Origin of the sequence: Psychrobacillus sp. FSL K6-4046 (assembly GCF_038624605.1) — a bacterium.
GTDB lineage: Bacteria > Bacillota > Bacilli > Bacillales_A > Planococcaceae > Psychrobacillus.
The window spans coordinates 1-115,343 of sequence record NZ_CP152020.1 but is presented as its reverse complement, the minus strand read 5'-3'; the positions used below and the strand labels follow the sequence as shown (position 1 = coordinate 115,343).

The following is a 115,343-nucleotide window of genomic DNA, read 5'->3' as shown; positions in this document are numbered from 1 at the left end:
CACAAAGATTGGGCTTTTTCTTAATATATAGCCTAAATATTGTCTCCACCTTAACTGCTGTCATTATCGGCTTTTATATAAAAATAGAACTATTTTTTTCTCAATGGCCATTTTTGGTTATATGTATACTTGGGGTAATTTTATTGCCTTTTAGTACTTATAATCGTCATAAGCGAGAAATGCTAGAAGGCCAACTAGAAGATGCTAATCAGCGTATTGCTCAATATATGGTTATAGAAGAACGCGAAAGAATAGCAAGAGACCTACATGATACACTCGGCCAAAAGCTTTCATTGATAGGTTTGAAAAGCGACTTAGCTGGAAGGCTAATGGATAAGGACCCTGAAGCAGCTAAGCATGAAATCCAAGATATTCACCAAACAGCTCGTTCTGTTTTAAAAGAAGTACGTGAGCTCGTTACGAACATGCGTGGTACTAAATTAGAGGATGAGATTTATAGAGTGCAGCAAATACTTAATGCAGCAGGTATTTCTTGTAAGTTTAGTGGCTCCCTTCATCTTGTTAAAACACCGCCAATTGTTGAAAATATGCTAAGTATGTGTCTGAAGGAATCCGTGACTAATGTTGTAAAGCATAGTGGAGCCACTGCCTGTTCTATTTCATTAAAGCAGTCAGCAAGAGAAACATTATTAAAAGTACACGATAATGGAAAAGGCTTAGATCTTAGTAAGGACTGGATTAAAGGTCATGGATTGCAAGGTATTAGGGAGCGTCTGGAATTTGTTAATGGTACCCTCGATATTTATTCAAAAAACGGTACAACAATTAATATCAGAGTACCAAATGTAATATTACAAACACGGCAGGAGGATTAGACATGATACGAATTGTCATCGCTGAAGATCAACGAATGGTTTTAGGAGCACTTGGATCTCTTCTAAATTTGGAAGAAGACATGGAAGTAATAGGTAAAGCAAATAACGGAGAGGAAGCTCTGGCTCTTATTAAGCAGCTTCAACCTGATATTTGTATTATGGATATCGAAATGCCTATTAAAAGTGGGCTGGATGCAGCGGAGGAATTAAAGGATCACACATGTAAGGTAATTATATTAACTACCTTTGCTCGATCTGGCTACTTTGAAAGAGCGCGAAAAGCAGGAGTCAATGGTTATCTCTTAAAGGATAGTCCAAGTGAGGAGCTAGCTAATTCCATCCGAATAATTATGGATGGACGGCGGATCTATGCTCCCGAATTAGTTGATATGGCCTTTGAGGAAGAAAATCCTTTAACAGACAGAGAGAGTCAGGTTCTTGAACTGATCGCCAATGGAAAAAATACAAAAGAAATTGCAAACGAGTTATACATTACTCCCGGTACTGTACGAAACTATATATCAGTAATATTAGAAAAACTTCAAGTGGGTAACAGAATTGAAGCAATATCTCGTTTTAAAGAAAAAGGATGGTTTAAATAATCGTTGATTTACCAGTTACTTTTTTCCATATTTCACGTCTAATACTTTAATAACAATACCGTTGCTTATGCAATGTTTGAATGTATGATCCTTTATTTAAAAGGAGGAGAGTGAAATAAATGAAAAAGAAGTTTTTGGTTCTGTCTCTTACTCTTATTGCATTGCTGTCCATTTTAGTCATATTTTTGCCCAATTTGTTTAGTGAGGTTGAAGCTCCTAGTAAAGAGATAGTTGAGGAAAATCAACAACCTGATCCGAAGGGGTCTGCATATGAACCCTCTAAAAAACAAGTCGATTACACGATTACCTTTGACGAAGATATATATAAGTTAGTGGAAGGTGATCAATCGGATACCATTACTACTAAAGTACCCTTAGAAGAAAAATATCCAGAGGTTTCATTAAAAATAGAACAGATAAATGATCAATCCCCTGAAGAACTACTTCCCATTCTCGAGACACAAATGAGTGTTGACTATACCAGCCCTAAAGAAACGGAGAAGGTTTCTGAACCTGTGGAAGGATACTGGCTACATGCCATTAACCATGATTCAGCGGGGCTAACCAACTGGGATAGTCCTGTTGGTGATATCTACATCATAGATAATGGCGTTGGAGGTAGCTTTGTTGTTACACAAAAGTACTTTCTAGAGGCAGCAGAAGGACATGGTTCGAATTTCCGATCTATTTTAGAGACCTTTCAAATAGTTGAAAAGTAATTATTTGTAGCGAGTAGGAGGACGATAATCGTACCGACACTCGCTTTTTTTATTTAATTCGAAGATTACAATTCAAAAAAGGCACTATCTGTTTGAAATGAACAGATAATACCTTTAAAAACAAATCACCTTTACAGAGTGTGCTTATATACTTTTTAATGTAGCTACGATTAACTCTGGAGTGTTAAAGACTCTAATAGGAACCAAGCTATTCCCTAAACCACGACTAACAATCATAGTCGTTCCGTTTTCTTTAAATGTTCCCGCAGTGAATTTTGGAAACCACCCCTGTCCTGGCGCCACCAACCCGCCTAACCCTGGGATTCTAAATTGACCTCCATGCGCATGTCCTGAAAATACTAAATCCATTTCAGAGTTAACATAATCCTGAAATACCTCTGGTCTATGAGATAACACCAGGGTATAATCCTCGCTGCTTTCAAAGTTCTCTAGCTGATCACGAACAAGCAAACCACTTAAAGGATCTTCAAGTCCGATAATACGCATTTGCTCTCCATTATATTCAATCATTTCTTCCTCATTAGTTAAAACACGTACACCAATTTCCAGTAAAGAAGTTTTAATATGATTAACATCATTTGTAGCAATTTCATGATTTCCAGTAACATAGTAAATCGGTGCTATACTAATAATTTGATTGACTAGATCCAGACTACTTTGTAAGTCATATCGATTGCTGTCGATTATATCTCCCGTGATAAAAATAATATCCGGGTTTACATCCTTAATCTTATGTACGAGTTTTGCTTGGTTGTCACCAAATTTGGCATCATGTAAATCGGATATTTGTAAGATCTTCCAATCATTAAAACTAGCTGGAATCTTCTCTGACTCTATCACGACTTCGTTTATACTTACTCGAGTGTTCCCTATGTAAAGTAGCACAGCTAATATCACTACTAATAAAAAAATCCATTTTTTCATCTAAAATCTCCTAGTCTATTTGCAAAAAACGATACCTCTGAGAAATTTAATAAATCCCCATAAATGAATGGGGATTGTTAAATTTTGTCGGTTATTATAATTTCCCAGGAAATAAGTGCTAATAATTTACACCTTGAAATGCAGCGAGGAAGAATACTATTATAACAATATATATTATTATAACTAACCCTATAGAAATAGCCATCCAAATAAGTGATGCTCGAGCAAAATTACGTCTTGGGTCTGGATTACCAAATCCCCAAATGAATAACATAACCAGATTAACAATAGGAATAGCCATAATCAGCATCGTGATGATCCATTCCATTACAGTCATCTCAGTTGACGTTTTTATTGGCGATCCATCTTTATAATGTAAACGCTCCTCTTCATACGTATTCACATACAATCCTCCATCCTATTATAGTTTACATGATAAAATCACGTCTACTTCCATTTTACGTCATAAAAGGGAAAATAGTCATCTAATAGATGACTATTTTTAAATTTTCATCATACTCATTGGAGTTACAATTCCTATTAGTTGGTTACTCAGTTTTCCATCCTTAGTAATTAGCAGTGCTTCTAATCTCTTTCCTCGTCCAATTGCTGATTTAAAAACTTCTAGCGCCTCATACACGGACATCTCTGCTTCAACAAAGCGGTGATTCTCTCTATTACTTTCATGCTTCAGAATTTCACCCAAGGTTGCTTTTTTTCTCGAGAAATTCTCTGATTCTACTTTACTCGCCATCCACATAGTAATTCCTACAGGTGTGATAAGACCTTTAAATTTATCCCCATTATACACAGGAAATTGATTGTATTTCTTATCCTTAATAACCTGAAGTGCATAGCTTAAAGAATCTGTTTCCTGAAAGGTAGTTACTTCTCCGGAGAACATATTCCCTACTGTGACGGGCTTGCTTAATGCCTCCTCGATTTCTTCCATCTTTGCTACTACCTCTTCATGAGGTTCTGCTATCGCATATTCCATAGTTGTACGATGGTGCACGATTGCGTTTCTTAAGTCTCCATATTCTCGAAGGTCTGCTTCATATCGTCTTAGTACAGCGTTTTTTTTCTTAGCGAAATCGATTAACCTAAAAAAGGATAAGTGTTCCTGAGTACCGGCTATATCTCTCATGATTTTATCTAATCTATTGTAAGAAGTGATAAAACGATCCGAGTTACGTAATGTCATATATAAATCTCCTCGAATTATATTTTAGATTTCCAGACGTTGTTTTTGGTAAAAAAAACTGCCCCAATGAATAAGAAGCTGATTGCTAATACCGTAATTAAGATACTCCAGATATATGAGCTACTTTCAACATCACCGTTCAAAACATAACCAGCATACATTGGCAACTTCCATGGTGAGATAGTCCAGTATGTGCCTAGCAGCCCATCTATAACCTGAACAATTATTACCAACACAAAAGACACGGTAGAAGCCATTCCAGTTGATAAGGCAGCACTAGTAAATAAAACAATACTAATCACGAATAAAAGCCACAGAACATAAATACTAGTAAATTCTATAAAACTTAAGAAATCTATCACTCCAAAAAGTATGGATGTATAATATAAGCTAGCTACTATTCCTAAAATAAAACTACCCAAAACAATTATACTCAAGATTGCTAATTTACTTCCTACATAACCTGTAAATGAAAGTGGTCGAACGTATAATAAAGTTGCCGTGCCATTCTTTCGTTCCCTTGAAATAATACCTGAAAAAGCTAGAATAACTACTAACATACCGATTAACTGATATTGACTAATGGTGGACATTAATATTTGTTCAGAGGTCATTGAAGGAAACTCGATGACTGTTCCTTCAGGTAAATTTCCAACAGAGCTTAGGATTTGAGGCATGTAATAGTTCATGACAGGCTCTGTAATCCCAAAAAGAATAAATACAAGGGGAATCCAGAGAATCTTAAAATTACGGATGTTTTCTCTCCATTCCTTTTGAAACAAAATAAAAAATGTATTCATTGTTTGTTCACCACCTGCATAAATATTTCTTCGAGATTAGCTGATGCCTTCTCTACCCTTTGAACAGACCAATCTCCTACAGACGCATATGCTAAAATCTCTTGCATTCGCGGTTCGTTTTCCCTTATAGGAATGCAGGCAGAAGACCCTTTTTGTGTCACATTCCACGGGGAGCTACTTGCAAAATCTTTAGCCTCTTCTTCTAAGGAAAAGATAATTTTAATCATAGGATTTGCATATTTTTCGCGTACATCTGATAATGAGCCTTGCTCTACCAGCTCACCATTTCTCAAAAATAATAGCTGATCCGTCATTTCTTCCGCATCATTTAAAATATGAGTCGAATAAAGAATAGTAGTTCTTTCTTGAAGTTCCTTTAAAAGATTTAAAATCTCTCTTCTGCCTACTGGATCCAATGCAGAAACTGGTTCATCTAATAAAAGAAGGGATGGATTATGTACAATTGCCTGTGCTAATCCTAATCGTTGTTTCATCCCTCCAGAAAACGTACCTGTTTTTTTCTTTTTAACATTTCCGAGCCCCACAAAATCTAAGATTTTTTCTGACTCCTTCACGGCAACTCTAGCATCTACCCCACTTAACTTTGCAGTCATCTCTGTAAATTCAATTGCAGAAAGCCATGAGAAAAACTTAGGATATTGAGGTAAAAAACCTATCATCCTGCGCGCGTCCTCCTTATTATTCTCCAGAATAATATCGCCAAACGATGGATTTACTAGTCCTGTAAGCATAGAAAGTGTAGTTGTTTTACCTGCACCATTGGGACCGATTAAGGCTGTAGAAGTATTTTTCATTAATGAAAAGGAAACATCTTTCACTACTTTTTCTCTTCCATATTGCTTGGTTAATGATTGAACAGTTAGTAATGTATTCATTCGTTACGTCTCCCCACTATGAAATAGATAATAGAACCTATTATTCCTGATATGAAAATAATTATTGCCCAAAGCCACTTAGGACCATTTGTGTCGTATACCTTTATCAGATCTACAAAGGCAACAATCATTAAAATGAATTGTAAAATAATAATGGGTAATATTAATTCCCAAGGTATTGTTGAAAGATCCAATATGATTCCTCCTTTTTTTAATTTCCAATTACAGCATATATAAAAGAAAGCTTTCACAAACTATGTTATAATAGCAAATTGGGGGGTGAATTGAATGGAAATTGTAATAAGAAAAGCTATTAAAGCAGATGCCAAATCATCAGTTCCACTAATTATGGAAGCTATCGGTGACATTTCGATGCAAATGACTGGAGAAACTGAAGAATCAGCGATCACCTAGGAGTTCATTCACTTATTTACTCAAACTAGCAATCGTCATTCCTTTTTAAATACATACGTTGCAGAAATGGATGGTCAAATTGCTGGCGTACTAGTTTTTTATACTGCTGAACAAGCAGTTACTTTGGATGCTAATTTAGAGCAGTATCTTTCAGCCAAAAAGGGAACACAGGTGACGATAGACAAAGAGACGCTACCTGAAGAATGGTATATAGATACTGTAGTGGTCGATCCAACCTATCGTGGACATGGTATTGGAACGAAGCTGTTAAATTTTGCTGAACAAGTAGTCAAAAATAATGGTGGCGGGAAACTCTCCTTGAATGTAGAAACTGAGAAAGAGGCTGCAATCCGCTTATATAATCGTCTAGGATTTGAAACTGTATGTCCTTGGACCATTATTGGCGAGCCTTTCTATCACATGGTGAAAACGGTAGGCCCCTGATTGAAGGAGAAGCAAGGTTATGAAATTATGGATCTACCCCTTAATGGTTGTCTTCGCAGCCAGCTGTTACGGGACTTTATCAACTATGGTGAAATTAGCAATTGGACAAGGATATACAGCTTCAGAAGCTGTTTCTAGTCAATACATTGTTGGTTTCCTACTAGCGTTAGTCATCTATGTGGTGACACAAAGAAAAATACCACGTCTGTATGGCGGGTTTAAAATTATACTGTTAGCAGGGATTTTTACAGCAACTACGGGTATTGTCTATGGACAAGCCCTTATATATTTACCAGCCTCCCTAGCAGTAGTGATGCTCTTCCAGTTTACGTGGATCGGTACTTTGATTGATTGTATAATAAGAAAAAGATTACCTTCTCGAGCGGAAGTTATCTCCCTTGTTATTTTATTCGCCGGTACATTGCTAGCTGCAGGGGTATTAGATGTCGATTTGAGTGGAATTGACTGGAGAGGCTGGGTATACGGTTTCGCAGCAGCAATTTCCTTCTCACTTAATATGAACATTAATACTAAACAAGTAGAGGGAATGAATACTACTACTCGTTTACTTTGGGTTTCCTTTATCGCCGCTTTAATGATCTCTGTCTTCCAAAGTCCTGAAATCATGTGGAACGGTAAACTGTTTACGGAATCTCTACTTTACTTGGGACTAGGCTTAGGATTACTAGGTATCATTATCCCTATTTATTTCTTCGTAATCGCTGTACCAAAAGTTGGCGGCGCAGTTTCATCTATTCTAAGTGCAATGGAATTACCAGTAGCTGTAATGGTATCTGTACTTGTGTTAAGCGAGGCACTTACTTGGTTACAAGTTATCGGTATCCTCATTATACTGATAGGTATGTGTATCCCAACGATTGCAGATATTCGAAGAAAGCAAAAGCAACAAAAGCCTATTGTGTAGGTTGAAACGCTGAACTCACCGTTCAGCGTTTTTTTTATTTGTTCAGTTTCTGTTGTTTTACTTTATAAATTCAATTATGCCATCCATTAGACCTTCTGCTAACGGTAGACTTGGATCTGTATATGTCGCCATATTCCCTGTCTCATCAGATGGGGATTCTTTTAGCACATGGTTCATTCTCTCAATTATTAGAAGCTCAGAATCTTTTGCTTGATGTAGAAGCTCAGCATCACTACTAGGGACTTGCAAATCTGCTGTACCGTTTATAAGTAATATTCTTGCATCCAACTTTTTAATTTGTTCAATAGGATGGTATTGAAGCCAGGAAATCATATAAGGTTGTACAGATGGACGGAATATACTGTGTAATTCATTCGACACTTCCTCTACCTGTTCACCTCGCTTAAGCTTCTCAATTACTTTTTCAGATTCACTCATAAGCTCACTTGGCAACTGATTTCTTAACTGTTCTAATAGAATTTCATCTATTTGCCGTCCTGCACCTGCTAATGATACGAATACAGTCGCTTCTGTCTCTTGAGCAGCAATCATTCCTACAAGAGAACCCTCACTGTGTCCGATGAATCCTATGTCGCTAAAACGGTCGTCTTCCTTCGCAAATTCTGCCCAGGCGACAGCATCCTCAATATAGTGGTTAAATCTTAAGTCTTCTTCTTTAGTAGCAAGGCCCATATTTAAGCCAACTCCTCTTTTGTCGTAGCGGATGCTGGCAATTCCTTCTGCAGCTAATTCTTCTGCGATCATTTTTAAGCTATTATTTTTCCCTACCATTAATAATGAATTACCATTACGATCGGTGGGTCCCGAGCCAGCAAGAATGATCATGAGTGGGAACGGTCCTTCCCCCTCAGGAATCTCTATTTGACCAACCATTTTCCCTCCATTTACTTCTAATTCTTCTAAATCCTCAGCCTTAGCTACATCAGTTACCTTACTAAGTTCAAATGGAAACGACTGACCTTGTTGTGTAAACGTACCTGCCATTATTTCATCCTGCAGCTTCCCAGCAAAGGTGATTTTTTGTCCCGGAAGTGGCATGTTAAAGGTAATATCCTTATCGCTTAAGGAAATGTTTGTTAATGGGTGATTATTTAATCCTTGAATCGGGATACTAATCAAGCCTTCTTCTCTTGTAAATTTAATACTAATTGGGAGTGGTTGATTAGGAACGTTAATGGATCCTTCCCACACTCCCTCTACCCTTTCTAAAGAAACATTTGTACTCGTCTCTTCCTTATCTTTAGACACCTCCTCCCCTCCTTGCTTATCACTATCACTACATCCAGAAAGTAAAATATGAAATAGTAATAAGCTTAATATAAGCGCTTTTTTACAGTTCATTTAGATTCACCTCTCTGTTCTATCTATAGTATAACAGCAGTACTAGAAAGAAGTAAATAATTTTCAGTTTATTTTAAAAGTTTTTTGCATTATATTAAGTTCTTTTTTAAGGCTATGTTAAAGGGTAGGGTTGATTTATGATCCAAAGAAATCTTAGATCAGAGAATAGCATTGATTTTTCGCACCAGCCGGACGCTTTCCTCGGGGTGAGCGATAAGCCATCACCCATCGCTTACGCGCGTGGTTGTGATGTCTTATCTGTCTCACTCATCCCGTAGGAGTCGCCGTCTGGCGCTCCAATCAATAAATGTAAATAGATTTAGCATCGAGAAAGCGCTAATAAATTTACTCGCATAAACAAAGCTAAAAAACTGTCACCAACCCCATTTTCATCATCTATTTATGTTCTTAATAGAAAGCATACTAGTGAGAAAGTAAAGTAGAATTCAGATTTATTAAAGCTAAGGGTTGTCTTCAGGGGTATTATGGAAGTTATACTAAAGCTAACAGTTAGGTTAGTTGAAGGAGGAAAAAATGTTCGAGTATAGAATATATTTATATCAACACTCTTACATCTTTAAATTAGAAAGGGGTTGCATTAAATGACCGAGGTTTTTTTAAAGGTTCAAGACGTACTTGAAAATTACAAAACAGCAATTTACGAAAAAGATGTTGAAAAATTCTTATCTATGTATGCACCTGATGTGCATATTTATGATTCCTGGGAGAACTGGGAGAGCAAGGGGATTTCTTCATGGGAGGCAAGCGTGGTAGAGTGGTTTAACGGATTGAGCGAGGATCGCAGTCTACTCAAAGTTGATTTTAGTGACCTAGTCGTTGAAGAAAATTCACATCTTGCATTTATATATTGTGCTGTAACTTTTGCTGCTCACCAAGAAGAATCTGATGAGAAAATTCGTCAAATGACAAATCGGATCACATATTGTTTAAAAAAAGTGAACGAATTTTGGTATATAGCTCACGAACATTCATCATTGCCTATAAATTTTGAGACTGGTAAGGGAATTTTTAATTTGAAGTGAAAAATATACTTTTGGGATTGGAGATAAAGAAATTCCAGCTTTATTTCCTTTTTTCTAGCTTTTGATAAAGATAAAACAAAAAAGCCGCCACCGATTACTCGGTGACGACTTGCTTTGGTGCCCAGCGACGTCCTACTCTTGCAGGGGGAGACCCCCAACTACCATCGGCGCTGAAGAGCTTAACTTCCGTGTTCGGTATGGGAACGGGTGTGACCTCTTCGCCATCATCACTAGACCTTTTCGGCTTTCAATACATGTATTGAAACCCTACTGAGTTGTTCACTCAAAACTGGATAAAAGACATCATTAATCGAAACAAACAATTTGGTTAAGTCCTCGATCGATTAGTATTCGTCAGCTGCACGTGTCGCCACGCTTCCACCCCGAACCTATCTACCTCATCGTCTTTGAGGGATCTTACTTACTTGCGTAATGGGAAATCTCATCTTGAGGGGGGCTTCGTGCTTAGATGCTTTCAGCACTTATCCCGTCCACACATAGCTACCCAGCGATGCCCTTGGCAGAACAACTGGTACACCAGCGGTGTGTCCATCCCGGTCCTCTCGTACTAAGGACAGCTCCTCTCAAATTTCCTACGCCCACGACGGATAGGGACCGAACTGTCTCACGACGTTCTGAACCCAGCTCGCGTACCGCTTTAATGGGCGAACAGCCCAACCCTTGGGACCGACTACAGCCCCAGGATGCGATGAGCCGACATCGAGGTGCCAAACCTCCCCGTCGATGTGGACTCTTGGGGGAGATAAGCCTGTTATCCCCGGGGTAGCTTTTATCCGTTGAGCGATGGCCCTTCCATGCGGAACCACCGGATCACTAAGCCCGTCTTTCGACCCTGCTCGACTTGTAGGTCTCGCAGTCAAGCTCCCTTCTGCCTTTACACTCTTCGAATGATTTCCAACCATTCTGAGGGAACCTTTGGGCGCCTCCGTTACACTTTAGGAGGCGACCGCCCCAGTCAAACTGCCCGCCTGACACTGTCTCCTACCCGGGTTACGGGTATGGGTTAGAATTTCAATACAACCAGGGTAGTATCCCACCGACGCCTCCTCCGAAGCTGGCGCTCCGGGCTCTAAGGCTCCTACCTATCCTGTACAAGTTGCACCAAAATTCAATATCAAGCTACAGTAAAGCTCCACGGGGTCTTTCCGTCCTGTCGCGGGTAACCTGCATCTTCACAGGTACTATAATTTCACCGAGTCTCTCGTTGAGACAGTGCCCAGATCGTTACGCCTTTCGTGCGGGTCGGAACTTACCCGACAAGGAATTTCGCTACCTTAGGACCGTTATAGTTACGGCCGCCGTTTACTGGGGCTTCAATTCGCACCTTCGCTTGCGCTAAGCACTCCTCTTAACCTTCCAGCACCGGGCAGGCGTCAGCCCCTATACTTCACCTTACGGTTTTGCAGAGACCTGTGTTTTTGCTAAACAGTCGCCTGGGCCTATTCACTGCGGCTCTTCTAGGCTATTCACCCAAAAGAGCACCCCTTCTCCCGAAGTTACGGGGTCATTTTGCCGAGTTCCTTAACGAGAGTTCTCTCGCTCACCTTAGGATTCTCTCCTCGACTACCTGTGTCGGTTTGCGGTACGGGCACCTCCCACCTCGTTAGAGGCTTTTCTTGGCAGTGTGAAATCAGGAACTCCGGACATACGTCCTTGCCATCACAGCTCAATGTTACAGAGTGCGGATTTGCCTACACTCACACCTCACTGCTTGGACGTGCATAACCAACAGCACGCTTACCCTATCCTACTGCGTCCCCCCATCACTCAAACGGTGGGGTGGTGGTACAGGAATATCAACCTGTTGTCCATCGTCTACGCCTATCGGCCTCGACTTAGGTCCCGACTAACCCTGAGCGGACGAGCCTTCCTCAGGAAACCTTAGTCATACGGTGGATGGGATTCTCACCCATCTTTCGCTACTCATACCGGCATTCTCACTTCTAAGCGCTCCACCAGTCCTTCCGGTCTGACTTCAACGCCCTTAGAACGCTCTCCTACCACTGATACCAAAGGTATCAATCCACAGCTTCGGTGATTTGTTTAGCCCCGATACATTTTCGGCGCAGCGTCACTCGACCAGTGAGCTATTACGCACTCTTTAAATGATGGCTGCTTCTAAGCCAACATCCTGGTTGTCTAAGCAACGCCACATCCTTTTCCACTTAACAAATACTTTGGGACCTTAGCTGGTGGTCTGGGCTGTTTCCCTCTTGACTACGGATCTTATCACTCGCAGTCTGACTCCCAAACATAAATCATTGGCATTCGGAGTTTGTCTGAATTCGGTAACCCGGGATGGGCCCCTAGTCCAAACAGTGCTCTACCTCCAAGATTCTAACGTTTGAGGCTAGCCCTAAAGCTATTTCGGAGAGAACCAGCTATCTCCAGGTTCGATTGGAATTTCTCCGCTACCCACACCTCATCCCCGCACTTTTCAACGTGCGTGGGTTCGGACCTCCAGTAAGTGTTACCTCACCTTCATCCTGGACATGGGTAGATCACCTGGTTTCGGGTCTACGACCACATACTCATTCGCCCTATTCAGACTCGCTTTCGCTGCGGCTCCGTCTTCTCAACTTAACCTCGCATGTAATCGTAACTCGCCGGTTCATTCTACAAAAGGCACGCCATCACCCGTTAACGGGCTTTGACTATTTGTAGGCACACGGTTTCAGGGTCTATTTCACTCCCCTTCCGGGGTGCTTTTCACCTTTCCCTCACGGTACTGGTTCACTATCGGTCACTAGGTAGTATTTAGCCTTGGGAGATGGTCCTCCCGGATTCCGACGGAATTTCACGTGTTCCGCCGTACTCAGGATACACTCTGGAGGGAATGAACTTTTGACTACGGGGCTTTTACCCTATCCTGCGGACCTTTCCAGGTCGCTTCGTCTAGCTCATTCTTTTGTAACTCCGTATAGAGTGTCCTACAACCCCAAGAGGCAAGCCTCTTGGTTTGGGCTCTTCCCGTTTCGCTCGCCGCTACTCAGGGAATCGAATTTTCTTTCTCTTCCTCCAGGTACTTAGATGTTTCAGTTCCCTGGGTGTGTCTCAGATGCGCTATGTATTCACGCAAATGTACTGCCCCATTACGGGCAGTGGGTTTCCCCATTCGGAAATCTTCGGATCGAAGCTCACTTACAGCTCCCCGAAGCATATCGGTGTTAGTGCCGTCCTTCATCGACTCCTAGTGCCAAGGCATCCACCGTGCGCCCTTATTAACTTAACCTAAAAGTTAAAAGTACTACACTTGCAATCACGTAAGTGATCACAATTTGAATATCTTGCGTTTGTTTCTTTTTTTGATGTCGTTTTATCCAGTTTTCAAAGAACAAATTATTTCGTTGGTGGAGCCTAGCGGGATCGAACCGCTGACCTCCTGCGTGCAAGGCAGGCGCTCTCCCAGCTGAGCTAAGGCCCCGAAATAAAAAAAGGTATGGTGGGCCTAAATGGACTCGAACCATCGACCTCACGCTTATCAGGCGTGCGCTCTAACCAGCTGAGCTATAGGCCCTCTTTGAATTTCCATATCTATTAAAAATATTAATATACATGAACATTCAAAACTGAACTGCAAAACGTTAAGATACAGATAAAGATCTGTATTCCGAATATATCCTTAGAAAGGAGGTGATCCAGCCGCACCTTCCGATACGGCTACCTTGTTACGACTTCACCCCAATCATCTGTCCCACCTTCGGCGGCTGGCTCCCAAAAGGGTTACCCCACCGACTTCGGGTGTTACAAACTCTCGTGGTGTGACGGGCGGTGTGTACAAGGCCCGGGAACGTATTCACCGTGGCATGCTGATCCACGATTACTAGCGATTCCGGCTTCATGTAGGCGAGTTGCAGCCTACAATCCGAACTGAGAACGGTTTTATGGGATTTGCTCACCCTCGCGGGGTTGCGACCCTCTGTACCGTCCATTGTAGCACGTGTGTAGCCCAGGTCATAAGGGGCATGATGATTTGACGTCATCCCCACCTTCCTCCGGTTTATCACCGGCAGTCACCTTAGAGTGCCCAACTGAATGCTGGCAACTAAGATCAAGGGTTGCGCTCGTTGCGGGACTTAACCCAACATCTCACGACACGAGCTGACGACAACCATGCACCACCTGTCACCGCTGTCCCCGAAGGGAAAAGCCTATCTCTAGGCCGGTCAGCGGGATGTCAAGACCTGGTAAGGTTCTTCGCGTTGCTTCGAATTAAACCACATGCTCCACCGCTTGTGCGGGCCCCCGTCAATTCCTTTGAGTTTCAGTCTTGCGACCGTACTCCCCAGGCGGAGTGCTTAATGCGTTAGCTGCAGCACTAAGGGGCGGAAACCCCCTAACACTTAGCACTCATCGTTTACGGCGTGGACTACCAGGGTATCTAATCCTGTTTGCTCCCCACGCTTTCGCGCCTCAGCGTCAGTTACAGACCAGAAAGCCGCCTTCGCCACTGGTGTTCCTCCAAATCTCTACGCATTTCACCGCTACACTTGGAATTCCGCTTTCCTCTTCTGTACTCAAGTCCCCCAGTTTCCAATGACCCTCCACGGTTGAGCCGTGGGCTTTCACATCAGACTTAAAGGACCGCCTGCGCGCGCTTTACGCCCAATAATTCCGGACAACGCTTGCCACCTACGTATTACCGCGGCTGCTGGCACGTAGTTAGCCGTGGCTTTCTAATGAGGTACCGTCAAGGTACGAGCAGTTACTCTCGTACTTGTTCTTCCCTCACAACAGAGTTTTACGATCCGAAAACCTTCTTCACTCACGCGGCGTTGCTCCATCAGACTTTCGTCCATTGTGGAAGATTCCCTACTGCTGCCTCCCGTAGGAGTCTGGGCCGTGTCTCAGTCCCAGTGTGGCCGATCACCCTCTCAGGTCGGCTACGCATCGTCGCCTTGGTGAGCCGTTACCTCACCAACTAGCTAATGCGCCGCGGGCCCATCCTGTAGTGACAGCCGAAACCGTCTTTTAACATTTCCTCATGTGAGGTAATGGATTATTCGGTATTAGCCCCGGTTTCCCGGAGTTATCCCAATCTACAGGGCAGGTTGCCCACGTGTTACTCACCCGTCCGCCGCTAAATCAGAAGAAGCAAGCTTCTTCATCATCCGCTCGACTTGCATGTATTAGGCACGCCGCCAGCGTTCGTCCTGAGCCAGGATCAAACTCTCCATAATAGAGAACTTAAAAAGCTCATTTTGTTTTGCTGGCATCATCATTAAATGATGTCAAAAATTGTTTTGCGTCAATCAAGCCGAAGCTTGTTGATGCTGTATGTCTTAACGTTTTGCATGTTCAGTTTTCAATGTTCATGGTGGAGCCTAGCGGGATCGAACCGCTGACCTCCTGCGTGCAAGGCAGGCGCTCTCCCAGCTGAGCTAAGGCCCCGAAATAATAATAACTGGTCGGGAAGACAGGATTCGAACCTGCGACCCCTTGGTCCCAAACCAAGTGCTCTACCAAGCTGAGCTACTTCCCGTTATATGGCGCGCCCGGCAGGAGTCGAACCCACAACCTTCTGATCCGTAGTCAGACGCTCTATCCAATTGAGCTACGGGCGCTAATTATTCATAAAAGTGGTGCCGAGGACCGGAATCGAACCGGTACGGTAGTCACCTACCGCAGGATTTTAAGTCCTGTGCGTCTGCCAGTTCCGCCACCCCGGCACTTCAATGAATCTTTGGAGCGGAAGACGAGGTTCGAACTCGCGACCCCCACCTTGGCAAGGTGGTGTTCTACCACTGAACTACTTCCGCTCGGTTATTAAGTTAAGTGGTGCGGGTGAAGGGAGTCGAACCCCCACGCCTTGCGGCGCTAGATCCTAAGTCTAGTGCGTCTGCCAGTTCCGCCACACCCGCATATTTATTTCACAAAAGTGAATGAGCCATGAAGGACTCGAACCTTCGACCCTCTGATTAAAAGTCAGATGCTCTACCAACTGAGCTAATGGCTCGGAAAATGGTGCCGGAGAAAGGACTTGAACCCTCAACCTACTGATTACAAGTCAGTTGCTCTACCAGTTGAGCTACTCCGGCAGGAGTAAAATTATGGTGGAGGATGACGGGCTCGAACCGCCGACCCTCTGCTTGTAAGGCAGATGCTCTCCCAGCTGAGCTAATCCTCCTGGGTAATATTTTTTTATTGCAAGCCCAGCGACGTCCTACTCTTGCAGGGGGAGACCCCCAACTACCATCGGCGCTGAAGAGCTTAACTTCCGTGTTCGGTATGGGAACGGGTGTGACCTCTTCGCCATCATCACTAGACTTGAATAATAATTGAAAGACAAGTTTTATTATATCAACTATGTAGATTATTACAAGCTTTTTTTAAATAAAAATTTATTCTTTCAAAACTGAATAAACTGACATCTTAGAAACAAACAATTTGGTTAAGTCCTCGATCGATTAGTATTCGTCAGCTGCACGTGTCGCCACGCTTCCACCCCGAACCTATCTACCTCATCGTCTTTGAGGGATCTTACTTACTTGCGTAATGGGAAATCTCATCTTGAGGGGGGCTTCGTGCTTAGATGCTTTCAGCACTTATCCCGTCCACACATAGCTACCCAGCGATGCCCTTGGCAGAACAACTGGTACACCAGCGGTGTGTCCATCCCGGTCCTCTCGTACTAAGGACAGCTCCTCTCAAATTTCCTACGCCCACGACGGATAGGGACCGAACTGTCTCACGACGTTCTGAACCCAGCTCGCGTACCGCTTTAATGGGCGAACAGCCCAACCCTTGGGACCGACTACAGCCCCAGGATGCGATGAGCCGACATCGAGGTGCCAAACCTCCCCGTCGATGTGGACTCTTGGGGGAGATAAGCCTGTTATCCCCGGGGTAGCTTTTATCCGTTGAGCGATGGCCCTTCCATGCGGAACCACCGGATCACTAAGCCCGTCTTTCGACCCTGCTCGACTTGTAGGTCTCGCAGTCAAGCTCCCTTCTGCCTTTACACTCTTCGAATGATTTCCAACCATTCTGAGGGAACCTTTGGGCGCCTCCGTTACACTTTAGGAGGCGACCGCCCCAGTCAAACTGCCCGCCTGACACTGTCTCCTACCCGGGTTACGGGTATGGGTTAGAATTTCAATACAACCAGGGTAGTATCCCACCGACGCCTCCTCCGAAGCTGGCGCTCCGGGCTCTAAGGCTCCTACCTATCCTGTACAAGTTGCACCAAAATTCAATATCAAGCTACAGTAAAGCTCCACGGGGTCTTTCCGTCCTGTCGCGGGTAACCTGCATCTTCACAGGTACTATAATTTCACCGAGTCTCTCGTTGAGACAGTGCCCAGATCGTTACGCCTTTCGTGCGGGTCGGAACTTACCCGACAAGGAATTTCGCTACCTTAGGACCGTTATAGTTACGGCCGCCGTTTACTGGGGCTTCAATTCGCACCTTCGCTTGCGCTAAGCACTCCTCTTAACCTTCCAGCACCGGGCAGGCGTCAGCCCCTATACTTCACCTTACGGTTTTGCAGAGACCTGTGTTTTTGCTAAACAGTCGCCTGGGCCTATTCACTGCGGCTCTTCTAGGCTATTCACCCAAAAGAGCACCCCTTCTCCCGAAGTTACGGGGTCATTTTGCCGAGTTCCTTAACGAGAGTTCTCTCGCTCACCTTAGGATTCTCTCCTCGACTACCTGTGTCGGTTTGCGGTACGGGCACCTCCCACCTCGTTAGAGGCTTTTCTTGGCAGTGTGAAATCAGGAACTCCGGACATACGTCCTTGCCATCACAGCTCAATGTTACAGAGTGCGGATTTGCCTACACTCACACCTCACTGCTTGGACGTGCATAACCAACAGCACGCTTACCCTATCCTACTGCGTCCCCCCATCACTCAAACGGTGGGGTGGTGGTACAGGAATATCAACCTGTTGTCCATCGTCTACGCCTATCGGCCTCGACTTAGGTCCCGACTAACCCTGAGCGGACGAGCCTTCCTCAGGAAACCTTAGTCATACGGTGGATGGGATTCTCACCCATCTTTCGCTACTCATACCGGCATTCTCACTTCTAAGCGCTCCACCAGTCCTTCCGGTCTGACTTCAACGCCCTTAGAACGCTCTCCTACCACTGATACCAAAGGTATCAATCCACAGCTTCGGTGATTTGTTTAGCCCCGATACATTTTCGGCGCAGCGTCACTCGACCAGTGAGCTATTACGCACTCTTTAAATGATGGCTGCTTCTAAGCCAACATCCTGGTTGTCTAAGCAACGCCACATCCTTTTCCACTTAACAAATACTTTGGGACCTTAGCTGGTGGTCTGGGCTGTTTCCCTCTTGACTACGGATCTTATCACTCGCAGTCTGACTCCCAAACATAAATCATTGGCATTCGGAGTTTGTCTGAATTCGGTAACCCGGGATGGGCCCCTAGTCCAAACAGTGCTCTACCTCCAAGATTCTAACGTTTGAGGCTAGCCCTAAAGCTATTTCGGAGAGAACCAGCTATCTCCAGGTTCGATTGGAATTTCTCCGCTACCCACACCTCATCCCCGCACTTTTCAACGTGCGTGGGTTCGGACCTCCAGTAAGTGTTACCTCACCTTCATCCTGGACATGGGTAGATCACCTGGTTTCGGGTCTACGACCACATACTCATTCGCCCTATTCAGACTCGCTTTCGCTGCGGCTCCGTCTTCTCAACTTAACCTCGCATGTAATCGTAACTCGCCGGTTCATTCTACAAAAGGCACGCCATCACCCGTTAACGGGCTTTGACTATTTGTAGGCACACGGTTTCAGGGTCTATTTCACTCCCCTTCCGGGGTGCTTTTCACCTTTCCCTCACGGTACTGGTTCACTATCGGTCACTAGGTAGTATTTAGCCTTGGGAGATGGTCCTCCCGGATTCCGACGGAATTTCACGTGTTCCGCCGTACTCAGGATACACTCTGGAGGGAATGAACTTTTGACTACGGGGCTTTTACCCTATCCTGCGGACCTTTCCAGATCGCTTCGTCTAGCTCATTCTTTTGTAACTCCGTATAGAGTGTCCTACAACCCCAAGAGGCAAGCCTCTTGGTTTGGGCTCTTCCCGTTTCGCTCGCCGCTACTCAGGGAATCGAATTTTCTTTCTCTTCCTCCAGGTACTTAGATGTTTCAGTTCCCTGGGTGTGTCTCAGATGCGCTATGTATTCACGCAAATGTACTGCCCCATTACGGGCAGTGGGTTTCCCCATTCGGAAATCTTCGGATCGAAGCTCACTTACAGCTCCCCGAAGCATATCGGTGTTAGTGCCGTCCTTCATCGACTCCTAGTGCCAAGGCATCCACCGTGCGCCCTTATTAACTTAACCTAAAAGTTAAAAGTACTACACTTGCAATCACGTAAGTGATCACAATTTGAATATCTTGCGTTTGTTTCTTTTTTCGATGTCATTTTATCCAGTTTTCAAAGAACAAGTTAAAAAGTAAAAAGCTTTAAATGCTCATATAGAATGAACATTCAAAACTGAACTGCAAAACGTTAAGATACAGATAAAAATCTGTATTCCGAATATATCCTTAGAAAGGAGGTGATCCAGCCGCACCTTCCGATACGGCTACCTTGTTACGACTTCACCCCAATCATCTGTCCCACCTTCGGCGGCTGGCTCCCAAAAGGGTTACCCCACCGACTTCGGGTGTTACAAACTCTCGTGGTGTGACGGGCGGTGTGTACAAGGCCCGGGAACGTATTCACCGTGGCATGCTGATCCACGATTACTAGCGATTCCGGCTTCATGTAGGCGAGTTGCAGCCTACAATCCGAACTGAGAACGGTTTTATGGGATTTGCTCACCCTCGCGGGGTTGCGACCCTCTGTACCGTCCATTGTAGCACGTGTGTAGCCCAGGTCATAAGGGGCATGATGATTTGACGTCATCCCCACCTTCCTCCGGTTTATCACCGGCAGTCACCTTAGAGTGCCCAACTGAATGCTGGCAACTAAGATCAAGGGTTGCGCTCGTTGCGGGACTTAACCCAACATCTCACGACACGAGCTGACGACAACCATGCACCACCTGTCACCGCTGTCCCCGAAGGGAAAAGCCTATCTCTAGGCCGGTCAGCGGGATGTCAAGACCTGGTAAGGTTCTTCGCGTTGCTTCGAATTAAACCACATGCTCCACCGCTTGTGCGGGCCCCCGTCAATTCCTTTGAGTTTCAGTCTTGCGACCGTACTCCCCAGGCGGAGTGCTTAATGCGTTAGCTGCAGCACTAAGGGGCGGAAACCCCCTAACACTTAGCACTCATCGTTTACGGCGTGGACTACCAGGGTATCTAATCCTGTTTGCTCCCCACGCTTTCGCGCCTCAGCGTCAGTTACAGACCAGAAAGCCGCCTTCGCCACTGGTGTTCCTCCAAATCTCTACGCATTTCACCGCTACACTTGGAATTCCGCTTTCCTCTTCTGTACTCAAGTCCCCCAGTTTCCAATGACCCTCCACGGTTGAGCCGTGGGCTTTCACATCAGACTTAAAGGACCGCCTGCGCGCGCTTTACGCCCAATAATTCCGGACAACGCTTGCCACCTACGTATTACCGCGGCTGCTGGCACGTAGTTAGCCGTGGCTTTCTAATGAGGTACCGTCAAGGTACGAGCAGTTACTCTCGTACTTGTTCTTCCCTCACAACAGAGTTTTACGATCCGAAAACCTTCTTCACTCACGCGGCGTTGCTCCATCAGACTTTCGTCCATTGTGGAAGATTCCCTACTGCTGCCTCCCGTAGGAGTCTGGGCCGTGTCTCAGTCCCAGTGTGGCCGATCACCCTCTCAGGTCGGCTACGCATCGTCGCCTTGGTGAGCCGTTACCTCACCAACTAGCTAATGCGCCGCGGGCCCATCCTGTAGTGACAGCGAGATGCCGTCTTTTAACATTTCCTCATGTGAGGGAATGGATTATTCGGTATTAGCCCCGGTTTCCCGGAGTTATCCCAATCTACAGGGCAGGTTGCCCACGTGTTACTCACCCGTCCGCCGCTAAATCAGAAGAAGCAAGCTTCTTCATCATCCGCTCGACTTGCATGTATTAGGCACGCCGCCAGCGTTCGTCCTGAGCCAGGATCAAACTCTCCATAATAGAGAACTTAAAAAGCTCATTTTGTTTTGCTGGCATCATCATTAAATGATGTCAAAAATTGTTTTGCGTCAATCAAACCGAAGCTTGTTGATGTTGTATGTCTTAACGTTTTGCATGTTCAGTTTTCAATGTTCATTGCGCCGTTCGTTTTGGCGACTTTATTATCTTACCAAATCTACTTTTCAATGTCAACAACTTTTTTCAAGTTATTTTTGTGAGATTTAGAAGTAAAATTGGGAACTTGATTACTATACCACCCTGCCAGCACCTTTTACAAGGGCTTTTTAAAAGTAAAATAATTAAAATAATTCTCACCCAATATATAGTCGTATAAATAGAAAGAGACACTACTACTAGTAGTGTCCCATTCTTAAGCTCTTTAATCTCTATGACGCATCGTAGGGAATAATAAAACATCGCGAATAGATGGGGAGTTTGTTAATAACATTACCAAACGATCTATTCCAATTCCTAGTCCACCTGTTGGTGGCATTCCATATTCTAATGCCTCTAAGAAATCTTCATCCATTTCATGTGCTTCATCGTTTCCGGCAGCTTTCTCTTCTAATTGCGCTTCAAAGCGATTACGTTGATCGATAGGATCGTTTAACTCTGTGAAAGCATTAGCATGCTCACGACGAACAATAAACAGCTCAAAGCGATCTGTAAAACGTCCATCCTCTGGATTTTTCTTCGCAAGTGGAGAAACTTCTACTGGATGTCCATAGATAAATGTTGGTTGAACTAAAGTTTCTTCTACCTTTTGTTCAAAGAATTCGTTTAGTACATGTCCCACTTCCATAGAAGGTTTAACTTCTACTCCATGTTCTTTAGCCAAGGCATGAGCTTCTTCTTTCGTCATCTCTTTCCAGAAATCAACTCCTGAAGTCTCTTTGACTGCATCTGCCATATGCCAGCGTCTCCAACCAGGAGCAAGATTGATCTCATCATCTCCATACATAACTGTAGTAGAACCAAGAACTTCTTGAGCAACATGTGCTACTAGATTTTCTGTTAGATTCATGATGTCTTTATAGTCAGCGTATGCCTCATATAACTCAATCATTGTAAATTCAGGATTATGACGAGTAGATACACCTTCATTACGGAATACACGGCCTATTTCATAAACCTTTTCTAAACCACCTACAATTAGACGCTTTAAGTGTAATTCAATTGCAATTCGTAAATAAAGCTCCATATCTAATGCATTGTGATGAGTAATAAACGGACGAGCTGCTGCTCCCCCTGCTACAGTATGTAACAATGGTGTCTCTACTTCTAAATAACCTTGGCTATCTAAGTAACGACGCATAGATTGAATAATACGGCTTCTAGTGATAAAAGTGTTTTTGCTTTCAGCACTAGTCATTAAATCTAAGTAGCGTTGACGGTAGCGTTGTTCAACATCTTTTAACCCGTGGAATTTCTCTGGCATTGGACGTAAGGATTTAGTTAAGAAGGTAAACTCTGTTGCTTTTACTGACAATTCACCTACCTGAGTTCTAAATACTTTACCTCGAACGCCTACGATGTCACCTAAGTCTGCTGTAGTAAATAGCTCGTAAGCATCTTCACCAATTGCATCTTTTCGTACATAAATCTGAATTTGGCCGCCTAGATCTTGTATATGCGCAAACCCAGCTTTTCCTTTTCCGCGCTTCGTCATGATTCGCCCAGCTATTACTACTTCGTGAGGCGTTTCTTCTAACTGCTCTTTTGTGAACTCTTCAAATTCAGAAACGACTTGGTCACTTAAATGAGTTCTTTCAAACTTTCCGCCAAATGGATCTAATCCTTTTTCTTGTATCGTAGTCATCTTCTGGCGTCTCACCAAAAGTTGATCATTTAATTCTTCCATGTTAGACATTTCCTTCACTCCTTTTACAATCTATTATTCGCAAGTATCCTTTACGTTGCATTTATTGTACACAATTTCAGTGTTTACTTCATCTTTTATTTCTGCCACTGAACCTAACGACTAAATAAAAAACGGAAAGAGCCGTCACTTGATGTGACAGCCCACTAAATTAAGCAAGAATTGTGCTAGCCTCATTATATTCCTTTAAAGACTCTTCTGCAAAGAAGCGCAAGTAATCCTTAAGCTCTTGTGCGGTTTCTGTTTGGTTAATCATATTTCTAGCCGTCCCGTTTCCACGGATTCCTTTAAGATACCAAGCTGCATGCTTACGCATTTCACGGACCGCAATATGCTCTCCCTTAAGAGCAGTCAGCCGATCAAAATGTAATAAACATACGTCAATCTTCTCTTGCACAGTAGGTTCAGGCTTTAGCTCGCCTGTTTCAAGATATTCCACTGTACGATAAATCATCCATGGATCACCTAATGCTGCTCGTCCGATCATTACACCATCAACGCCTGTTTCATCTAACATACGTTTTGCATCTTGTGGAGTGTTCACGTCCCCATTACCGATGACAGGAATATTAACTGCTTCTTTCACTTGTCGTATTAAGTCCCAGTTAGCTTCTCCCTCATACATTTGTACACGAGTACGTCCGTGTACGGCAACGGCTGCTCCACCAGCGCTCTCGACTGCTTGTGCATTTTCTACCATATATAAGTGTTCTTCATCCCAGCCTGTACGCATTTTTACACTTACAGGTTTTTTTACATTATCTACAACTGCAGATACCATCTCATATATCTTGTTAGGGTCTAAGAGCCATCTTGCCCCAGCCTCACATTTTATAATCTTATTCACTGGGCAACCCATGTTAATATCAATAATATCAGCTGAAGTGTGCTGATCAACATATTGCGCTGCAGCTACTAGTGTTTCTTTTTCTCCGCCAAAGATTTGCAAAGACAATGGATTTTCACGTTCATCAATGTAAAGCATGCTTAATGTTCTTTCATTTTTTTGAACAATTCCCTTATCGCTAATCATTTCTGCATAGACAAGTCCCGCTCCAAACTCTTTAACCGTTAGACGGAATGCTGAGTTACAAATACCAGCCATAGGTGCCAAAACCACCCGGTTATCCATTACATGGTTACCAATTTGAAATGGCTTAGTCGGTGCATTTGTCATTTATCTTCACCTGCCTCTATTTCTCCTTTTAGTTCTTCTAGCTTTATATCAAGTATGGCAGCAATCTTTTCCAACTGTGCTTCGGTTGGAGCTCGCTTACCTTGTTCAATTTTCCCAAGTATAGACACAGACATATCCATTTCTTTTGCAAGCTCGACTTGCTTGATCATCTTTAACCTTCGAAATGCACGAATGCGTCGACCCCATCGAACTTTCTCCATAAATGGACGCCCTCTTTCTGGTCATGCACTAAATTCGAAAAAGCTTGTTTTGTCCGCGGATCGATTATATTAGGATTTAACTCCATAAGCGGAACAAGCACGAAGCCTCTTTCTGCCATCCTAGGATGAGGAATAATGAGGTCTTCTGTTTTCATATTTTCTTCATTATACAACAAAATGTCAAGGTCTACTGTTCTTGGACCCCAGCGAACTATTCTCTTTCTCCCCAGTAAGTCCTCTATTTCATTGCATTTTCCTAATAATTCATGTGGAGTAAATAAAGTCTTCAGTTCTACAACTATATTTAAAAATGACGCTTGGTCCACGTAACCGACTGGAGCTGTCTCGTAGACCGACGACACCTTCAGAACATCTATCTGTTGTGTCTCCTTCAATAAACCAACTGCTTCTTGTAAAAATTCTAATCGATTCCCTATATTCGATCCTAAGGAAATGTATGCTACGTTCATAATATACCCCTCGTTATATCAACAGCTACCGAAGTGTAGTGGCCTACTATAGGAGGGTTTGGTTTTACTAGATGTATTCGGCATCCACTTACTTTTTCCTTATACTGCTCCAGTATTCGAGAAGCAATTCTTTCCGCAACAGCTTCTATTAACAAGTAGGGTTTTCCCTCCACGACCTCCTTACAAAGCTCAAACACCTCAGCATAGTTAACCGTTTCGTCTAAATTATCTGTTTCCCCGGCTTTTTTTAAGTCACAGGCAAGAGTCACCGTTACTTTAAAAATTTGCCCGAGCTTTGTTTCCTCTGGAAGTGCCCCATGAAATCCGTAAAATTCTAAATCATTTAAATGTATATAGTCCATCTGTTAAGCCTCCGCTTTCATCTCGATGCCTTTACCTAATAAAGCATCCATCATTTTCGTCATTCTTGCCATCTCCTTGACATCATGAACTCTCACTATATGACAGCCAAGCTGGACACCATAGCATACTGTCGCTCCAGTACCCTCCATACGTTCGTCCACTGGCAAATTTAATACATTACCAATCATACGCTTACGGGAAGTAGCCAACAATACTGGGTAGCCCATATCCACGAGGTCAGCTAAATGCTGCATCATTAAAATATTTTGATCATGAGATTTTGCAAATCCTATACCTGGGTCTAACCAAATATTTTCATGAGGTACACCTGCTGTCCTGGCAATATGGATGCTTTCTTCTAAATCCTTCTTCGCCTCTATCCAAAGATCTACATAGTCCTCACCATCTCGATTGTGCATGAGTATAATTGGGACATTGAATTCGGCTGCCACATTGGCAATCTCCGGATCTTTCTTAGCTCCCCAAATATCATTAATGATGTGCGCCCCGGCCTCTATAGCTGCTCTAGCTACAGCTGATTTATACGTATCAATAGAAATGATTGCATCCACTTGTCGGCTAATAGCTTGAATGACCGGCACAACACGTGCAATTTCTTCTTCATCAGATATTGGCGTGTATCCTGGTCTAGTGGACTCTCCCCCAACATCTATTATTTTTGCTCCTTCGGCTACCATTTGTTTTGCTCTACCGACAGCCTGCTCTATCTCGTTGAACCTTCCACCATCCGAAAAGGAATCCGGTGTAACATTAAGAATGCCCATTATAATCGTTTCATTTCGAAAATCTAGAGTAACTCCTCCAGCTTTAAATGTTTGTAAATTATGTTTTAAATTCATGTTATGCTCTCCTTTTTCCCTGAATACACGCAACATATTGTTTGTGGAGCTCTTTGTAAACAGGACCGAGATTTCCTAAAAACTGTTTCCCGCCAATACTTTTAATCGGAACCAGCTCCTGAACTGCGTTTGTTATAAAAACCTCTTCCGCAGATTCTAAATGATTCTTTGTGTAAAAACCTTCTTCTATATCGCTTGTACAATTTTTTAAAATCCATTTTCTCGTCGTTCCATTTAATATTCCAGTCTCAACAGAGGGAGTATATACTTTCCCGCCATTTACCCAAAAGACATTTGAAGTAATACCTTCTGCCACATAACCTGAGGCATTTATAAAAATCCCTTCCTGAACAGCTAGTGAGTCTAGTTCAAGCCTAGCTTGAACATTGTTTGCAAAGTGGTGGGATTTATGACGAATGCTGCTCTCTGGAGTATTTCTGACAGTCTTTAACCATACTGCCGACTTCTCTTTACCACGTATCATCGGAGGAAGGGGCTTTCGATATAAAATAACGGTTGGTTCCTGATAATTGTTTGGCTGTAATCCCAGATCATGAATACCTGCACTAACGTTTAAACGAAAATACCCGTCTTCCCCTTTATTCGCTTCTGTTAATAAATTCACAGCCTCCAAAATGGCCTGCTTGTCATATGGCAAGTCTATACGAAAATCGGCCAGTGCCTCTGTGAGTCTCAACCAATGCTCATCCCATAAAAATACGTTGCCATTGTAAGTACGAAACGTTTCGAAAAAGCCAAGGCCATATAAGAAGCCATGATCATAGGCTGATACCGTTAATTCACTAGCTTTATATAATTGCCCATTCTTCCAAGCCTCCATTTAGGATAGCTCCTTAGCATAGCAGTGGTCATGCACAAAGTTTTGGATTAGTTTTTTTCCTTCCTCCGTCATGATAGACTCCGGGTGGAACTGTACACCCTCTACTGGAAAATCCTTATGGCGTATTCCCATTATTTCTCCCTCCGCTGTCCAGGATGTAATTTCGAGACTGTCTGGAAGTGAGCCCCTCTCTACTATTAAAGAATGATAGCGAGTAGCAAGGAACGGGTTAGGCATATTCTTATTAACACCTTTACCATCATGAAAGACCGGAGACGTTTTCCCATGCATCAGTCGTTCTGCACGAATTACATTCCCCCCAAACGCTTGGCCAATGGATTGGTGTCCCAAACAAACCCCTAGTAAAGGTATTTTCCCGGCGAAATAGGTGATTACTTCTAAGCTGATACCTGCCTCGTTCGGGGTACAGGGACCTGGAGAAACAACTATAACTTGTGGTGATAATTGTTCGATGTCTTCTATTGAAAGCTCATCATTACGAACAACCTTTATCTCTACCCCACACTCTCCGATATATTGTACTAAATTGTAAGTAAAGGAATCATAGTTATCAATCATTAGAATCATTTGCTTGCTCCTTCCGCCATAGCCTTTGCCTGCCATAAAGCCTTTGCTTTGTTTATGGACTCTTTATATTCTGCACTAGGCTTTGAGTCAATTACTATACCTGCTCCTGCTTGGATATGAGCCATTCTATCTTGTATAAATGCAGTCCGTATAACGATATTAAGCTCTATATCCCCGGTATATCCAAGCCATCCTATAGAACCTGTATATAGTCCTCTTCGAACAGGCTCTAACTCATCTATGATTTCCATGGTTCTTATTTTTGGTGCTCCAGTAATGGTTCCACCTGGGAACATTGCTCTAACTATTTCTGCATTTGTCGCCCCTTGGCGTAGCTGCCCCTTAACATTTGAAACAATATGCATGACATGGGAATAACGCTCAATCACCATAAACTCATTTACTTCCACTGTGCCATAAGCTGAAACACGCCCTAAGTCGTTCCTCTCCAGATCTACAAGCATGACGTGCTCAGCACGCTCTTTTTCATTTTCAATTAGCTCATTGGCCAATAAAAGATCTTCTGCCTCGTCTTTCCCTCTTGGCCTTGTACCAGCGATGGGTCTTGTAGATAGCTCCAGCCCCTTTTTCTTTACTAATAGCTCAGGAGATCCTGATACGACAGTAAACTCCGGTGACTGTATATATGCCATATAAGGAGAAGGGTTGAAGGTACGCAATGCCTCATACATTTCAATGGCAGATGCTTTTAACTCTTTAGATTGACGAACTGATAAGTTAACTTGGAAAACGTCTCCTTGAGCAATATATTCTTGAATTTTTAGCGTAGCTTCTTCAAATTCCTCTGAACTCATCGACACATGTAGCTCCGATGAATCCTCTTGAACTTCCATTGCAGCTCCTGTCAAGAAGATTCTAGAGGATATGCCCTGATCGGCTGCCTGTTTGTATCGCTCTTCCATTTCCTCTAAATCCTCACTACTGCTAGAGAGCTTCATCAATGTTACTGTTTCAGTCTCCACATCCAACACAGCCCAGCTATCTAATAGATAAAAGTATATATCCGGTATATGCAAATCATCTTCTGAATGGGTTGGTAGCACTTCTATCTTTCTAGCATAATCGTAGCTAATAAATCCAGCTGCTCCCCCTTGAAAATCAGGAAGGCTGTTATCGTAATAAATCTTATAGTTTGCAATGAGACGCTCGAGCTCATCTAAGGGTTCGCCCTCTATAGATTCCTCCCCTCCTTCTCTCCACTTAACATGGATACCCTTCTCCTCAGACCTAATAGTAGCTAATGGATTCCAGGCCGCTACAGAAATATGACCGCCTCTCCCACTCTCTAAGAACAGATGATGTGTTTCGTTTTTGGTAAGCTCTTTATATCCATAAAAAAATGCCTCTTTAGACATTTGGAATGAATGTGTATGAAGATGTAATCCCACTATTTTCATTTCCCCCTAAAAACAATCTGACTTCATCTTAACGTGAAACTGTTACTTTTTGCCACAAAAAAGAGAGGAAGTAAACAAACTCCCTCTCGTTACATCAACTCTTATGAAATTAACTTTCGAAACATATATAAATTAGTCTTCAAATTGATAAAGAGGTGTACTCAAGTAACGTTCCCCGTTGTCAGGGATAACTGCAAGAACTTTTTTCCCTTTACCAAGTTGTTTCGCTAACTGAAGCGCTCCATAAATAGCAGCACCTGCAGATACTCCACCTAAGATTCCTTCACTTTTAGCAACTTCACGAGAAGTAGCATAAGCATCCTCGTTAGAAACTTGAATAATGGAATCATATAACTTAGTATCTAATACTTCTGGTACAAAGCCAGCGCCAATCCCTTGAATTTTATGCGGTCCTGGTTTACCACCAGAAAGGACACTTGAATCTTTTGGTTCAACTGCAGCAATGTGGATATTCGGGAATTTTTCCTTTAACACGCCACCAGCACCTGTAATTGTACCACCAGTACCGATTCCAGCAACAAATCCATCTAATTGGTCAAATGCTTCTACAATTTCAGGACCAGTTGTTAAACGGTGCACCTCTGGGTTTGCAGGGTTATTAAATTGTTGTGGCATAAACCAACCGTTTTCATTCGATAGTTCTAGCGCCTTCGCAATTGCACCCTTCATACCATCAGCTCCAGGTGTTAACACTAATTCAGCACCATATGCACGAAGTAAATTTCTACGCTCTAAGCTCATTGTGTCTGGCATTACTAATACAGCTTTATATCCTTTTGCTGACGCAATCATTGCTAGCCCGATTCCTGTGTTACCACTTGTAGGCTCAATAATTGTGCTTTCTGCATTTAATTTGCCTTCTTTTTCAGCATTTTCAATCATTGCTAGAGCAATACGATCTTTTACACTGCTTCCAGGGTTAAAATATTCTAATTTCACATAAACCTCAGCATCTTCTGGGCTAGTCACTCTGTTTAATTTAACAATCGGTGTTTTACCTATTAAATCTGCTACACTATTCGCTAATTTTGCCATTCTACGATTCACTCCTAATCCCTACTTGATTGATAGGTTTTATTTCCTATATCATATCAATCTTTGAGAACTACTGTCAATTAATACAGTTCGCCAAATAAAGTAAATTTTATTATTGACTACTCTTTTAAAATAAGCAGTTCACACACATTTCCATAATTACTAACCTACCCCTTTTACTACAGTACAAACAAAAATTTAAATTCTTGTCCTATATATTCTACGGGACTTTAGACTCTTATATACATTTGTTTTCAAAAATGAATCCATTTCGAGTAGCAGCATGGTATATTCCCGACAATCTCTTGCGTCGTCTAAAAAAAACGCCCTCCAATGTTAGATTCATCCAACACTGGAGGGCGGTTTAAAGTCTTATTTTTACTGTTCGCCATATATCCATTCTGCTTTATATTCCTGCCAGAATGATTCTTGTGTTACAGATTGATGTATTTGACTTAGTGCCAACTCTCTCTTTATATGACCTTCTACTTTCTCATAAGAGAATGCTTGTCCTTCAAATATATCCTTTACAAGTGCTATTGCATAACGGCCATCCTTCAGAGCGATAACTCCGCTAGTCTTTCCTTCTTTAACTTTCTCTAATGCCTCAACTAAAGCTTCATCTATCGAATCAGTACCTTTAGAGATATAACCCACGTCTCCACCTAAGCTTGCAGAACTTGGATCTGTCGAACGCTCTCTTGCCAGACCATCAAAGGACGATTCATCCTTGAGTTCTTTTAAAACAGCTTTCCCTTCCTCTTCTGTAGCCACGTAAATAACGCTAGTACGGTAGGAAGTTGGGATATTATATAGATTTTTATTATTTTCATAGAAATCCTTTATATCCTTTTCCTTTACATTAACATCTTTTGCTAATACCTTCTCTAAAATAAGGCGAGATCGAATTTTCTTTCGTAATATCTCATCGTCATATGCTTGAAGGGAAGTGTCTGTACCTTCCCTTGTGGACCTAATAAGCGCTAGCTCCAGATCTATCTCTGCGTCCGTTACTTTAATATCGTTTTTCTTCGCAGCAGCCTCCATGACTTCTGCGTTTACCATATCTAATAATACTTCTTTTCCATAAATTGTTTCCATGGAAGCCATCCATTGCTCTTTCGTAATAATCTTTCCATCAACTGAAGCGACTTCTTCGGATGCCTTTGCTTGTTGATCATTTGGTATTAACCAAGCTATAAACCAAAGTAAGTTTCCAAGTAAAAGTATACCTAGTACAATAAGTACCGGTTTCGTTTTTAAACGTCGTTTAGGTTGAGTTGGAACATTATTATGAATTGATTTCATCGATAAAAGACTCCAATTCATTTACTGAGTAATTATATTTTTCCATACAAAAATGACATTGAGCCTCAGCACCACCGTCTTCTTCAATCATGTCACGGATTTCACTTTCCCCAAGACTGATAATCGCACTACCAAATCGATTTTTAGAGCAATTACATTCAAACTGTACTGGCATCTCATTTAATATTTGAACGTTTTCTTTCCCAAGAATTTCAAATAAGAGCTCCTCTGGAGTCAATCCTCTTTCGATTAACTTAGACACCGGCTCCATCTTATTTAAATGTTCTTCTATAATTGTAATAGTCTCGTCATCTGTCCCTGGTAATAACTGAATGATAAACCCACCAGCAGCCAAAATGGAGTTGTCTGGGTTAACCAATACTCCTAGACCTACTGAGGACGGAACTTGTTCTGAAATAGCGTAATAGTAAGTGAAATCCTCTGCAATTTCTCCAGAAACTATTGGTACTTGTCCCGTGAAGAAGTCTCGCATTCCTAGATCTTTGACAATTGTTAAAGTACCCTCTGTTCCAACTGCACGACGAACATCAAGCTTACCTACTGAGTTTAAGTCGAAATGTACTTGAGGATTTGTTACATATCCACGCACCTCACCTTTAGCATTGCTATCGATGATCATAGGACCAATAGGACCATTTCCTTCTACTTTAACTGTTAACTTATCGTCACCCTTTAACATTGCTCCCATCATAACTGCAGCGGTCATAGATCTACCTAATGCCGCAGAAGCAGTTGGCCATGTTTGATGACGCTGCTGTGCCTCACCTACCGTACCTGTTGTACGAACTGCAAATGCTCTTACGCTTCCTTCAAAAGCTAAAGCTCTAACTAAATAATCATTCATTTTATCTCATACCTCTTTCATCTATATTTCGTTGATAAATTAAATACAATCCTTTTAACGTAAGAAAAGGATCAATCATATCCATAATCGTTGTTTCATTACCTATTAAAGGAGCAAGTCCTCCTGTAGATATAACTTTAGGATTCACTTTAGAAACTTTTTTCATCCTATTTACAATGCCCTCCACTTGCCCAACGTATCCAAATACGATACCAGATTGCATGGCGGAAACTGTATTTTTGCCGATTACATGGTCTGGAGTTGTAAGTTCAATTCTAGGAAGCTTACTAGCCTTTTCAAATAATGCTTCTGTCGAAATACCGATTCCCGGAGCTATAGCACCACCCAAGTATTCACCTTTTTCATTTACATAACAGTAAGTGGTTGCAGTACCAAAGTCCACAATAATTAAAGGTGCTCCATATTCATGAATAGCTGCTACTGCATTAACAATACGATCGGCACCGACTTCACGAGGATTTTCATATTTTATATTCAATCCCGTCTTTACACCGGGACCTACAACTAAGGGTTTTATACCAAAATACTTCTTACACATCGCTTCTAAGGAGAACATAATTGGCGGCACTACTGAGGAAATGATAATACCTTCTATTTGTTCGAAAGTTATATTAACATGAGAAAAGAGTGCTTTGACCTGCATCCCGAACTCATCCTCTGTTTTACGACGGTCCGTCTCCATTCTCCAGTGATGAATCAGCTGATCATTATGGTAAATTCCTAGGACAATATTTGTATTTCCTGTATCAAGCACAAGTATCATGAAGATTTTCCTCACTTTTACGTAGATTTCCAACACATCATACCATATTTCCCGAGAAATAAAAAAGCTGAGTGACTCGCCTAAAGACGAAAATCACTCAGCTATATATTTTATTTATCAGTTGGACGCTTTTCTTGAATTGGATCTGAAGTACTATCTGTACGTTCTTCTAGAATAGGACCTGTCTCATGAGACGTGCCCTTTTCTGATGGTAAATCACCGATTGTCGGATCAGAAGAAGCTCCTGTAGCATCGGAATCCTTTTCCTTACTCAAATCAACCTTTTGATCGTTTTGATCGTATTCACGAACAGGTAGTGTTCCATGCTCTTGTAAATGTAAAATTTGAGCAGCATCTAACGTTTCAACATCTAATAACGTATTTGCGATTAAATCTAACAAATCGCGTTTCTCTGTTAAGATCTGTTTAGTTCGTTCGTATTGCTCTTTGATCATCGTTTGCATCTCATGATCAATTTCATATGCAATCTTATCGGAATAATTTTGCTCTGAGTTAAAGTCACGACCTAGGAAGACATTTCCTCCTTGAGTTTGACCAAATTGCATTGGTCCTAGCTTGTCACTCATACCATATTCCGTAACCATTTTTCTGACGATACCAGTAGCACGTTGGAAGTCATTATGAGCTCCTGTAGAAACTTCTCCAAAGACGATATCCTCTGCAACACGACCACCAAGTAATCCTGAAACTTTATCCAAAAGCTCTGGTTTAGTCATGAAGTAACGATCTTCTTTTGGAAGCATTACCGCATATCCACCAGCTTGGCCACGAGGAACAATAGTTACTTTATGAACGACTTCTGCGTCATCTAGTGTTAAACCTACTACTACGTGTCCAGCCTCATGGAAGGCAACAATTTTACGTTCTTTTGGAGATATTACTTTCCCAGATTTAGCTGGTCCAGCAATAACTCGGTCTGTTGCTTCATCAATGTCTGACATATCAATTTTTGTTTTGTTTCTTCTAGCAGCTACCAGGGCAGCTTCATTTAGAAGATTTTCTAAATCTGCTCCAGAGAATCCTGGTGTACGTTGAGCAATTGCTTTCAAATCAACCGTATCATCTAAAGGTTTGTTGCGTGCATGTACTTGAAGCACTGCTTCGCGACCTTTAACATCTGGGCGACCTACTGTAATTTGACGGTCAAAACGTCCAGGACGTAGAAGAGCCGGGTCTAGAATGTCTGGTCTGTTTGTAGCTGCGATGATAATAATACCTTCGTTAGCTCCAAAACCATCCATCTCAACAAGTAATTGGTTTAGTGTTTGCTCACGCTCATCGTGACCGCCACCAAGACCTGCTCCACGTTGACGACCAACTGCATCAATTTCATCTATGAAAATAATACAAGGCGCATTTTTCTTTGCATTTTCAAACAAATCACGTACGCGGGATGCACCGACCCCAACGAACATCTCTACGAAGTCAGAACCACTAATAGAGAAGAATGGCACTCCTGCTTCACCAGCTACAGCACGTGCTAGTAACGTTTTACCAGTACCTGGAGGACCTACTAAAAGTATCCCTTTAGGTATACGTGCTCCAATTTCTACAAACTTGCGTGGATCTTTCAAGAAGTCTACAACTTCTACTAACTCTGCTTTTTCTTCATCTGCCCCAGCAACATCTGGGAATTTCACTTTTTTCTTGTCGTTATCATACAGTTTTGCTTTACTCTTACCGAAGTTCATCACACGGTTACCACCGCCTTGAGATTGGCTCAATAAGAAGAAGAATAAAATGATGATAATCAAGAAAGGAAGTAGACCGGTAAAGAACTGTACCCAGCCACTAGTTTTTGAAGTTTCAATAACATCAATTTGTACATTATTTGCAGTTGCTAGTGAATCTATTCTCTCTAGCACTTTTTCACTATTGTAAGGAAGTTTAGTTAAAAACTTTTCTCCTTCTTCATAGCCCTTCATAGAACCTTCTATAAAGTAAACTCCTTGTTCAGGTTGCATTGAAAAGCTAGTAACATCACCTTTTGAAAGTGAAGTCATAAATTCATCATAACGAATATTTTTAGTAGGGGTATTATTTGTATTGAACGTAGCAAATATTCCTACAATCACAAAAAATATCAATAAATACAATATGGCGTAGCGCAATGCTCGATTCATTCCTAGCCTCCTCACAAGGTAAACAGAAAAACTAATGATTATCTTAACATACGTTTTTTTTGGCGTACAATGAAAAGCCTTCTAAAAAAGAACAAAATTTTAAGGCTTTGTTCATATCTATTAATGACTTTCATAGAGCTTCGCAGCTTCTAATTTAAAAAGAGTAAACTTCTTTTTTAAGAACACCAACGTACGGTAAGTTTCTGTATTTTTCTGCGTAATCTAATCCATAACCAACAACAAAAGCATCTGGAACTATAAAACCAACATAATCAGCTTCTAACTTTACTTTTCTACCTGTCGGCTTATCCAATAATGTGACAATCTTAATAGATTTTGCTTTACGATACTTGAATAGATCCACTAAATAGCTTAATGTCATCCCACTATCAATGATATCCTCAATAATTAAAATATCTCGGCCCTCTACACTTGTATTCAAATCTTTTACAATTTTCACTTCACCAGAAGAAACAGTAGCATTTCCATAGCTAGAAACGTCCATATAGTCCATTTCGATGTATGTATCTACTCGTTTCATCAAATCAGACATAAATGGCATTGCACCTTTTAAAATTCCGATAGCAAGGGGAAATTGGTCCGCATAATCTGCAGTAAGCATAGCTCCAAGCTCATTTGTTTTTTCTTGAATTTGTTCTTCTGTTAATAAAATCTCTAGAATATCTTTCTCTAGCATTTCTAGTCCCCCTAGTCATTTATCTCGCTTTACAAACATCACATAGTTCTGCGAGCTGTGTTGCTTTGAAAATAATTCTCCGTAGCGTAAGCCAATTACTGCAATTATATCATTGTTAGCTTGCACAAGCAGTGGCCAACTCATCCTATCCTCTGGTAAGACCTTCTCATCGATAAATAGACGGGAAACTTTTTTAGATGAGGACATTCCCTTGATACGTATTCGATCACCTTGTACCTTCTGTCTTATAGAAAGCGGAAAGTGGTGGTTTTCTAATTGTACAAACCATTTCTCTTGGGAAAGATCGTCTGTTAAGTTTCGCGTTAAGTAGATGGAAAAGCCAGCACCGCAATTGATCCAACAATCTTCCGACAAAACAAATTCCCCACGTATAACAGGTGCCGTTTTATGAGCGCTAAATTGTATGTGGTTGTAATGGCGAGTGAGATGAAAAGCATTTGGTAAGTGTAATACCTCATTACCTTCATGATTATTGCAAGCGGCGAGAATGGATTCAATCAATCGATCGTTAAGTAGTATATCGGAGTTTTTGTATAGATACTCTAATAGTAGTAGAATCACTCTTCTTTGTAAAGCAATGGGAACTGTAGAAAAGCTTAGAGAATCTATAACCAATGCCCCTTCCTCATTAACCGTCACAAGCTGTTCATACTTTTTTGCCGCTATCTCTTGAAGGTACTTTTCATCCTGAAGCTGTTTCTCTACAAAATGCATTATGCGATCGCTTATATTTGGATTTTCTTCTTTCAAGAGAGGCACTAATCGATGGCGAATTCGATTCCTTGTATATGTATGTTTGTCATTGCTTGGGTCATGTCTATGAAGTTGTTGTTGGTCCTTTAGATAGGTTGCAATCTCTTGCTTTGTAACACCTAGAAAAGGACGGATTATTTGACCACTTGAAAAAGGTCTCTTTTTTGGAATCCCCGTTATCGTGGAGCTAATAGTACCTCTTATTAACGACATCAAGACATTTTCTATTTGGTCATCTGCATGGTGTCCCAGCAAAAGCTTGTTATAATTATAGGTTTCCATCACCTCATCGAAAAAGGAATAACGCTCCTGCCTACAAATAACTTGAACATTTCCCCCTTCTTGTTCTACTCTACTCATCACCTCTAACGCAGCAGAATAGAAAGGAAGTTTTAACCGATTAGCTAATTCCTTGACGAATTCGAGGTCCTCGGCAGACTCTTTTCCACGCAATTGATGATCTGTATGAACAATACCAAGCTCACAACTGTAAAAAACCGCAAGTTCCCTCATGGCTAGTACCACTGCAACAGAGTCTGTACCGCCAGAACAAGCGATAAGAAGACGCTCTTTTTCTTCAATCAATCGGTGCTGGTCTATATATTGCTTCACCTTTCGAACGAATGGATGCATCTTCTCATCTCTCCCTTAAAAATAATCTATCTTCATAATTCACTTCTCTATAAACATTTATACTAGTCTAGTGTACCATTTTTTCTTGAAATTTTGCGGCTTGTCTTGGTGAAAATATCGACCATTCCGGTACAGCATGCTTCACCTGCATAAAGATTACAGTTCTATCATCTCCTGGCAATGAGTAGGTTTCCTCTAAAATCTTCACAAATTTTTCTGCACTCATTGTAGGATCCTGTAACACCTTTTTGTAGTAGGCCTCCTGTTTTTCTATTGTTGTATTTGCTGAGAACACACCATCCGATAGCATTAATAATATATCTCCATCTTTAATATCGACCTTTTTCGCCTCTATTGAAAAAGTAGGCAAAAAGCCAAATGGCACATGCTTACTTTCAATTTTACGCATCTCATTACCTCGAATTAGATACGTAGACATACTACCAGCTTTCCAGGACCACAACTCTCCCTTTTGTAAATCTATTAAAGCCAGATCTACCGTAGCATAGCTATCTGAGTCATCTTGTAGACTCATCATATAATGCAATGTATGCATAGTTGTCTCAGGATCCATTTTCTTATGAAGACATTCCCTCATAAACTGCATTACCCTCCTACTTTCCCTATGTGCCTCTACATTATTACCCATCCCATCTGATAAAATAACTGCTAATAACCCCGGGTGTAGCTGGAAAACGGCATGTGCATCTCCTGAATAGATTGTATTTTTACTAGAAGAAGTAAATATATCGTGTGAAACACTAAATCGGACAGAAGATTTAAATGATACTTGAATATGTTCATATGGGTGATGAACTTCTTTCATCGAAGTTATTTCAAAAGGTTCCTTCCATAGCTCATATAAAATCGGAATTATTAACCTTTCCCCTATCATTTTACCTCTAGCTTCTATTGGCAAACAGCAGACTACCTCCATCTGACCCACATCAATGTTCAATACATCTATTTGATAAAATGGAATATTGCATTGCTGAAATTTCTGTTTCACCTCTTCCTCCTGCGATGTATACAACGCAACATTATTTTCTAAGTTGTTCATCAGCTCACTCATGTGATTTCCCATATCTCTCAATTTTAAGGCAAACATCTTTTTACCATGCTGCATTTCATAGGCTAGCTTTCTTTTCGCCTCCCTCTCCTTTAATTCGTGCATTATTTGTAATGGTTTAACGCATTTAAACTGCATTTTCTTTTCTAACTGTATCCTCGCTTTTTTAGGTTGCTCCTCCCACTGTTGAATTAGACTCGGTATGCCGTTTGATTTTGCCCCCCAACATTTTTCATAATGAAAACAAGACTGACAAGTTACTAATGCTTCTACCCTCTCCTCACTTGCTGCTTTAGGTTCAAATCGATCTGATATAAAACGCGTAATGAAATCCACAAAGTGTTGAAATTCCTGTAACTGATGATTCACCTTTTCAGTCATCCACTTCTGTCTTCTCAATAAGACATGCGTCGTGTCAGGATAAAGCTGTTCCTTCAAATCCTTAATCCATGCAGAAGGAATCATAAAAAAGATTAGCGAGGCCGCTACCAATGAGCCGATATAAACCGAATCTAGAGGTAACGTTCGATCATATAACAGAAAGAAAAATGTGGCTCCAAGCATACTGAATGCCTGCCAAAGCCTGCCAAATCTCTTATGGAGACCCGCTAAGAAGCCGGTCAAGGCATAAACCGCAATCATTCCACTAAAGCTTAAGGTGGAAATACTTAATACCGTGCCCGCCAGGACTGCCACAACAGTAGAAAGTTGAACACCTCCTACCGCGGCAGCAACAGCAATTACTAGATGTGCAAGTATTAATGGAACCGAAACATAACCAATGATAAAGGATGACATACCAGTTAGCACTAGGGCTCCTATTAATAAAGCAGAGCCCATCCTTTCCATTGTCCATTTTTTATGGATCAATTCGGGTAATGGAATGAATAACTGAAACAAAAAGATTGTCATGAACAAGCTCAATACACCTTCGTACCCTATCGCTAACCAAACAGAAACTGGAACTGAGCCCCCATATGAAGCGAATTGCCAAAGAACCTGGATCAATACGACATCTATTAATACAAATAAGGGAATAGGGATTTTATTTATCAGCTTCTTTCCTTGAAGCGTAAAGAAAATACCCTGAAATACATGAATCATCAATTGCCCTAATCCAAGCGTCAAGCTTCCTAATAGTGCTCCTGCAAATGTCCAAGGAATAAATCGTTGAAATCTTAAGCTAACCAATGCCCAAATAGGCAAGAAAAATGGTACTGACGCTTCGAATAGAACAACCTGGGCTAAGAAAAATGAAAGTACAAAGAATGTCGCCATTAAGGTTAAGGTGACCTTTCTTGCTTGAATATTTTCAACTACCCTTCTCCATGTGAAACTTCTTTTTTGCTCTTGTTCGTAAATAGTTTTCATATTGTATTCCTCCCTATTCAACTCATGTTCGAAGTATACCTAGTGGATCTCAAAAAGTATGTCTCTTCCTGGCACCACTCTCAAAAACTTTTCGACCTGATATACCACGTTTTGAATTCCCTGAAATATTGAATGATGCATTTGGCCCTGGACCACTCGAAAACCAACGTATTCCTAGGTTATTATCCGCACATAAATTGTCAGTTTTTTTCGTAAATGAATATTTATGAATATCTTTTTAAAAAAGTATTGACACTTTGTCCAAACGCTTGTAATATGATATTTGTTGTTATAACGGCGGCCTAGCTCAGCTGGCTAGAGCGTACGGTTCATACCCGTGAGGTCGGGGGTTCGATCCCCTCGGCCGCCATTTATACGGCCCCTTGGTCAAGCGGTTAAGACACCGCCCTTTCACGGCGGTAACACGGGTTCGAATCCCGTAGGGGTCATCTTTAAAAAGAGGTTGCATACTTGCAACCTCTTTTTTGTTATCCTTTTATCAAAGGAGGCAGGTAAATGTTTAAGAAGAAAAGTGATCCACTTGTAGTAGCTGAGCATTTTGTTCAGCAATACTTTCCTCATTGTCTAGGAGCCATTTTAGCTGGGAGTGTTGTTCGAGGAGAAGGTACCTCCACCTCTGATTTGGATATTGTAATATTCGATGAGCACATTCTCACCTCCTATAGAGAATCTCTATACTTAGAAGGATGGCCAATAGAGGTATTTGCCCATAGTTTGAGCTCCTACAAGCAATTCTTTGAGCTGGATTGTGAAAGGGCTAAGCCTTCCCTTCCAAAGATGGTCGCGGAGGGAGTGGTATTAAAGGGGCAAGGGGTATTGTCCCCTATTCAAGAAGAGGCTCGCGTACTATTGTCGAATGGACCGAGGGAATGGTCTAAAGAGACTATTACGATGAAACGCTATTTTCTTACAGATGTTTTAGATGATTTTATTGGCTGTACAAATACCCAAGAGGAGCTATTTGTCGTCCATTCCCTCTTAGATCTAGCCAATGAATTTGTATTAAGAACAAATCGGCAGTGGACGGGTACGTCTAAATGGGGGTATCGTGCTTTGAAACAATTTGACGAATCATTTGCAATTAAATTTACAGAAGCCTTCGATGCCTATTACAAGCATCGTGAAAAAGAGAAGATTGTCGAGATTGTCGACGAGATGCTTCAGCCTTATGGTGGGCGTTTGTTTGAAGGGTTTTCTTTAGGCAAGCCTACCAGTGATGATCACTAAGCATAGTTAACCTAATGCAACAGTTGGAGATATATCTGTACGATAATATATCGGAAAGACTATGCGCCTGCAAAGAAAAATGGAGATTATCATATTGTAGATCATTTATAATCTTCTAAACCTAGTGTTTAATTAGTTGATTCATATTAGAATCTTCAAATATTAATTCTTTCTAAAATTTTGTAGTAGGATACTTAAATCTTTCCAGAATGTATTTTTATATTGCTTGAAATTGTGCAGAACATTAATTTGCATAGTAGGAATACTAAGTGATTGAAGTGAAAGGCGGCGACTCCTGCCGGAATAGCATGAGGTGAAGACCCCGCAGGAGCGCAGCGACGAGGAGGCTGAGGCCATGCCGGCGGAAAGCGTCCGACTGGAACGGAAATCGCAATTTCTTATTTACTTCCCAAAGAACAAAACCCGTAGACCTTTTGAAAATTGTCTAACGGGTTTTTGAGAGGTTAGTTATTATATTCCGGTGTTACTTGTTTTTGATGATGTAGATCATGCTCGATGAAGTCTGTAAAATAATTTCGTATAGTACTTGAATGGTCACCAATATAAAAGTATCTATCCCATTCTACTTCATCAATTTTCTGAAGCTCTGCCATGATCGCTTCACGTTGCTTTTTTGCATGAGCAAGGGTTTCTTTAAATGTTTGTTCATGAGCAAGGGCTGCAGCTTTTGCATTGAAGTCTTCGAAATTCGGGTACGCTTGATGTTTTTCCCCTTCTTTCATTAGAGGTAGACGCTCCTGCAAGGTAAACTTATCCCACTCTGCCAGATGCATTACAATCTCGTTTGGAGTCCATTTCCCTTCTCTATAAGGAGTATTCCCTTCATCTTCACTCATCTTCTCAAGAAAAGTTAACCAATGTAAGTATTTTTGATGTGCATATAGAATTTCATCCTTAGTCATCACTCATCCTCCTACAATAAATTCCTAGAATTAACTATTCATACTCTTTTTCATGGTTGTACTAATTAAATATTACCTTAATTGTGTGTATTTTGAAAATATTTTAAATACAAAAGCTTTGTTTAAGTTATTGGTTGATTTTGACTGAAAATTTTTTTTATAGTGACTGTAAACATAAACAAAGGAACTTTCAAATGGCTATTAAGAACATAAATAGATGATGAAATTGGGGTTGGTGACAGTTTTTAGCTTTGTTTATGCGAGTAAATTTATTAGCGCTTTACCGATGCTAGTTCCCATTTATTGATTGGAGCGCCAGACGGCGACTCCTACGGGATGAGTGAGACAGATAAGACATCACAACCACGCGCGTAAGCGATGGGTGATGGCTTATCGCTCACCCCGTGGAAAGCGTCCGGCTGGTGCGGAAATCAATTCTACTCTCTGATTTAAGATTTCTTTGCATCATAAATCAACCCTAACCTTTAACATAGCCAATACAAAAAAGGCACTAGCTAAGCTAGCACCTTTCTACATCTATTAAACATTTTTTCTACCGATAAAACAGACAGCATGTTATCCTCGTTTTGCGCCTCTACCACCGCGTTTAGATTCAGTTGCGCGTTTTAACGTAGTCAAACGATCTTCACTATCCTTTAAGAATCTCGCCATTTTTTGCTCAAAATTCTCTTTGCTCGGACGATCACGATCGTTCGGGCGGTTATTACTGCGTGGACGCTGAGGACGTTCTGGTCTCTCTGGTCTTTCTGCTTGTGGCTTTGCTTTACGAATAGATAAGCCGATTTTGCCATCCGCTTCAACATTCATCACTTTAACTTCTACCATGTCGCCCACTTTTAAATGATCATTAATATCCTTCACATAGTTATCTGCAACTTCACTAATGTGAACTAGACCAGTTGAGCCTCCTGGAAGCTCGACAAATGCTCCGAAGTTAGTGATTCCTGTTACTTTACCTTGTACCTTGCTGCCTACTTCAATTGACATAAAAAAAATGCTCCTCCTTAAAATTTAAGCGGTCCTTAAAAAATGAATTTGTATAGTTTTTTTATACATATCCTATCTTTTATTATAGCTAACAAAAAAAGAGTGTCAACAAGACCACTCTCTTCAAATTGGTTTTTTTTAATTTACTTATCATTTTCCTCTGGAAGAGAGAAGATAATTTCGCCGTCCTCTGAAAGGAAAAACTCTTTTCTTAATAGCTTTCCGATGTAATCATCATCATTTAACTTAGAGATTTGAATTTTGAGCATTTCTTGGTCTTCTTGAACTTTTGCTAGTTCTTCTTCTACCTGGACCTGCTGTTCCTTTTTCTCTGCTAATGTTTGATGGCTGTTCACAAGGGTCATTATTAAAAATCCAGTTACCGCGATTGAAACGATAAAGAATGCTGCTAACCGTCTAAATAACCGAACTTTTTTAGATTTTATACGAGATTCGCGACGTTGAACAGAGCGTAAATAATCTGTATTTATAGATGCCACTTGTTTTTCATATGGTTCTTTTTGTATTTGTCTCTGCCTCACATCGTTCTCTCCTATCTTTTCTTATATTTTTTCTTATATTTTTGGTATCTTTTATTATAACTTATTTTTGGCAATTTCTGTAGTGCCAATAGCTTTAATTTTTTGTATGGAGTACGGAATGGTTTTATTATTAAACTGATAATAAGTATGATAAAAGATATAATTTTTCCAAGAATCCTAAAAATGGTCCGAATTATGAACCAAATCGGCTTTACTACCAAACGCAAAAAGATTCTTCCAGCTAACCGAAAGACGGGCTGAAAAAATAACTGGTAAAGGAGAATTCCTAACACTTGTGCAAGTGGATCATAAATTCTCCAAATCCCGTCTCGTACATTAAAAAGAATGTAAAAGGTCGCTAGTCCCATTAAAATCCAAATAACTATTTCTAACACTACCTGATATTTAAAAACAAAGGAACGCTTGGGAGTATGCTCCGTTATAAAACGCGTTCCTTCTATTACAGCACCAACTAAAATACCGCTGCCGATCATTAGCATTAAACTATAAAACTGTAGAGAAAGTGTCATCCGAATAATTTATGAAGTAATCCTCTAGCACCGTCTGAACTTTGTTCCTCATCGTACTCCATAGATCGTACAATGCCCTCCAAAGTTAGAAGTCCTTTATCAACATCTAGATGGACAATCTTCAAGTCCTCTCCTTTGATATGAAGGGTTCCTTGAGATGTACGTACATAAAATTCCTGCTGATCAAATCGTTCGATTGCTTTTACAGATGTTAAGTCCATTCTTTTACGATTTCTTAGTGAAATTAAGTGATCCCCCGACGGAATTGTGATAGTTTGATTCTCTGCTTGATATTGCATATACTCTCTCCTCTCCTTGTCCTAATCTATTGTATGCTCCATATAAAAAAAGCATGACACAATCTCATGCTTTTTTTTAAAAGAATTTATTCTTAATAGATTTAGCCGGAAAGGAAGACTATCATCTTCCACTTTAAACGTAATCTTTGAAAACCAAGATAATCTTTCTCCTAATCTTCATCGTCAATGAACTGAGGATCTACCTTCTCTAATCTCTCTTCTTTAATAATGGTGAACATGGATGCAGCTTCTTCTTTTTTAGCAGAGTCTTTAATCCCGTCCACGGATGCAGTCACAACCTTTTGGCCGAAACGAATAGATAGCTCGTCACCAACCTTAACGTCAGAGCTAGCCTTTGCCACCTTATTATTAATGGTAATACGTCCTTGATCCGCTACCTCTTTAGCTAATGTTCTTCTTTTAATAAGTCTTGAAACTTTTAGAAATTTATCTAATCTCATATCCTCACTGCCTCTCTAATTTTTTGGCATCCTTCCAAAACTGGTCAAGCTCCTCTAAGTTATAATCTTCAAAGCTTCCTCTGTTTTGTTGAACACATCGTTCTATATATTCAAATCTTCTTTTGAATTTTTGATTTGCTTGCATCATGGCAAGCTCTGGAGATAGTCCGTAAAAACGTGCTAAATTCACCACGGTAAATAATAAATCTCCCAGCTCATCTGTTTGCGCTTCTTTATCATTAGACAAGAGCTCAGCCTTCCACTCCTGCAGTTCTTCCTCAAACTTCTCCCAAGCTCCAGAAACCTCTGGCCAATCAAAGCCAACTTTGGCAGCTCTTTTTTGATAATTAAAGGAGGTCAGTAGAGACGATTCCGTTCGTAATTCATCCTCTAATAAAGATTTTGACGTTTTCTTACCTTCTTTTGCTTTGATCTCTTGCCAATTACTTAATACTTGTTCTGTACTATTTGCTTCTACATCTCCAAAAACATGCGGATGTCTTCGAATCATTTTTTCAGTTATAGAAGCTAGTACATCCTCTAAACTGAAGTATCCATTGTCTTCTCCTATTTGAGCATGTAAGAAAACCTGTAACAGTACATCTCCCAGCTCTTCTACAATATGATCGTCATCTTCCTCGTCTATTGCTTGAAGTAGCTCGTAAACCTCTTCTACTGCATATTTTTTCAAGGTTGTATGAGTTTGTTCCTTATCCCAAGGGCACCCATTAGGACCCCGCAGCTGGGCTACCACCTCTCGAAGAGTTTGCCATTCCTTTACACGACTTTCTTTTTCATGAATAGGTGGAACGTATAAGGTGGTTAAATTATTTAATTCCATTTCCCGATCCAGTTCAAATAAAGGCACCTTTTTTAAAACTTCTTCGGAGGAACCTGCCGCTGTCACTATTGTGACCTCGAAATCGTCCGGATACTTTTCCATTAGTGTTAGCTTAACGTCTGAAGCACTAAAGGAATCATAAACCTGCCCTATTAAAACGTGAGAATTCATCTGTATATCATCTCGCTTAAAGCTAGTTCCGTCTAACAATTGAAATCCTTCTATAGGATCTATGCGAAGAGCTCCAAAAATAGGGTCTAGAAAGCTCTGCCCGCCCTCTATAGTAATCGTTGCCTTGCCTTGTTTTTCAGCCTGAACCAATAGTTGCACGGTTTGCTCCGCTACTAAAGGGTGGCCAGGAACAGCATAAATTATTGGATTTACAGCTGACAGCTTCAGAAGATTTTCCACTATCTCTTTGTACACATTCTCAAATTGATCATTCTTTTCATAAATAGCATCGAAGCTAGTCCATGTTACGCCCTCTGTTTGAAGCTCTTGAAGGACTGGATGCTGTTCTGTACGAACATATAAATGGGTTGCATTTTTTAACTTTTTATAAATCCCTAGTGGAAGCTGATTTAAATCACCGGCCCCAAGTCCGATTATTGTAATCTCGTGCATCTTCTCACAACCTTACTTTTCTTTATTTAGCCAAAGCTGGAGCTTGGCCATTCTTCTTCCAAAGGGAAGTAAGAACCATTCTTTCTCTGCAATTACACGTCTTTTCGTCAATAGAAAGATAAAAACTATTGCACCAAGCATTACCGAACTAAGTGAAATGACTACTGCCTCCACTCTGCTAGATAAAATTTCAACTGGAAAATGATCTATAAGCCTAGTATAAGCAATAACGATTACGAACATAACTAATGATGCCTGAGCAACTCCCTTATAAAAACTGTTGGGAGCGAAGCGTATTTTCCACTGTTTTTTAAAGTAAAGCAACATCAACATACATGCAATAGCTAAACTAGCATTCCCCGACCAGGCAGCACCAATTACACCATAACTAGGTATTAGTATACCGTTTAATATCCATTTACAGCACACACAAAGTAATAGGATTAGGGTTGGAACTCTCACCTTCCCCCCTCCTTGAAGCATGGCCATGAATGTTAATATTAAAGACATCCAAATTATCTGCAAAGAAAATACCATGAGAGTAATAGATTCTGCACGCGTTTTAAACAGCATTTCGTTTAAATATGGAAGTACTGCAATAAGTCCTAATGCGGCAGCAATTCCAAACGTAAAGGCTATTCTAAACGTCAACTGCATAAATGGTTGGGCCGTTCTTCCTTTGTCTTTATTTAAACGATGTGCAACAAGAGGCACGATAGAAAGAGAAAGGGTAGAGGCGATGACAATACCAAGCTGTACGAGTGGTTGGCCTCGATCATATACGCCCTTTTTCTCCATCGCCTCTTGTCTACCCATTCCATTATCTATTAGTAACTGAAATACTGTGAAGGAGTCTACCAGTTGAAGAAGTAAAAATAGCAATGCACTTATACTTGCACTTATACTTAGCATCGTCAGTTGCTTTACGATGGGCCATACAGGCACCGATCCTACACTCTCTTCTTTACCTGTTTTCTTTGTAATCTTCCAATAGACTATTCCTAAGAAAACTACTCCTCCCAATTCTCCAGCAACTGCTCCATACATCGCCATACTACCCGCTTTATATAAATCAGAGCTATTTAAGAGAACTACCCAGGTCCCGAGTAAAATAACCGAAACACGAATGGCCTGCTCTAGTATCTGAGCATAAGCAACTGTCCCCATTCGTCCCTCTGCTTGAAATTCTCCTTTTAGGACTGCAAGGAGTGGCATAAGCAGAATGACATAGGATCCTGCTCTTAAAAGCTGAGCTAGTTGGACATCCCCCATAAAACTGCCTAATAAATTTGCACCAAAAAATAAGAAAACAAAAAATATAATAGAAATAATTCCGATATAATAAAAAGCAATTTTTCTTATTTTAGGGATTGCAAAGGTTTTCCCATTCGCTTTATAATCAGACAAAATTTTGGAAAGTGCTATAGCAAAGCCAAAAGAAGTCCAAGTTGTAATAATCGCAATAAAAGGATAAACCTGTTGGTAAATGTAAAAGCCTTCATCGCCGACTAGGTTTTGAAAGGGTACGCGATAAACTGCACTAAGTAGTTTCACGATAATTGCTGCCACCGTTAGCATGGCAGCGCCCTTCATATACGATTTCATATTCCAATCATTACTCATTTTTAAATCCTTCTTCCATCCAGCAATAGCACTATTATACATGAATATAAAGAATCCTTCCTCTTGTACAAGAGGAAGGTTCATTTAGCTCTCCATTTGCTTTGCTAAGAAATTAGCTGCTGTTTCGATAGCTTTCATTTCTGCTTCTCCGATAAAATGCACTTTAGAGAATAGGAATATAGCGCCTATCGGATCGCCAGAAGCAATGATTGGGGCGATACAGTAGGATTTAACTGTTTCAACTACTCCCGGTACCCATTCTACTGAGTTTTCATGCTTTTCCACTACCATTGTTCTATTATTCACTACATCCTCAACGTCGGAACTTAAACGACGTTTTAAATAATCCTTCTTAGATAACCCTGCTGCAGCAATCATTTCATCGCGATCACTAATAAGTACTGGCGTACCTAACGTTTCATAAAGCGTTTCAGCATACTCTTTTGCAAAGTCTCCAAGCTCACTAATTGGAGAATATTTTTTTAGGATAATTTCTCCTTCTCGGTCTGTAAAGATTTCTAAAGGATCACCTTCTCGTATACGAAGGGTTCTACGTATTTCTTTTGGAATTACAACTCTACCTAGATCATCAATTCTACGTACTATGCCTGTTGCTTTCATGTAATGTGTGCCTCTCTTTCGACAGAATGGAAATTAAAGTTCATTTCTGCCATAGTATGCCTCACATTACCCAATAATATGCAATACGTTAATTTACTTCTAATTTCTTTTTTGCTTTAGGTAATAAACTCATTATTTCTTCTAATACATCAAACGTATTTAACTTTCCTATTTTACGCTCATCTATGGTGACAACTAAGTTGCCCTTATCTACATTAAAGCCTACAGCACGACCAAACTTCATCGTTTCCTCTAACAGTAATGCACCATCAATAGATTGTGTTCCAGACTCACTCAGCCTAATGGATGTTATCTTATTGGCTTCTTTAATAGATTCTATTCCAGCAATTTTACCCCAGACCTTCATACGAGCAATTCTAAGAAGTACTTCCGTTTCTAGAGGCATATCTCCAAAACGGTCCTGTAATTCTTCAACAATGTCCAAATACTCTTCTTCTGTTTCCATTGCCTTGACTCGCTTATACATTTGAATTTTTTGATATCCATCTGCAATATACTCATCTGAAATATATGCTTCTACTCCTAATACAATTTCAATATCTTGTACTTCTTCTTTTTTAGTTCCAGTTTGTTTTTCTTGTATAGCTTCTTCTAGCATTTGCGTATATAGATCAAATCCTACCGAATCAATAAATCCGTGCTGCTGTGAGCCCAATAGATTTCCTGCTCCTCGGATAGATAAATCTCTCATCGCTATCTTGAAGCCAGATCCAAGCTCTGTAAATTCCTTAACCGCCTGTAGCCTTTTTTCTGCTACATCAGTTAACACTTTGTCCCTTTGATACATTAAGTAGGCATAAGCCACACGATTAGAACGACCTACGCGTCCACGTAGCTGATACAGCTGGGACAGCCCCATTTTATCCGCATCATGGATGATCAACGTATTAACATTCGGTATATCAATTCCAGTTTCTATAATAGTAGTTGTCACAAGGACATCATACTCTCCCTCTAAAAAGCTGATAATGACAGACTCTAGCTCCGTCTCGGACATTTGCCCATGTGCATAGCCTACTCTAGCCGTTGGGACTAACATTTGTATCTCATCAACCTTTCGAGTGATGTCCTCAACGCGGTTGTATAGGAAAAATGCCTGTCCTCCCCTAGCCAGTTCTCTCTCAATAGATTCCCTAACTAAAGCTCCGTTATATTCCATTACATATGTTTGCACTGGGAAACGGTTTTTAGGGGGAGTTTCAATAACGGATAAATCCCGAACTCCAATCATCGACATATGGAGGGTACGAGGAATTGGAGTGGCAGTAAGCGTTAAAACATCAACGTTTGTTTTAAGCTGCTTAATCTTTTCTTTATGCTTAACTCCAAAACGTTGCTCCTCATCCACTACCAATAGCCCTAAATCTTGATATTCTACATCCTTTGACAGGATACGGTGAGTTCCAACTACTATATCCACTAGACCCTTTTTCAGTCCGGTAATTGTTTCTGCCTGTTGCTTCTTTGTGCGGAAACGGCTTAGCATCCCTACCTCAATTGGGAAGTCTTGAAAACGCTCCAACATCGTTTCATAATGTTGTTGCGCAAGAATGGTAGTAGGACATAGAAATGCTACCTGTTTTCCTTCCATCACAGCTTTAAAAGCAGCACGGATCGCAACCTCGGTCTTACCATAGCCCACATCGCCACAAACTAGACGATCCATCGGTCTTGGTCTCTCCATGTCTCGTTTAACCTCTTGAATTGTCCGTAGCTGATCCTCAGTTTCCTCATACGGGAAAGCTGCCTCAAAGGTATGCTGCATCTCTCCATCAGGCTCAAAAGCATATCCAACCTCAGCCTCACGCTTAGCGTAGAGCTTGATCAGCTCATCTGCAATATCTTGAACTGCCGCTGAAACTTTGGATTTTGTTTTCTTCCAATCGGTTCCGCCTAATTTATGAAGCTTCGGATCCTTTTCCCCTGAAGCAACATACTTTTGGATAAGATCTATTTGATCTACTGGTACATAGAGTTTATCCTCGCCTCGATAACGTATATGCAAATAGTCTTTATGAACGCCGTTCACAAGCAAGGTTTCTATTCCTATATATTTCCCTATCCCATGATGGATATGTACAACATTATCTCCAGGCTTTATTTCTGAATAGCTTTTTATACGTTCAGCATTCGTCACTTTTTGTGTACGAGATTTTTTCTTACTCTTTTGCTTAAACAATTCCGAATCCGTTATGACGGCTATTCTTTGAAGAGGTAATTCGAAACCTGCTTCCAGATCTCCCTCTACGATAAAAATTCCTGGGTTATTTAAATCATTTGTAGACGTACCAATCTGGGAAACTATTTCATAATCTTCTAGAACCGTATGGACTTTTTGAACACGGTCTTTACCATCTGCCAAAATAATTACTCTAAATTTACCTTGAGCAAATCTCTCTGTTTCATTTTTTAGCAGATGCATTTGTCCATGGAAATTTTGCATAGGCTTACACGAAACGCTCATCGCCTTCTTTATAACAATGCCAGAAAAAGTACGTGAAAATAATGATAGGTACACCTTATAGTTAGAAAGCATATGAATGATTTCTTTCAAGTGGTACGACGGTTTTACACTATGGACAGTCTTCCCTTCTTCTAATAAGGAAAGATACCAATCATTTTCTTCTTTTTCCAAAGTCTCTGTTACTTCTTGGATTCTTCCAAGCTCATCGAACATAACAATTCCTTGTGGATCAAAATAACTTCCTAAAAAGCTGTCTTCTTCTATCAAGGAGATGTACTTCATAAACTCCTTTGGTTGTTCTCCTTGTTTTAAAAGTTCTATATCCTGTTGTATATTTTGATAAAATTTTTCTTTAATATCCGACAGCTTAACCTTTTTCAAGCTTTCCGCTAATGCTTCCTCGAGCTTTTGTGCTAGCATCATTTTTTTCTCTTTTGTTAAAACATATTCAGTCGCAGGTAAAATACGAACGTCTTTTAATTTTTTTAATGACCGTTGATCCTCTGCAGAAAAGGTACGAATGGAATCTACTTCTGTGTCAAATAACTCTATCCGAATAGGATCTTCCAAATATAGTGGATATATATCTATAATACCGCCTCGTAATGCAAACTCTCCTGGAGTGGTAACCATCGGCTGACGTACATAACCCATGTCTACTAAACCTTGCAGGAAATTGTCTAATACAAGATCCTCTCCCTCCTTCAGGGAGATGGAGCTATTTTTCCAATCCTCTACGTTCCCCATTCGCTTTTTCAGGCCAGACACTGGAACAATATAGACACCTTTTTTTATATTTAACATGTGATCTAATGTTTCTAAACGTTGTGCACGCAATTCGGGGCTGGCAATAGTTATATCTGCAGCTATCAATTCATCGGCTGGGTATAAACGAACTAAGTCTTCTCCAATTAGCTTGACTAAATCCTCAGCAAGCTTTTGAGCGTGTAAAAGGTTCGGTGTAACAATCAGAATGGGTTTATCTAATTCCTTATGAAGCATTTTAGTAAAGACAGCACGTGCGCTTCCTGATAGACCCGTGATTAATGTTTGGTCTATACCATTCTCTAAATCTTTCACTAGCTTTTGCATTTGTTTATCTTCGATTAATACATTACTTAGTAATTCCATTTTCACCCACCCTTATCTAATAAACATACAAACGATTTACGCTACAATTAAAAACAGAAAAAGGCTTTGTGCACGAAGTGTGCCAAAGCGTTTACTGTATCCATTTTTTTAATGCATAATAGCTAGGAAACTTTTGCAAAGAGGTTTGACACTCTTCACAAATACACTGTATCGTATAATCTCCCTCAGCCCCCGTTTGTATATATATGTGTTGTTCTTCTGGCTCAATATTGTGTTTTTCTAAAAAAGCCTCGTCTATGGAATCGAATGGTAGCTGACCAACTTCTGTTTCACAATGGCGACATCTATAACGAATCGGCATAGCCATTAACCCCCTTTTTAGGAAGTATAGGCTTTTACTTCAACTTTTATGCACCATTAAAAACATTCATTACTTCAAGAAAGCTCTTCGTAAACCATTGTTCGCAAGCATCCGCGCTCTTTTTAATCGCTAAATCAATTTCTGGTTTTTCTTCATTGGTGAAATTGGAGAGTACATAGTCTGGAACCTTCATCCCGTTTTTTGGACGGTCCACTCCGATTCGAATTCGATTAAATTCCTGTGTACCCAAATGTTGAATGATGGACTTAATCCCGTTATGACCTCCCGCACTTCCCTTTTGGCGAAGTCGTAGCTTCCCAGCTTGTAAGTCTAAATCATCATAAATAACAACTAATTCCTCATCCTCTACATCAAAATAATTCATCATCGGAACGATACATTCTCCCGATAAATTCATATATGTTAAAGGTTTTAGAAGCATCACTTTTTCAGTTCCTACAAAGCCAGCGCCGTACATTCCATTAAATTTTGATTGATTGAGGGGAATGTTTAAACGCTTGGACAGTTCATCTATTACATGAAAACCAATATTATGTCTTGTTCCTTCATATTGCTTGCCTGGGTTTCCTAGGCCAACGATCATTTTCATTTCTTTCCATTCCTTTTAACCTTATTTCTTTTATTTTAACATAAGAGGGATGAGTAAAGCCCATAAATCAGTTTGTTCACTTGGAACATCACCTTCTTTTAAAGCAAAAGAATGGAACCCAGTTCCTAAACTAATAATTGTATCGGTGCATAACTAAAGACGAGAATGTCGATTAAACATCATTCTCGCCTTTAGGATTGCTTGCATAATTTTAGTAGGGACTCACCCTATTACTTTATTCCTCTGAGGATGCTTCTTCTGTTCCTTCGGCATCTGCCTCAGCTTCTGTTTCAGTATCCGATTCTGTCTCAACTCTTGGAGCAGATACAGTTACTAAAGTATAGTCGTCATCTTCGACTATTTTATAATCTACCTTTTCACGAACGTCTCCAACTGTTAGCGTATCACCGATAGCGATATTAGTTACATCTACTTCTATAGAATCTGGAATATCGGAAGGTTTTACAATAACAGTAAGTTCTCTGTTTGGCTGTTGAAGTAATCCACCCTCTGAGACACCTACAGAAGTTCCAGTTGTGTTAACTGTTACACTTACTTCTAATTCTTCCTTCATATTAATCGCGAGAAAGTCCGCATGAATCATTTGAGCCTTTAATATATTCATTTGATAATCATTCAATACAACGTTTAGAGATTGACCTTCTACATCAATTTTCATTACGCCATTTCTACCAACTTCACGTAATGTTTTTATTAAATCTTTTTCATCTACCGCAATTGGTTGAGACTCTGTTTCAAAACCATATACAACTGCCGGTATGTACCCACTATTTCTTAGCTTGGTATTGTTTTTATGTTCTCTCTTTTGTGCTTTAATAATCGTAGCCATAAATAAAATCATCCTCCCGATGTAATTGGTAACTAAAGATAAGATACCCTTCGGGAGGATGATTCAAACATCTATGAGATTAATCAAACAAAGTACTTACAGATTTTTCTTCAAATACACGAACAATTGCATCACCTAATAATTTTGCAACTGATAGTTCTTTAATTTTTGGTGAGTGCTTATCTTCTGGTAATTGAATAGAGTTTGTAATAACCAATTCTTTAATAACAGAGTTATCTATACGTTCAATTGCTGGCCCCGATAGCACTGGGTGTGTACAACATGCATACACTTCTTTTGCACCGCTTTCCATTAAGGCCGCAGCAGCAATCGATATAGTTCCCGCAGTATCAATAATATCGTCGATTAAAATTGCCGTTTTTCCTTCTACATTACCAACTATGTTCATTACTTCTGCAACATTAGGGCGTGGACGTCGTTTATCAATAATAGCAATTGGCGCTTTCAAACGGTCTGCCATTTTACGTGCACGAGTAACTCCACCATGGTCAGGTGAAACAATAACAATTTGAGAAGGATCTAGGTTTTTCGTTAAGAAGTAGTCAGATAAGATAGGCACAGCTACTAAATGATCGATTGGAATATCGAAGAAACCTTGGATTTGTGGTGCATGCAAGTCTAAAACAATTGCGCGAGTTGCTCCAGCAGAAGTTAGCAGGTTAGCTACTAGCTTAGCTGTGATCGGTTCACGAGCACGAGCTTTTCTGTCTTGTCGAGCATATCCGTAATATGGTAATACAACACTTACGGTACGAGCAGAAGCACGTTTAACTGCATCTAACATGATTAATAATTCCATTATATTTTCGTTTACAGGACCTGAAGTGGATTGAACGATAAATACATCACATCCACGTATGCTCTCTTCGATATTAATTTGGACTTCGCCATCGCTAAATCTTGTTACAGTACTTTTCCCTAGCGGAACTCCAACCTCTTTTGCAATTTCTTCTGCTAATTTCTTATTCGAATTAAGAGTAAATATTTTTAGTTTGGCATTTTCATATCGATGAGTCATGATAATCCTCCTGAATAGTAATTGGTTATTTTAGATTGAGTTTGTTTACGTAGCCTTCTTTGTTTTCTTGTCGAGCACGACCAATAGCAAGTGCTTCACCTGGAACATCCTTAGTAATCGTAGATCCAGCTGCTATATATCCCTTTTTACCGATTGTTACAGGTGCTATTAGATTAGAATTACATCCAACAAATGCATCGTCTTCAATAGTTGTTACAAATTTATTTTTACCGTCGTAATTAACCGTAATAGCTCCGCAACCAATATTCACATTAGTTCCTATAGATGCATCGCCCATATAGCTTAGGTGAGAGATTTTACTCCCATTGCCAACTACCGATTTTTTCACTTCCACAAAGTTACCAATCTTAACTTGGTCACCCAATTCAGAGTCTGGTCGTATGTGTGCGAATGGGCCTACTGAGGTATGGTTACCAACTTCACTTGATAATACAACAGAAGAGTGAATAGTTGTTTCATCACCAATGACACTAGAGACTATGTGGCTATTTGGGCCAATTGTACATTTTTCTCCGATAATTGTCTTACCCTCAATGATAACTCCTGGCTGTAGAACAGTGTCAGAGCCAATTGTTGCTTCACTGCTTATATATGTACTTTGAGGGTCTATAATAGTTACCCCTTCACGCATATGGTGTTTGGCTATTCTAGCACGCATAATTTGTTCTGCTTGCGATAGTGCAACACGATCATTAATTCCAAGCGTTTCATCAAAGTCTTTCGCTGCATATGCAGAAATAACTTCTCCATCTTGTTGTAAAATTCCAATAACATCAGGTAAATAATACTCACCTTGAGTATTTTCATTTTTTACTAACTTTAATGATTTAAACAATGCTTCGTTGTCAAAGCAGTAAGTACCAGAGTTAATCTCTTTGACAAGCTTCTCTTCTGAATTTGCATCTTTGTCTTCTACTATAGACTTAACGTTCCCTTGCTCAGTACGAATAATTCGTCCATAACCAGCTGGATCATCTGCTATTGCAGTCAAAATAGTAGCTTTTGCATTTGTTTCTTTGTGATGTTTAAGCAATTCCTTAATAGTTTCTGCTGTTATTAAAGGAGTATCGCCACACACAACAATAGTTGTTCCCTTCAGGTTAGAAAGAGCTTCTTCTGCTTGTAAAACAGCATGTGCTGTACCTAGTTGCTCAGATTGTAAAGCATATTCGCTTCTGCTTCCAAGCTTACTTTGCACTAATTCGGCACCATGACCAACAATAGTCACGATTCTTTCTACCCCTACCTGATCCATGTTATCAATAACATGTTCTACCATTGGTTTTCCACACACAGGATGTAATACTTTATATAGACTAGATTTCATACGAGTGCCTTTACCAGCTGCCAAAACAACTGCATAGGTATTTGTCATTTGATATTCCCTCCAGTGGGCTAATTTCCTCTTTTGACTATATAGGAAAAGAGGGTTTTTTTCAAGGAATTATCTCTTGACAAATACATGACAAAACAAGTAATATATATATTTTTTTGTTAAATCATACTTTATTTTTATATAACAAATCTTAACGATTAGATTGAATATGACATATATATGCTTTTTAATAATTGATTTCTGCTTTATTGTAATAACTTTCCCAGAATGATGATATTTATAAAATTGACTCATTTGCTAAATAAATTATAGTGAAATTATTTTTTTAGGAAGGGAGAGGCAGCCTATAAATAATTATTCCACATTTAGCTTAAAGATATATCCATCACGTATCATCTTATGATACGAGTTTTAGGCCAACAGCGGCGCCTAAAATCATTCCAATAAAAATTAGTCGTTTCGGGTCTTTAGATTCTCCATATAAAACCATACCTAATATCGCTCCTCCAGAGGCTCCAATACCTGTCCAAATAGCATACGCTGTTCCCATAGGAAGAGTTTTCATGGAATAAGCCAAAAGAAGAAAACTTGCTCCAAATCCGAGTATTAAGAGTACTACCGCTTGCCAATTACGATCTTTATGCAATTTACTTATCATCGCCACTCCGAACATTTCACAAACACCTGCTAAAATTAATGAAATCCAAGCCATTAAGATTCACTCCTTTCCTGAACTTTTTCCTTTGTAATTAATTTCAACCCAATTACTCCAGCAAGTAATAGTACAATCAAGAATACTTTTTCTACTTGAAATGGTTCGTCAAAGAATAGAATCTCAGAAAATACAGTCCCTGCTGTACCTATACCAACGAAAATAGCATAAACAGTACCTACAGGAAGTTCTCGACCAGCCATAATCATTAAATAGAAACTGATAAAGATAGCAATAACTGTTCCAGCCCAAGTCCAAAAATCGTCTGCATACTTTAATCCAATAACCCAAAAAACCTCAAATAATGCAGCAATGAACACTTTAATCCATGCCTTATCCATCTAAAAAAACCTCCAATATATTATTATTCTCAAAAAAAAGCCTGAGAGAAACTATTAAACAGTTTCTCCCAGGCTTTTATCCTTCCGTGACACAGCAAAGCTGTGAGTTTTCTCTCGGTCCAGACCAACCACAACGGTTGCGGAACCCTAGAAAACATTCAAAGTATTTTATTATGGATATTATATAGTTGTTTATTAGTAAAGTAAAAGTATAAGATTCTTATAGCCTGTTTCTGAACGCTAACTACAACTGAAGATAGTCTTATATAGTCGCTTCTTCCACTTCCGCTATTACATCATCACTTAAATGATAGGCATATAGCACAGCATCCTGAATTTTAGATCGTGTGCCTACATTTATAGGATGAGCTATATCTCGAAATTCCCCTTCTGGTGTTCGCTTACTTGGCATAGCCACAAATAACCCTGCATTTCCTTCGATAACTCTAATGTCATGGACTACAAACTCGTTGTCTAGTGTTATAGAAGCGATTGCCCTCATACGCCCATCGGTTAATACTTTACGCAATCTCACATCTGTCACTTCCATATAATCTCTCCTTCCCCCTAGTTGCAAATATCTATATTAACTTACTATTCCACAAAAATTTAAAAATTCCTGCTTTGTTTTAGAATATTTTTAATATTATATACATTAAAAAACTATCAAAAAATAGTATAAAAGACGAGGGGATTTTACAAAACTTATTTGGAGTATGACTTGAGGTTCTTGTATCCTTATTGTTCGATGAAATGCTTGTGGGAGTGACAATAAAGTAAACTTAAAGAAAATCTAAAAAAGCACATAATTTCCGAAGAAAGCATGTGCCTTAGCTTTAAATAACTGCTATAACTTCAATTTCTACCTTTACATCTTTAGGTAAGCGAGCAACCTCTACAGCTGAACGAGCAGGCTTGTGATCACCAAAATGTTTTTCATAGGCAGCATTGAATTCAACAAAATCGTTCATATCTTTTAAAAAGACAAGAGTTTTTACTACCTTGGACAAGGAAGAACCAGCTTCAGTTAGAACAGCTTCTAAGTTAGCGAAAACTTGGTCAGTCTGTTCCGTAATAGAACCATCAATTACTTCTCCGGTTGGCGTTAATGGAATTTGACCTGAGCTATAAAACATTCCGTTAACTACCATACCTTGTACGTATGGACCTATTGCAGCTGGAGCCTTATTCGTTGATACTATTTTCATTTGATTTTCCACCCCTCGTGAAATAATTACCTTCAGTTAAAGCGATCGTACCGTCTTTTTCATTTACTTCATGTAACTTTAATAAAGACAAGTAATTCTCAACCAATTGTTCCCCTGTATGCTCCGCTTCCACTAAGACAGCTATGCCCGCAAGCTCACAGTTAAACTCCTCAAGTAAGCTTTTCATACCATTGATAGTTCCTCCAACTTTCATAAAGTCGTCGGTAATTAGCACACGCTGGCCTTTTTCCATACTTCTTTTAGAAAGAACCATTGTTTGAATTCTTCTAGCTGAACCAGAAACATAATTTATGCTGACAGTAGGTCCTTCTGTGACCTTACTATCCCGTCGCACTACAACTACAGGAACATTTAAGTGTCTTGCAATAGCATGAGCAATAGGAATACCTTTTGTTGCAACTGTCATAATAGCATCGATTTTTGTATCGACAAATGCAGATGCAAATACCTTCCCTATTTTGTTCATTAGCATTGGTTCACCCAAAAGGTCAGTCATATACAAATAACCACCGGGTAAGAGACGTTCCGCTTTAGAAAGTTGGTCCATTAATTCCTGAGCGATTTTCTTAACATCCTGGTCTGTCATAGTTGGAATAAATTTAACTCCCCCTGTTGCACCAGGTACAGTCACAAGTATACCTTTGCCTCTTTCTTCAAATGTTTCTTTTACTATCGTTAAATCTTCACTAATAGAAGATTTTGCAGACTGATATAAAGCAGCAAAATAAGTTAAAGGGATTAGTTTATGTGGATGCTCCATTAAATATTGAGTCATGTCCACTAACCGTTCACTTCTTTTCCATTTCATCATTTTCCACCTCTAATCACGAATATTTTAAACAAAACTTACCACAATTATACGTGTTTAAGCAAGTGGTTCTCTATCTCCCATTAGCCTAACGGCATATACCTCATCACAGAATCCTCGTAGCCCGTTATATATTCTCTGTACTCGTGATTCTTGGTTTACAAGTCCAAAAACAGTTGGACCACTACCACTCATTAATACAGCATCAGCTCCGAAGCGTTGCATTTGCTCTTTTAGGTTAGCTACTTCAGGGTATAGTTTTAGTGTTACATCTTCTAAAACATTCCCAAGTGAGTTGCACATCAAATCATAATCCTTGTCCTTAATAGCATTTACCATTGCTGTTGTTTTCGGATGAACTATTTGATCAATTTTTAAATTTCCATATACATCTGCAGTAGATACCCCTAATGTTGGCTTAGCTAATATAACCCAACAGTTGGCCGGTGCCGGAAGCTCTTGGATTTTTTCTCCTCGCCCGGTCGCCAATGCAGTCCCACCGTATACACAAAATGCCACATCTGACCCTATTTTTGTTCCTATTTGAGCTAGCTCGTCTAAAGTGAGATTTAATCCCCACAGAACATTTAGCCCCTTTAAAGTTGCCGCAGCGTCACTACTACCACCTGCAAGTCCTGCTGCAACTGGTATATTCTTTTCGATTTTAATAGAGACGCCAGACTTCACCTTGTACATTTCTTTAAGTATCTTTGCCGCTTGATAGGCAAGGTTACGATGATCATTTGGAACAAAACGATCGACTGAAATAATATGTATAGCTCCGTCTTCTCTCATTTCTAACCCGATGCGGTCTGCTAAATCTACAGTGGTCATAATCATTTCCACCTCATGATAGCCATCAGGGCGTTTATGTAATACATCAAGTGTTAAATTTATCTTAGCAGGTGCTTTCACATAGTACATCCCATCTGCTCCTTTTCCTACTTATGCTGTTCCCTATTTTACCATAGTCCTTCCTTTTTGAAAAAAATGAGAACAATAAGAAAAGTATAAGCATTGACTCTACCCATTAAACGAATGGTGGAATGGGAATGGAAGAGGTGATTAAAAAAAGAAAAGGCATAGATCGCCTTTTCTTTGCTAGTTGTATTTTATTTTGGATATCGAACTTAGGTAATCTTGTTTATTTACTTTGGTTGTTCATTTGTTGTTCAGCCATTTCAATTGCACGTTTTACCATATTACCTGCGTCTCGGGATTTAATCCCACCCCAGCCTTCTGTTTTGACTACATCATAAAATCCAAGATCCTTGGCAATCTCTTCTTTTAATTCCTTAGACATAATCCCTCTTCTAGCCATATGGTGAATCCTCCTCAAAACAACTAGCAACGTTAGTATGTGCATTTAAAAGAAAAAAACTCCTATCCACTCATTCGAATGGGATAGGAGTTTTTGCCATATAAAAACGTAAAAATAAAAGTTCTAAACAATCATTTTACTACAATTGAATTATTTGCTTCATCATAAATAGTGATTTCTACTGCTTCTGTCAAAATGTCTGCGTAACTATAAGATACCCGTTCAAAAGAATTTTCATCTTGATCCAAATCGATTACGAACACTGCATGATAGGTTTCTCTTAACACCCCTGCACGTTCAATTGTTTTCTTACGACCTCCGTTTGCTTTTAATTGCAAACGTTTCCCTAAATGATGATCTAATGACTTTTTAATATCAGCTAAAGTTTTTGGCATTCCGCTTACACCTCACTGACTCAATCCTAACACATATCCATTTTTTTGTCAAACAAAACATTTTATCAACTTACACATACTCTTGTCAACGTTTTTATTAATCGTTTTTACTACTTTATTTATTAACATTACTAATATTGTAACAAGTAAATTTAATGGAAATTTGGATACAGCTCATCTGCTAGCCTTCCAAACTCTTCAATACTCAGCGTTTCTCCTCTACGTGTGGGTGATACGCCTACCTTCTCCAGTGCTTGAATGATTAGTTCCTTCTTCTCCTTCCCATTAGGAAGGGAGGATTGTAGGTTATTTATTATAGTTTTTCTTCGTTGCACAAAAGAACCTCTTGAAACTTTAAATAAGAAATCCTCATCTATCACTTGTACTGGCGGAGTTTCATGGCGAGTTAGCTTAATTACCGCAGAGTCTACGTTTGGCGGTGGCATAAAGACAGCCCTAGGAACAGTCATAGCCACCTCGGCTTTCATATAATACTGAATTGCAATTGACAAAGACCCATAAGCCTTGGTCCCCGGCGAAGCGGTAATTCTATCAGCCACCTCCTTCTGCATCATCACAACCATCCCCCTTATAGGCAAACGATCCATTAATAGCTTCAGCAAAATTGGGGTTGTTACATAGTATGGCAAATTAGCTACAACCATGACATCTTTATAATCAGTTAACTTTTCCTCAAATACTTCTAGCATATTCGCCTCTAGAATATCCTTGTGAATGATTTCTACATTGTTATATGGTGAGAGTGTATCTGCTAGCACAGGCAACAAACGCTGATCTATTTCAAAAGCGATTACTTTTCCAGCTTCTCTTGCTAGATGTTCTGTTAAAGCTCCTATTCCCGGGCCAATTTCAATTGCGGCTGATTCATTTGTTAAATTGGCATGACTAACGATATTTCTAAGAATATTAGGATCTATTAAGAAATTTTGTCCTAAGCTCTTTTTAAAAGAAAAACCATATTTTTTTAGTATTTCCTGTGTGCGTATAGGAGTTGCTATATCTTTTTGTGTCATTTCGTATTGTCCTCCAAATCGAGTTGCAGAATCGCTGCTTCCAGCTGTTCCTTATTTATTTGAAATATAGTTAGTCTCTTTTGTAACTGCTTTCCATTGGTATAGCCTATTTTTAATAACTCTCCAAGTCGAGTCCTTCTGTCTTTTGCATGTGGGTGTCCAATAAGCTTTCCTGCTATTAGCACTTCTAGTGGAATGGCCGGAAAAGTAGTTTCCATGTCAGTTTTAGGGGTATACACATGACTAAGAGCTTGTCGAATATCTTCATCTTTAGCATGTTCAATCCCTAGTCCCTTACCATTTTTAGCTATCGTTTTTTCTTTTGATAAAAAAGCATGCTTCACCCCAGGGATTTGTTGTTCTATAATGGCACGAATTCTTCTGCCAGGGTAATCTGGGTCAGTGAATACAATGACACCTCTTTTATCTTGAGCGTGCTGAATTTTGATAAGTGTTTCTTTTGATATGGCAGAACCATTAGTTTCTATAGTATCAGCTTCAACTGCTCTTTTTATAGCAGTCGTATCATCTTTTCCTTCTACGACGATTATTTCATTTATTCGCAAGCGTTTTACCTCTTTTCCACTTCTATACTAGCCTCTATCATAACGCAAAAAAGCTCTCCCTATCAACGAGAGGGAAAGCTATACGAAAAATGATATACAATGTCGTATAAAGCGAGTACGTAGTTTACCCGATATCTGTATCTACACCTGCTTTACATACCTTTTATATTATTTTAAAACTTTTACACGAACTTTTTTACGCCCAAAATCATAGGCTTGCGATTTGGAAGCCATAAATAAGTCTATTTTCTTTCCTTTTATAGCACCACCAGTATCTCCAGCCACTGCATAGCCGTAGCCTTCGACCCACACCTTAGACCCAAGAGGAATAACACTAGGATCTACAGCGATCACTTTTACCTCTGGATTAGACTTTAAATTAATACCAGTTGCTGTCACACCTGTACACCCATTACAGTTAGCTGTATACGCTGTAGCTGTGACATAAAACTCGCTTCCTTTGGATGGGGCAGCCGAGGTTTTAGTCCCACGAGATACATTCGCACTTGCAGTCATTACTTTAGTTCCAACTGCTACAACTTTCTTTTTAGGCTCTTTAGTGACTTTTTCACTCACTATGTTACGGGAAACTTCCACCCCGTTTTCTTTAACTACCTCATAAGTGCGCGCAACAGAACCTTTTTCACCTGTTTCAACGATTTTTTCTTTTCCCTTAAGCAGAGAATCATCTTTCTTTGTAACTACTGCAAAGTTTGTTTCTTCCTCAACTACATCGGTGACCTTTTCTACTCTCACTATTTGTATTTCAGAGTTAGGAAGTATAAGTTCATCCATTTTCTGATCTACACGGTCCAATTCATTTAATGAAATGTTATGTTTTTTTAAAAAGTCAGCGACCGTAGTCGAAGTGGACCATAATTTTTGTTCTTCCTTGCCATCTATAAGCGTGACTTCATATGCTTTTTCAATTGCAATTCGATTATCGGGTCCCACCTCTGCATCTGCAGCAGGGGTAATCGCATCATGTTCTGTATAAGCAACATTTGCCTTTGCTAGTATTTCTGATACTACATCATCAGTAGTCTGGACAGTTTGAATTTTACCGTCTACTGTGATTTCTATTTGTCTTGCCTGCTCCCACTCAATCTTAAGATTATTTTTGATTGAAGTGTTCACTGAGGGATGTAAAAAATCATCGTTAGAGACCACTAGATTATTTTCCTCTAGTAGTTCTCCAACGGTATTGGCATGTGTTGTTATTTCTTGTTGTTCTCCGTTAACTGTTATAGCAACAGTTTTCTTTGTTCCTTCGTATAATACGAACGAAACCACTGCAAAAAACAATAGTAAAGATGCAATCGTTACTAGTGTTTTCTTGCTCCTCAATGAATGAAAGAACAGGTTTTTCATGGTATTATTTTGCATGAAAAACGCCTCCTTGTTCACTCGTGTGATTATATAGAGTACTTTTAAGCTTGTCAACACTTTAGGTTTTTATCCAATTTTTACCTCAAGGTGGTTTACTATACAAAAATAAGGGTCATTAGTTAGTCATTTAAGTGAAAAAAACGCATAGCATTGCTTGTTGTGGCCTCTGCTACCTCCTCCACTGAAATACCCTTTAATCGAGCAATTTCTTCTGCAACAAGTGCAACAAGTGCAGGTTCATTTCTTTTACCTCTATGAGGATGTGGAGCCAAATAAGGAGCATCTGTTTCGATTAATAAATGCTCTAATGGAATCTCCGTTGCGACCTCTTTAGGTTTCTTCGCATTTTTAAAGGTTACTGGTCCACCAAGTGAAATCATAAAGTTCATATCAATACATTGTTTTGCTGTTTCTACACTTCCCCCAAAGCAATGCATAATTCCCCCTGTTAGATGAGCCTCCTCCTCTTGAAGAATCCTAATCACGTCTTCCGTTGCTTCTCGATTATGTATAATGATTGGCAAGTTAACCTTTTGCGCTAAGCGTATTTGCTTGCGGAAAATAGTCTGTTGAATTTCTTTAGGGGACTTATCCCAATAATAGTCTAGCCCTGTTTCACCAATACCTACTACTTTCTCATGTGCAGATAACTCTTCGATCCACTGTAAATCTTCTTCCGTACAATCAATTGCATCCACTGGATGCCATCCAATTACGGCATAAATAAACGGGTATGTTTCTGCTAACTCCATTGCACGTTCAATTGTTTTCCGATCAAAACCAATTACGACCATCTTCTGAACATTTGCCTCTAAGGCTCTATCAATTACTTCCTGAAGGTCTTCATCATATTGATCTGCATTTAAATGGACATGTGTATCTATTAGCATATACATTCTCCTATCTGATATTTATTTTACAATCTTTTTAATTTACATACATCACAATATTATTACAATTACATTAAATGAGTCACATTTTTAAATTTTTTGATTAATTTCATACGATAAAACAATAAATTTCCTGAATCATTTTCATCATTTCTGTTAATTTGTAAGAACTTGAACAATATTTGCAGGGTTAAGTAAACCGTCACTTGCGAACGTTTGAAGTGCACAACTGTCTCAATCCCCCCTAGAGTCGCAACCTCCCCCTTCACTTCATAATAGGTATTATGAAATTAACCCACCTATGTTTGAAAATAATTGCTCGGTTTAGTTGATTAATAAAAATCTATTCACCCATTTTCTTTAAATCTAATTAATCTTGCTTATTTTTCTATAGGCAAGATTATTTAGTTTGCTCGAATCGTCAAGATTATCACAACAATTATGCGTTCACAAAATAATTAAGCGTAAAAAACATAGTCTTTTTAATAGTCAAACAAACTATGTCAATAAATATCTTGTTCATATGATACAGAAGTGAGGTTGAAAGGATTCATTTCTTATAACCAAGCTAGAAAATAGGAAAGGAGATTTTAGAATGAGTCAACCACAAAGTAAACGATATAGTGACACTAGTTATCAACCAGTAAGAGACTGCCAACTATGTAGCAGCCTTGATGCCAAAGATAGCGAGCTAAAAAACCATCATTATCAGAATCATCACGAACTTAGTGATCATCATGATAATGATTTTAGTGAGGCAGCTGTTGTTGAGGAAGGCGATCAATTGATATCTGTAGATCAAGAATCCGATGAACTAATTTGGATTAAGGATTCCTGTAACGTAACAGTTCAAACAACTGATACTCAAGCATCCGTGTCTCTTCAAATTGGACTACAACTTGCAATTGCTCTAGTAGTAAGTATTGCAATTGGTGATTCTAATCAGGGTCAAGCTATTGCACAAGATATATTCCAAAAGTTTAATGATGAACAATCCAATAAGCAAAAAATCATTATTTATAACTCAAAAGACGTTAATATCGTGACTACCGATACAGATTTAGCCGTGAACATTCAGGCTATGCTTCAAGTATTAGTTTCATTAGTTGTTAAACTAGACGTTCTTTAAATTTTTTAAAAAGAAGAAAAGAGGTGAAAATATGAATAAATGGAAAGCATTAGATCATTGCGATGACAATGATCATAATAATGCGGATGTACAGCAAAATGGAGCACAAGTAGTATCTACTAAGCAACAATCATATGAGTGGATTGTTGTAAAGAATTCAGAAGGCGTAGACATCCAAACAACAGACACACAAGCAGCATTGTCCTTACAACTAGGAATTCAAGCAGCTATTGCTGCAGTTATAACCATTACTTTAGGAGATACAGATCAAGCTAGAGCTGTTGCCCAAGACATGAAGCAGTTTATAAAAACTAAACAACAAAATGTCCAAAAAACTATTATTGAGGGATCCAAAAATGTAAAAGTTACAACTACAGACACAGATCTAGCAATAAACATTCAGGCTATGCTTCAAGTTCTTGTATCTTTAGTAGCTAAGTTAGATATTTTATAATATATCGAATCAATTTAGAAATATTTAATTTGAGTAAGTGCGCTTCAAATTTGGTTTGAGCGAGTCACTTTTAAAATATTTTCTAATTAACCTCCAATTAAGGTTATTGTTGAGACGGTCTATTCGTTGGGTTTGAAAACGTAAAAGATTCCACGCTCCTCTTAAATTATAGTTGCATATAATAATACGAATGATATTAGAGAAGGAGTGAAAGACGTGAGCGAGATACCCAAAAAAGCAAATGCAATTCCTAATAAGGTCATTGATTTAATAGTGAGTGATACACTACGTAAAAATGGCGTAGATCTTGATGATGTTAAAGGAAAATTATCCACTGAGCAAAAGCAATTACTCAAAGAACTAGTGGAAGAACTAACCTTACAAGTGGACCAATTTATTGATCCGACATCCGAAAAAAAGAATGATGACTGAAAAACAACGTTGCTTATTAGTAACTGACAAATAATTTTAAGATGTATTAATTAGAGTAACATGTCTTTAATTTCCGCTATGGTGGAAGCAGTGAATGAGAAGAGCAGGTAAGATTTACTATAGGATTACGCTGTTGTGAAGGCTTGTCTGCCTACTCATCCCACTGTATGTTTCAACATTAATATACAAGTTATACTGCCAATACTATTTTAGGAATCATATTTAAACGCCTATGTTATAGACGTTTAATTTTTTATAGCTTTGTTAAAGTTATTGGTTGATTTTGACTAACCATTCTTTTTTATAGTGACTGTAAACATTAAAAAAGGAACTTTCAAATGGCTATTAAGAACATAAACAGATGATGAAATTGGGTTGGTGACAGTTTTTAGCTTTGATCACAACCACGCGCGTAAGCGATGGGTAATGGCTTATTGCTCACCCCGAGGAAAGCGTCCGGCTGGGGTGAAAAATCAATTCTACTCTCTGTTCTAAGATTTCTTTGCATTATAAATCAACCCTAACCTTTAACATAGCCTTTTTTATTTATAAAAAAACTGCCGCTCACGCGACAGTTTTAATTGGCTTATTATTTTACTTGTGCACCATTTTCTAGTTTTTCATCAACAGTTGCTAGAGTTAAGTATCCATCTTTTTCACCAGCTAAAATCATCCCTTGGGAAAGTTCTCCACGAAGTTTTACTGGTTTCAAATTAGCTACTACAATTACTTTTTTCCCTACTAGCTCCTCTGGTTTATAATGCTTTGCTATTCCTGAGACAACCTGACGTTTTTCATACCCCAAGTCTAATTGTAATTTTAATAATTTGTCTGCTTTAGGAATAGCTTCACATTCCAATACTGTTGCTACTCTTAAATCAACTTTAAAGAAGTCATCAATAGAAATTTCCTCTGATTGCTCTTGCTCTTCCTCTGCTTCTTCCTCCACCTCTTCTTGTAGAGTTTTGACAGAACCGCGCATTTGCTCACGTATAAAAGCTACTTCTATATCTACGTCTAAACGAGGGAAAATAGGCACTCCTGTACTAATAACTTGTGTACCCTCAGGGATGACATTAAAATCACCAAGTTTCTCCCATTGTAGCTGAGCGTCAGTTAAGCCTAACTGCTCCATAATTTCTTTTGGGCTATTTGGCATAAATGGTTGGATTAAGGTAGCAATCTGACGAAGACTTTCCGCTAAGTTAATCATAACACTAGCAAGTTGCCCTTTTTTGGCTTCATCTTTTGCTAGAACCCATGGCTGAGTCTCATCAATATATTTGTTTGTACGAGACACAAGAGACCATAAATCTCCTAATACAAGGCTAAACTGCATTTTCTCCATATTGACTTCATATTTTTCTATTGCTTCTTTAGCAAATTGATGTAAAGTTGCATCAAATTCTGTCGCTTCTCCTTGGTTAACAGGAATATTACCATCAAAGTATTTGTTGATCATCGAGACTGTTCTATTTAAAAGATTCCCAAGATCATTAGCAAGGTCAAAATTCGTGCGTTCTACAAAGGATTCCGGTGAAAATACACCATCTTGTCCAAATGGAAGCTCACGAAGTAGGAAATAACGTGTCGCATCAAGTCCATAACGCTCCACTAGCATCTCTGGATATACAACGTTTCCTTTTGATTTTGACATTTTACCGTCTTTCATCATGATAAATCCATGTGCAAACACTTTTTTCGGAAGAGGTAAATCTAAAGCCATTAAGAAAATCGGCCAATAAATCGTATGGAAACGAACTATATCCTTCCCTACCACATGTACATCTGCTGGCCAATATCTTTTAAAAAGGGTATCGTCATCTGACATATAGCCTAATGACGTTATATAGTTTGTTAAAGCATCTACCCATACATATATGACATGCTTTGCATCTCCAGGAACACGAATTCCCCAGTCAAAGGAAGTTCTCGATACAGATAAATCTTCTAGACCTGGCTTGATGAAGTTATTGATCATCTCATTTTTTCTGGATTCCGGTTCTATAAACTCTACATTGTTTTCATAGTATTCCAATAAACGTCCCGCATACTTCTTCATATTGAAGAAATACGATTCTTCTTTTACCTTGTGAACTGGTCTACCACAATCCGGACAATTTCCTTCATCCAATTGAGTTTCTGTGAAGAAGGACTCACATGGCGTACAGTAGGACCCCTCATATTCTCCTTTGTATATATCTCCATTGTCTAGGAAGGTTTGAAAGATTTTTTCTACTGCTTCTGTATGACGGCTTTCTGTTGTTTGTATAAAATCGTCATAAGATATATCCATAGTTGCCCAAGTTTTCTTAGCAGCTAATGCAATTTCGTCCACATATGCTTGTGGCTCCATTCCCGCTTCTTGCGCTTTTTCCTGTATTTTTTGACCATGCTCGTCCATCCCAGTTAAAAAGCGAACGTCATAGCCTCTTAATCGTTTATAGCGTGCCATTGCATCGGAAGCTACCGTTGTATAAGCTGTTCCAATATGGAATTTACCACTTGGATAGTAAATAGGGGTCGTAATATAAAATGTTTTATCTTGTGCGCTCAATGCTAATTGCCTCCAATGCTGAATCTTCTATATACTTTATTCTATCGAAATGGGGTAGTTGTTTCAATCTATACCTCTGAAGCAATTTTGTCGAATTTTCTTTATGACTTACATTATTTCCATTAATAGCAAGATTATTCCTAAGAATGATATAATAATTATTTTTATTAGGTATATTATGTAAACATAGTCATATTTTTATCATCCATTCTAATAAAATCAGAAGAATAATTATTGACCAATATGGTAGTACTTGGTATGATTAAGTACATAAAAGAGGTTAATGTCGAATTTTGGCGAAAAATATACACTCTTGAGAGGAGAAACTTTAATAATGAAATCTACAGGTATAGTTCGTAAAGTTGATGAGTTAGGACGCGTTGTTATTCCTATTGAACTTCGTCGTACACTAGGTATAGCAGAAAAAGATGCGCTTGAAATATATGTTGACGATGATAAAATCATCTTAAAAAAATATATGCCAAACATGACTTGTGCAGTTACTGGTGAAGTATCAGATGAAAATCTTCGTCTTGTTGGGGGCAAATTAATTTTAAGCCCAGAAGGTGCAGAACAATTAATTAAAGAAATTCAAAGCAGCTTAAAATAAGAACTAAAAAACATCCGTGCAGACGGATGTTTTTTTTTAACCTTTGAACTTTAAAATATGCCATGAGGTTATATAAGAATCGATCCCCTACTCAATCGATTTCATAGCTAGGGAAATTTCGCTATTCTACGTGATAACTTTGGTAAACCTCTCTTTTAGGTAACCCTCGTTGAATGGAAACTTCTTTAATCGCATCCTTTGATTTCAGTTGCTTTTCCTGTATTAAATGCTCGACATGTTCTTCAATGCTTAAATCTTTCCACCAAGCTTCTTCTATTTCTTCTTTAGCTTCATTGCCAGCAAGCACTATACAAAATTCACCACGAATTTCATTTGTTTCTGCCCATTCGACCGCTTCGTCTATTGTACCTCTTAAAAATTCCTCAAATTTCTTTGTAAGCTCTCTCGCTAATACAATTTGACGTGTTCCATCCATAATTGCTTGCATATCTTTTAAAGATTCCTTCAGACGGTGAGGAGACTCATATAATAGAATTGTTTCTTGTCTCTTTTCTAGTGTTGTAATTTCCGCTTTTCTTTCCTTCTTATTTCTGCTAAGGAATCCGTAAAAAAAGAACGGTTGCGTAATCATTCCTGAGGCTATTAGAGCACTTATAGCAGCATTTGCTCCTGGAACGGGTACCACTGCAAATCCTTCTGCTATTGCTTTTGCAGCAATATCCGCTCCTGGATCTGAGATGCACGGTAGACCAGCATCACTTACCAATGCAACTTGTTTCCCATCCCTCAATATTTCTAATATTTTCTCTCCACCAGCTAGCTGGTTATGGTCATGATAGCTTGTTAAGGGAGTAGATATCTCAAAATAGTTACATAACTTCTTCGTATTCCTAGTATCTTCTGCTGCTATATAGTCGACTTCCTTCAAAATACGAATAGCACGCATAGTCATATCCTCTAGGTTACCTATTGGGGTAGCTACTAAATACAAACAACTACTGTTTTCATGTTCTGTTGATTTTTGTGAATTCATTTGCTGACTCACCTCTCATATGAGCTATTTTTTGTTTTCTTGTAAGTTGCTTAAAAGCATATTCTGCCTGCATTGCCTCTTGTTTTGACTCAAAAATTTCCTTATAAATACACTTAACTGGGAGTCTTGCCCTCGTGTACTTTGCTCCTTTTCCTTCATTATGAACCTTGATACGCTTAAACAAATCATTTGTATAACCAGCATAGTAGGAGCCGTCATTACATTGTAATACATAAAAAGTATGCTCTTTATTTGTCTCCATACAGCATCTCTTTAACCTCATCTGTGTATTGTCCATCTTCTCCGTACACATAAAGAGGAGGTAAAATTTTCAAATCTGGTTTTCCATCCTTAATAGCCTCGATCAATAATGTATTAGCTTCCTTACCTTTTTTGGGATAAACAAACCGAATACGTTTTGGCTCTAGTCGGTTGGCTCGCATAGAGGTGACAATATCTAACAACCTACCAGGGCGATGCACAAATGCCGCTTTCCCTCCCTGTTTGAGTAGCTCACTCGCTGATTGCACCGCTTCTTCCAAGGTAAGATGTATCTCATGCCTTGCAATAGCTAGATGTTCCTTGAGATTTTTGTCACTTGCTTCATGTGCTGGAAAATAAGGAGGATTACAGGTTACCACATCATATTTTTCAGTTCCAATTTTACTTGCTATACCTATAACATTATCTTGCATAATATGAATTTGTTCTGTTAGCTTGTTATACTCGACACTTCTCGTTGCCATATCAGCTAACCTTTCCTGCAATTCAATCCCCACTATTTCAGCTTGTGATCGTGCACTTAGGAAAAGAGGAATAGCTCCATTTCCCGTACATAGATCTACCATTTTTCCTCTTTTAAAAGGGACATATGTAAATCTTGCTAATAAAACTGCATCTAAGGAAAAGGAGAAAACAGAAGGGCTTTGTATAATTCTTAAATCCTCTGCCAATAAATAGTCTAGCCTTTCATCATCCTTTAGCCATTGCTCCATAACTTAAACCTCCATAAAACAAAAGACTGACACCCACCTATGGAGTGGCATCAGTCAATTGATTAGACATTTTGTTTATTTAAAAAAGATAAGCAAAATAAACAATCTTCTTCCTTCCGAGCGCTTCCGAAATGAACATGACATACATGGTAACCTTCCTGATAAAGCCTTGCTAGGTTATCATAGCCTTCACCTATATCTGCCTTGTTTAATCGTTTCTCTCGTATCTTTTCGTCCATTACTTCTTTTCCATGTATTTCATCAAGTCTTTGTCTTAAATGATTGTTCTCTTCTTGTAACGCTTGACGTTCTTCTATCATAATCGCTACAAATTCTTTCAAAGCGCGAAATTGGAGCTGCGTGGACTCTAACTGTTTTTCAAATTCTATAATTGTATCAAAAAAATTACGGTCCATCACCTATTCACCTCATTGCCCCGTCCATTATACTGGATTTTTAGCATAGTTTACAACCTCATCTAACGTATAGTCTAATATACGAAGTGGATCACTTAACTCAATACGTAAAATTCTCTCTAAAATATTCATGCTGACCACTTTTCCGAATCCATCTGGTGTCTCAATTTTATCACCAATGTCAGGCATTTGCTCTCTTGCAGCCTCATATTCGTCATTTTCATACTTTAAGCAGCACATTAGACGTCCGCACAATCCGGAAATCTTAGAAGGATTCAATGATAGGTTTTGATCTTTTGCCATCTTAATAGATACTGGCTCAAAATCACCTAAAAAGGTTGAACAGCAAAGCATTCTTCCACAAGGACCAATACCACCAAGCATTTTTGCCTCATCTCGCACCCCTATTTGTCTGAGTTCAATACGAGTTCTAAATACAGAAGCAAGATCCTTTACTAAGTCACGAAAGTCTACTCGACCCTCCGCCGTGAAATAGAAGATAATTTTGTTTCGGTCGAATGTATATTCAACGTCTACAAGCTTCATCTCTAATTCTCTTTGTAATATTTTTTCGGTTCCCAATGCTAATGCCTGGGCCGATTCTAAACGATTTTCTTCCACTTGGATTTTGTCCTTCTCAGTAGAAGGACGGACTACTTGCTTCAACGGTAAAACGACATCGTTTTCTCCTACTTGTTTAATAGGTACGACGACTTTCCCATATTCTACGCCACGAGCAGTTTCAACAATTACATAGTCATCTTTCTCTAAAGCGTAGTCTACTGGATCAAAATAATATATTTTACCCGCTTTCTTAAAGCGGACTCCTACAACATTATACAAAACTATACCCCTCCTGCAGGTTAAGCATCAGCTGCTCCATCATCAGTGTCCGGTTCATATTTCTATGCAAATTTTGCTTTGCATCTAAAATCAATTCTAACTGTTTAGACAATTGCTCATACGTCTTTTGTAATGCTATCTGTTTCCAGAATGAAATCATATCTGGATAGGTACAAACTGCGAGTGGAGTTGCTTTTATAGCTACTATATCACGATAAGCAAATAGTAGTAAATCTAATACTTGTTCTGCACTTTCCTTTTCTTTTAGCAAGGGACCAAAATCTTCATGTATGCACATAAGCGCATCCTGAACACTTTTTTCACTTGCTTCCACCAATTTTATCACTGATTTCCTTGCAAGTCCAAATTGCTCGTCTTTCGCTAAAATTAGAGCTTCTTCTACTTGATTCGTCATTCTACTAACTGTAGAAGCCATTGAATCAGTAATTCCCTCTTCCATTAACTTCTTTTTTAATACTCCCTGTGGCATGGTGGCTAAGCCTATATGCTGACATCTGGACCGTATTGTTGGTAATAAGGCATGCATCTTATCGGTCAATAGAATGGCAGTAATTTCGCTCTGAGGCTCCTCTAAAAATTTAAGTAATGTATTAGAGGAGCTTGTGTTCAATCGATCTGCTTCATGTATTACATAAACCTTTCTTCCTCTTTCAATAGAGGTTTTGCTCATCTCATGTATTAACTCATCAATTTGATTTCTTTTTATATTTTGACCATCTGGCTCCAGTTGAATAATGTTCAAATGATTAGATGATTTTAATCTTTTACAGTTTCGACATGTTTCACATGGAACATTTTCTGTCGAATTTTCGCAAAACATAAGCTGTACAAAAAATTGCATAACTTTCGTTTTCCCTGTACCATTAGCACCTTCAATAATGTAGGCATGTCCAATACGATTTTTGGCTACTATAGATTGGATTTGTTTAATAGCAGTAGGTTGTATTTTTTCTATTCCTTGAATGGACCATTCTTCTTCCATGCTCATAGTGGTTCCACCTCTCTAAAAAATCCCGTGTCTCGCACGGTGCGATAACACGGGAACATTACGTATATAGATTAATAAGTAATCCTTTAATTTCGCCTATTTTATCTAGTAATTCTATAGAGCTTTTTTCTTGGCTCAGAATTTCTTCTGCTAGCTCTACCAATTTTTCATCTATAGTCTCTACGATTTTTAACTTTCTTCCTTCACCAAATCGATTCCATGTATGAGATTGCTTTAATCCCATTCCAAAATCTACAGCTTCCTCTAGAAACTTTTTAATCAGCATTTTAAACTTAGCCATATCACGTAGATTTCTAGACCTTGCTAAACGATCTCCTGCTGTCGTAATATCTCCTAACAGTTTCGTTAAGGCTTCGGTTTGCATCCGCTGATCCTGCTTTGTAATCATTTGCCCAAACTTTGCAGATTGAATATTGTTCTGCATAGTATCCTTGCGTATCTTATCTATCCCTACTCGTACATCTTGATTTATCTTCAAATTTTTCGATCCTTTCCTTCATTATTAAAAATGATGGAATTGTTCAATTGGAAGAACAAATACTGTAGCTCCTCCTACCTCTACTTCCACTGGGTACGGAATGTAAGAATCAGCATTTCCTCCCATAGGTGAAACTGGGGCTACCATCTGTTCACGTGCTCTACAATTGTCTCTTATTAATTCTAACGCAGAAGATACTAAGGAGTCATCTGTACCGATCAGAAACGTAGTATTTCCAGATCTTAAAAACCCACCTGTACTAGCAAGTTTTGTTGCACGAAACTTTGCTTTCGTTAACGCATTTGACAATCTGTTACTATCTTGGTCCTGCACTACGGCTACTATTAATTTCATCGCTACTCACTCCCACTTTTCTATTCTGTTTATTTTATTATAGCATTAATTACCTAAAAATTTCTAATTCCATTTTTACTACTTTATAGGTATCTTCTAATACTTCTTCGAGCTTTTGAGAAGCATCTATTACTTTAATTCTGTCTGGATATTGTTTTACTAAGTTAAGGTAGCCTTCTCTAACCTTTTCATGAAATTGAAGACTCTCCACATCTAGCCTGTTTTTTTCTCTACTGCTATGTGCATTAATTCTTTCTAACCCAACACTAGGTTCTATATCAAAAAGAATCGTGCGGTCGGGCATAGTCTGTCCAATTGCAAATTGATTGATTGCTAATATTTCTTCTACCCCTATTCCTCTTGCATGTCCTTGATATGCAAGCGAACTATCAATAAAACGATCACAAATAACAATTTTACCAGCTTCTAGAGCAGGCAAAACTTTTTCAACTAAATGCTGTCTCCTTGCTGCAGCATATAATAATGCCTCCGTACGGCTATCCATCATTGTATGCTCGTTATCTAAAATTATTCCTCTTATTTTCTCCGAGATATTAATGCCTCCAGGCTCTCTTGTCATCACGACTTCAAAGCCCTCTTCCATTAATCTTTTTCCAAGTAATTGCATGACAGTTGTCTTGCCTGCACCTTCTGGACCCTCGCTTGTTATAAAATACCCTTTTTTTTGCACTATTAATCCTCCACAACATAAATTAGCTTTTTATCGAGTCTATGATCCCCCTGGAAGGTAGCTCCTTTATCAATCCATTCCTCCAGTTCAGTTAACATAGAAATCGTAATCTTTTCTCCTGGAATGAACAATGGTACTCCCGGTGGGTACGGAATGAGTATCCCTTTAGCTATTCTTCCTATGGAGCGAACATAGGGAACCCACTCGCCTTTTTTCTCATTTAAGAGGCTCATATTCATTTCAATCGTAGAAACAGATTTAAACGATTTATTTCTTATATCTTTAGGAATTATCGGTGTTTCTTTTTTAAGCTCGTCTACGGCCATTTTAATTCGTTTTCTTACTTCTGCAAAAGGGTAGTCTTGGTCCTTTTTTAGCAAAGGAAGAATTATTAGTACCTGATAAGTATCCGCAAGCTCCGCATATACATGTTGTGCTTCTAAAGCCTGTTGAACTTGAAAACCAGAATAGCTCCCAACACGTATTAGTAATTTCAGTGGATCATTTACTTCTATTACTTCCACTAGCTTAATCGTTTGGAGTGCCTGAATGAACAAATCTCTTTTATATAATAACTGTTTGAAATCCATTTCATTGTATCTTTGTACATAGCTTCTTGCATCATCTAAGGATGCCATTAATAAATAAGAAGGACTGCTTGATTGAAGCATCCTTAAATACTTGTTTACTTGAGAAACTTTTATAATAGAAGAATTCATATGTAAGTACGAACCCATTGTCATAGATGGTAATGTTTTGTGTGCAGATTGTACTACTATATCTGCACCGTAATCAAGAGCAGATAATGGAAAACCGCTGTTTGCCTTAAAATGTGCCCCATGTGCTTCGTCTACTAGAACTGGAATACCTTTTGTATGGCAATAATCGATAATCTCTTTTATTTCATTAGAAGCCATTCCATAGTAAGTTGGGTAAGTGAGTAGAACACCTTTTACTAAAGGAAACTCTTCTATTGCGCTTTTAATGGTGTTGGCAGAAACAAAGGTTGTTGTCTTTGTGCGAGAATCCCATTCTGGTGTGACAAAGATAGGTTCAACACCTACTAGCTCGATTGCATGAAAAATTGACTTGTGAGCATTCCTCTGTACTATTAACTGTTCTCCATACTGGCATGTTGCATATAGCATAGCTAAATTCCCAACAGTCGTTCCATTGACAAGAAAATAACTTTTTTTTGCCCCGTATGTAGAGGCTAACAATTCTTCCGCTTCTTTAATCGCTTCTTCTGGATGATGTAAGTCATCTAAGCCTTTAAGTTCTGTAAGGTCATAGGATAAGGCGTCCTTAATAACCTCAGGAAGATTGGATAACACCCCATGTTTATGTCCTGGTACATGAAAGGAGATATTCTTTTGACTATGAAATTTTTCAAGCGCTTCTACTAAAGGTCGTTTTTCATGCATTTCTTATACCTCACCAAACTTTATTATCTTTCTATTATACATGAAATAAGACATGAGATAAGGATAGATGGTTTGCACCTATTTTTGGACAGAAAGGGCAGAACTTTATTAAATATTTATTTTCCGGGAAATTATTTTATTGTATGAATATAGCTCCTACTGCACAACAAATTGGATTCACACATATTATGCGGAGAATGTATAGCAATGACGATATAGAAAGGAGTTGCTCTATGGTTTTCCCGTTTGACTACACCTCCCCATCCGCTCAATTCACTTTTGATGTGAACACAAGTACCTTGTTTAAAAAAGATAGCCAAAACTTTATTAATGTTTTAGGGATTCAGCAATTAAACACACTAGACAATGTATCTTTACTTGATATTTTTCTTAGTCCAAACAATGTGATTGAGCCCCATTACCACCAAAATGCTGCCGAGCTTGTCTATTGTATTTCTGGTGCATTAACCGTCTCATTATTGAATCCTTTTACCAAGCAAATGCAACATTTTCCGCTTTCACCTGGCCAAGTAGCAAATGTACCTCAAGGATGGTGGCATTATGAAGTAGCTACAGAGAAACATACACATCTACTAGCCATTTTTAATGCACCAACACCCGAAGTAATACTCGGATCAGATATCCTGAAGTTGACTCCAGCAAATGTTATGGCCCAGACGTATTGTTTAGATGAAACTCTTTGGGAAAAAGCAATTGCACCAGTAGTCCCTTCCACATTTATTGGTCCACCTGCGAGCTGTAACAAAACTACTGAAAGTTAATTCTTAACATAATGAGTTGCAGACAAGATGACATGGACTATTCCCATGTCTCTTTTATGTTTTTTCACACTTACTTAGCGGGAGATTGATTTTTGTTTTAAGGCTATGTTAAAGATAAAAGTCGATTTGAAAATGCACGAAACAAATAACTTCTGCCTCTCTACTTTTCCTAGTGGGTTTTAAGTGAATTTTTTTGGCTAAAAATTACGGTGTTAGTTCCATAAAATAGCCGTAATCGTTAACCTAACAAAGGCACTATTGCTATTGATAATACTAAACTTATTAAGAATGTAATTAGCCAATCTCTTTTTTGAGTTGTTTTAAGTAGTATATTCAATACAGACCCAATACAAATACATACTATAAATCCGACAACAATATTAATGAGTTCCATGAGATACCTCCTAACAAAAATATTTTCCCATTTACCCACAAATTCATTGGCACAACTAGTCTAAGCCGTTCGTATTTAAAGGTCAGCCCAAATTGGTTGACCTTTTTGTATTGATTCTTATTATAACATTCTTCCTTGCTCCCTCGAACCCTTTGTCTCTTCGCTTTTTCCTGTAAAAGACAAAACAAAAAAGCCGCCACCGATTACTCGGTAACGACTTCCTTTGGTGCCCAGCGACGTCCTACTCTTGCAGGGGCGACCCTCCAACTACCATCGGCGGCTGCGAAACCAGATGGGCGGCAGATTTCTTCGTCAGCCGCAGTCGTTCGGTTCTCGCGTATGCCATACGCTCCGATCCTCTCTTCCTTGCTTTCTCGAACTCTTTGCCCCTCCGGCTTCTCGCCCACTTGCTTAGAGAGAGAGTGCCTTCGGCTTTTTTTTCATTTTAAACAAAACAAAAAAGTCATCACCGATTACTCGGTGATGACTTTTTTTGGTGCCCAGCGACGTCCTACTCTTGCAGGGGGAGACCCCCAACTACCATCGGCGCTGAAGAGCTTAACTTCCGTGTTCGGTATGGGAACGGGTGTGACCTCTTCGCCATCATCACTAGACGTTTGAGTTGTTCACTCAAAACTGGATAAAAGACATCATATTAGAAACAAACAATTTGGTTAAGTCCTCGATCGATTAGTATTCGTCAGCTGCACGTGTCGCCACGCTTCCACCCCGAACCTATCTACCTCATCGTCTTTGAGGGATCTTACTTACTTGCGTAATGGGAAATCTCATCTTGAGGGGGGCTTCGTGCTTAGATGCTTTCAGCACTTATCCCGTCCACACATAGCTACCCAGCGATGCCCTTGGCAGAACAACTGGTACACCAGCGGTGTGTCCATCCCGGTCCTCTCGTACTAAGGACAGCTCCTCTCAAATTTCCTACGCCCACGACGGATAGGGACCGAACTGTCTCACGACGTTCTGAACCCAGCTCGCGTACCGCTTTAATGGGCGAACAGCCCAACCCTTGGGACCGACTACAGCCCCAGGATGCGATGAGCCGACATCGAGGTGCCAAACCTCCCCGTCGATGTGGACTCTTGGGGGAGATAAGCCTGTTATCCCCGGGGTAGCTTTTATCCGTTGAGCGATGGCCCTTCCATGCGGAACCACCGGATCACTAAGCCCGTCTTTCGACCCTGCTCGACTTGTAGGTCTCGCAGTCAAGCTCCCTTCTGCCTTTACACTCTTCGAATGATTTCCAACCATTCTGAGGGAACCTTTGGGCGCCTCCGTTACACTTTAGGAGGCGACCGCCCCAGTCAAACTGCCCGCCTGACACTGTCTCCTACCCGGGTTACGGGTATGGGTTAGAATTTCAATACAACCAGGGTAGTATCCCACCGACGCCTCCTCCGAAGCTGGCGCTCCGGGCTCTAAGGCTCCTACCTATCCTGTACAAGTTGCACCAAAATTCAATATCAAGCTACAGTAAAGCTCCACGGGGTCTTTCCGTCCTGTCGCGGGTAACCTGCATCTTCACAGGTACTATAATTTCACCGAGTCTCTCGTTGAGACAGTGCCCAGATCGTTACGCCTTTCGTGCGGGTCGGAACTTACCCGACAAGGAATTTCGCTACCTTAGGACCGTTATAGTTACGGCCGCCGTTTACTGGGGCTTCAATTCGCACCTTCGCTTGCGCTAAGCACTCCTCTTAACCTTCCAGCACCGGGCAGGCGTCAGCCCCTATACTTCACCTTACGGTTTTGCAGAGACCTGTGTTTTTGCTAAACAGTCGCCTGGGCCTATTCACTGCGGCTCTTCTAGGCTATTCACCCAAAAGAGCACCCCTTCTCCCGAAGTTACGGGGTCATTTTGCCGAGTTCCTTAACGAGAGTTCTCTCGCTCACCTTAGGATTCTCTCCTCGACTACCTGTGTCGGTTTGCGGTACGGGCACCTCCCACCTCGTTAGAGGCTTTTCTTGGCAGTGTGAAATCAGGAACTCCGGACATACGTCCTTGCCATCACAGCTCAATGTTACAGAGTGCGGATTTGCCTACACTCACACCTCACTGCTTGGACGTGCATAACCAACAGCACGCTTACCCTATCCTACTGCGTCCCCCCATCACTCAAACGGTGGGGTGGTGGTACAGGAATATCAACCTGTTGTCCATCGTCTACGCCTATCGGCCTCGACTTAGGTCCCGACTAACCCTGAGCGGACGAGCCTTCCTCAGGAAACCTTAGTCATACGGTGGATGGGATTCTCACCCATCTTTCGCTACTCATACCGGCATTCTCACTTCTAAGCGCTCCACCAGTCCTTCCGGTCTGACTTCAACGCCCTTAGAACGCTCTCCTACCACTGATACCAAAGGTATCAATCCACAGCTTCGGTGATTTGTTTAGCCCCGATACATTTTCGGCGCAGCGTCACTCGACCAGTGAGCTATTACGCACTCTTTAAATGATGGCTGCTTCTAAGCCAACATCCTGGTTGTCTAAGCAACGCCACATCCTTTTCCACTTAACAAATACTTTGGGACCTTAGCTGGTGGTCTGGGCTGTTTCCCTCTTGACTACGGATCTTATCACTCGCAGTCTGACTCCCAAACATAAATCATTGGCATTCGGAGTTTGTCTGAATTCGGTAACCCGGGATGGGCCCCTAGTCCAAACAGTGCTCTACCTCCAAGATTCTAACGTTTGAGGCTAGCCCTAAAGCTATTTCGGAGAGAACCAGCTATCTCCAGGTTCGATTGGAATTTCTCCGCTACCCACACCTCATCCCCGCACTTTTCAACGTGCGTGGGTTCGGACCTCCAGTAAGTGTTACCTCACCTTCATCCTGGACATGGGTAGATCACCTGGTTTCGGGTCTACGACCACATACTCATTCGCCCTATTCAGACTCGCTTTCGCTGCGGCTCCGTCTTCTCAACTTAACCTCGCATGTAATCGTAACTCGCCGGTTCATTCTACAAAAGGCACGCCATCACCCGTTAACGGGCTTTGACTATTTGTAGGCACACGGTTTCAGGGTCTATTTCACTCCCCTTCCGGGGTGCTTTTCACCTTTCCCTCACGGTACTGGTTCACTATCGGTCACTAGGTAGTATTTAGCCTTGGGAGATGGTCCTCCCGGATTCCGACGGAATTTCACGTGTTCCGCCGTACTCAGGATACACTCTGGAGGGAATGAACTTTTGACTACGGGGCTTTTACCCTATCCTGCGGACCTTTCCAGATCGCTTCGTCTAGCTCATTCTTTTGTAACTCCGTATAGAGTGTCCTACAACCCCAAGAGGCAAGCCTCTTGGTTTGGGCTCTTCCCGTTTCGCTCGCCGCTACTCAGGGAATCGAATTTTCTTTCTCTTCCTCCAGGTACTTAGATGTTTCAGTTCCCTGGGTGTGTCTCAGATGCGCTATGTATTCACGCAAATGTACTGCCCCATTACGGGCAGTGGGTTTCCCCATTCGGAAATCTTCGGATCGAAGCTCACTTACAGCTCCCCGAAGCATATCGGTGTTAGTGCCGTCCTTCATCGACTCCTAGTGCCAAGGCATCCACCGTGCGCCCTTATTAACTTAACCTAAAAGTTAAAAGTACTACACTTGCAATCACGTAAGTGATCACAATTTGAATATCTTGCGTTTGTTTCTTTTTTTGATGTCGTTTTATCCAGTTTTCAAAGAACAAGTTAAAAAGCTTTAAATGCTCATATAGAATGAACATTCAAAACTGAACTGCAAAACGTTAAGATACAGATAAAGATCTGTATTCCGAATATATCCTTAGAAAGGAGGTGATCCAGCCGCACCTTCCGATACGGCTACCTTGTTACGACTTCACCCCAATCATCTGTCCCACCTTCGGCGGCTGGCTCCCAAAAGGGTTACCCCACCGACTTCGGGTGTTACAAACTCTCGTGGTGTGACGGGCGGTGTGTACAAGGCCCGGGAACGTATTCACCGTGGCATGCTGATCCACGATTACTAGCGATTCCGGCTTCATGTAGGCGAGTTGCAGCCTACAATCCGAACTGAGAACGGTTTTATGGGATTTGCTCACCCTCGCGGGGTTGCGACCCTCTGTACCGTCCATTGTAGCACGTGTGTAGCCCAGGTCATAAGGGGCATGATGATTTGACGTCATCCCCACCTTCCTCCGGTTTATCACCGGCAGTCACCTTAGAGTGCCCAACTGAATGCTGGCAACTAAGATCAAGGGTTGCGCTCGTTGCGGGACTTAACCCAACATCTCACGACACGAGCTGACGACAACCATGCACCACCTGTCACCGCTGTCCCCGAAGGGAAAAGCCTATCTCTAGGCCGGTCAGCGGGATGTCAAGACCTGGTAAGGTTCTTCGCGTTGCTTCGAATTAAACCACATGCTCCACCGCTTGTGCGGGCCCCCGTCAATTCCTTTGAGTTTCAGTCTTGCGACCGTACTCCCCAGGCGGAGTGCTTAATGCGTTAGCTGCAGCACTAAGGGGCGGAAACCCCCTAACACTTAGCACTCATCGTTTACGGCGTGGACTACCAGGGTATCTAATCCTGTTTGCTCCCCACGCTTTCGCGCCTCAGCGTCAGTTACAGACCAGAAAGCCGCCTTCGCCACTGGTGTTCCTCCAAATCTCTACGCATTTCACCGCTACACTTGGAATTCCGCTTTCCTCTTCTGTACTCAAGTCCCCCAGTTTCCAATGACCCTCCACGGTTGAGCCGTGGGCTTTCACATCAGACTTAAAGGACCGCCTGCGCGCGCTTTACGCCCAATAATTCCGGACAACGCTTGCCACCTACGTATTACCGCGGCTGCTGGCACGTAGTTAGCCGTGGCTTTCTAATGAGGTACCGTCAAGGTACGAGCAGTTACTCTCGTACTTGTTCTTCCCTCACAACAGAGTTTTACGATCCGAAAACCTTCTTCACTCACGCGGCGTTGCTCCATCAGACTTTCGTCCATTGTGGAAGATTCCCTACTGCTGCCTCCCGTAGGAGTCTGGGCCGTGTCTCAGTCCCAGTGTGGCCGATCACCCTCTCAGGTCGGCTACGCATCGTCGCCTTGGTGAGCCGTTACCTCACCAACTAGCTAATGCGCCGCGGGCCCATCCTGTAGTGACAGCCGAGACCGTCTTTTAACATTTCCTCATGTGAGGTAATGGATTATTCGGTATTAGCCCCGGTTTCCCGGAGTTATCCCAATCTACAGGGCAGGTTGCCCACGTGTTACTCACCCGTCCGCCGCTAAATCAGAAGAAGCAAGCTTCTTCATCATCCGCTCGACTTGCATGTATTAGGCACGCCGCCAGCGTTCGTCCTGAGCCAGGATCAAACTCTCCATAATAGAGAACTTAAAAAGCTCATTTTGTTTTGCTGGCATCATCATTAAATGATGTCAAAAATTGTTTTGCGTCAATCAAGCCGAAGCTTGTTGATGCTGTATGTCTTAACGTTTTGCATGTTCAGTTTTCAATGTTCATTGTGTCAGCCAAACTTGTTTACCTCTTGGCGACTTCTACTATATTACACTCGTTTTAAACTTACGTCAACACTTTTTAAAAACTTTTTTTATTTTTTTATATTAGTATAGAAATAGCTACTACTGACGCTACTCCTGGAACTCCTAATACTGCTACTACTGCGCCTGTAAAGAGATTGATCGGGACCGCGTATCCTGCCGTTCCAAGTAATAAATGAACTCCGAATAACAGTAAGATAGAAAACCCTAAACGAAATAACAAGATAGAAATACTCTCAAATAAATTAGAAGACGAACTCTTGAATACTAAAAACAGTAATAATACTAGCGAACACACAATAATGGTTAACTTCATGTAATTATCCCTCCATAAAATCAATATCCTTATTATATGAAGCTAGTACTATTAATATTCTATTTTATAATTACATTTCGAATCTTTGCCTCTTTATATAGATAGAAGTGTATACTCTCTGCCATTTTCCTTTTAGCAACTGCATCTAAATCATAGTCATTCAAGTAATCTTCAATTCGTTGAGCTTGTTGCCAATCTTCTTTGGTAGCTTTAATAAGCTCTACAAACCGTTCATCAAATTCTTTTTTCAGTTTCCCCTTTTTAAAAAACATCCAGCTCTACATCTCCTTATAGCTCCCTGCGTCCTTCTAATGCTTTAGAAAGAGTAACCTCATCTGCATACTCTAAATCTCCACCTACAGGCAAACCATGGGCAATCCTCGTAGTCTTAATGCCTGAAGGCTTTACTAGACGAGAAATATACATCGCGGTTGCTTCTCCTTCTATAGTAGGGTTTGTTGCTAAAATCAGTTCTTCTACTTGGTCATTCTGTAATCTTTTTAAAAGGGTCGGTACATTAATATCCTCTGGACCTATTCCATCCATCGGTGAGATAGCCCCATGCAGTACATGGTATAAACCATTGTAATCTCTCATTTTTTCCATTGCAATTACGTCTTTTGTATCTTGTACTACACAGATCATAGATCCATCACGCTGTTTATCCTGACAAATATGGCAAGGATCTATGTCCGTGATATGTCCACAAACCGAACAGTAGCTCAAGTTCCTTTTAGCGTCTACTAGAGCTTTAGCAAAGTCTAGTACTGTATCTTCTTTCATAGTTAACACAAAAAATGCCAGACGGGCCGCTGTTTTGGGCCCGATTCCTGGCAATTTCATAAAGCTTTCAATTAGCTTTGATATCGGTTCAGGATAATGCATGATTTGTCCTCCTAGAACATGCCAGGAAGGTTCAATCCTTTCGTGAATTGACCCATAGTGGCATTAGCTGTTTCTTCCGCTTTTTTCATTGCTTCGTTGGTTGCAATTACGATCAAGTCTTGTAGCATTTCCACATCGTCTGGATCTACAACAGTAGGGTCTAAAGCTACCTCTAGTACTTCTTTTTGTCCTGAAACAGTAACTTTCACCATTCCACCGCCGGCAACTGCTTCAAAACGTTGAGTTGCTAACTCCTCTTGAGCTTCAGCCATTTTCTTTTGCATCTTTTGCATTTGTTTCATCATACCTTGCATATTTCCCATTCCACGCATAATTATTTTCCTCCTTAGTCATCATGTACTTCTACAAAATCTTTGCCGAAAAGCCTCTCAGCTTCCACAATCAATGGATCCTCTGAAATCTCTTCCATTCCTTGTAGTAACTCCATCGCTTCTAATGGTTCTGAAGAAGACGCCGCCTCTGACTCTGTTGAATCTTTCTTTAATCCATTTTGCTGAATAAATTCTTCTCTAATCTTTAACCAACTTTCTTCAGGTACATACACTACCTCATACATCGTTCCAGTAAGATTCGCGATAAGCTGAGGGAAAGAAGTTGAGAATGTTTTATTCTCCATTGCCATTTGACAATGTATATCATACTTAAATTTTAACACAAATGCAGTAGAAGATGCTGCAACTGGCTCTGCATCATTTAATAACGCTGCATGTGACTTTTGTAGCTGTTGTAAGATAGTTGCCCAATGAGATTTAATGGCTTGGATATCTGATTTTGTCGCCATTTTTAAAATTTCTTGAATACGTCCACTAGACACTTTGACTCCTGAGGCTTTTTGTCTTGTTCTCTTGGGTTGTTCCTGCTGAGCCCCTTGACTGTTTCCTGTAGTATAAGTGCCTTGGCTTAATTGCTGCTGAAGTTGTTGTAATTGTCCTTCAAGCAACTGGACTTTATTCTCTAATTCAGTGGTATTAACGTTACCTACATTTGCATCTTGAGGTACTTGTGCCAACCGTATAATGGCAGTTTCTAAATAGACCTTCGCATGATTAGAAAAACGCATTTCTTGTTGGGTGTTTGTAAGAATCGAGATACTCTTATAAAGGGTTTCTACCGGAAACTTAAAGGCAAGTTCTCTAAAATGCTCATCTCCCGTAGCAATTTCTAACAATTCCGCTTGATCGGGAGCTACCTGTAGTACTAATAAATCTCTATAGAACGTAATAAAATCCTCTGTTAATCTTACAGGATCTTTTCCGTCATCTACGAGCTTTTCAATGCTCCCTAATGCATGGGCAACATCTCTTTCACTCAATGCTTCTGCAAGCTGATAAAATACATCCTGACCTATTGAACCAGTTACAAGTAAAGCATCTTCTATAGTCATTGTTTCGCCACTAAAGGATACCACCTGATCTAACATACTGAGGGCGTCTCGCATCCCTCCTGCTGCAGCCTGGGCAATGATTTTCAAAACATTTACATCGTATTCAATTTGCGCATCTGTCAGCACTTCTATCATTCTAGAAACGATATCAGTCGAGGTAATACGTTTAAAATCGAAACGCTGACATCTAGAAATGATGGTTAATGGTATTTTATGTGGCTCTGTGGTTGCCAGTATAAAGACGGCATGTGCCGGTGGTTCTTCTAATGTTTTTAATAAAGCATTAAAGGCACTGGTAGAAAGCATATGCACTTCATCTATAATATAAACTTTGAAACGAGCATTGGAAGGAGCAAAACGCACCTTTTCAATAATATCTCTTATTTCCTCTACGCGAGAATTAGAAGCAGCATCGAACTCAATTACATCTGTGTTGGAACCCTCTGTAATGCTTTTACAAGTCTCACATTCATTACATGGTTCCTTTGCAGGGCCATTTTCACAGTTCAATGCCTTTGCAAATATCTTTGCGGCACTTGTTTTCCCTGTTCCTCTTGGTCCTGAAAATAGATATGCATGAGTAGTTTTATTATAAAGGAGGGCATTTTGAAGGGTTTGCTTGATATGAGTTTGACCGGACATTTCCGCAAACGACTGAGGTCGATAAGCGCGGTAAAAAGCTTGATACGACAACAAGTTTCCCTCCCTCTTTTGTTTAAGTAAAGTATGGACTAATTATATCATAAAGAGAACTGTACTTCTGCTCCAAACTCTAATATGGACAAATAAAAAAACTCATTCCTCCGAAGATGAATGAGTTTGAATTATATAATTTAAAGCCGTGCACCTTCCTTCGATTGATACACATAGGCGGCACCTTTGTCGTTAACTCAGTCTAGGCAACCCTGCGGCACATGAGAATGCACCACTTAATGCTGCTTCCTTCCGGACCTGACATGGTTCATGGGCTCCCATTGCGCAGGACCCAGACGTCAACATCACGTGCAAATACCAGACCCTACATATAAACAACCTCGAGAAGGGGTTCAGTCTCGCTAGAGCGGATTGCGAGTTACAAGACACCGCTACCTTCCCACCTAGCACGGCAATATTCAGTATAAGCTTTTTTTGTTGAGAAATCAATGGAAATATCCTTTTCCTCTTTTTCTATAACTCTATTCTAAAAAAATACTATATTTTTTTCAAAAATGTTGACTTTGAATTTCATCCATGATAAATTAGTTCTTGTACTTCGGAGGAATACCCAAGTCTGGCTGAAGGGATCGGTCTTGAAAACCGACAGGCGGGTCATACCGCGCGGGGGTTCGAATCCCTCTTCCTCCTCCATTTTTTAACAACACACACGCATAAATTTGAGATTGAATTCGTTGCTTTTGTAACGAATTTTTCTTAGCCATACATGTTCAGAATATTAAGAAGTTGACTTTTTATGGGTCAGCTTCTTTTTTATTTTATGAATTGACTCATAATAATATCCTCCACATACTCACACGGTCCAAGCTTTCCATGTTTAATCTTCCTTTCCTCACACTACCACCAGTTCGAATTCTCCCCTTTTACTAAATATCCTCCTTTGTAACAAAAAAGCTTCCGCAATACATGCGGAAGCTTTCATTATTTACGTAAGGTGATTGTTTGTGTTTGTTCCATAAAATGCCCAATTCTTTCAAGAATTAGCTCGACATCTTCAGGATTTTCTACGATATCATAATCATTAATGTTAAGGCGAAGCACCGGGCAACCATTAAATCCATCAATCCACTTTTCATAACGACCATGCATTTCTTCCCAATAAGCGATTGGCGTCTGCTGCTCCATCGGACGGCCTCTTTCATGAATACGATCGATTACACTGTCCAATGAACCTTCTAAATAAATTAAAAGGTTCGGATGCGGGAAATACGGTGTCATCACCATTGCCTCGAATAGGCTTGTATATGTCTCATGATCGATCGGATCCATCGTTCCCTTTTCCTTGTGCATTTGCGCAAAAATACCTGTATCCTCATAGATAGAACGGTCCTGGATAAACCCTCCACCATATTCGAACATTCTCTTTTGTTCCTTAAATCTCTCTGCTAAGAAGTAAATCTGTAAATGAAAGCTCCATTTAGAGAAATCCTCGTAAAAACGGTCAAGATATGGGTTAGTATCTACTTTTTCAAACGAAGTCTTAAAATGTAATGCGTCAGCAAGCATTTTTGTCATAGTAGATTTCCCAACACCTACAGTTCCTGCAATAGTAATGACAGCATTGGCTGGGATGCCATACTTTTCTCTTAAGTTCATGTTATTTACTCCTTTTAAGTAGTGTAGCACTTACTTTTTCTAAAATTATATTTAAATCCTGGCTGTTCTGTACAAAGTCCATTTCATCACCGTTGAAACGAATAACAGGTACGTCTGGGTGCTTTGCTTCAAAGTCATTTATAAACATTCTATAGTCCGATGAAAGTTGCTCTAGATAGCTTGTACTAATTTTCTTTTCGAACTCTCTCCCACGTAAATCAATACGATTTTCTAGCACGTCTATACTTGCATCTAAATAAATTACCATGTTCGGGATTGGCATATCCTTCGTTAAAATATGATAAATGGACTCGTATTTCTCATACTCGACCTCATTTAGAGAGCGTTTTGCAAAAATAAGATTTTTAAAAATATGATAATCCGCAACAACTGCTGTGTCGTTGGATAAGTATTTTTTTTCAATATCACTTAATTGCTTATAGCGATTACAAAGAAAGAACATTTCAGTTTGAAAGCTCCACTCTGCTATATCTTCATAGAATTTATTTAAAAAGGGGTTTTCGTCTACGATCTCTTTTAACAATTCAAATTGATATGTATTAGCAATTGCTTTGGCCAATGAGGTTTTACCAACACCTATTGGACCCTCTACCGTTATAAATGGAATAGACATATCTCTAACCTCACTCTAAAGTTTCAAGTCGTATCCTCTATTTTAGCATAGGGATATGACGAAAAATAGAGGATATTTGTCTTTCCAGAGAAAGACAAATACCCCCTATTTTTTCTTAATACGAAACATGTCATTTAAAAGATACCAATTCTGTGGAAAATTGAAGCCACTATGCCAGTAGGAGATTCCTAAAAGGTTCAGTTCCTTTAAAAGATTGAACTTAGCCTGAATAGAACGAGCATCCTCGAACCACACTTCATGCTCTTTTCCGTCCCTCCAGTAATTAAAAAAAGGTGCCTGGGCAACTTCATCATATTCTATCGCGGCATTTCGATCGATTGCCAGTTGAACTGCTGCTTGGGCACTAATTGCTCTTGCAAAAGGATTGCCTACTTTGTAAGGTAATGTCCAATCATAGCCGTACAGGTTTTGACCCATCATAACCTTTTGTGAAGGTATTTCACTTATGGCATACTCTAAAACTTTTCTTACCGGACCTATTGGAGACACAGCCATCGGGGGTCCTCCACTATAGCCCCATTCATATGTCATAATGACGACGAAGTCTAGCACCTCACCTAGAGCCTTATAGTCGTGTCCTTCATACCACTTACCAGGCTGGTTAGCACTTGTTTTTGGAGCTAGGCTAGCAGAAAAAATGAAGCTAGGAGCAAAAGCCCGAAACTCTTTTAAGAAAGTTACGTATGCTTCCCGATCATTTGGATCTATATATTCAAAATCAGTATGAATATGATTCGTTCCTCTTCTATTAGCCTCAGCAACTGTCTCTTCAAATACTCTTTGCTTCACTTCCTCATTCGTAAAAATGGTATGAGCTAATGTGTCGCTAAAAGCACCTTCTTCAATATTGACTATTATAACAACTTCTTCCACGTTATTTGCCGCAGCAACTTCTGGCAACCTTCCCCAATCCATTTTAGTCAATGACCCATCTCTTTTAACTTCAAAAGCAAATGGCATCATGTAGGTTAATAGAGAGGCTACATTTTCTACTTGGCTAATAACTGTTTCAGATGGAGCCTCGGTATACCATTCCACATATAAATTGGTTTCAATCATTGGCCGATTTGGACTTGGAGTAGAGGGTAAGACTAATGATTGTCCAACGACCAATACATCCTGGTTCGGCAAGCCATTGATCGAAGCAATAGTAGCCGCACTAGTACCATTCTGTCTTGCAATAGAATATAAGCTATCACCTAACTTAACTGTATAAATCATCGCATCACTCCTTCAAATCAGAATATGCACGTTATCTACAAAACATGCTAAAATACGCGTAAGGAGTTGACTCCAAATGGATCAATATTATATGAATTTAGCAATTGAGGAAGCAAAAAAGGCTGCTGCCATAGGTGAGGTTCCGATCGGAGCAATTATCGTACATAAAAATGAGGTAATTGCGAGTGCCTACAATCTACGAGAAACAACCCAAAATGCAACGACACATGCAGAACTTCTGGCTATTCAAGAGGCATGTGCCAAAATTGGTAGCTGGAGACTCGAAGAAACAACCCTTTATGTAACTTTAGAGCCTTGCCCTATGTGTGCTGGAGCAATATTACAGTCACGTATCCCTCGAGTGGTATATGGTGCAAGAGACATGAAGGCAGGGTGTGTAGATTCTCTGTATTCGCTTTTAAATGACACTCGATTCAACCATGTCTGTGAGGTAACAGAAGGGGTTCTTGCGGAAACCTGTGGTAATTTACTAACGACTTTCTTTCGAGAGCTACGACTAAAGAAAAAGAACCAAAAACGCTTAGAACTCTAGGCGTTTTTGGTTCTTACTTTTATATCATTAAAAGTATCTTATAACGGATCATTTGCCTGTCGGGGCAGACATAGGCGCTTTCGCTTTTCTTTATGGCTAGCTTCTGCACCTTGCCCCTCGGGGTCAAATGAATAAAAGTTCCGGTGGCTGAAGAGCTGCCTCCTCACTTTTCCCCATTTGCCTGTCGGGGCAGACATAGGCGCTTTCGCTTTTCTTTATTTAATAATTGTTTTTCCGCCCATATATGGTTGTAGGACCTCTGGGATTTTAACTGAACCGTCTGGTTGCTGATAATTTTCTAGGATGGCAGCTACTGTGCGTCCGATTGCTAGTCCACTACCGTTTAATGTGTGTACAAACTCAGGCTTAGCACCCGGTTCTCTTCTAAAACGGATTCCAGCACGACGAGCTTGGAAGTCCTCGAAGTTACTGCATGAAGAAATTTCTTTATATTCGCCATAGCTTGGTAACCATACTTCAATATCATACTTCTTCGCTGCAGTGAATCCAAGATCTGCTGTGCACATACGTAGCACACGATATGGAAGTCCTAAAAGCTGAAGAACCTTTTCTGCATGTCCTGTTAGAAGGTCCAATTGCTCGTAAGAATCCTCTGGTTTAACAAAACGTACCAGCTCAACTTTATTAAATTGATGCTGACGGATTAGTCCGCGTGTATCTCTACCTGCAGAACCAGCCTCTGAACGGAAACAAGCACTAAAAGCAGTAAAGGCTTGTGGAAGATCAGCTCCATCTAAAATTTCATCCCGGTAGAAGTTAGTTACTGGCACCTCAGCCGTTGGGATTAAGAAATAATCCTCCTCGTTAACTAAGAAAGCATCCTCTTCAAACTTTGGAAGCTGTCCAGTACCTGTTAGGCTCATACGGTTTGCCATATATGGTGGTAGCATTTCTTCATAGCCATGCTCTTCTGAATGAAGGTCCATCATGAAATTCCATAGCGCGCGCTCTAATCTTGCCCCTAAACCACGGTAAAAAGCAAAACGGCTTCCAGTTACTTTTGCAGCTCGTTCAAAGTCCACAATTTTTAAATCTGTGGCGATATCCCAATGAGCCTTTGTATCAAAGTTAAACGCAGGGACCTCTCCCCATTTACGAATTTCAACATTATCATCCTCAGAATCGCCAATTGGAACGTCATCATGTGGAATATTTGGAATGCGCATCATCATATATTCAAATTTTTCTTCTACCTGGCGTAGTTCTTCATCTAATGCTTTAATCTCATCGCCTACTTCACGCATGCGAGCGATTACATCATCAGCATTCTCTTTATTTCGTTTCATTTGTGAGATTTTTTGAGAAACCTCGTTTCTTTCTGCCTTTAGTACTTCTGTTTTTGCTATTAATTCTCTACGCTTTTGGTCTAAAGGAAGAAATTGATCGAACTCGGAGATATCTTCTCCACGCTTCGCAAGTTTAGCTTTCACTTCTTCATAATTATCACGTACAAATTTTACATCTAACATATGATTTCCTCCTCTTGATATTTTTGGCCTATTAACCAGATTTAAATTCATAAAAAACGACAAAAAACCCCCATCCCTTATAAAAGGGACGAGAGCTACCCGCGTTGCCACCCTGATTGATCTGACATCTCAGATCCACTTGTCTAATAACGGCTTTTCAACCGGCCACAGCTTACCTATTTTTCAGCTGCGCAACTCAAAGGACGGATTCACAAGCGCTTTTATCAGCTCCCACCAGCCGCTGACTCTCTAAAAAAAACTTACTTGCTACTACTTCCTATCATCGTTTTTTAAATCATGAAATTAACCATACTTTACTATAGGTTGACCGGTTTGGCAAGCGATTCCTGAACCATTTGTATAAAATAGGCAGTTATACGATGATCATTTGTTAATTCGGGATGAAAGGAGCATCCCAATATATGATTCTGTCTTGCCATTACGATGCGTTCTTCGTGGGTAGCAAGAATATCTACACTTTTATCTACTTCCACAATATGTGGAGCCCTTATAAAAATAGCAGGAAAATCTGCTGCTATCCCTTGAATATCTAAATTAGTTTCAAAGCTATCCACCTGACGACCGAAGGAATTTCTTGCGACAGTTGCTTGTAGCACACCAATATGATGTGTATCCTGACCTTGAATTTGCTTTGCTAATAATATAAGACCAGCACAAGTACCAAACATAGGCTTGCCTGACTCTGCAAACTGCTTTAAACAACCTAGTAAATCAAACCGGTCTATAAGCTTGCGCATTGCGGTACTTTCTCCACCAGGTAGGATTAAACCATCTATTTCTTTCAAGTCCTCTTTTGTTTTAACCTTTACTGCCTTTGCCCCGCATTCCTCCACTGAACGGATATGTTCCGTAACGGCACCTTGGAGAGCAAGCACTCCTATTTTCACCATTTTACCACCCTCGATCTTGCATACGCTCAGCAGTGGATAAACGAGAAATTTCTATTCCCTTCATAGGGATTCCTAAATCCTTTGAAATCTCCACTAATAATTTATAATCTTGATAATGAGTAGTTGCCTCTACAATAGCGCGAGCAAATTTCTCTGGATTATCGGATTTAAATATACCTGAACCGACAAATACTCCGTCTGCTCCTAACTCCATCATTAGTGCAGCATCTGCTGGAGTTGCAACTCCTCCTGCTGCGAAATTTACTACTGGCAATTTTCCTTTGTGCTTAATTTGCAATAAAATTTCATACGGTGCTCCAAGAATTTTTGCCTCTGTCATTAATTCATCCTCATCCATATGCACAATCTTTCTCACTTGGGCATTTACCTTACGCAAATGACGAACTGCTTCTACAATATTCCCTGTCCCAGGCTCTCCTTTTGTGCGAAGCATGGATGCACCTTCTCCTATGCGTCGAGCAGCCTCTCCTAAGTCCTTACATCCACAAACAAAAGGAACAGTAAACTCACTTTTTCGAAGGTGATACTCCTCATCCGCTGGAGTCAGTACTTCTGATTCATCAATATAATCCACACCCATTGCTTCTAGCATTCTGGCTTCCGTGATGTGTCCGATACGCGCTTTAGCCATGACTGGAATCGTTACAGCACTCATTACCTCTTCCATTATGCGAGGATCGGCCATACGAGCCACTCCTCCCGCAGCACGAATATCAGAAGGCACACGTTCTAATGCCATAACTGCCACGGCTCCTGCTGCCTCTGCAATACGAGCCTGCTCCGCATTAATAACATCCATTATAACTCCACCCTTTTGCATCTCAGCCATACCTCTTTTTACTAACTCTGTTCCTGTCATATGTAAATTCATCCTATATACCTCCTAATTGTTATAAAATTTAGTATAATGGTAATTGACCATATGAAAAGTGCCAGAAACAATAAAATGAACGTGGTCAGATTGGATGATACAATGGATTTTCTCATGCTCCCTTTAGAAAAAAACACAAATCTACCATTATATGAACAATTATATAAATTTTTAAAAAATGCCATTGTGCAAGGTCATATTAAGGAAGGAGAAAAGCTTCCATCTAAAAGAAAACTAGCTGAATACCTTGATCTAAGTCAAACAACGATCGAGCTTTCGTATAGTCAGCTTGTCGCAGAAGGATATATTAATTCGGAGCCAAGAAAAGGGTATTTTGTCCAAAACATAGAAGAGCTAGCTCTGATTGAAAAGGAAGATACTCCTATTGGAAAAGAAGAGAAAGCTACTTCCTTCCATATAGACTTCTCACCGGGAAAGATAGATGAAGATTCTTTTCCTTTTACTCTTTGGAGAAAATACGCAAAAGAATTAGCCCATGAAGACCATAAAGATCTATTGCAGCTAGGACATCCTCAGGGAGACTATATACTAAGACAACAAATATCGTCCTATCTTTATCAATCCCGTGGTGTAAAAAGCAGACCAGAGCAAATTATTTTAGGATCAGGTACAGAACAACTCATGCCACTTCTCGTTCGTCTTCTTGGTGACAAAGCCGTTTATGGTTACGAAAATCCTGGGTATCCATTATCCCATCATCTTTTTTTAGAGAATGAGGAAAAGTCTGTTGCTGTTCCAGTAGACGAGGAAGGGTTAGTGGTGGAGGAGCTGGAGAAAACTAATACAACGGTTATGTATGTTACACCATCTCATCAATTTCCAACTGGTTCTGTTATGTCAGCCTCACGCAGAAGTCAACTGCTAGCATGGGCTTATCAGGAAGAGAAACGATATATTATTGAAGATGATTATGACAGTGAGTTTAGATATACAGGAAAACCAATACCTTCTTTACAAGGTATGGATCAAAACGACCGTGTAATTTATTTAAGCACATTTTCGAAGTCTCTCATGCCCTCCTTAAGGATTGCCTACGCTATCCTTCCAAACACGCTTATAAAGCAATATAAGGACAAATACTATTATTATTCTGCTACTGTACCACGCATGGATCAGCATATACTTGCGAAATTTATGGAGGACGGTCACTTTGCAAAGCACTTAAATAAAATGCGTAAAATTTATAAAAGAAAGCTGGAAATAGTCACGAAGACACTTTCAGAGTACGAGCCTATTGTTAATCTTTCAGGGGAACAGGCAGGAATGCATCTTCTATTAACCATCCAGACAGATAGGAAGGAAGAGGAGCTTGTTTCTCTTGCCCAACAAGCTAACATTCAAATCTATGGTTTGCATAAGTATATAACCTCTCCCATTGACGAAACTGTTCCAAGGTTAGTTTTAGGTTTTGGTGGATTAGATTTTACGAATCTTTCGTCCTCCATACATGAACTTATGCGGGCAATCAAAATAGAGAAATCATAATATCCCTTGCAAGCAAAAAGCACTGAAACTCATATAGAGTTTCAGTGCTTTTTATAGAAGATGTACAACCTTATCTGCAATGCCTAAGTGTTAAAATAAGCCGCCAACAAAATCAGTTGTACTATCCCATAATCCGCTAAAGAATTTACCGATGCCTTGTAGCATTAAACTGAACCAACCTGCTTTTTCTACAGCTTCTGTTGTTACTACATCAACACTTCCTTGATCGCCAGTAATGTACCCATAGTCAGTACCTTCAGATTTTTCAAGATGGACTTTTCCTACTACTGTATCCTTCTTGACTTCTGCTTCTAGCTTGTCTTCTAATGGAGTGAAAACAGGCTTGTACAGATCTTTATCACTGGATTTGATCAGCATAGAGATAGGTTCTTTCACTGCAATTGCAACCGTATCTTCTTTTCCTTTATTTACTTTTAAATTTTTATGGCCAGGAATTTTATATCCTTCTGGTATTAGCTCTACTTTAGTAAACTGGGCAAAACCAAAATCAAATAACGCTCTAGTTGCGTCAAATCTAGCTTCATAACTTCCTTTTCCGTTAGCATCTACTGCTTTCATGACTACAGCGATTACTCTCATACCGTTTCTTTCAGCAGTTCCGGTAAAGGAATGTCCTGCAAAATCTGTTGTTCCTGTTTTCAAACCATCTACGCCTTCATACTCGTAAACTAGTCCTGGTAGCATCCAGTTCCAGTTACTCATTTTGATAGCATCCGATGTGCCCTCGCGAAAAATTTTATGAGGAATCTTTGTTGTCTCTAACACTTCTGGATAGTCTTTCATCAGAAGATAAGCTAATTTTGCCACCGAGCTAGCAGGCATGACATTTTCATCTGTTTCTCCTGTGCTTGCCGGATGCATCCCTTGTAAATCTGCGTTGTTTAAGCCTGTTGAATTTACAAATTTATAGTTTTCTAAGCCCATTTCTGCAGCTTTTTCATTCATTAACTTCACAAAGTTTTCTTCAGTTCCAGCAATTGTTTCAGCTATTGCAATAGTTGCTGCATTGGCTGAATAGATTGCCATTGCTTCGTATAATTCACGAATTGAATAAGTACCATCCTCGCGTAGAGGCACGTTACTTAGACGACGATCTTGAGAAATTTTATATGTATATTCATTTACTGAATATTGTTGTTCCCATGAAATTTTACCTTCTTCTATTGCTTCAAAAAGAAGATATTCGGTCATCATTTTTGTCATACTTGCAATTCCTAAAGCTGCATCTGCATTTTGCTCATAAAGAATTTTTCCAGAATCAGCATCTACTAAGATCGCTGCATCAACATTTAAATTTAAACTTTCCTCTGCTTTTGTGTTAGTTGGCATTCCACCTACTAAAGACACAAGCAACATCGGAAGTACTAGCCACTTTACCATTGTTGTTTTCCAATATTTCTTCACTACTGTACCTCCACTTTTTCTATTATCAATGCTCATTTTATCATACTTTTTGAACTAGGTGCATAACACTTTAAAAAAGCACCCATTCGGCCTATATATAGACGTGTAATGGGTGCGAAAGTTTCTACTTATTTTAAGAGATAGAGTAGTTTGGTGCTTCTTTTGTTATTTGTACATCATGTGGGTGACTTTCTCGTAGACCGGCACCAGTCATGCGAATAAATTGTGCATTTTCTCGTAGGTCTTCTAAAGTGCCTGTACCACAATACCCCATACCTGCTCGAACTCCACCAAGAAGCTGATGAATTGTATCAGAAAGTGGACCTTTGTATGGTAGACGTCCTTCAATACCTTCTGGAACTAATTTCTTTGCATCCTCTTGGAAATAGCGATCCTTAGATCCTTTTTCCATAGCAGCAATAGAACCCATTCCTCGGTATACTTTAAAACGTCTTCCTTGGAAGATTTCAGTTTCTCCTGGGCTTTCGGTAGTTCCAGCCAGTAGACTACCTAACATAACTACATGTCCTCCGGCAGCCAAAGCCTTTACAATATCGCCAGAGAATTTAATACCACCATCAGCAATAATCGTTTTACCTGCCTTGCGAGCTTCAGAAGCACAATCATAAATAGCAGTAATTTGTGGTACACCAACACCTGCTACTACACGAGTAGTACAAATAGATCCTGGACCGATACCAACTTTCACTACATCTGCTCCAGCTTCGTATAAAGCCTTAGTAGCAGCACCAGTTGCGACATTTCCAGCAATAATATCTAAATCTGGATAGGTTGCTCTTATTTCCTTCACTACATCTATTACGCCCTTAGAATGCCCATGAGCTGTATCGATAACAATTACATCTACCTGTGCAGCTACTAACTTTTGCACGCGAATCATTGTATCACTTGTAACACCTACTGCAGCTCCAACTAACAAACGGCCGTGTTGATCCTTAGCAGCGTTAGGAAACTCAATTACTTTTTCAATATCTTTAATAGTAATTAAACCTTTTAAGATTCCGTTATCATCTACAATTGGTAATTTTTCTATTTTGTATTGTTGAAGAATTTTTTCAGCTTGTTCTAATGTAGTACCAACTGCAGCAGTCACTAACTGTTCTTTAGTCATCACTTCATTAATTGGTAAAGAATAGTCTTGAATGAATCGTAGGTCACGATTCGTAATTATTCCGACTAGCTTTAGTTCTTCTTCATTATTTACTATAGGAACGCCAGAGATGCGGTATTTCCCCATTAAATGCTCTGCATCATAAACTTGATGAGTCGGTGTTAGATAAAAAGGATCTGTGATAACGCCATTCTCTGAACGTTTAACTGTTTCCACTTGTTCTGCTTGTTCCTCAATGCTCATGTTTTTATGAATAATTCCTAATCCACCTTGGCGTGCCATAGCAATAGCCATTTTCGCCTCTGTAACAGTATCCATACCAGCACTGATCACCGGAATATTTAATTTGATTTTTGATGTTAAGTGTACTGATAAATTAATATCCTTTGGTAAAACTTCTGATTGAGCTGGAACTAATAAAACATCGTCGAATGTTAAACCTTCTTTTTGAAATTTCGATTCCCACATTACGCTGACTTCCTCCTCTATAATTAAATATTATTACAAGGTTATCAGCGGGCACATAGACTGTCAAGAATCGATAAATAATATATATATTCCGACTTTTCTTTCAATTATTTTATTACTTTGTCTATTAAAAGATTAAAAACTATTAAGTTGAAACTAGGTTTGAGTCCATAATTCCTATTTTAATAGATAAATGTATAAACGCTCTCTAAGAGTATTATCAATATTTATATGCGTTTAATAAGTCCGCTCTGGCAGACACTTCCTGTGGAGTGAGCATTAGCCTGCGCAGGTGTGATGTATATCTGTCTCGCTATCCCTACTTGTGTCACTGCCTGTTACTACAGATTTTACTGGTAGATTACTATATATCAATAATTTTTACCTATGTAATATTCTTATGAAAATTTATTTAAAACTAGAAAATTGCAAAGAGATTCAAAGCTATTCTCACATACGTGGATAGGGAGAGTGATAGCTTTCGGCTTTTTTTTTTCATTTTAAACAAAACAAAAAGCCGCCACCGATTACTCGGTGACGACTTTCTTTGGTGCCCAGCGACGTCCTACTCTTGCAGGGGCGACCCTCCAACTACCATCGGCGGCTGCGAAACCAGATGGGCGGCAGATTTCTTCGTCAGCCGCAGTCGTTCGGTTCTCGCGTATGCCATACGCTCCGATCCTCTCTTCCTTGCTTTCTCGAACTCTTTGCCCCTCCGGCTTCTCGCCCACTTGCTTAGAGAGAGAGTGCCTTCGGCTTTTTTTTCATTTTAAACAAAACAAAAAAGTCATCACCGATTACTCGGTGATGACTTTTTTTGGTGCCCAGCGACGTCCTACTCTTGCAGGGGGAGACCCCCAACTACCATCGGCGCTGAAGAGCTTAACTTCCGTGTTCGGTATGGGAACGGGTGTGACCTCTTCGCCATCATCACTAGACGTTTGAGTTGTTCACTCAAAACTGGATAAAAGACATCATATTAGAAACAAACAATTTGGTTAAGTCCTCGATCGATTAGTATTCGTCAGCTGCACGTGTCGCCACGCTTCCACCCCGAACCTATCTACCTCATCGTCTTTGAGGGATCTTACTTACTTGCGTAATGGGAAATCTCATCTTGAGGGGGGCTTCGTGCTTAGATGCTTTCAGCACTTATCCCGTCCACACATAGCTACCCAGCGATGCCCTTGGCAGAACAACTGGTACACCAGCGGTGTGTCCATCCCGGTCCTCTCGTACTAAGGACAGCTCCTCTCAAATTTCCTACGCCCACGACGGATAGGGACCGAACTGTCTCACGACGTTCTGAACCCAGCTCGCGTACCGCTTTAATGGGCGAACAGCCCAACCCTTGGGACCGACTACAGCCCCAGGATGCGATGAGCCGACATCGAGGTGCCAAACCTCCCCGTCGATGTGGACTCTTGGGGGAGATAAGCCTGTTATCCCCGGGGTAGCTTTTATCCGTTGAGCGATGGCCCTTCCATGCGGAACCACCGGATCACTAAGCCCGTCTTTCGACCCTGCTCGACTTGTAGGTCTCGCAGTCAAGCTCCCTTCTGCCTTTACACTCTTCGAATGATTTCCAACCATTCTGAGGGAACCTTTGGGCGCCTCCGTTACACTTTAGGAGGCGACCGCCCCAGTCAAACTGCCCGCCTGACACTGTCTCCTACCCGGGTTACGGGTATGGGTTAGAATTTCAATACAACCAGGGTAGTATCCCACCGACGCCTCCTCCGAAGCTGGCGCTCCGGGCTCTAAGGCTCCTACCTATCCTGTACAAGTTGCACCAAAATTCAATATCAAGCTACAGTAAAGCTCCACGGGGTCTTTCCGTCCTGTCGCGGGTAACCTGCATCTTCACAGGTACTATAATTTCACCGAGTCTCTCGTTGAGACAGTGCCCAGATCGTTACGCCTTTCGTGCGGGTCGGAACTTACCCGACAAGGAATTTCGCTACCTTAGGACCGTTATAGTTACGGCCGCCGTTTACTGGGGCTTCAATTCGCACCTTCGCTTGCGCTAAGCACTCCTCTTAACCTTCCAGCACCGGGCAGGCGTCAGCCCCTATACTTCACCTTACGGTTTTGCAGAGACCTGTGTTTTTGCTAAACAGTCGCCTGGGCCTATTCACTGCGGCTCTTCTAGGCTATTCACCCAAAAGAGCACCCCTTCTCCCGAAGTTACGGGGTCATTTTGCCGAGTTCCTTAACGAGAGTTCTCTCGCTCACCTTAGGATTCTCTCCTCGACTACCTGTGTCGGTTTGCGGTACGGGCACCTCCCACCTCGTTAGAGGCTTTTCTTGGCAGTGTGAAATCAGGAACTCCGGACATACGTCCTTGCCATCACAGCTCAATGTTACAGAGTGCGGATTTGCCTACACTCACACCTCACTGCTTGGACGTGCATAACCAACAGCACGCTTACCCTATCCTACTGCGTCCCCCCATCACTCAAACGGTGGGGTGGTGGTACAGGAATATCAACCTGTTGTCCATCGTCTACGCCTATCGGCCTCGACTTAGGTCCCGACTAACCCTGAGCGGACGAGCCTTCCTCAGGAAACCTTAGTCATACGGTGGATGGGATTCTCACCCATCTTTCGCTACTCATACCGGCATTCTCACTTCTAAGCGCTCCACCAGTCCTTCCGGTCTGACTTCAACGCCCTTAGAACGCTCTCCTACCACTGATACCAAAGGTATCAATCCACAGCTTCGGTGATTTGTTTAGCCCCGATACATTTTCGGCGCAGCGTCACTCGACCAGTGAGCTATTACGCACTCTTTAAATGATGGCTGCTTCTAAGCCAACATCCTGGTTGTCTAAGCAACGCCACATCCTTTTCCACTTAACAAATACTTTGGGACCTTAGCTGGTGGTCTGGGCTGTTTCCCTCTTGACTACGGATCTTATCACTCGCAGTCTGACTCCCAAACATAAATCATTGGCATTCGGAGTTTGTCTGAATTCGGTAACCCGGGATGGGCCCCTAGTCCAAACAGTGCTCTACCTCCAAGATTCTAACGTTTGAGGCTAGCCCTAAAGCTATTTCGGAGAGAACCAGCTATCTCCAGGTTCGATTGGAATTTCTCCGCTACCCACACCTCATCCCCGCACTTTTCAACGTGCGTGGGTTCGGACCTCCAGTAAGTGTTACCTCACCTTCATCCTGGACATGGGTAGATCACCTGGTTTCGGGTCTACGACCACATACTCATTCGCCCTATTCAGACTCGCTTTCGCTGCGGCTCCGTCTTCTCAACTTAACCTCGCATGTAATCGTAACTCGCCGGTTCATTCTACAAAAGGCACGCCATCACCCGTTAACGGGCTTTGACTATTTGTAGGCACACGGTTTCAGGGTCTATTTCACTCCCCTTCCGGGGTGCTTTTCACCTTTCCCTCACGGTACTGGTTCACTATCGGTCACTAGGTAGTATTTAGCCTTGGGAGATGGTCCTCCCGGATTCCGACGGAATTTCACGTGTTCCGCCGTACTCAGGATACACTCTGGAGGGAATGAACTTTTGACTACGGGGCTTTTACCCTATCCTGCGGACCTTTCCAGATCGCTTCGTCTAGCTCATTCTTTTGTAACTCCGTATAGAGTGTCCTACAACCCCAAGAGGCAAGCCTCTTGGTTTGGGCTCTTCCCGTTTCGCTCGCCGCTACTCAGGGAATCGAATTTTCTTTCTCTTCCTCCAGGTACTTAGATGTTTCAGTTCCCTGGGTGTGTCTCAGATGCGCTATGTATTCACGCAAATGTACTGCCCCATTACGGGCAGTGGGTTTCCCCATTCGGAAATCTTCGGATCGAAGCTCACTTACAGCTCCCCGAAGCATATCGGTGTTAGTGCCGTCCTTCATCGACTCCTAGTGCCAAGGCATCCACCGTGCGCCCTTATTAACTTAACCTAAAAGTTAAAAGTACTACACTTGCAATCACGTAAGTGATCACAATTTGAATATCTTGCGTTTGTTTCTTTTTTTGATGTCGTTTTATCCAGTTTTCAAAGAACAAAGCTTGTTCCTTTGCGACGAGTAATCGCAGGAGCAAGTTAAAAAGCTTTAAATGCTCATATAGAATGAACATTCAAAACTGAACTGCAAAACGTTAAGATACAGATAAAGATCTGTATTCCGAATATATCCTTAGAAAGGAGGTGATCCAGCCGCACCTTCCGATACGGCTACCTTGTTACGACTTCACCCCAATCATCTGTCCCACCTTCGGCGGCTGGCTCCCAAAAGGGTTACCCCACCGACTTCGGGTGTTACAAACTCTCGTGGTGTGACGGGCGGTGTGTACAAGGCCCGGGAACGTATTCACCGTGGCATGCTGATCCACGATTACTAGCGATTCCGGCTTCATGTAGGCGAGTTGCAGCCTACAATCCGAACTGAGAACGGTTTTATGGGATTTGCTCACCCTCGCGGGGTTGCGACCCTCTGTACCGTCCATTGTAGCACGTGTGTAGCCCAGGTCATAAGGGGCATGATGATTTGACGTCATCCCCACCTTCCTCCGGTTTATCACCGGCAGTCACCTTAGAGTGCCCAACTGAATGCTGGCAACTAAGATCAAGGGTTGCGCTCGTTGCGGGACTTAACCCAACATCTCACGACACGAGCTGACGACAACCATGCACCACCTGTCACCGCTGTCCCCGAAGGGAAAAGCCTATCTCTAGGCCGGTCAGCGGGATGTCAAGACCTGGTAAGGTTCTTCGCGTTGCTTCGAATTAAACCACATGCTCCACCGCTTGTGCGGGCCCCCGTCAATTCCTTTGAGTTTCAGTCTTGCGACCGTACTCCCCAGGCGGAGTGCTTAATGCGTTAGCTGCAGCACTAAGGGGCGGAAACCCCCTAACACTTAGCACTCATCGTTTACGGCGTGGACTACCAGGGTATCTAATCCTGTTTGCTCCCCACGCTTTCGCGCCTCAGCGTCAGTTACAGACCAGAAAGCCGCCTTCGCCACTGGTGTTCCTCCAAATCTCTACGCATTTCACCGCTACACTTGGAATTCCGCTTTCCTCTTCTGTACTCAAGTCCCCCAGTTTCCAATGACCCTCCACGGTTGAGCCGTGGGCTTTCACATCAGACTTAAAGGACCGCCTGCGCGCGCTTTACGCCCAATAATTCCGGACAACGCTTGCCACCTACGTATTACCGCGGCTGCTGGCACGTAGTTAGCCGTGGCTTTCTAATGAGGTACCGTCAAGGTACGAGCAGTTACTCTCGTACTTGTTCTTCCCTCACAACAGAGTTTTACGATCCGAAAACCTTCTTCACTCACGCGGCGTTGCTCCATCAGACTTTCGTCCATTGTGGAAGATTCCCTACTGCTGCCTCCCGTAGGAGTCTGGGCCGTGTCTCAGTCCCAGTGTGGCCGATCACCCTCTCAGGTCGGCTACGCATCGTCGCCTTGGTGAGCCGTTACCTCACCAACTAGCTAATGCGCCGCGGGCCCATCCTGTAGTGACAGCGAGATGCCGTCTTTTAACATTTCCTCATGTGAGGTAATGGATTATTCGGTATTAGCCCCGGTTTCCCGGAGTTATCCCAATCTACAGGGCAGGTTGCCCACGTGTTACTCACCCGTCCGCCGCTAAATCAGAAGAAGCAAGCTTCTTCATCATCCGCTCGACTTGCATGTATTAGGCACGCCGCCAGCGTTCGTCCTGAGCCAGGATCAAACTCTCCATAATAGAGAACTTAAAAAGCTCATTTTGTTTTGCTGGCATCATCATTAAATGATGTCAAAAATTGTTTTGCGTCAATCAAGCCGAAGCTTGTTGATGCTGTATGTCTTAACGTTTTGCATGTTCAGTTTTCAATGTTCATTGTGTCGTTTGTTCCGACAGCTTTATTATCATATCAAATTTTTATCTTTCTGTCAACAACTTTATTCAAATTGTTTTTTTTGCAAATAAGAATTAAAAATGAGAACTTGATTACTATACCATCCTTTGAACCTATTCGTCAATACTTTTTAAGAATAAACTTTAGAACTATTTAAAGTATGAGAATCACTTATAAAAGTTCTAAGTGATTCTTCTATATAACAGCCATTTCAAAAAGGTTCTAGTGCTTGAGTTACTTCTTTAGTTTAGAAGGGTACTTCATTATCTTATCAATTGATTACACTTTCAATATGCAAGGATCTCTTTCCTGCCAAATCAATTATATGGCCGGTTTCCAGGAGACGGATCATAGGTCTCATTGGAGAATCTCTATGAATAAAGATAATCTCTGCCAGTTCTCCATCTGACAATCTCACCTTTGTGGAAATAGGTAAATCACAGACAAGGGAGATGAGAGCATTGACTACTTCTATATTATACTTACCAAACTCTTCTTCTTTAATCATCTCTAACACTTTAAAAGAGGAAGCTTTAGCCCGATATATACGTTCTGATGTCATTGCATGATAAACATCAGCCACAGCTATAATCTGAGAGAATAGAGATATATTGTTCATTCTTTCTCCTTTAGGATAACCACTTCCATCTAATCTTTCGTGGTGCTGAAAGATTGCTAGTTTCATCTCCGGCTTCAATAAAGGACTATCTTTAATAGCTTGGAAGCTAAAAATGGTATGTTTTTTGATTTCGGAAAACTCATTTTCCGTAAGTGGCGTCTTTTTATCTCTAATCTTATAGTTTACCTTAGCCATTCCAGCGTCAGCTAATAAGCCTGCAGTCGCTATTTGGTTGATGAGACCCGGCTCGTAACGAAGCTTTTTAGCAATAGCTCCCGATAATATGCCTACTGCTATAGAATGGTGAGCTACATATTTATCCATAGAAGAAAAACTATTTAAAAGAGAAAATATATGTTTCTCCTGCATCGCACGATCTACTAAAGGCATAACAATATTTCTTAGTTTTGCTACATCCACCTTTACTCCTGTTTCCCATGCTGTAAACTCTTTAAAGAAGTTATTTACCGCTTGGTTATATAAGGTATTAAAGTTTGTTTTATTCGATAAGGAGTTACTATTTTTCTGCTCATCTACTTGTTTTTTATTGTTTAACTCGAGAATTTCTTCTTCTGACCTATTAAAGATATTTTCAACAGAGATGGGTACTTTAATAATGTTAAATGCTCTTAGTACCTCAATATGTTCCCTAGAGACTTTTGTATCTTTACGCACGACTGGGGACTTTGTATTCACAAACAGATCTTCGGCTATTATACTACCAATTCTAACCTCTTCTAGATTTTGTAAGATATATTCCATTTGTTACCCTGCTTTTTCTTTTATTTTCCTTAATTATACTAAATTCTATTGATTCTTGTATATGCGAATTCTATGTTTATCTAATTAATATAAATCGTATTTTCACTTAGCTACAGTTATCTAACTAAAAAAAACTACCCTTAAACAGTGTCTAAGGGTAGTTTACTTACTTATTCTTCTATTTCTTCTATTTCTTCTGTTGAGGATGAATCTTCATCAGGAGCAACAGCTGCTTCTTCCATTTCAGCATCTATTACTTCTTCTTCCTCTTCTTTTTCAACTTTTGCTACGGTAGCAATTAACTCGCTGCCAGATAATCTCATTAGACGAACACCTTGAGTACTTCGTCCTGTCATAGAAATATCGTTTACATCCATACGGATCAACATGCCATTAATTGTGATTAGCATCAAGTCTTCAGAACCATCTACTGCCTTCACGGCACATAAAGGTCCATTCTTATCAGTGATTTGGCATGTTTTCACACCCATACCACCTCTAGTTTGCAATCTATACTCAGATTCTGGTGTACGTTTACCGTAACCATTCTCCGTAACCACTAGTATCTCTTGTCCAGGTTCTATAATTTCCATTCCTACTACGTAATCGTCATCCTTCAAACGGATTCCTCTTACTCCTCCAGCAGTCCGGCCCATAGAACGTATATCTGTTTCTTCGAATCTTACTAGCTTACCTTGGCGTGTACCTATGATAATCTCTTTTTTACCGTTGGTTAAACGAACTCCTATTAGTTCATCCTTTTCACGTAAAGAGATAGCTATTAAACCGTTAGCACGGATATGTGCAAAACCTGATACTGGTGTTCTTTTTGTTACACCATGCTTAGTCGTAAAGATTAAGTAATTATCTTCTTCAAATGAAGCCATTGGGATCATCGCAGTTACATGCTCATTTTTCTCAATGCCTAGAAGATTAACCAGTGGCAGGCCTTTTGCTGTTCGACCATACTCTGGAATTTCAAATCCTCTTGCACGGTATACCTTACCATTATTCGTAAAGAATAGAATCGTATCATGGGTGGATGTATACAATAAATGCTCAACGAAATCATCTTCATTAGTTCCCATTCCTTGTACCCCACGACCACCACGTTTTTGACTCTTATACGTATTTGCAGGTAAACGTTTAATATACCCTTTATTTGTTAAAGTAAGCACAGAATTTTCTACAGGTATTAAGTCTTCATCTTCAAAGACCTCTGCTCCTCCTGCAACAATCTCCGTACGGCGTTTATCTGCATAGCGATCTTTAATCTCCGTGATTTCTTCCCGGATGATTTCAATTACTCGATATTCATTAGCTAAGATGAATTTTAGTTCCTCTATTAATTGTACTAATGCCTTATATTCATCTTCAATTTTATCGCGCTCTAATCCAGTTAAGCGTTGTAAACGCATATCCAGAATTGCTTGCGCTTGTCGTTCTGATAAATTGAACTGCTCCATTAAGCCATTTTTTGCTATTTCTCCTGTTTGAGAAGAACGAATTAGCTTAATAATTTCATCAATATGATCTAATGCAATTCGTAAACCTTCTAGAATATGCGCGCGGTCTTCAGCCTTGTTCAATTCAAACTGCGTACGACGACGGATTACTACTTTTTGATGTTCTAGATAATAGTAAAGCATTTCTTTTAGGTTCAACACTTTAGGCTGGTTGTCCACCAACGCTAACATATTAATACCAAAGCTCGATTGTAGTGCGGTTTGTTTGTATAAGTTATTGAGGAGCACGTGAGAATTTGCATCCTTACGAACTTCAATAACAATACGCATTCCATTTCGATCTGATTCATCAGCCAAATGAGTAATTCCATCAATTTTCTTATCACGTACAAGCTCTGCTATTTTTTCAATTAGACGAGCTTTATTTACTTGATATGGAATTTCTTTAACGATAATTACTTCTTTCCCGCTAGGCTTTTGTTCAATCTCGACCTTCGCACGGATGAGGATAGAGCCCTTCCCAGTCTCATAAGCACGACGGATCCCGCTTCGGCCCAATATGATACCGCCTGTTGGGAAATCAGGACCAGGAATAATATTCATTAATTCTTCAATAGTGATAGCTGGGTTTTCTGTTAAAGCCAAAACCCCGTCTATTACTTCCCCAAGATGGTGGGAAGGAATGTTAGTTGCCATACCTACAGCAATTCCCGAAGCCCCATTTACAAGTAAATTTGGGTATCTACTTGGTAACACAACTGGCTCTTTTTCTTGACCATCATAGTTATCTTTATAATCAATCGTATTTTTATTTATATCGCGTAATAATTCTAAAGCAATTTTGGACATACGTGATTCTGTATATCGCATAGCTGCTGCTCCGTCTCCATCGACAGATCCAAAGTTTCCATGACCGTCTACCAGCATGTAACGATAGCTAAAATCCTGCGCCATACGAACCATTGCATCATAAATGGAGGAGTCACCATGTGGATGGTATTTCCCCATTACGTCTCCTACGATACGAGCAGATTTTTTATGAGGCTTATCTGGTGTATTTCCTAGTTCTTGCATCCCATATAAAATTCGACGATGTACGGGCTTTAACCCGTCTCGTACGTCAGGTAATGCACGGGATACAATAACGCTCATCGCATAGTCAAGAAAGGATGTTCTCATTTCTGTACTAATATTGATCCCTCTGACACCTTTATTCGGTATTTCTGACATCCTAAAGACCTCCAGTTAAACACATTCTTAAATATCTAAATTTTTCACATATACAGCATTGTCTTCGATAAACTGACGACGAGGCTCTACCTCTTCACCCATCAGCTGTGTGAAGACTTCATCTGCCTCCATTGCATTATCCAAGTTAACTTGAAGCAATGTACGATTTTCTGGATCCATTGTTGTTTCCCAAAGTTGAGTTGCATCCATTTCTCCAAGTCCTTTGTAACGTTGAATGTTTGGCTTAGACGTTTTAGGCAATCGATCTAAAATTTCTTTTAGTTGTTCATCATTATAGCAATACTCTACATGTTTTCCTTGTTTCACTTGATATAAAGGTGGTTGTGCTGCATACACATAACCTGCTTCAATCAATGGTCTCATAAATCGGAAGAAGAAGGTAAGTAATAATGTACGAATATGAGCTCCATCTACGTCCGCATCGGTCATGATAATGATTTTATGATAACGAGCTTTTTCTAAAATAAACTCTTCCCCAATGCCAGTACCTAAAGCTGTAATCATAGTACGAATCTCTGCATTTCCAAGTATTCTATCTAAACGTGCTTTTTCCACGTTTAATATTTTTCCTCGTAATGGAAGAATAGCTTGATAGTGACGATCTCGTCCTGATTTCGCTGATCCACCTGCTGAGTCACCCTCAACTATATACAATTCGCTATCTGCTGGAATACGGGAAGAACAATCTGCTAATTTCCCTGGTAAGCTAGATACCTCTAAAGCTGACTTACGACGAGTTAATTCTCGTGCTTTTTTCGCAGCTACACGTGCACGGGCAGCCATCAGCCCTTTATCCACAATTTTTCTAGCAATTTGAGGGTTTTCTAATAAAAATCGGTCAAAACCTTCAGCAAACAAACTATTAGTAATAGTGCTTACTTCGGAGTTACCGAGTTTTGTTTTGGTTTGTCCTTCAAATTGAGGATCGGGATGTTTTACTGAAACAATAGCAGTTAAACCTTCTCGTACATCATCACCAGACAAGTTTGTTTCTGAATCTTTTAGTAAACCATTTTTTCTTGCATAATCGTTAATTACACGAGTAAGGGCAGTTTTAAAGCCAGATTCATGTGTTCCGCCTTCATACGTATTAATATTATTTGCGAAAGATAAAATGTTTGATGAATATCCAGCATTATATTGCATGGCAATTTCAATAGATATTCCGTCTTTCTCACCTTCTACAAAAATAGCTTCTTCTGTAATTGGCTCTTTTGATTTATTTAGATCCTCTACGTAAGATTTAATACCGCCTTCGTAAAGGTATTTAACTGATTTTTCTTGGCCTTCTCGTTCATCTGCAATAGTGATAGTCAAACCACGGTTTAAATAAGCTAATTCTCTTACGCGGTGCGCTAAGATATCATACTCATAAACAGTTGTTTCCGTAAAAATTTGCGAGTCTGCTTTAAATCTTGTAGTAGTTCCTGTTTCTAATGCTTCTCCCGTTACTTCTAAAGGTGAAGCAACAGCTCCTCGTTCAAACTTAATCGTATGAATTTTTCCATCGCGTTTAACATAAACTTCCGTATACTCTGACAAGGCATTTACTACTGATGCACCAACACCATGAAGCCCACCGGACACTTTATATCCGCCGCCGCCAAATTTACCACCTGCATGAAGAACAGTCATTATAACTTCAACTGCAGGTTTTCCCATTTTTTCTTGGTTATCAACTGGTATACCACGGCCATTGTCTTCCACACGAATCCAATTGTCTTTTTCAATCGTTACAATAATATGATCGCAATAACCAGCAAGCGCCTCATCAATACTGTTATCAACGATTTCCCATACAAGATGGTGAAGTCCTTTAGAGCTAGTAGTCCCTATGTACATTCCGGGACGTTTTCTTACCGCTTCTAAACCTTCTAATACTTGTATCTGATCAGCATCATAAGATGGTTGTAAATCTTTCTCTTCCATTGCCAACTTGCTCACCCACTCTTTCATTACTTTCCATACTGGTGAATTTTATTTTATAACTGCCCCTTGTTCCACATGAAACATCTTTGCCTGTTTAATCGTGTCATGGGCTATTCCTTCAATACTTGTCGTTGTAACAAACGTCTGAACGTCACCGTGAATAGTCGTTAATAGATGCGATTGTCGATAGTCATCTAATTCCGATAGAACGTCATCCAGCAATAAAACAGGAGCTTCACCTACCTCCTGTTTTATCAATTCGATTTCGGCTAATTTAAGTGATAAGGCTGTTGTTCTTTGTTGTCCTTGCGAACCATAAGTTTGAACATCATAGTTATTGACAAAAAATTTAAGGTCATCACGATGAGGACCATACAAAGTGACTCCGCGATCTAATTCTCTTTTTTGATTTTCAAATATTTTTGTCTCTAAAGTTGTCTTCATCTGACTTTCTGAATAGTCTGCTTTAATACCTATAGTAGAGTCATATGCAACTGTGAGTTTTTCTAATCCTCGTGAGATACCAAAGTGAATTGGTTCTGCCCACTTTTGAAGCAATTCCATAAATTGGAATCTTTTTTGAATTACTTTTACTGCAGCATTTATATATTGTTCTGTATAAACGTCAAACATGACATCATTTAACTTAGATTGACCTTGATGTTTTTTTAAAATATGGTTTCTTTGCTTTAAAATCTTTTGAAAGTTAAGCAAATCATGTAAATACCTAGGAGATATTTGTCCTATTTCCATATCTAGAAAACGTCTTCTGACTTGAGGACTACCTTTAACCAAAAACAAATCCTCTGGTGCAAACATGACAACATTAAGCTGACCTATGTAGTCACTGAGTCTATTTTGTTCTAGGTGATTCACCTTTGCTTTTTTTCCTTTTTTGGAGAGTATTAATTCCAAGGGGAGTCGTCCATATTTTTTGTGTATATCCCCTATTATTTTACCATACTCTGCTTCCCAGCGTATCAATTCTTTATCATTAGAAGTTCTATGAGACTTCGCCATTGATAATACATATAGGGATTCCATTAAGTTAGTTTTACCTTGGGCATTTTCCCCAATCAACACATTTATTTTAGAGGAAAAATCCAATTCTATTGAATCGTAATTACGGAAGTTTTTAAGCTCAAGTCGTTCAATATACATATTACTCTCCGTTCTCAGGTCCAATCATTAGAAATTTTCCTACTCCTGGAATATTCACTACATCTTTGTTTCTTATTTTTCTACCTCTTCGTTGATCTGCTTCTCCGTTTATATATACGGGATTTTCGCTCAAAAACCATTTAGCCATTCCACCTGAACTTATTGCGTCTGTCATCTTAAGTAATTGACCTAAGGTAATAAATTCCGAATCAAAACGAATCTCTTCCACTAATTATTCAACCTCTTCTCATTTTGTTTATCCCTCCATTTTACCCTAATAAAGCAAATAAGTAAAAAAGATAGCCACTATTGGTGACTATCTCTTGTTTATGCTGTTTAGTAAGTTCTTACTGGAAGGATTAATTGCAAGATTGAATCGTCATGTACAGATTTTAAAACAAACGGTCTCATTGTCCCTGCAAAAAGAATTTTTACATCTTGTCCATCAATCGCCTTTAGTGCATCCATCATGTATTTAGCACTGAAAGAAATCTTAAGCTCTTCGCCTTCTATCGTTTCCGCTAGAATTTGTTCTTCTACTTTTCCGATTTCAGGAGAGTTGGAGGAAACTTCTAAGGAATTTAAATCTAGAGTTGAAAAACGAACTACATTATTTCTTTCTTCTCGTGCCAATAAGGACGCACGATCTATTGCTTGCAATAAAGATTTACCGTTAACAACAATAGTTGTTTTATATTCGCTTGGGATCAGTCTAGATGTGTCAGGGTAATTTCCTTCTAACAATCTAGAGTAAAATAATACATCCTCGGTTTTGAATAATATTTGCTGCTGAGTCATAACTATAGCTACTTCGGAAGAAGTTTCTTCTAGAATCTTATTTAATTCATTTAAGCTTTTTCCTGGAATTACTACGCTATATTTTTCTTCAGGTAAATCTTTTAATGCTGTTTTTCTTTTTGCTAGACGATGGCTATCTGTAGCTACACAGTGGAGTTCCCCATCAATAACCTGCCAATTCACTCCAGTTAATACTGGTCTGCTTTCTGATGTCGAAACAGCAAATACTGTTTCTTTAATAATAGATTTCAACAAGTCAGAAGGAATGTAGAATTGTCGATCTTCTTCAAGTTGAGGTAACAAAGGATATTCACTAGCATCAATGCCTATTAAGTTGAATTCTGATTTACCTGAACGGATATGTGTGTGGAATTGGTTTGTAACTTCAATTTCTACATCGTTAGTAGGTAATTTACGAACAATCTCACTAAACATTCTTGCTTGGACAACTATTGATCCTGGTTCTACGATCTTTATAATTTGTTCTCCATTTTTTTCAACTGGTATAAATGTTTGGATTGTAATATCTGAATCACTACCAGTCAAATACAAACCTTCTTTTGTTACTTCTAATTTTAATCCAGTCAGTATAGGAATTGTTGTTTTAGAACTTACTGCTTTCATTACATCATTTAGTCCATTTAATAGACTATCTCTCATTACTTCAAATTTCATTTTAGTACCTCACTTATATATTTATTATTTATTAAAAGATTAATAGATATAGTAATAGGGCTTGTGGATATGTTGATAAGTGCATTTTTCGCTATATTTCGCCACATATCCCCATGTGTATAACTTGTGTTTAAGTATGGACCTAAAATAGGAACTTATCCACAATCTAATTATCTACCGAGGATAGATTTTATTTGCTTTATATCATCCTGCAGGTTCATATCTGTTTTTAGCATCGTAGCTATTTTATCGTGTGCATGAATTACTGTAGTATGATCACGTCCACCAAACTCTTCACCAATCTTAGGCAATGAGAAATCAGTTAGCTCACGGGAAAGAAACATAGCTATCTGACGAGGGAATGCGATAGATTTGGTACGCTTCTTCGCAGTAAAATCTTCTAATCTTATATGAAAATGCTCTCCTACAACCTTTTGGATATCTAAGATCGTAATAATTCTTGGACGTGCATTTGGCAGAATATCTTTTAACGCTTCAGCAGCCAAGTCTATATTAATATCTTTATTAACAAGCGAGGAATAGGCCACTACGCGAATAAGTGCACCTTCCAGCTCTCTTATATTCGAGTCAATTTGATTTGCGATATAGGCCATAACTTCATCGGAAATATCCAAACCGTCTGCGCGTGCTTTTTTACGTAAAATAGCAATTCTTGTTTCTAAATCAGGTGGTGCTATATCTGTTATCAAGCCCCATTCAAAACGGGAGCGTAAACGATCCTCTAACGTGGGAATCTCCTTAGGTGGTCTGTCACTGGAGATAACAATTTGTTTAGATTCTTCATGTAAAGCATTAAAAGTATGAAAAAATTCTTCTTGAGTTGATTCTTTTCCGGCAAGGAACTGAATATCATCTATTAAGAGAACATCTACATTTCGATACTTATTTCGGAAGTCTACTGCTTTGTTGTCGCGAATAGAATTAATAAATTCGTTCGTGAATTTTTCAGAAGATAAATAAACCACTTTTGCATTCGGATTGTGTTCTTGAACATAGTGTCCAATCGCGTGCATTAAGTGGGTTTTTCCTAATCCAACTCCTCCGTATATGAAAAGAGGATTATATGCTTTTGCAGGTGCTTCTGCTACAGCTAAAGAGGCAGCATGGGCAAAACGGTTACCAGAACCAATGACAAAAGTATCAAATGTATTTTTTGAGTTAAGCATTCCAGGAGAAAAGTCTGGCTGATCATCTGGAGTAACCGGTGTTTTTGGCTTTGGTATTTCAAAGTCATCAAAGTCCTGACCCTTAGGTACTACAAAAGAAATTAATAATTCATTGCCAGTAAGTTCTGTAAGAATCCCAGCAATTAAATGAACATAGTGATTTTCAAGCCAATCCCTAGCAAAGGAATTGGGCGCAGCTATGGTTACAGTGTCTCCCTTATAAGAAAGCATCTTTGTTGATTTTAACCAGGTTTCGAAGCTTGGTTTCGATGTTTTCTTTTCTACTTCAGAGAGAACCTTAGCCCAAAGTTCTTCAAAGTGTTCCAA

At 40.2% G+C, this 115,343-nt stretch carries 96 protein-coding genes, 14 tRNA genes, 12 rRNA genes, 1 other RNA gene, 1 riboswitch and 1 other annotated feature (1 of these 125 running past the window's edge); of the genes, 18 read left to right on the top strand and 105 right to left on the bottom strand.

Annotated elements, in window-relative coordinates; genetic code table 11:
• The 3 genes from MKY09_RS00615 to MKY09_RS00605 form a co-directional block, all read left to right on the top strand.
• Positions 1-836: the 3' portion of a sensor histidine kinase gene (locus MKY09_RS00615; protein ID WP_342560113.1), read on the top strand. Its footprint begins 295 nt before the window's first position; 836 of the gene's 1,131 nt are visible here — the last part of the coding sequence; its start codon lies beyond the left edge, outside the window; it ends in the stop codon at positions 834-836.
• Between the two features lie 2 nt (positions 837-838).
• Positions 839-1,438, top strand: coding sequence for a response regulator transcription factor (locus MKY09_RS00610; protein WP_342560112.1), 600 nt, complete (start codon positions 839-841; stop codon positions 1,436-1,438).
• 119 nt (positions 1,439-1,557) lie between these two features.
• On the top strand, positions 1,558-2,157 hold the full coding sequence (locus tag MKY09_RS00605; RefSeq protein WP_342560111.1) for a hypothetical protein: 600 nt from the start codon (positions 1,558-1,560) through the stop codon (positions 2,155-2,157).
• A 144-nt stretch (positions 2,158-2,301) separates the two neighbouring features.
• On the opposite strand, the gene MKY09_RS00600 is transcribed toward MKY09_RS00605, so the two are convergent.
• The 6 genes from MKY09_RS00600 to MKY09_RS00575 all read right to left on the bottom strand — a co-directional run bounded on the left by MKY09_RS00600 (position 2,302) and on the right by MKY09_RS00575 (position 6,196).
• Complete coding sequence (locus MKY09_RS00600; RefSeq protein WP_342560110.1) at positions 2,302-3,102, bottom strand: metallophosphoesterase; 801 nt, start codon at positions 3,100-3,102, stop codon at positions 2,302-2,304.
• A gap of 118 nt (positions 3,103-3,220) precedes the next feature.
• Positions 3,221-3,505 (bottom strand): hypothetical protein, encoded by a 285-nt coding sequence (locus MKY09_RS00595; RefSeq protein ID WP_342560109.1) that lies wholly within the window; start codon positions 3,503-3,505, stop codon positions 3,221-3,223.
• 99 nt (positions 3,506-3,604) lie between these two features.
• A complete protein-coding gene (locus MKY09_RS00590; protein ID WP_342560108.1) occupies positions 3,605-4,306 on the bottom strand; it encodes a CBS domain-containing protein in 702 nt (233 codons plus the stop codon).
• Between the two features lie 17 nt (positions 4,307-4,323).
• Positions 4,324-5,106 (bottom strand): ABC transporter permease subunit, encoded by a 783-nt coding sequence (locus MKY09_RS00585; RefSeq protein ID WP_342560107.1) that lies wholly within the window; start codon positions 5,104-5,106, stop codon positions 4,324-4,326.
• Positions 5,103-6,002: an ABC transporter ATP-binding protein gene (locus MKY09_RS00580; RefSeq protein WP_342560106.1), complete on the bottom strand. Its 900-nt coding sequence runs from the start codon at positions 6,000-6,002 to the stop codon at positions 5,103-5,105. The genes MKY09_RS00585 and MKY09_RS00580 overlap by 4 nt, the downstream gene beginning before the upstream one ends.
• On the bottom strand, positions 5,999-6,196 hold the full coding sequence (locus MKY09_RS00575; RefSeq protein ID WP_342560105.1) for a PLDc N-terminal domain-containing protein: 198 nt from the start codon (positions 6,194-6,196) through the stop codon (positions 5,999-6,001). Before MKY09_RS00575 ends, MKY09_RS00580 begins: the two co-directional genes overlap by 4 nt.
• Before the next feature lie 94 nt (positions 6,197-6,290).
• On the opposite strand from MKY09_RS00575, the gene MKY09_RS00570 reads away from it, so the two are divergent.
• The 3 genes from MKY09_RS00570 to MKY09_RS00560 are packed head-to-tail and all read left to right on the top strand — an operon-like array spanning position 6,291 to position 7,785.
• The gene (locus MKY09_RS00570; RefSeq protein ID WP_342567341.1) at positions 6,291-6,416 is read left to right on the top strand and encodes a hypothetical protein; all 126 of its coding nucleotides are present in this window, start codon (positions 6,291-6,293) and stop codon (positions 6,414-6,416) included.
• 6 nt (positions 6,417-6,422) lie between these two features.
• Complete coding sequence (locus MKY09_RS00565; protein WP_342568187.1) at positions 6,423-6,860, top strand: GNAT family N-acetyltransferase; 438 nt, start codon at positions 6,423-6,425, stop codon at positions 6,858-6,860.
• A 19-nt stretch (positions 6,861-6,879) separates the two neighbouring features.
• Positions 6,880-7,785, top strand: coding sequence for a DMT family transporter (locus MKY09_RS00560; RefSeq protein ID WP_342560103.1), 906 nt, complete (start codon positions 6,880-6,882; stop codon positions 7,783-7,785).
• Between the two features lie 57 nt (positions 7,786-7,842).
• Here MKY09_RS00560 and MKY09_RS00555 read toward each other — a convergent pair whose 3' ends face one another.
• Positions 7,843-9,054 carry an alpha/beta hydrolase gene (locus MKY09_RS00555; RefSeq protein ID WP_342560102.1) on the bottom strand — a complete coding sequence of 404 codons (1,212 nt, stop codon included), beginning with the start codon at positions 9,052-9,054 and terminating at the stop codon, positions 7,843-7,845.
• A gap of 695 nt (positions 9,055-9,749) precedes the next feature.
• Here MKY09_RS00555 and MKY09_RS00550 point away from each other — a divergent pair.
• Entirely contained in the window at positions 9,750-10,190 is a 441-nt protein-coding gene (locus MKY09_RS00550) for a nuclear transport factor 2 family protein (protein WP_342560101.1), read from the top strand.
• A 119-nt stretch (positions 10,191-10,309) separates the two neighbouring features.
• Here MKY09_RS00550 and rrf (MKY09_RS00545) read toward each other — a convergent pair.
• The 34 genes from rrf (MKY09_RS00545) to MKY09_RS00380 all read right to left on the bottom strand — a co-directional run bounded on the left by rrf (MKY09_RS00545) (position 10,310) and on the right by MKY09_RS00380 (position 39,812).
• Positions 10,310-10,425: ribosomal RNA gene (gene rrf / locus MKY09_RS00545) — 5S ribosomal RNA — on the bottom strand.
• An 89-nt stretch (positions 10,426-10,514) separates the two neighbouring features.
• Positions 10,515-13,443: ribosomal RNA gene (locus tag MKY09_RS00540) — 23S ribosomal RNA — on the bottom strand.
• A 116-nt stretch (positions 13,444-13,559) separates the two neighbouring features.
• Positions 13,560-13,635 (bottom strand) — tRNA-Ala (locus MKY09_RS00535).
• Positions 13,636-13,651: 16 nt separating this feature from the next.
• A tRNA-Ile gene (locus tag MKY09_RS00530) sits at positions 13,652-13,728 on the bottom strand.
• Between the two features lie 109 nt (positions 13,729-13,837).
• A 16S ribosomal RNA gene (locus tag MKY09_RS00525) occupies positions 13,838-15,391 on the bottom strand.
• A gap of 135 nt (positions 15,392-15,526) precedes the next feature.
• Positions 15,527-15,602 (bottom strand) — tRNA-Ala (locus tag MKY09_RS00520).
• 14 nt (positions 15,603-15,616) lie between these two features.
• Positions 15,617-15,693: transfer RNA gene (locus MKY09_RS00515), tRNA-Pro, on the bottom strand.
• Between the two features lie 5 nt (positions 15,694-15,698).
• Positions 15,699-15,775: transfer RNA gene (locus MKY09_RS00510), tRNA-Arg, on the bottom strand.
• 16 nt (positions 15,776-15,791) lie between these two features.
• Positions 15,792-15,880, bottom strand: a tRNA-Leu gene (locus MKY09_RS00505).
• Between the two features lie 15 nt (positions 15,881-15,895).
• Positions 15,896-15,970, bottom strand: a tRNA-Gly gene (locus MKY09_RS00500).
• 17 nt (positions 15,971-15,987) lie between these two features.
• Positions 15,988-16,072, bottom strand: a tRNA-Leu gene (locus tag MKY09_RS00495).
• Positions 16,073-16,094: 22 nt separating this feature from the next.
• A tRNA-Lys gene (locus MKY09_RS00490) sits at positions 16,095-16,167 on the bottom strand.
• 6 nt (positions 16,168-16,173) lie between these two features.
• A tRNA-Thr gene (locus MKY09_RS00485) sits at positions 16,174-16,249 on the bottom strand.
• Between the two features lie 13 nt (positions 16,250-16,262).
• A tRNA-Val gene (locus tag MKY09_RS00480) sits at positions 16,263-16,338 on the bottom strand.
• 23 nt (positions 16,339-16,361) lie between these two features.
• A 5S ribosomal RNA gene (gene rrf / locus MKY09_RS00475) occupies positions 16,362-16,477 on the bottom strand.
• A 121-nt stretch (positions 16,478-16,598) separates the two neighbouring features.
• Positions 16,599-19,527: ribosomal RNA gene (locus tag MKY09_RS00470) — 23S ribosomal RNA — on the bottom strand.
• A gap of 212 nt (positions 19,528-19,739) precedes the next feature.
• Positions 19,740-21,294, bottom strand: a 16S ribosomal RNA gene (locus MKY09_RS00465).
• Together the 16S, 23S and 5S rRNA genes with 11 tRNA genes alongside form the textbook arrangement of a ribosomal RNA operon.
• A gap of 379 nt (positions 21,295-21,673) precedes the next feature.
• On the bottom strand, positions 21,674-23,164 hold the full coding sequence (gene lysS, locus MKY09_RS00460; protein ID WP_251557205.1) for a lysine--tRNA ligase: 1,491 nt from the start codon (positions 23,162-23,164) through the stop codon (positions 21,674-21,676).
• Positions 23,165-23,324: 160 nt separating this feature from the next.
• Positions 23,325-24,350 (bottom strand): tRNA dihydrouridine synthase DusB, encoded by a 1,026-nt coding sequence (dusB, locus tag MKY09_RS00455; RefSeq protein WP_342567340.1) that lies wholly within the window; start codon positions 24,348-24,350, stop codon positions 23,325-23,327.
• The gene (locus tag MKY09_RS00450; RefSeq protein ID WP_169360380.1) at positions 24,347-24,571 is read right to left on the bottom strand and encodes a helix-turn-helix transcriptional regulator; all 225 of its coding nucleotides are present in this window, start codon (positions 24,569-24,571) and stop codon (positions 24,347-24,349) included. The genes dusB and MKY09_RS00450 overlap by 4 nt, the downstream gene beginning before the upstream one ends.
• Positions 24,523-25,044 carry a 2-amino-4-hydroxy-6-hydroxymethyldihydropteridine diphosphokinase gene (gene folK / locus MKY09_RS00445; RefSeq protein WP_251557206.1) on the bottom strand — a complete coding sequence of 174 codons (522 nt, stop codon included), beginning with the start codon at positions 25,042-25,044 and terminating at the stop codon, positions 24,523-24,525. Before folK ends, MKY09_RS00450 begins: the two co-directional genes overlap by 49 nt.
• On the bottom strand, positions 25,038-25,403 hold the full coding sequence (gene folB / locus MKY09_RS00440) for a dihydroneopterin aldolase (protein WP_251557202.1): 366 nt from the start codon (positions 25,401-25,403) through the stop codon (positions 25,038-25,040). The genes folK and folB overlap by 7 nt, the downstream gene beginning before the upstream one ends.
• A gap of 3 nt (positions 25,404-25,406) precedes the next feature.
• The gene (gene folP / locus MKY09_RS00435) at positions 25,407-26,264 is read right to left on the bottom strand and encodes a dihydropteroate synthase (RefSeq protein WP_169360378.1); all 858 of its coding nucleotides are present in this window, start codon (positions 26,262-26,264) and stop codon (positions 25,407-25,409) included.
• Position 26,265: 1 nt separating this feature from the next.
• Positions 26,266-27,105 (bottom strand): aminodeoxychorismate lyase, encoded by an 840-nt coding sequence (pabC, locus tag MKY09_RS00430; RefSeq protein WP_169360377.1) that lies wholly within the window; start codon positions 27,103-27,105, stop codon positions 26,266-26,268.
• Complete coding sequence (gene pabA / locus MKY09_RS00425; RefSeq protein ID WP_251557197.1) at positions 27,106-27,693, bottom strand: aminodeoxychorismate/anthranilate synthase component II; 588 nt, start codon at positions 27,691-27,693, stop codon at positions 27,106-27,108. It abuts the gene before it with no gap.
• Positions 27,690-29,111, bottom strand: coding sequence for an anthranilate synthase component I family protein (locus MKY09_RS00420; RefSeq protein ID WP_342567339.1), 1,422 nt, complete (start codon positions 29,109-29,111; stop codon positions 27,690-27,692). Before MKY09_RS00420 ends, pabA begins: the two co-directional genes overlap by 4 nt.
• Before the next feature lie 132 nt (positions 29,112-29,243).
• Entirely contained in the window at positions 29,244-30,167 is a 924-nt protein-coding gene (gene cysK, locus MKY09_RS00415; protein ID WP_169360374.1) for a cysteine synthase A, read from the bottom strand.
• Between the two features lie 378 nt (positions 30,168-30,545).
• Complete coding sequence (locus tag MKY09_RS00410; protein ID WP_169360373.1) at positions 30,546-31,475, bottom strand: peptidyl-prolyl cis-trans isomerase; 930 nt, start codon at positions 31,473-31,475, stop codon at positions 30,546-30,548.
• Positions 31,459-32,340 carry an Hsp33 family molecular chaperone HslO gene (gene hslO / locus MKY09_RS00405; RefSeq protein ID WP_342567338.1) on the bottom strand — a complete coding sequence of 294 codons (882 nt, stop codon included), beginning with the start codon at positions 32,338-32,340 and terminating at the stop codon, positions 31,459-31,461. Before hslO ends, MKY09_RS00410 begins: the two co-directional genes overlap by 17 nt.
• 1 nt (position 32,341) lies before the next feature.
• Positions 32,342-33,124 carry a type III pantothenate kinase gene (locus MKY09_RS00400; protein WP_342567337.1) on the bottom strand — a complete coding sequence of 261 codons (783 nt, stop codon included), beginning with the start codon at positions 33,122-33,124 and terminating at the stop codon, positions 32,342-32,344.
• Positions 33,125-33,234: 110 nt separating this feature from the next.
• Positions 33,235-35,268, bottom strand: coding sequence for an ATP-dependent zinc metalloprotease FtsH (ftsH, locus tag MKY09_RS00395; RefSeq protein ID WP_169360370.1), 2,034 nt, complete (start codon positions 35,266-35,268; stop codon positions 33,235-33,237).
• A 154-nt stretch (positions 35,269-35,422) separates the two neighbouring features.
• Positions 35,423-35,965 carry a hypoxanthine phosphoribosyltransferase gene (hpt, locus tag MKY09_RS00390; protein ID WP_169360369.1) on the bottom strand — a complete coding sequence of 181 codons (543 nt, stop codon included), beginning with the start codon at positions 35,963-35,965 and terminating at the stop codon, positions 35,423-35,425.
• 15 nt (positions 35,966-35,980) lie between these two features.
• Positions 35,981-37,372: a tRNA lysidine(34) synthetase TilS gene (gene tilS, locus MKY09_RS00385; protein ID WP_340886203.1), complete on the bottom strand. Its 1,392-nt coding sequence runs from the start codon at positions 37,370-37,372 to the stop codon at positions 35,981-35,983.
• A 67-nt stretch (positions 37,373-37,439) separates the two neighbouring features.
• Positions 37,440-39,812 carry a SpoIIE family protein phosphatase gene (locus MKY09_RS00380; RefSeq protein WP_169360367.1) on the bottom strand — a complete coding sequence of 791 codons (2,373 nt, stop codon included), beginning with the start codon at positions 39,810-39,812 and terminating at the stop codon, positions 37,440-37,442.
• Positions 39,813-40,108: 296 nt separating this feature from the next.
• Between MKY09_RS00380 and MKY09_RS00375 the strand changes: the two genes are divergently transcribed.
• From MKY09_RS00375 to MKY09_RS00365, 3 genes are all read left to right on the top strand, one after another.
• Positions 40,109-40,182, top strand: a tRNA-Met gene (locus MKY09_RS00375).
• 7 nt (positions 40,183-40,189) lie between these two features.
• Positions 40,190-40,261: transfer RNA gene (locus tag MKY09_RS00370), tRNA-Glu, on the top strand.
• Between the two features lie 67 nt (positions 40,262-40,328).
• Entirely contained in the window at positions 40,329-41,060 is a 732-nt protein-coding gene (locus MKY09_RS00365; protein WP_169360366.1) for a nucleotidyltransferase domain-containing protein, read from the top strand.
• Positions 41,061-41,524: 464 nt separating this feature from the next.
• On the opposite strand, the gene MKY09_RS00360 is transcribed toward MKY09_RS00365, so the two are convergent.
• The 26 genes from MKY09_RS00360 to MKY09_RS00235 all read right to left on the bottom strand — a co-directional run bounded on the left by MKY09_RS00360 (position 41,525) and on the right by MKY09_RS00235 (position 65,011).
• The gene (locus MKY09_RS00360; protein WP_342560096.1) at positions 41,525-41,983 is read right to left on the bottom strand and encodes a DinB family protein; all 459 of its coding nucleotides are present in this window, start codon (positions 41,981-41,983) and stop codon (positions 41,525-41,527) included.
• 576 nt (positions 41,984-42,559) lie between these two features.
• On the bottom strand, positions 42,560-42,991 hold the full coding sequence (locus MKY09_RS00355; RefSeq protein ID WP_169360364.1) for a S1 domain-containing RNA-binding protein: 432 nt from the start codon (positions 42,989-42,991) through the stop codon (positions 42,560-42,562).
• Positions 42,992-43,134: 143 nt separating this feature from the next.
• Entirely contained in the window at positions 43,135-43,533 is a 399-nt protein-coding gene (locus MKY09_RS00350; protein ID WP_342560095.1) for a septum formation initiator family protein, read from the bottom strand.
• A 526-nt stretch (positions 43,534-44,059) separates the two neighbouring features.
• On the bottom strand, positions 44,060-44,362 hold the full coding sequence (gene yabP / locus MKY09_RS00345) for a sporulation protein YabP (RefSeq protein ID WP_169360362.1): 303 nt from the start codon (positions 44,360-44,362) through the stop codon (positions 44,060-44,062).
• 170 nt (positions 44,363-44,532) lie between these two features.
• Positions 44,533-44,823, bottom strand: coding sequence for an RNA-binding S4 domain-containing protein (locus MKY09_RS00340; RefSeq protein ID WP_251556966.1), 291 nt, complete (start codon positions 44,821-44,823; stop codon positions 44,533-44,535).
• Positions 44,824-44,827: 4 nt separating this feature from the next.
• Positions 44,828-46,288 carry a nucleoside triphosphate pyrophosphohydrolase gene (mazG, locus tag MKY09_RS00335; protein WP_342560093.1) on the bottom strand — a complete coding sequence of 487 codons (1,461 nt, stop codon included), beginning with the start codon at positions 46,286-46,288 and terminating at the stop codon, positions 44,828-44,830.
• 12 nt (positions 46,289-46,300) lie between these two features.
• Positions 46,301-47,995 carry a polysaccharide biosynthesis protein gene (locus MKY09_RS00330; RefSeq protein ID WP_342560092.1) on the bottom strand — a complete coding sequence of 565 codons (1,695 nt, stop codon included), beginning with the start codon at positions 47,993-47,995 and terminating at the stop codon, positions 46,301-46,303.
• Positions 47,996-48,532, bottom strand: a complete 537-nt coding sequence (gene spoVT / locus MKY09_RS00325; RefSeq protein WP_169360358.1) for a stage V sporulation protein T — start codon at positions 48,530-48,532, stop codon at positions 47,996-47,998.
• 88 nt (positions 48,533-48,620) lie between these two features.
• Positions 48,621-52,148, bottom strand: a complete 3,528-nt coding sequence (gene mfd, locus MKY09_RS00320) for a transcription-repair coupling factor (RefSeq protein WP_340886182.1) — start codon at positions 52,146-52,148, stop codon at positions 48,621-48,623.
• A 91-nt stretch (positions 52,149-52,239) separates the two neighbouring features.
• On the bottom strand, positions 52,240-52,470 hold the full coding sequence (locus tag MKY09_RS00315; RefSeq protein ID WP_251556961.1) for an anti-sigma-F factor Fin: 231 nt from the start codon (positions 52,468-52,470) through the stop codon (positions 52,240-52,242).
• A gap of 46 nt (positions 52,471-52,516) precedes the next feature.
• Positions 52,517-53,080, bottom strand: a complete 564-nt coding sequence (pth, locus tag MKY09_RS00310; RefSeq protein ID WP_169360355.1) for an aminoacyl-tRNA hydrolase — start codon at positions 53,078-53,080, stop codon at positions 52,517-52,519.
• 235 nt (positions 53,081-53,315) lie between these two features.
• Positions 53,316-53,930: a 50S ribosomal protein L25/general stress protein Ctc gene (locus tag MKY09_RS00305; protein ID WP_169360354.1), complete on the bottom strand. Its 615-nt coding sequence runs from the start codon at positions 53,928-53,930 to the stop codon at positions 53,316-53,318.
• 79 nt (positions 53,931-54,009) lie between these two features.
• Positions 54,010-54,969, bottom strand: coding sequence for a ribose-phosphate diphosphokinase (locus tag MKY09_RS00300; protein WP_169360353.1), 960 nt, complete (start codon positions 54,967-54,969; stop codon positions 54,010-54,012).
• A gap of 25 nt (positions 54,970-54,994) precedes the next feature.
• Positions 54,995-56,365, bottom strand: coding sequence for a bifunctional UDP-N-acetylglucosamine diphosphorylase/glucosamine-1-phosphate N-acetyltransferase GlmU (gene glmU / locus MKY09_RS00295; protein ID WP_342560091.1), 1,371 nt, complete (start codon positions 56,363-56,365; stop codon positions 54,995-54,997).
• 358 nt (positions 56,366-56,723) lie between these two features.
• Positions 56,724-57,038 carry a multidrug efflux SMR transporter gene (locus tag MKY09_RS00290; RefSeq protein WP_340886172.1) on the bottom strand — a complete coding sequence of 105 codons (315 nt, stop codon included), beginning with the start codon at positions 57,036-57,038 and terminating at the stop codon, positions 56,724-56,726.
• Positions 57,038-57,379, bottom strand: a complete 342-nt coding sequence (locus MKY09_RS00285) for a multidrug efflux SMR transporter (RefSeq protein WP_340886169.1) — start codon at positions 57,377-57,379, stop codon at positions 57,038-57,040. Before MKY09_RS00285 ends, MKY09_RS00290 begins: the two co-directional genes overlap by 1 nt.
• 63 nt (positions 57,380-57,442) lie before the next feature.
• Positions 57,443-57,541, bottom strand: a riboswitch (guanidine-I (ykkC/yxkD leader).
• 100 nt (positions 57,542-57,641) lie between these two features.
• Positions 57,642-57,929, bottom strand: a complete 288-nt coding sequence (gene spoVG, locus MKY09_RS00280) for a septation regulator SpoVG (protein ID WP_169360349.1) — start codon at positions 57,927-57,929, stop codon at positions 57,642-57,644.
• 286 nt (positions 57,930-58,215) lie between these two features.
• Entirely contained in the window at positions 58,216-58,587 is a 372-nt protein-coding gene (locus MKY09_RS00275) for a RidA family protein (protein WP_169360348.1), read from the bottom strand.
• Entirely contained in the window at positions 58,565-59,416 is an 852-nt protein-coding gene (gene purR, locus MKY09_RS00270) for a pur operon repressor (RefSeq protein ID WP_169360385.1), read from the bottom strand. The genes MKY09_RS00275 and purR overlap by 23 nt, the downstream gene beginning before the upstream one ends.
• Positions 59,417-59,473: 57 nt before the next feature.
• On the bottom strand, positions 59,474-60,340 hold the full coding sequence (gene ispE, locus MKY09_RS00265; RefSeq protein ID WP_340886162.1) for a 4-(cytidine 5'-diphospho)-2-C-methyl-D-erythritol kinase: 867 nt from the start codon (positions 60,338-60,340) through the stop codon (positions 59,474-59,476).
• Between the two features lie 220 nt (positions 60,341-60,560).
• The gene (locus MKY09_RS00260) at positions 60,561-60,737 is read right to left on the bottom strand and encodes a small, acid-soluble spore protein, alpha/beta type (protein WP_144541539.1); all 177 of its coding nucleotides are present in this window, start codon (positions 60,735-60,737) and stop codon (positions 60,561-60,563) included.
• A gap of 131 nt (positions 60,738-60,868) precedes the next feature.
• Positions 60,869-61,132 (bottom strand): Veg family protein, encoded by a 264-nt coding sequence (locus MKY09_RS00255; protein ID WP_144541541.1) that lies wholly within the window; start codon positions 61,130-61,132, stop codon positions 60,869-60,871.
• Positions 61,133-61,284: 152 nt separating this feature from the next.
• Complete coding sequence (rsmA, locus tag MKY09_RS00250; protein WP_340886160.1) at positions 61,285-62,166, bottom strand: 16S rRNA (adenine(1518)-N(6)/adenine(1519)-N(6))-dimethyltransferase RsmA; 882 nt, start codon at positions 62,164-62,166, stop codon at positions 61,285-61,287.
• The gene (gene rnmV, locus MKY09_RS00245; RefSeq protein ID WP_340886158.1) at positions 62,163-62,732 is read right to left on the bottom strand and encodes a ribonuclease M5; all 570 of its coding nucleotides are present in this window, start codon (positions 62,730-62,732) and stop codon (positions 62,163-62,165) included. Before rnmV ends, rsmA begins: the two co-directional genes overlap by 4 nt.
• A gap of 168 nt (positions 62,733-62,900) precedes the next feature.
• A complete protein-coding gene (locus tag MKY09_RS00240) occupies positions 62,901-64,118 on the bottom strand; it encodes a ubiquitin-like domain-containing protein (protein ID WP_340886155.1) in 1,218 nt (405 codons plus the stop codon).
• A gap of 122 nt (positions 64,119-64,240) precedes the next feature.
• Complete coding sequence (locus MKY09_RS00235) at positions 64,241-65,011, bottom strand: TatD family hydrolase (RefSeq protein ID WP_340886153.1); 771 nt, start codon at positions 65,009-65,011, stop codon at positions 64,241-64,243.
• Between the two features lie 595 nt (positions 65,012-65,606).
• Here MKY09_RS00235 and MKY09_RS00230 point away from each other — a divergent pair.
• The 3 genes from MKY09_RS00230 to MKY09_RS00220 all read left to right on the top strand — a co-directional run bounded on the left by MKY09_RS00230 (position 65,607) and on the right by MKY09_RS00220 (position 67,026).
• Positions 65,607-66,140, top strand: coding sequence for a spore coat protein (locus MKY09_RS00230; protein WP_340886151.1), 534 nt, complete (start codon positions 65,607-65,609; stop codon positions 66,138-66,140).
• Positions 66,141-66,171: 31 nt separating this feature from the next.
• Complete coding sequence (locus MKY09_RS00225) at positions 66,172-66,594, top strand: spore coat protein (protein ID WP_340886149.1); 423 nt, start codon at positions 66,172-66,174, stop codon at positions 66,592-66,594.
• A gap of 216 nt (positions 66,595-66,810) precedes the next feature.
• Complete coding sequence (locus MKY09_RS00220) at positions 66,811-67,026, top strand: spore coat protein (RefSeq protein ID WP_205964094.1); 216 nt, start codon at positions 66,811-66,813, stop codon at positions 67,024-67,026.
• Positions 67,027-67,615: 589 nt separating this feature from the next.
• Here the strand turns inward: MKY09_RS00220 and metG are convergent.
• Positions 67,616-69,583, bottom strand: coding sequence for a methionine--tRNA ligase (gene metG, locus MKY09_RS00215; protein ID WP_342567336.1), 1,968 nt, complete (start codon positions 69,581-69,583; stop codon positions 67,616-67,618).
• Between the two features lie 334 nt (positions 69,584-69,917).
• Between metG and MKY09_RS00210 the strand changes: the two genes are divergently transcribed.
• Positions 69,918-70,193 (top strand): AbrB/MazE/SpoVT family DNA-binding domain-containing protein, encoded by a 276-nt coding sequence (locus MKY09_RS00210; RefSeq protein ID WP_144541581.1) that lies wholly within the window; start codon positions 69,918-69,920, stop codon positions 70,191-70,193.
• A gap of 121 nt (positions 70,194-70,314) precedes the next feature.
• Here MKY09_RS00210 and rsmI read toward each other — a convergent pair whose 3' ends face one another.
• From rsmI to MKY09_RS00160, 10 genes are all read right to left on the bottom strand, one after another.
• Entirely contained in the window at positions 70,315-71,187 is an 873-nt protein-coding gene (gene rsmI, locus MKY09_RS00205; protein ID WP_169360339.1) for a 16S rRNA (cytidine(1402)-2'-O)-methyltransferase, read from the bottom strand.
• Positions 71,159-71,449: a GIY-YIG nuclease family protein gene (locus MKY09_RS00200; protein ID WP_169360338.1), complete on the bottom strand. Its 291-nt coding sequence runs from the start codon at positions 71,447-71,449 to the stop codon at positions 71,159-71,161. Before MKY09_RS00200 ends, rsmI begins: the two co-directional genes overlap by 29 nt.
• Complete coding sequence (locus MKY09_RS00195; RefSeq protein WP_169360337.1) at positions 71,436-72,182, bottom strand: tRNA1(Val) (adenine(37)-N6)-methyltransferase; 747 nt, start codon at positions 72,180-72,182, stop codon at positions 71,436-71,438. The genes MKY09_RS00200 and MKY09_RS00195 overlap by 14 nt, the downstream gene beginning before the upstream one ends.
• Before the next feature lie 62 nt (positions 72,183-72,244).
• Positions 72,245-72,601 carry a DNA replication initiation control protein YabA gene (gene yabA / locus MKY09_RS00190; protein ID WP_169360336.1) on the bottom strand — a complete coding sequence of 119 codons (357 nt, stop codon included), beginning with the start codon at positions 72,599-72,601 and terminating at the stop codon, positions 72,245-72,247.
• Positions 72,602-72,625: 24 nt separating this feature from the next.
• On the bottom strand, positions 72,626-73,441 hold the full coding sequence (locus MKY09_RS00185) for a stage 0 sporulation family protein (RefSeq protein ID WP_169360335.1): 816 nt from the start codon (positions 73,439-73,441) through the stop codon (positions 72,626-72,628).
• Positions 73,434-74,444 carry an AAA family ATPase gene (locus tag MKY09_RS00180; RefSeq protein ID WP_342568186.1) on the bottom strand — a complete coding sequence of 337 codons (1,011 nt, stop codon included), beginning with the start codon at positions 74,442-74,444 and terminating at the stop codon, positions 73,434-73,436. The genes MKY09_RS00185 and MKY09_RS00180 overlap by 8 nt, the downstream gene beginning before the upstream one ends.
• 64 nt (positions 74,445-74,508) lie before the next feature.
• Positions 74,509-74,949 carry a YaaR family protein gene (locus MKY09_RS00175; protein WP_169360334.1) on the bottom strand — a complete coding sequence of 147 codons (441 nt, stop codon included), beginning with the start codon at positions 74,947-74,949 and terminating at the stop codon, positions 74,509-74,511.
• Positions 74,950-74,973: 24 nt separating this feature from the next.
• The gene (locus MKY09_RS00170) at positions 74,974-75,303 is read right to left on the bottom strand and encodes a cyclic-di-AMP receptor (protein ID WP_142643831.1); all 330 of its coding nucleotides are present in this window, start codon (positions 75,301-75,303) and stop codon (positions 74,974-74,976) included.
• 49 nt (positions 75,304-75,352) lie between these two features.
• Positions 75,353-75,994, bottom strand: a complete 642-nt coding sequence (gene tmk, locus MKY09_RS00165; protein ID WP_169360333.1) for a dTMP kinase — start codon at positions 75,992-75,994, stop codon at positions 75,353-75,355.
• 2 nt (positions 75,995-75,996) lie between these two features.
• Entirely contained in the window at positions 75,997-77,418 is a 1,422-nt protein-coding gene (locus tag MKY09_RS00160) for an aminotransferase class I/II-fold pyridoxal phosphate-dependent enzyme (RefSeq protein WP_342567335.1), read from the bottom strand.
• A 233-nt stretch (positions 77,419-77,651) separates the two neighbouring features.
• Here MKY09_RS00160 and MKY09_RS00155 point away from each other — a divergent pair, with 233 nt between their 5' ends.
• Positions 77,652-78,200 (top strand): cupin domain-containing protein, encoded by a 549-nt coding sequence (locus MKY09_RS00155; RefSeq protein WP_251556943.1) that lies wholly within the window; start codon positions 77,652-77,654, stop codon positions 78,198-78,200.
• A gap of 892 nt (positions 78,201-79,092) precedes the next feature.
• Here the strand turns inward: MKY09_RS00155 and rrf (MKY09_RS00150) are convergent.
• The 9 genes from rrf (MKY09_RS00150) to ffs form a co-directional block, all read right to left on the bottom strand.
• A 5S ribosomal RNA gene (rrf, locus tag MKY09_RS00150) occupies positions 79,093-79,208 on the bottom strand.
• Positions 79,209-79,264: 56 nt separating this feature from the next.
• A 23S ribosomal RNA gene (locus MKY09_RS00145) occupies positions 79,265-82,193 on the bottom strand.
• Positions 82,194-82,398: 205 nt separating this feature from the next.
• Positions 82,399-83,952 (bottom strand): 16S ribosomal RNA (locus MKY09_RS00140).
• A gap of 232 nt (positions 83,953-84,184) precedes the next feature.
• Positions 84,185-84,442, bottom strand: a complete 258-nt coding sequence (locus tag MKY09_RS00135; RefSeq protein WP_169361345.1) for a pro-sigmaK processing inhibitor BofA family protein — start codon at positions 84,440-84,442, stop codon at positions 84,185-84,187.
• 59 nt (positions 84,443-84,501) lie between these two features.
• The gene (locus MKY09_RS00130; protein ID WP_169361346.1) at positions 84,502-84,714 is read right to left on the bottom strand and encodes a YaaL family protein; all 213 of its coding nucleotides are present in this window, start codon (positions 84,712-84,714) and stop codon (positions 84,502-84,504) included.
• 16 nt (positions 84,715-84,730) lie between these two features.
• Positions 84,731-85,327 carry a recombination mediator RecR gene (recR, locus tag MKY09_RS00125; protein ID WP_169361347.1) on the bottom strand — a complete coding sequence of 199 codons (597 nt, stop codon included), beginning with the start codon at positions 85,325-85,327 and terminating at the stop codon, positions 84,731-84,733.
• A gap of 11 nt (positions 85,328-85,338) precedes the next feature.
• The gene (locus MKY09_RS00120) at positions 85,339-85,659 is read right to left on the bottom strand and encodes a YbaB/EbfC family nucleoid-associated protein (protein ID WP_169361348.1); all 321 of its coding nucleotides are present in this window, start codon (positions 85,657-85,659) and stop codon (positions 85,339-85,341) included.
• A 14-nt stretch (positions 85,660-85,673) separates the two neighbouring features.
• A complete protein-coding gene (gene dnaX / locus MKY09_RS00115) occupies positions 85,674-87,425 on the bottom strand; it encodes a DNA polymerase III subunit gamma/tau (protein WP_169361349.1) in 1,752 nt (583 codons plus the stop codon).
• A gap of 146 nt (positions 87,426-87,571) precedes the next feature.
• Positions 87,572-87,838, bottom strand: an RNA gene (gene ffs / locus MKY09_RS00110) — signal recognition particle sRNA large type.
• Positions 87,839-87,986: 148 nt separating this feature from the next.
• Here ffs and MKY09_RS00105 point away from each other — a divergent pair.
• A tRNA-Ser gene (locus tag MKY09_RS00105) sits at positions 87,987-88,079 on the top strand.
• A 288-nt stretch (positions 88,080-88,367) separates the two neighbouring features.
• On the opposite strand, the gene MKY09_RS00100 is transcribed toward MKY09_RS00105, so the two are convergent.
• From MKY09_RS00100 to MKY09_RS00090, 3 genes are all read right to left on the bottom strand, one after another.
• Complete coding sequence (locus MKY09_RS00100) at positions 88,368-89,042, bottom strand: deoxynucleoside kinase (RefSeq protein WP_169361350.1); 675 nt, start codon at positions 89,040-89,042, stop codon at positions 88,368-88,370.
• A 1-nt stretch (position 89,043) separates the two neighbouring features.
• A complete protein-coding gene (locus MKY09_RS00095; RefSeq protein ID WP_169361351.1) occupies positions 89,044-89,676 on the bottom strand; it encodes a deoxynucleoside kinase in 633 nt (210 codons plus the stop codon).
• 105 nt (positions 89,677-89,781) lie between these two features.
• Positions 89,782-90,918, bottom strand: coding sequence for a glycosyl hydrolase family 18 protein (locus MKY09_RS00090; RefSeq protein ID WP_169361352.1), 1,137 nt, complete (start codon positions 90,916-90,918; stop codon positions 89,782-89,784).
• A gap of 76 nt (positions 90,919-90,994) precedes the next feature.
• Between MKY09_RS00090 and tadA the strand changes: the two genes are divergently transcribed.
• Positions 90,995-91,471 carry a tRNA adenosine(34) deaminase TadA gene (gene tadA / locus MKY09_RS00085; RefSeq protein ID WP_169361353.1) on the top strand — a complete coding sequence of 159 codons (477 nt, stop codon included), beginning with the start codon at positions 90,995-90,997 and terminating at the stop codon, positions 91,469-91,471.
• Between the two features lie 215 nt (positions 91,472-91,686).
• On the opposite strand, the gene serS is transcribed toward tadA, so the two are convergent.
• The 3 genes from serS to pdxS all read right to left on the bottom strand — a co-directional run bounded on the left by serS (position 91,687) and on the right by pdxS (position 94,764).
• Complete coding sequence (gene serS, locus MKY09_RS00080) at positions 91,687-92,961, bottom strand: serine--tRNA ligase (protein ID WP_169361354.1); 1,275 nt, start codon at positions 92,959-92,961, stop codon at positions 91,687-91,689.
• A gap of 81 nt (positions 92,962-93,042) precedes the next feature.
• Positions 93,043-93,254: a binding site (T-box leader), on the bottom strand.
• Positions 93,255-93,278: 24 nt separating this feature from the next.
• A complete protein-coding gene (gene pdxT / locus MKY09_RS00075) occupies positions 93,279-93,872 on the bottom strand; it encodes a pyridoxal 5'-phosphate synthase glutaminase subunit PdxT (RefSeq protein WP_169361355.1) in 594 nt (197 codons plus the stop codon).
• Position 93,873: 1 nt separating this feature from the next.
• Positions 93,874-94,764, bottom strand: a complete 891-nt coding sequence (gene pdxS / locus MKY09_RS00070; protein ID WP_169361356.1) for a pyridoxal 5'-phosphate synthase lyase subunit PdxS — start codon at positions 94,762-94,764, stop codon at positions 93,874-93,876.
• 51 nt (positions 94,765-94,815) lie between these two features.
• Between pdxS and MKY09_RS00065 the strand changes: the two genes are divergently transcribed.
• Positions 94,816-96,270, top strand: a complete 1,455-nt coding sequence (locus MKY09_RS00065; RefSeq protein WP_342567334.1) for a PLP-dependent aminotransferase family protein — start codon at positions 94,816-94,818, stop codon at positions 96,268-96,270.
• 90 nt (positions 96,271-96,360) lie between these two features.
• On the opposite strand, the gene MKY09_RS00060 is transcribed toward MKY09_RS00065, so the two are convergent.
• The 12 genes from MKY09_RS00060 to dnaA form a co-directional block, all read right to left on the bottom strand.
• Entirely contained in the window at positions 96,361-97,731 is a 1,371-nt protein-coding gene (locus MKY09_RS00060) for a serine hydrolase (protein WP_251557227.1), read from the bottom strand.
• Positions 97,732-97,828: 97 nt separating this feature from the next.
• Positions 97,829-99,295 carry an IMP dehydrogenase gene (guaB, locus tag MKY09_RS00055; protein WP_169361358.1) on the bottom strand — a complete coding sequence of 489 codons (1,467 nt, stop codon included), beginning with the start codon at positions 99,293-99,295 and terminating at the stop codon, positions 97,829-97,831.
• An 822-nt stretch (positions 99,296-100,117) separates the two neighbouring features.
• Positions 100,118-100,233: ribosomal RNA gene (gene rrf / locus MKY09_RS00050) — 5S ribosomal RNA — on the bottom strand.
• A 56-nt stretch (positions 100,234-100,289) separates the two neighbouring features.
• Positions 100,290-103,218 (bottom strand): 23S ribosomal RNA (locus tag MKY09_RS00045).
• A 241-nt stretch (positions 103,219-103,459) separates the two neighbouring features.
• Positions 103,460-105,014 (bottom strand): 16S ribosomal RNA (locus MKY09_RS00040).
• A 425-nt stretch (positions 105,015-105,439) separates the two neighbouring features.
• On the bottom strand, positions 105,440-106,549 hold the full coding sequence (locus MKY09_RS00035) for an HD-GYP domain-containing protein (protein WP_169359835.1): 1,110 nt from the start codon (positions 106,547-106,549) through the stop codon (positions 105,440-105,442).
• Positions 106,550-106,719: 170 nt separating this feature from the next.
• Positions 106,720-109,245 (bottom strand): DNA gyrase subunit A, encoded by a 2,526-nt coding sequence (gyrA, locus tag MKY09_RS00030; protein ID WP_342567333.1) that lies wholly within the window; start codon positions 109,243-109,245, stop codon positions 106,720-106,722.
• Between the two features lie 27 nt (positions 109,246-109,272).
• The gene (gyrB, locus tag MKY09_RS00025) at positions 109,273-111,195 is read right to left on the bottom strand and encodes a DNA topoisomerase (ATP-hydrolyzing) subunit B (protein WP_342568272.1); all 1,923 of its coding nucleotides are present in this window, start codon (positions 111,193-111,195) and stop codon (positions 109,273-109,275) included.
• Positions 111,196-111,243: 48 nt separating this feature from the next.
• Positions 111,244-112,356 (bottom strand): DNA replication/repair protein RecF, encoded by a 1,113-nt coding sequence (gene recF, locus MKY09_RS00020; protein ID WP_342567332.1) that lies wholly within the window; start codon positions 112,354-112,356, stop codon positions 111,244-111,246.
• A 1-nt stretch (position 112,357) separates the two neighbouring features.
• Positions 112,358-112,585, bottom strand: coding sequence for a S4 domain-containing protein YaaA (gene yaaA, locus MKY09_RS00015; protein WP_169359832.1), 228 nt, complete (start codon positions 112,583-112,585; stop codon positions 112,358-112,360).
• Positions 112,586-112,692: 107 nt separating this feature from the next.
• Positions 112,693-113,829: a DNA polymerase III subunit beta gene (gene dnaN / locus MKY09_RS00010; protein WP_169359831.1), complete on the bottom strand. Its 1,137-nt coding sequence runs from the start codon at positions 113,827-113,829 to the stop codon at positions 112,693-112,695.
• A gap of 170 nt (positions 113,830-113,999) precedes the next feature.
• Positions 114,000-115,343, bottom strand: coding sequence for a chromosomal replication initiator protein DnaA (gene dnaA / locus MKY09_RS00005; protein WP_340881197.1), 1,344 nt, complete (start codon positions 115,341-115,343; stop codon positions 114,000-114,002).

What these genes read in the sequence shown, in the direction of transcription:
- folB (WP_251557202.1), bottom strand. Translation starts at nt 25,403, where the DNA reads ATGGACTATATACATTTAAATGATTTAGAATTTTACGGATTTCATGGG.
- pabA (WP_251557197.1), bottom strand. Translation starts at nt 27,693, where the DNA reads ATGATTCTAATGATTGATAACTATGATTCCTTTACTTACAATTTAGTA.
- MKY09_RS00285 (WP_340886169.1), bottom strand. Translation starts at nt 57,379, where the DNA reads ATGGATAAGGCATGGATTAAAGTGTTCATTGCTGCATTATTTGAGGTT.
- MKY09_RS00225 (WP_340886149.1), top strand. Translation starts at nt 66,172, where the DNA reads ATGAATAAATGGAAAGCATTAGATCATTGCGATGACAATGATCATAAT.
- MKY09_RS00260 (WP_144541539.1), bottom strand. Translation starts at nt 60,737, where the DNA reads ATGGCTAGAAGAGGGATTATGTCTAAGGAATTAAAAGAAGAGATTGCC.
- MKY09_RS00420 (WP_342567339.1), bottom strand. Translation starts at nt 29,111, where the DNA reads ATGAAAATAGTGGGATTACATCTTCATACACATTCATTCCAAATGTCT.
- yabP (WP_169360362.1), bottom strand. Translation starts at nt 44,362, where the DNA reads ATGCAATATCAAGCAGAGAATCAAACTATCACAATTCCGTCGGGGGAT.
- MKY09_RS00255 (WP_144541541.1), bottom strand. Translation starts at nt 61,132, where the DNA reads ATGCCAAAAACTTTAGCTGATATTAAAAAGTCATTAGATCATCATTTA.
- MKY09_RS00240 (WP_340886155.1), bottom strand. Translation starts at nt 64,118, where the DNA reads ATGCAAAATAATACCATGAAAAACCTGTTCTTTCATTCATTGAGGAGC.
- MKY09_RS00170 (WP_142643831.1), bottom strand. Translation starts at nt 75,303, where the DNA reads ATGAAATTAATAGTAGCCGTAGTGCAGGACCAAGATAGTAACAGATTG.
- MKY09_RS00570 (WP_342567341.1), top strand. Translation starts at nt 6,291, where the DNA reads ATGGAAATTGTAATAAGAAAAGCTATTAAAGCAGATGCCAAATCATCA.
- MKY09_RS00590 (WP_342560108.1), bottom strand. Translation starts at nt 4,306, where the DNA reads ATGACATTACGTAACTCGGATCGTTTTATCACTTCTTACAATAGATTA.
- ftsH (WP_169360370.1), bottom strand. Translation starts at nt 35,268, where the DNA reads ATGAATCGAGCATTGCGCTACGCCATATTGTATTTATTGATATTTTTT.
- pdxS (WP_169361356.1), bottom strand. Translation starts at nt 94,764, where the DNA reads ATGAATTTACATATGACAGGAACAGAGTTAGTAAAAAGAGGTATGGCT.
- MKY09_RS00275 (WP_169360348.1), bottom strand. Translation starts at nt 58,587, where the DNA reads ATGAAAATAGTATCAACGAATAAGGCTCCAGCTGCAATAGGTCCATAC.
- MKY09_RS00160 (WP_342567335.1), bottom strand. Translation starts at nt 77,418, where the DNA reads ATGCATGAAAAACGACCTTTAGTAGAAGCGCTTGAAAAATTTCATAGT.
- MKY09_RS00100 (WP_169361350.1), bottom strand. Translation starts at nt 89,042, where the DNA reads ATGAACTTAAGAGAAAAGTATGGCATCCCAGCCAATGCTGTCATTACT.
- MKY09_RS00155 (WP_251556943.1), top strand. Translation starts at nt 77,652, where the DNA reads ATGGTTTTCCCGTTTGACTACACCTCCCCATCCGCTCAATTCACTTTT.
- hpt (WP_169360369.1), bottom strand. Translation starts at nt 35,965, where the DNA reads ATGCTAGAGAAAGATATTCTAGAGATTTTATTAACAGAAGAACAAATT.
- folP (WP_169360378.1), bottom strand. Translation starts at nt 26,264, where the DNA reads ATGAATTTAAAACATAATTTACAAACATTTAAAGCTGGAGGAGTTACT.
- recR (WP_169361347.1), bottom strand. Translation starts at nt 85,327, where the DNA reads ATGCATTATCCTGAACCGATATCAAAGCTAATTGAAAGCTTTATGAAA.
- gyrB (WP_342568272.1), bottom strand. Translation starts at nt 111,195, where the DNA reads ATGGAAGAGAAAGATTTACAACCATCTTATGATGCTGATCAGATACAA.
- MKY09_RS00365 (WP_169360366.1), top strand. Translation starts at nt 40,329, where the DNA reads ATGTTTAAGAAGAAAAGTGATCCACTTGTAGTAGCTGAGCATTTTGTT.
- MKY09_RS00130 (WP_169361346.1), bottom strand. Translation starts at nt 84,714, where the DNA reads ATGTTTTTTAAAAAGGGGAAACTGAAAAAAGAATTTGATGAACGGTTT.
- MKY09_RS00410 (WP_169360373.1), bottom strand. Translation starts at nt 31,475, where the DNA reads ATGAAATCAATTCATAATAATGTTCCAACTCAACCTAAACGACGTTTA.
- MKY09_RS00095 (WP_169361351.1), bottom strand. Translation starts at nt 89,676, where the DNA reads ATGTCTATTCCATTTATAACGGTAGAGGGTCCAATAGGTGTTGGTAAA.
- MKY09_RS00315 (WP_251556961.1), bottom strand. Translation starts at nt 52,470, where the DNA reads ATGCCGATTCGTTATAGATGTCGCCATTGTGAAACAGAAGTTGGTCAG.
- MKY09_RS00035 (WP_169359835.1), bottom strand. Translation starts at nt 106,549, where the DNA reads ATGGAATATATCTTACAAAATCTAGAAGAGGTTAGAATTGGTAGTATA.
- pdxT (WP_169361355.1), bottom strand. Translation starts at nt 93,872, where the DNA reads ATGGTGAAAATAGGAGTGCTTGCTCTCCAAGGTGCCGTTACGGAACAT.
- MKY09_RS00450 (WP_169360380.1), bottom strand. Translation starts at nt 24,571, where the DNA reads ATGGAGAAAGTTCGATGGGGTCGACGCATTCGTGCATTTCGAAGGTTA.
- glmU (WP_342560091.1), bottom strand. Translation starts at nt 56,365, where the DNA reads ATGACAAATACCTATGCAGTTGTTTTGGCAGCTGGTAAAGGCACTCGT.
- MKY09_RS00305 (WP_169360354.1), bottom strand. Translation starts at nt 53,930, where the DNA reads ATGGCTACGATTATTAAAGCACAAAAGAGAGAACATAAAAACAATACC.
- tadA (WP_169361353.1), top strand. Translation starts at nt 90,995, where the DNA reads ATGGATCAATATTATATGAATTTAGCAATTGAGGAAGCAAAAAAGGCT.
- MKY09_RS00560 (WP_342560103.1), top strand. Translation starts at nt 6,880, where the DNA reads ATGAAATTATGGATCTACCCCTTAATGGTTGTCTTCGCAGCCAGCTGT.
- MKY09_RS00135 (WP_169361345.1), bottom strand. Translation starts at nt 84,442, where the DNA reads ATGAAGTTAACCATTATTGTGTGTTCGCTAGTATTATTACTGTTTTTA.
- MKY09_RS00290 (WP_340886172.1), bottom strand. Translation starts at nt 57,038, where the DNA reads ATGGCTTGGATTTCATTAATTTTAGCAGGTGTTTGTGAAATGTTCGGA.
- MKY09_RS00355 (WP_169360364.1), bottom strand. Translation starts at nt 42,991, where the DNA reads ATGTCAATTGAAGTAGGCAGCAAGGTACAAGGTAAAGTAACAGGAATC.
- MKY09_RS00380 (WP_169360367.1), bottom strand. Translation starts at nt 39,812, where the DNA reads ATGAAAACTATTTACGAACAAGAGCAAAAAAGAAGTTTCACATGGAGA.
- MKY09_RS00180 (WP_342568186.1), bottom strand. Translation starts at nt 74,444, where the DNA reads ATGGAAGAAGAATGGTCCATTCAAGGAATAGAAAAAATACAACCTACT.
- MKY09_RS00360 (WP_342560096.1), bottom strand. Translation starts at nt 41,983, where the DNA reads ATGACTAAGGATGAAATTCTATATGCACATCAAAAATACTTACATTGG.
- pabC (WP_169360377.1), bottom strand. Translation starts at nt 27,105, where the DNA reads ATGGAGGCTTGGAAGAATGGGCAATTATATAAAGCTAGTGAATTAACG.
- MKY09_RS00580 (WP_342560106.1), bottom strand. Translation starts at nt 6,002, where the DNA reads ATGAATACATTACTAACTGTTCAATCATTAACCAAGCAATATGGAAGA.
- cysK (WP_169360374.1), bottom strand. Translation starts at nt 30,167, where the DNA reads ATGGCAAAATTAGCGAATAGTGTAGCAGATTTAATAGGTAAAACACCG.
- MKY09_RS00585 (WP_342560107.1), bottom strand. Translation starts at nt 5,106, where the DNA reads ATGAATACATTTTTTATTTTGTTTCAAAAGGAATGGAGAGAAAACATC.
- purR (WP_169360385.1), bottom strand. Translation starts at nt 59,416, where the DNA reads ATGAAATGGAAAAGAAGTGAACGGTTAGTGGACATGACTCAATATTTA.
- guaB (WP_169361358.1), bottom strand. Translation starts at nt 99,295, where the DNA reads ATGTGGGAATCGAAATTTCAAAAAGAAGGTTTAACATTCGACGATGTT.
- MKY09_RS00340 (WP_251556966.1), bottom strand. Translation starts at nt 44,823, where the DNA reads ATGAGATTAGATAAATTTCTAAAAGTTTCAAGACTTATTAAAAGAAGA.
- MKY09_RS00060 (WP_251557227.1), bottom strand. Translation starts at nt 97,731, where the DNA reads ATGAGCATTGATAATAGAAAAAGTGGAGGTACAGTAGTGAAGAAATAT.
- MKY09_RS00065 (WP_342567334.1), top strand. Translation starts at nt 94,816, where the DNA reads ATGAAAAGTGCCAGAAACAATAAAATGAACGTGGTCAGATTGGATGAT.
- MKY09_RS00330 (WP_342560092.1), bottom strand. Translation starts at nt 47,995, where the DNA reads ATGAACCTTCCTCTTGTACAAGAGGAAGGATTCTTTATATTCATGTAT.
- MKY09_RS00200 (WP_169360338.1), bottom strand. Translation starts at nt 71,449, where the DNA reads ATGGAGACAAATAAAGAGCATACTTTTTATGTATTACAATGTAATGAC.
- rsmA (WP_340886160.1), bottom strand. Translation starts at nt 62,166, where the DNA reads ATGACACAAAAAGATATAGCAACTCCTATACGCACACAGGAAATACTA.
- lysS (WP_251557205.1), bottom strand. Translation starts at nt 23,164, where the DNA reads ATGTCTAACATGGAAGAATTAAATGATCAACTTTTGGTGAGACGCCAG.
- MKY09_RS00300 (WP_169360353.1), bottom strand. Translation starts at nt 54,969, where the DNA reads ATGACTCATCGATATGAAAATGCCAAACTAAAAATATTTACTCTTAAT.
- MKY09_RS00235 (WP_340886153.1), bottom strand. Translation starts at nt 65,011, where the DNA reads ATGCTAATAGATACACATGTCCATTTAAATGCAGATCAATATGATGAA.
- MKY09_RS00605 (WP_342560111.1), top strand. Translation starts at nt 1,558, where the DNA reads ATGAAAAAGAAGTTTTTGGTTCTGTCTCTTACTCTTATTGCATTGCTG.
- MKY09_RS00610 (WP_342560112.1), top strand. Translation starts at nt 839, where the DNA reads ATGATACGAATTGTCATCGCTGAAGATCAACGAATGGTTTTAGGAGCA.
- gyrA (WP_342567333.1), bottom strand. Translation starts at nt 109,245, where the DNA reads ATGTCAGAAATACCGAATAAAGGTGTCAGAGGGATCAATATTAGTACA.
- recF (WP_342567332.1), bottom strand. Translation starts at nt 112,356, where the DNA reads ATGTATATTGAACGACTTGAGCTTAAAAACTTCCGTAATTACGATTCA.
- MKY09_RS00400 (WP_342567337.1), bottom strand. Translation starts at nt 33,124, where the DNA reads ATGATACTTGTGCTTGATACAGGAAATACAAATATTGTCCTAGGAATT.
- tilS (WP_340886203.1), bottom strand. Translation starts at nt 37,372, where the DNA reads ATGCATCCATTCGTTCGAAAGGTGAAGCAATATATAGACCAGCACCGA.
- spoVG (WP_169360349.1), bottom strand. Translation starts at nt 57,929, where the DNA reads ATGGAAGTGACAGATGTGAGATTGCGTAAAGTATTAACCGATGGGCGT.
- MKY09_RS00600 (WP_342560110.1), bottom strand. Translation starts at nt 3,102, where the DNA reads ATGAAAAAATGGATTTTTTTATTAGTAGTGATATTAGCTGTGCTACTT.
- hslO (WP_342567338.1), bottom strand. Translation starts at nt 32,340, where the DNA reads ATGAATGATTATTTAGTTAGAGCTTTAGCTTTTGAAGGAAGCGTAAGA.
- MKY09_RS00230 (WP_340886151.1), top strand. Translation starts at nt 65,607, where the DNA reads ATGAGTCAACCACAAAGTAAACGATATAGTGACACTAGTTATCAACCA.
- dnaN (WP_169359831.1), bottom strand. Translation starts at nt 113,829, where the DNA reads ATGAAATTTGAAGTAATGAGAGATAGTCTATTAAATGGACTAAATGAT.
- MKY09_RS00550 (WP_342560101.1), top strand. Translation starts at nt 9,750, where the DNA reads ATGACCGAGGTTTTTTTAAAGGTTCAAGACGTACTTGAAAATTACAAA.
- MKY09_RS00195 (WP_169360337.1), bottom strand. Translation starts at nt 72,182, where the DNA reads ATGGAGCAATGGCTAAAGGATGATGAAAGGCTAGACTATTTATTGGCA.
- mazG (WP_342560093.1), bottom strand. Translation starts at nt 46,288, where the DNA reads ATGCACGAGATTACAATAATCGGACTTGGGGCCGGTGATTTAAATCAG.
- spoVT (WP_169360358.1), bottom strand. Translation starts at nt 48,532, where the DNA reads ATGAAAGCAACAGGCATAGTACGTAGAATTGATGATCTAGGTAGAGTT.
- pth (WP_169360355.1), bottom strand. Translation starts at nt 53,080, where the DNA reads ATGAAAATGATCGTTGGCCTAGGAAACCCAGGCAAGCAATATGAAGGA.
- ispE (WP_340886162.1), bottom strand. Translation starts at nt 60,340, where the DNA reads ATGTACTATGTGAAAGCACCTGCTAAGATAAATTTAACACTTGATGTA.
- mfd (WP_340886182.1), bottom strand. Translation starts at nt 52,148, where the DNA reads ATGGAATTACTAAGTAATGTATTAATCGAAGATAAACAAATGCAAAAG.
- MKY09_RS00210 (WP_144541581.1), top strand. Translation starts at nt 69,918, where the DNA reads ATGAAATCTACAGGTATAGTTCGTAAAGTTGATGAGTTAGGACGCGTT.
- MKY09_RS00120 (WP_169361348.1), bottom strand. Translation starts at nt 85,659, where the DNA reads ATGCGTGGAATGGGAAATATGCAAGGTATGATGAAACAAATGCAAAAG.
- MKY09_RS00090 (WP_169361352.1), bottom strand. Translation starts at nt 90,918, where the DNA reads ATGATTTATACAGTTAAGTTAGGTGATAGCTTATATTCTATTGCAAGA.
- rsmI (WP_169360339.1), bottom strand. Translation starts at nt 71,187, where the DNA reads ATGAATTCACAAAAATCAACAGAACATGAAAACAGTAGTTGTTTGTAT.
- serS (WP_169361354.1), bottom strand. Translation starts at nt 92,961, where the DNA reads ATGTTAGATGTAAAATTTGTACGTGATAATTATGAAGAAGTGAAAGCT.
- dusB (WP_342567340.1), bottom strand. Translation starts at nt 24,350, where the DNA reads ATGACAAATGCACCGACTAAGCCATTTCAAATTGGTAACCATGTAATG.